Annotated in this window: 94 protein-coding genes and 1 tRNA gene (1 of these 95 only partly in view); 61 read left to right on the forward strand and 34 right to left on the reverse strand. The window is 62.9% G+C overall.

Annotated features, from left to right (window positions below; genetic code table 11):
• On the forward strand, window positions 1-929 hold the end of the coding sequence (locus AB5Y64_RS19920; RefSeq protein WP_368204367.1) for a bifunctional aspartate kinase/homoserine dehydrogenase II. The gene continues 1,525 nt to the left of window position 1, outside the view; the window shows 929 of its 2,454 coding nt (coding positions 1,526-2,454); the start codon falls outside the window, past its left edge; it ends in the stop codon at window positions 927-929.
• Window positions 930-996: 67 nt separating this feature from the next.
• Here the strand turns inward: AB5Y64_RS19920 and AB5Y64_RS19925 are convergent, their stop codons facing one another.
• Both AB5Y64_RS19925 and AB5Y64_RS19930 read right to left on the reverse strand, forming a co-directional pair.
• Window positions 997-1,686: an LrgB family protein gene (locus AB5Y64_RS19925; RefSeq protein WP_010675703.1), complete on the reverse strand. Its 690-nt coding sequence runs from the start codon at window positions 1,684-1,686 to the stop codon at window positions 997-999.
• The gene (locus AB5Y64_RS19930) at window positions 1,679-2,080 is read right to left on the reverse strand and encodes a CidA/LrgA family protein (RefSeq protein WP_039040574.1); all 402 of its coding nucleotides are present in this window, start codon (window positions 2,078-2,080) and stop codon (window positions 1,679-1,681) included. Before AB5Y64_RS19930 ends, AB5Y64_RS19925 begins: the two co-directional genes overlap by 8 nt.
• 128 nt (window positions 2,081-2,208) lie before the next feature.
• On the opposite strand from AB5Y64_RS19930, the gene AB5Y64_RS19935 reads away from it, so the two are divergent.
• Complete coding sequence (locus AB5Y64_RS19935; protein WP_039040573.1) at window positions 2,209-3,084, forward strand: LysR family transcriptional regulator; 876 nt, start codon at window positions 2,209-2,211, stop codon at window positions 3,082-3,084.
• Between the two features lie 15 nt (window positions 3,085-3,099).
• Here AB5Y64_RS19935 and AB5Y64_RS19940 read toward each other — a convergent pair whose 3' ends face one another.
• The 3 genes from AB5Y64_RS19940 to AB5Y64_RS19950 form a co-directional block, all read right to left on the reverse strand.
• Complete coding sequence (locus AB5Y64_RS19940; RefSeq protein WP_010675700.1) at window positions 3,100-3,876, reverse strand: ABC transporter substrate-binding protein; 777 nt, start codon at window positions 3,874-3,876, stop codon at window positions 3,100-3,102.
• A 37-nt stretch (window positions 3,877-3,913) separates the two neighbouring features.
• Window positions 3,914-4,798, reverse strand: a complete 885-nt coding sequence (locus AB5Y64_RS19945) for a hypothetical protein (RefSeq protein WP_039040613.1) — start codon at window positions 4,796-4,798, stop codon at window positions 3,914-3,916.
• Window positions 4,799-4,900: 102 nt separating this feature from the next.
• Window positions 4,901-6,328, reverse strand: a complete 1,428-nt coding sequence (locus AB5Y64_RS19950) for a PLP-dependent aminotransferase family protein (RefSeq protein ID WP_039040572.1) — start codon at window positions 6,326-6,328, stop codon at window positions 4,901-4,903.
• Between the two features lie 252 nt (window positions 6,329-6,580).
• On the opposite strand from AB5Y64_RS19950, the gene AB5Y64_RS19955 reads away from it, so the two are divergent.
• From AB5Y64_RS19955 to AB5Y64_RS19965, 3 genes are read left to right on the forward strand one after another with little or no spacing between them, the layout of a single operon-like run.
• Window positions 6,581-7,048, forward strand: a complete 468-nt coding sequence (locus tag AB5Y64_RS19955) for an OsmC family protein (RefSeq protein ID WP_039040571.1) — start codon at window positions 6,581-6,583, stop codon at window positions 7,046-7,048.
• 18 nt (window positions 7,049-7,066) lie between these two features.
• The gene (locus tag AB5Y64_RS19960; RefSeq protein WP_039040570.1) at window positions 7,067-7,504 is read left to right on the forward strand and encodes a rhodanese-like domain-containing protein; all 438 of its coding nucleotides are present in this window, start codon (window positions 7,067-7,069) and stop codon (window positions 7,502-7,504) included.
• Entirely contained in the window at window positions 7,494-8,261 is a 768-nt protein-coding gene (locus AB5Y64_RS19965; protein ID WP_234704033.1) for a GNAT family N-acetyltransferase, read from the forward strand. Before AB5Y64_RS19960 ends, AB5Y64_RS19965 begins: the two co-directional genes overlap by 11 nt.
• A gap of 125 nt (window positions 8,262-8,386) precedes the next feature.
• On the opposite strand, the gene ybaK is transcribed toward AB5Y64_RS19965, so the two are convergent.
• Complete coding sequence (gene ybaK / locus AB5Y64_RS19970; RefSeq protein ID WP_010675694.1) at window positions 8,387-8,857, reverse strand: Cys-tRNA(Pro) deacylase; 471 nt, start codon at window positions 8,855-8,857, stop codon at window positions 8,387-8,389.
• A gap of 181 nt (window positions 8,858-9,038) precedes the next feature.
• On the opposite strand from ybaK, the gene AB5Y64_RS19975 reads away from it, so the two are divergent.
• The gene (locus AB5Y64_RS19975) at window positions 9,039-10,520 is read left to right on the forward strand and encodes a sensor domain-containing diguanylate cyclase (protein ID WP_042014802.1); all 1,482 of its coding nucleotides are present in this window, start codon (window positions 9,039-9,041) and stop codon (window positions 10,518-10,520) included.
• A 166-nt stretch (window positions 10,521-10,686) separates the two neighbouring features.
• Here AB5Y64_RS19975 and ppc read toward each other — a convergent pair whose 3' ends face one another.
• Both ppc and argE read right to left on the reverse strand, forming a co-directional pair.
• A complete protein-coding gene (gene ppc, locus AB5Y64_RS19980; RefSeq protein ID WP_010675692.1) occupies window positions 10,687-13,320 on the reverse strand; it encodes a phosphoenolpyruvate carboxylase in 2,634 nt (877 codons plus the stop codon).
• Between the two features lie 213 nt (window positions 13,321-13,533).
• Window positions 13,534-14,679 (reverse strand): acetylornithine deacetylase, encoded by a 1,146-nt coding sequence (argE, locus tag AB5Y64_RS19985; RefSeq protein WP_039040568.1) that lies wholly within the window; start codon window positions 14,677-14,679, stop codon window positions 13,534-13,536.
• 261 nt (window positions 14,680-14,940) lie between these two features.
• Here argE and argC point away from each other — a divergent pair, with 261 nt between their 5' ends.
• The 5 genes from argC (at window position 14,941) to argH (ending at window position 20,574) form a co-directional block, all read left to right on the forward strand.
• Window positions 14,941-15,948, forward strand: a complete 1,008-nt coding sequence (gene argC, locus AB5Y64_RS19990; protein WP_010675690.1) for an N-acetyl-gamma-glutamyl-phosphate reductase — start codon at window positions 14,941-14,943, stop codon at window positions 15,946-15,948.
• Window positions 15,949-15,971: 23 nt separating this feature from the next.
• The gene (gene argB / locus AB5Y64_RS19995) at window positions 15,972-16,751 is read left to right on the forward strand and encodes an acetylglutamate kinase (RefSeq protein ID WP_010675689.1); all 780 of its coding nucleotides are present in this window, start codon (window positions 15,972-15,974) and stop codon (window positions 16,749-16,751) included.
• A gap of 25 nt (window positions 16,752-16,776) precedes the next feature.
• Entirely contained in the window at window positions 16,777-17,694 is a 918-nt protein-coding gene (locus tag AB5Y64_RS20000; RefSeq protein WP_010675688.1) for an ornithine carbamoyltransferase, read from the forward strand.
• Between the two features lie 56 nt (window positions 17,695-17,750).
• Window positions 17,751-18,986, forward strand: a complete 1,236-nt coding sequence (locus AB5Y64_RS20005; RefSeq protein ID WP_010675687.1) for an argininosuccinate synthase — start codon at window positions 17,751-17,753, stop codon at window positions 18,984-18,986.
• A 202-nt stretch (window positions 18,987-19,188) separates the two neighbouring features.
• Window positions 19,189-20,574, forward strand: a complete 1,386-nt coding sequence (gene argH, locus AB5Y64_RS20010; RefSeq protein WP_368204370.1) for an argininosuccinate lyase — start codon at window positions 19,189-19,191, stop codon at window positions 20,572-20,574.
• Between the two features lie 106 nt (window positions 20,575-20,680).
• On the opposite strand, the gene AB5Y64_RS20015 is transcribed toward argH, so the two are convergent.
• The gene (locus AB5Y64_RS20015; RefSeq protein WP_368204372.1) at window positions 20,681-21,574 is read right to left on the reverse strand and encodes a LysR substrate-binding domain-containing protein; all 894 of its coding nucleotides are present in this window, start codon (window positions 21,572-21,574) and stop codon (window positions 20,681-20,683) included.
• Window positions 21,575-21,670: 96 nt separating this feature from the next.
• On the opposite strand from AB5Y64_RS20015, the gene AB5Y64_RS20020 reads away from it, so the two are divergent.
• From AB5Y64_RS20020 to AB5Y64_RS20035, 4 genes are all read left to right on the forward strand, one after another.
• Window positions 21,671-21,997 (forward strand): carboxymuconolactone decarboxylase family protein, encoded by a 327-nt coding sequence (locus tag AB5Y64_RS20020; protein WP_010675684.1) that lies wholly within the window; start codon window positions 21,671-21,673, stop codon window positions 21,995-21,997.
• Window positions 21,988-22,380: a tautomerase family protein gene (locus tag AB5Y64_RS20025; protein ID WP_010675683.1), complete on the forward strand. Its 393-nt coding sequence runs from the start codon at window positions 21,988-21,990 to the stop codon at window positions 22,378-22,380. The genes AB5Y64_RS20020 and AB5Y64_RS20025 overlap by 10 nt, the downstream gene beginning before the upstream one ends.
• Window positions 22,377-22,901 carry a DUF4865 family protein gene (locus AB5Y64_RS20030; RefSeq protein ID WP_323932303.1) on the forward strand — a complete coding sequence of 175 codons (525 nt, stop codon included), beginning with the start codon at window positions 22,377-22,379 and terminating at the stop codon, window positions 22,899-22,901. Before AB5Y64_RS20025 ends, AB5Y64_RS20030 begins: the two co-directional genes overlap by 4 nt.
• Before the next feature lie 234 nt (window positions 22,902-23,135).
• Window positions 23,136-23,771, forward strand: coding sequence for an FMN-binding negative transcriptional regulator (locus AB5Y64_RS20035; RefSeq protein ID WP_368204374.1), 636 nt, complete (start codon window positions 23,136-23,138; stop codon window positions 23,769-23,771).
• Between the two features lie 73 nt (window positions 23,772-23,844).
• Here AB5Y64_RS20035 and AB5Y64_RS20040 read toward each other — a convergent pair whose 3' ends face one another.
• The 10 genes from AB5Y64_RS20040 to AB5Y64_RS20085 all read right to left on the reverse strand — a co-directional run bounded on the left by AB5Y64_RS20040 (window position 23,845) and on the right by AB5Y64_RS20085 (window position 31,516).
• Window positions 23,845-24,306, reverse strand: a complete 462-nt coding sequence (locus AB5Y64_RS20040) for a hypothetical protein (protein ID WP_323932301.1) — start codon at window positions 24,304-24,306, stop codon at window positions 23,845-23,847.
• A gap of 200 nt (window positions 24,307-24,506) precedes the next feature.
• Window positions 24,507-24,719: a hypothetical protein gene (locus tag AB5Y64_RS20045; RefSeq protein WP_041211694.1), complete on the reverse strand. Its 213-nt coding sequence runs from the start codon at window positions 24,717-24,719 to the stop codon at window positions 24,507-24,509.
• Window positions 24,720-24,813: 94 nt separating this feature from the next.
• Window positions 24,814-25,161, reverse strand: a complete 348-nt coding sequence (locus AB5Y64_RS20050; protein ID WP_368204376.1) for a DUF1294 domain-containing protein — start codon at window positions 25,159-25,161, stop codon at window positions 24,814-24,816.
• The gene (locus AB5Y64_RS20055) at window positions 25,158-25,748 is read right to left on the reverse strand and encodes a sugar O-acetyltransferase (protein ID WP_368204377.1); all 591 of its coding nucleotides are present in this window, start codon (window positions 25,746-25,748) and stop codon (window positions 25,158-25,160) included. The genes AB5Y64_RS20050 and AB5Y64_RS20055 overlap by 4 nt, the downstream gene beginning before the upstream one ends.
• Before the next feature lie 89 nt (window positions 25,749-25,837).
• On the reverse strand, window positions 25,838-27,097 hold the full coding sequence (locus AB5Y64_RS20060) for an MgtC/SapB family protein (RefSeq protein ID WP_128344909.1): 1,260 nt from the start codon (window positions 27,095-27,097) through the stop codon (window positions 25,838-25,840).
• A 217-nt stretch (window positions 27,098-27,314) separates the two neighbouring features.
• Window positions 27,315-28,151, reverse strand: a complete 837-nt coding sequence (locus AB5Y64_RS20065; RefSeq protein ID WP_039040560.1) for a transporter substrate-binding domain-containing protein — start codon at window positions 28,149-28,151, stop codon at window positions 27,315-27,317.
• On the reverse strand, window positions 28,148-28,909 hold the full coding sequence (locus AB5Y64_RS20070; protein ID WP_039040559.1) for an amino acid ABC transporter ATP-binding protein: 762 nt from the start codon (window positions 28,907-28,909) through the stop codon (window positions 28,148-28,150). Before AB5Y64_RS20070 ends, AB5Y64_RS20065 begins: the two co-directional genes overlap by 4 nt.
• A complete protein-coding gene (locus tag AB5Y64_RS20075; RefSeq protein ID WP_368204380.1) occupies window positions 28,906-29,568 on the reverse strand; it encodes an amino acid ABC transporter permease in 663 nt (220 codons plus the stop codon). The genes AB5Y64_RS20070 and AB5Y64_RS20075 overlap by 4 nt, the downstream gene beginning before the upstream one ends.
• 74 nt (window positions 29,569-29,642) lie before the next feature.
• Window positions 29,643-30,308, reverse strand: a complete 666-nt coding sequence (locus tag AB5Y64_RS20080; protein WP_368204381.1) for an amino acid ABC transporter permease — start codon at window positions 30,306-30,308, stop codon at window positions 29,643-29,645.
• Window positions 30,305-31,516, reverse strand: coding sequence for a threonine synthase (locus AB5Y64_RS20085; protein ID WP_069651908.1), 1,212 nt, complete (start codon window positions 31,514-31,516; stop codon window positions 30,305-30,307). Before AB5Y64_RS20085 ends, AB5Y64_RS20080 begins: the two co-directional genes overlap by 4 nt.
• A 215-nt stretch (window positions 31,517-31,731) precedes the next feature.
• Between AB5Y64_RS20085 and AB5Y64_RS20090 the strand changes: the two genes are divergently transcribed.
• The 3 genes from AB5Y64_RS20090 (at window position 31,732) to AB5Y64_RS20100 (ending at window position 37,102) form a co-directional block, all read left to right on the forward strand.
• A complete protein-coding gene (locus AB5Y64_RS20090; protein WP_039040555.1) occupies window positions 31,732-33,879 on the forward strand; it encodes a prolyl oligopeptidase family protein in 2,148 nt (715 codons plus the stop codon).
• 189 nt (window positions 33,880-34,068) lie between these two features.
• Window positions 34,069-36,228: an AsmA family protein gene (locus AB5Y64_RS20095; protein ID WP_039040554.1), complete on the forward strand. Its 2,160-nt coding sequence runs from the start codon at window positions 34,069-34,071 to the stop codon at window positions 36,226-36,228.
• A gap of 139 nt (window positions 36,229-36,367) precedes the next feature.
• Window positions 36,368-37,102 (forward strand): SDR family oxidoreductase, encoded by a 735-nt coding sequence (locus tag AB5Y64_RS20100; protein WP_039040553.1) that lies wholly within the window; start codon window positions 36,368-36,370, stop codon window positions 37,100-37,102.
• Window positions 37,103-37,158: 56 nt separating this feature from the next.
• Here AB5Y64_RS20100 and glnE read toward each other — a convergent pair whose 3' ends face one another.
• From glnE to AB5Y64_RS20115, 3 genes are all read right to left on the reverse strand, one after another.
• A complete protein-coding gene (glnE, locus tag AB5Y64_RS20105; RefSeq protein ID WP_039040552.1) occupies window positions 37,159-40,032 on the reverse strand; it encodes a bifunctional [glutamate--ammonia ligase]-adenylyl-L-tyrosine phosphorylase/[glutamate--ammonia-ligase] adenylyltransferase in 2,874 nt (957 codons plus the stop codon).
• Window positions 40,033-40,167: 135 nt separating this feature from the next.
• Window positions 40,168-40,608: a GNAT family N-acetyltransferase gene (locus tag AB5Y64_RS20110; RefSeq protein ID WP_039040551.1), complete on the reverse strand. Its 441-nt coding sequence runs from the start codon at window positions 40,606-40,608 to the stop codon at window positions 40,168-40,170.
• Between the two features lie 107 nt (window positions 40,609-40,715).
• Window positions 40,716-41,966, reverse strand: a complete 1,251-nt coding sequence (locus tag AB5Y64_RS20115; RefSeq protein WP_010675666.1) for a methyl-accepting chemotaxis protein — start codon at window positions 41,964-41,966, stop codon at window positions 40,716-40,718.
• A 100-nt stretch (window positions 41,967-42,066) separates the two neighbouring features.
• Between AB5Y64_RS20115 and AB5Y64_RS20120 the strand changes: the two genes are divergently transcribed.
• The 9 genes from AB5Y64_RS20120 (at window position 42,067) to AB5Y64_RS20160 (ending at window position 51,751) form a co-directional block, all read left to right on the forward strand.
• The gene (locus AB5Y64_RS20120; RefSeq protein ID WP_029314808.1) at window positions 42,067-42,819 is read left to right on the forward strand and encodes a potassium channel family protein; all 753 of its coding nucleotides are present in this window, start codon (window positions 42,067-42,069) and stop codon (window positions 42,817-42,819) included.
• Between the two features lie 152 nt (window positions 42,820-42,971).
• On the forward strand, window positions 42,972-43,577 hold the full coding sequence (locus tag AB5Y64_RS20125; RefSeq protein ID WP_010675664.1) for a TIGR04211 family SH3 domain-containing protein: 606 nt from the start codon (window positions 42,972-42,974) through the stop codon (window positions 43,575-43,577).
• Between the two features lie 165 nt (window positions 43,578-43,742).
• Window positions 43,743-44,522 (forward strand): NAD(+) diphosphatase, encoded by a 780-nt coding sequence (nudC, locus tag AB5Y64_RS20130; protein WP_039040550.1) that lies wholly within the window; start codon window positions 43,743-43,745, stop codon window positions 44,520-44,522.
• Between the two features lie 139 nt (window positions 44,523-44,661).
• Window positions 44,662-45,729, forward strand: coding sequence for a uroporphyrinogen decarboxylase (gene hemE, locus AB5Y64_RS20135; protein ID WP_039040549.1), 1,068 nt, complete (start codon window positions 44,662-44,664; stop codon window positions 45,727-45,729).
• Between the two features lie 151 nt (window positions 45,730-45,880).
• Window positions 45,881-46,810, forward strand: coding sequence for an ROK family protein (locus AB5Y64_RS20140; protein WP_039040548.1), 930 nt, complete (start codon window positions 45,881-45,883; stop codon window positions 46,808-46,810).
• A gap of 50 nt (window positions 46,811-46,860) precedes the next feature.
• Window positions 46,861-47,871, forward strand: coding sequence for an erythrose-4-phosphate dehydrogenase (gene epd / locus AB5Y64_RS20145; RefSeq protein WP_039040547.1), 1,011 nt, complete (start codon window positions 46,861-46,863; stop codon window positions 47,869-47,871).
• A 66-nt stretch (window positions 47,872-47,937) separates the two neighbouring features.
• Entirely contained in the window at window positions 47,938-49,101 is a 1,164-nt protein-coding gene (locus tag AB5Y64_RS20150; RefSeq protein WP_039040546.1) for a phosphoglycerate kinase, read from the forward strand.
• Window positions 49,102-49,216: 115 nt separating this feature from the next.
• The gene (gene fbaA, locus AB5Y64_RS20155) at window positions 49,217-50,296 is read left to right on the forward strand and encodes a class II fructose-bisphosphate aldolase (RefSeq protein ID WP_010675658.1); all 1,080 of its coding nucleotides are present in this window, start codon (window positions 49,217-49,219) and stop codon (window positions 50,294-50,296) included.
• Between the two features lie 153 nt (window positions 50,297-50,449).
• The gene (locus AB5Y64_RS20160) at window positions 50,450-51,751 is read left to right on the forward strand and encodes an FAD-binding oxidoreductase (protein ID WP_039040545.1); all 1,302 of its coding nucleotides are present in this window, start codon (window positions 50,450-50,452) and stop codon (window positions 51,749-51,751) included.
• 19 nt (window positions 51,752-51,770) lie between these two features.
• On the opposite strand, the gene AB5Y64_RS20165 is transcribed toward AB5Y64_RS20160, so the two are convergent.
• The 4 genes from AB5Y64_RS20165 to cutA form a co-directional block, all read right to left on the reverse strand.
• Window positions 51,771-52,196, reverse strand: coding sequence for a hypothetical protein (locus AB5Y64_RS20165; RefSeq protein ID WP_039040544.1), 426 nt, complete (start codon window positions 52,194-52,196; stop codon window positions 51,771-51,773).
• Between the two features lie 86 nt (window positions 52,197-52,282).
• On the reverse strand, window positions 52,283-52,735 hold the full coding sequence (locus AB5Y64_RS20170; protein WP_050498250.1) for a GNAT family N-acetyltransferase: 453 nt from the start codon (window positions 52,733-52,735) through the stop codon (window positions 52,283-52,285).
• Between the two features lie 63 nt (window positions 52,736-52,798).
• On the reverse strand, window positions 52,799-54,577 hold the full coding sequence (locus tag AB5Y64_RS20175) for a protein-disulfide reductase DsbD (protein ID WP_039040543.1): 1,779 nt from the start codon (window positions 54,575-54,577) through the stop codon (window positions 52,799-52,801).
• Window positions 54,574-54,891, reverse strand: a complete 318-nt coding sequence (gene cutA, locus AB5Y64_RS20180; RefSeq protein WP_010675653.1) for a divalent-cation tolerance protein CutA — start codon at window positions 54,889-54,891, stop codon at window positions 54,574-54,576. Before cutA ends, AB5Y64_RS20175 begins: the two co-directional genes overlap by 4 nt.
• Window positions 54,892-55,074: 183 nt before the next feature.
• Between cutA and AB5Y64_RS20185 the strand changes: the two genes are divergently transcribed.
• Window positions 55,075-55,416, forward strand: coding sequence for a hypothetical protein (locus AB5Y64_RS20185; protein WP_039040542.1), 342 nt, complete (start codon window positions 55,075-55,077; stop codon window positions 55,414-55,416).
• A 70-nt stretch (window positions 55,417-55,486) separates the two neighbouring features.
• On the opposite strand, the gene AB5Y64_RS20190 is transcribed toward AB5Y64_RS20185, so the two are convergent.
• Entirely contained in the window at window positions 55,487-55,924 is a 438-nt protein-coding gene (locus tag AB5Y64_RS20190; RefSeq protein ID WP_128296064.1) for a PACE efflux transporter, read from the reverse strand.
• A gap of 124 nt (window positions 55,925-56,048) precedes the next feature.
• Here AB5Y64_RS20190 and AB5Y64_RS20195 point away from each other — a divergent pair, with 124 nt between their 5' ends.
• Entirely contained in the window at window positions 56,049-56,930 is an 882-nt protein-coding gene (locus tag AB5Y64_RS20195; RefSeq protein WP_010675650.1) for a LysR family transcriptional regulator, read from the forward strand.
• A 7-nt stretch (window positions 56,931-56,937) separates the two neighbouring features.
• Here the strand turns inward: AB5Y64_RS20195 and ygfZ are convergent, their stop codons facing one another.
• Complete coding sequence (gene ygfZ / locus AB5Y64_RS20200) at window positions 56,938-57,849, reverse strand: tRNA-modifying protein YgfZ (protein ID WP_039040540.1); 912 nt, start codon at window positions 57,847-57,849, stop codon at window positions 56,938-56,940.
• A 113-nt stretch (window positions 57,850-57,962) separates the two neighbouring features.
• Here ygfZ and AB5Y64_RS20205 point away from each other — a divergent pair, with 113 nt between their 5' ends.
• Window positions 57,963-58,232 carry a succinate dehydrogenase assembly factor 2 gene (locus AB5Y64_RS20205; RefSeq protein ID WP_010675648.1) on the forward strand — a complete coding sequence of 90 codons (270 nt, stop codon included), beginning with the start codon at window positions 57,963-57,965 and terminating at the stop codon, window positions 58,230-58,232.
• 58 nt (window positions 58,233-58,290) lie between these two features.
• Complete coding sequence (locus tag AB5Y64_RS20210; protein ID WP_039040608.1) at window positions 58,291-58,662, forward strand: protein YgfX; 372 nt, start codon at window positions 58,291-58,293, stop codon at window positions 58,660-58,662.
• Window positions 58,663-58,782: 120 nt separating this feature from the next.
• On the opposite strand, the gene nadB is transcribed toward AB5Y64_RS20210, so the two are convergent.
• Complete coding sequence (nadB, locus tag AB5Y64_RS20215; RefSeq protein WP_010675646.1) at window positions 58,783-60,390, reverse strand: L-aspartate oxidase; 1,608 nt, start codon at window positions 60,388-60,390, stop codon at window positions 58,783-58,785.
• Window positions 60,391-60,571: 181 nt separating this feature from the next.
• Here nadB and rpoE point away from each other — a divergent pair, with 181 nt between their 5' ends.
• From rpoE to pdxJ, 10 genes are all read left to right on the forward strand, one after another.
• Entirely contained in the window at window positions 60,572-61,153 is a 582-nt protein-coding gene (gene rpoE / locus AB5Y64_RS20220; protein ID WP_010675645.1) for an RNA polymerase sigma factor RpoE, read from the forward strand.
• A 22-nt stretch (window positions 61,154-61,175) separates the two neighbouring features.
• Window positions 61,176-61,763 carry a sigma-E factor negative regulatory protein gene (locus AB5Y64_RS20225; RefSeq protein ID WP_039040539.1) on the forward strand — a complete coding sequence of 196 codons (588 nt, stop codon included), beginning with the start codon at window positions 61,176-61,178 and terminating at the stop codon, window positions 61,761-61,763.
• A 21-nt stretch (window positions 61,764-61,784) separates the two neighbouring features.
• Window positions 61,785-62,765, forward strand: a complete 981-nt coding sequence (locus tag AB5Y64_RS20230; protein ID WP_010675643.1) for a MucB/RseB C-terminal domain-containing protein — start codon at window positions 61,785-61,787, stop codon at window positions 62,763-62,765.
• A 90-nt stretch (window positions 62,766-62,855) separates the two neighbouring features.
• Window positions 62,856-63,317 carry a SoxR reducing system RseC family protein gene (locus tag AB5Y64_RS20235; protein WP_039040538.1) on the forward strand — a complete coding sequence of 154 codons (462 nt, stop codon included), beginning with the start codon at window positions 62,856-62,858 and terminating at the stop codon, window positions 63,315-63,317.
• 159 nt (window positions 63,318-63,476) lie between these two features.
• Window positions 63,477-65,270, forward strand: a complete 1,794-nt coding sequence (gene lepA / locus AB5Y64_RS20240; protein WP_010675641.1) for a translation elongation factor 4 — start codon at window positions 63,477-63,479, stop codon at window positions 65,268-65,270.
• 3 nt (window positions 65,271-65,273) lie between these two features.
• Window positions 65,274-66,197, forward strand: a complete 924-nt coding sequence (gene lepB, locus AB5Y64_RS20245) for a signal peptidase I (RefSeq protein ID WP_010675640.1) — start codon at window positions 65,274-65,276, stop codon at window positions 66,195-66,197.
• The gene (gene rnc / locus AB5Y64_RS20250) at window positions 66,198-66,869 is read left to right on the forward strand and encodes a ribonuclease III (protein WP_010675639.1); all 672 of its coding nucleotides are present in this window, start codon (window positions 66,198-66,200) and stop codon (window positions 66,867-66,869) included.
• 61 nt (window positions 66,870-66,930) lie between these two features.
• Window positions 66,931-67,830 (forward strand): GTPase Era, encoded by a 900-nt coding sequence (gene era / locus AB5Y64_RS20255; protein WP_010675638.1) that lies wholly within the window; start codon window positions 66,931-66,933, stop codon window positions 67,828-67,830.
• On the forward strand, window positions 67,831-68,541 hold the full coding sequence (gene recO, locus AB5Y64_RS20260; RefSeq protein WP_039040537.1) for a DNA repair protein RecO: 711 nt from the start codon (window positions 67,831-67,833) through the stop codon (window positions 68,539-68,541).
• 157 nt (window positions 68,542-68,698) lie between these two features.
• Window positions 68,699-69,436: a pyridoxine 5'-phosphate synthase gene (gene pdxJ, locus AB5Y64_RS20265; protein ID WP_039040536.1), complete on the forward strand. Its 738-nt coding sequence runs from the start codon at window positions 68,699-68,701 to the stop codon at window positions 69,434-69,436.
• Between the two features lie 141 nt (window positions 69,437-69,577).
• On the opposite strand, the gene AB5Y64_RS20270 is transcribed toward pdxJ, so the two are convergent.
• The 3 genes from AB5Y64_RS20270 to barA all read right to left on the reverse strand — a co-directional run bounded on the left by AB5Y64_RS20270 (window position 69,578) and on the right by barA (window position 73,771).
• The gene (locus tag AB5Y64_RS20270; RefSeq protein ID WP_039041038.1) at window positions 69,578-70,468 is read right to left on the reverse strand and encodes an N-acetylmuramoyl-L-alanine amidase; all 891 of its coding nucleotides are present in this window, start codon (window positions 70,466-70,468) and stop codon (window positions 69,578-69,580) included.
• A gap of 32 nt (window positions 70,469-70,500) precedes the next feature.
• Window positions 70,501-70,986 (reverse strand): DUF1456 family protein, encoded by a 486-nt coding sequence (locus tag AB5Y64_RS20275; RefSeq protein WP_010675634.1) that lies wholly within the window; start codon window positions 70,984-70,986, stop codon window positions 70,501-70,503.
• A 64-nt stretch (window positions 70,987-71,050) separates the two neighbouring features.
• Window positions 71,051-73,771: a two-component sensor histidine kinase BarA gene (gene barA, locus AB5Y64_RS20280; RefSeq protein ID WP_039041039.1), complete on the reverse strand. Its 2,721-nt coding sequence runs from the start codon at window positions 73,769-73,771 to the stop codon at window positions 71,051-71,053.
• 269 nt (window positions 73,772-74,040) lie between these two features.
• On the opposite strand from barA, the gene rlmD reads away from it, so the two are divergent.
• From rlmD to rpoS, 14 genes are all read left to right on the forward strand, one after another.
• Window positions 74,041-75,363 carry a 23S rRNA (uracil(1939)-C(5))-methyltransferase RlmD gene (gene rlmD / locus AB5Y64_RS20285; protein ID WP_039041040.1) on the forward strand — a complete coding sequence of 441 codons (1,323 nt, stop codon included), beginning with the start codon at window positions 74,041-74,043 and terminating at the stop codon, window positions 75,361-75,363.
• 349 nt (window positions 75,364-75,712) lie between these two features.
• On the forward strand, window positions 75,713-77,923 hold the full coding sequence (gene relA / locus AB5Y64_RS20290) for a GTP diphosphokinase (protein WP_010675631.1): 2,211 nt from the start codon (window positions 75,713-75,715) through the stop codon (window positions 77,921-77,923).
• 170 nt (window positions 77,924-78,093) lie between these two features.
• Window positions 78,094-78,891, forward strand: coding sequence for a nucleoside triphosphate pyrophosphohydrolase (gene mazG, locus AB5Y64_RS20295; protein ID WP_039041041.1), 798 nt, complete (start codon window positions 78,094-78,096; stop codon window positions 78,889-78,891).
• Window positions 78,892-79,032: 141 nt separating this feature from the next.
• Window positions 79,033-80,670: a glutamine hydrolyzing CTP synthase gene (gene pyrG / locus AB5Y64_RS20300; RefSeq protein ID WP_039041042.1), complete on the forward strand. Its 1,638-nt coding sequence runs from the start codon at window positions 79,033-79,035 to the stop codon at window positions 80,668-80,670.
• 89 nt (window positions 80,671-80,759) lie between these two features.
• A complete protein-coding gene (gene eno, locus AB5Y64_RS20305; protein WP_039041043.1) occupies window positions 80,760-82,061 on the forward strand; it encodes a phosphopyruvate hydratase in 1,302 nt (433 codons plus the stop codon).
• Window positions 82,062-82,238: 177 nt separating this feature from the next.
• Window positions 82,239-82,556, forward strand: coding sequence for a cell division protein FtsB (gene ftsB / locus AB5Y64_RS20310; RefSeq protein WP_010675628.1), 318 nt, complete (start codon window positions 82,239-82,241; stop codon window positions 82,554-82,556).
• A complete protein-coding gene (ispD, locus tag AB5Y64_RS20315; protein ID WP_039041044.1) occupies window positions 82,549-83,280 on the forward strand; it encodes a 2-C-methyl-D-erythritol 4-phosphate cytidylyltransferase in 732 nt (243 codons plus the stop codon). The genes ftsB and ispD overlap by 8 nt, the downstream gene beginning before the upstream one ends.
• Before the next feature lie 58 nt (window positions 83,281-83,338).
• Window positions 83,339-83,815, forward strand: a complete 477-nt coding sequence (gene ispF, locus AB5Y64_RS20320; protein WP_010675626.1) for a 2-C-methyl-D-erythritol 2,4-cyclodiphosphate synthase — start codon at window positions 83,339-83,341, stop codon at window positions 83,813-83,815.
• Complete coding sequence (gene truD / locus AB5Y64_RS20325; RefSeq protein ID WP_039041049.1) at window positions 83,815-84,873, forward strand: tRNA pseudouridine(13) synthase TruD; 1,059 nt, start codon at window positions 83,815-83,817, stop codon at window positions 84,871-84,873. The genes ispF and truD overlap by 1 nt, the downstream gene beginning before the upstream one ends.
• Window positions 84,854-85,615 carry a 5'/3'-nucleotidase SurE gene (gene surE / locus AB5Y64_RS20330; RefSeq protein ID WP_039041045.1) on the forward strand — a complete coding sequence of 254 codons (762 nt, stop codon included), beginning with the start codon at window positions 84,854-84,856 and terminating at the stop codon, window positions 85,613-85,615. The genes truD and surE overlap by 20 nt, the downstream gene beginning before the upstream one ends.
• Window positions 85,616-85,619: 4 nt before the next feature.
• Window positions 85,620-86,237 carry a protein-L-isoaspartate(D-aspartate) O-methyltransferase gene (locus AB5Y64_RS20335; protein ID WP_010675623.1) on the forward strand — a complete coding sequence of 206 codons (618 nt, stop codon included), beginning with the start codon at window positions 85,620-85,622 and terminating at the stop codon, window positions 86,235-86,237.
• On the forward strand, window positions 86,234-86,815 hold the full coding sequence (locus AB5Y64_RS20340) for a YqaA family protein (RefSeq protein WP_039041046.1): 582 nt from the start codon (window positions 86,234-86,236) through the stop codon (window positions 86,813-86,815). Before AB5Y64_RS20335 ends, AB5Y64_RS20340 begins: the two co-directional genes overlap by 4 nt.
• Before the next feature lie 9 nt (window positions 86,816-86,824).
• The gene (locus AB5Y64_RS20345) at window positions 86,825-87,895 is read left to right on the forward strand and encodes a LysM peptidoglycan-binding domain-containing protein (RefSeq protein WP_039041047.1); all 1,071 of its coding nucleotides are present in this window, start codon (window positions 86,825-86,827) and stop codon (window positions 87,893-87,895) included.
• A gap of 46 nt (window positions 87,896-87,941) precedes the next feature.
• On the forward strand, window positions 87,942-88,925 hold the full coding sequence (gene rpoS, locus AB5Y64_RS20350; RefSeq protein ID WP_010675620.1) for an RNA polymerase sigma factor RpoS: 984 nt from the start codon (window positions 87,942-87,944) through the stop codon (window positions 88,923-88,925).
• 73 nt (window positions 88,926-88,998) lie between these two features.
• Here rpoS and tsaD read toward each other — a convergent pair whose 3' ends face one another.
• Window positions 88,999-90,012 carry a tRNA (adenosine(37)-N6)-threonylcarbamoyltransferase complex transferase subunit TsaD gene (tsaD, locus tag AB5Y64_RS20355; RefSeq protein ID WP_010675619.1) on the reverse strand — a complete coding sequence of 338 codons (1,014 nt, stop codon included), beginning with the start codon at window positions 90,010-90,012 and terminating at the stop codon, window positions 88,999-89,001.
• A gap of 179 nt (window positions 90,013-90,191) precedes the next feature.
• Between tsaD and rpsU the strand changes: the two genes are divergently transcribed.
• From rpsU to AB5Y64_RS20380, 5 genes are all read left to right on the forward strand, one after another.
• A complete protein-coding gene (gene rpsU, locus AB5Y64_RS20360) occupies window positions 90,192-90,407 on the forward strand; it encodes a 30S ribosomal protein S21 (RefSeq protein WP_005309452.1) in 216 nt (71 codons plus the stop codon).
• A gap of 15 nt (window positions 90,408-90,422) precedes the next feature.
• The gene (locus tag AB5Y64_RS20365) at window positions 90,423-90,866 is read left to right on the forward strand and encodes a GatB/YqeY domain-containing protein (protein ID WP_010675618.1); all 444 of its coding nucleotides are present in this window, start codon (window positions 90,423-90,425) and stop codon (window positions 90,864-90,866) included.
• Window positions 90,867-90,955: 89 nt separating this feature from the next.
• Window positions 90,956-92,743, forward strand: a complete 1,788-nt coding sequence (dnaG, locus tag AB5Y64_RS20370; protein ID WP_010675617.1) for a DNA primase — start codon at window positions 90,956-90,958, stop codon at window positions 92,741-92,743.
• A gap of 183 nt (window positions 92,744-92,926) precedes the next feature.
• Entirely contained in the window at window positions 92,927-94,822 is a 1,896-nt protein-coding gene (gene rpoD / locus AB5Y64_RS20375) for an RNA polymerase sigma factor RpoD (protein WP_263639565.1), read from the forward strand.
• A 194-nt stretch (window positions 94,823-95,016) separates the two neighbouring features.
• Window positions 95,017-95,093 (forward strand) — tRNA-Ile (locus AB5Y64_RS20380).
• 47 nt (window positions 95,094-95,140) lie between these two features.
• Here AB5Y64_RS20380 and AB5Y64_RS20385 read toward each other — a convergent pair.
• Window positions 95,141-95,611: a tetratricopeptide repeat protein gene (locus tag AB5Y64_RS20385; protein ID WP_039041048.1), complete on the reverse strand. Its 471-nt coding sequence runs from the start codon at window positions 95,609-95,611 to the stop codon at window positions 95,141-95,143.
• A 146-nt stretch (window positions 95,612-95,757) separates the two neighbouring features.
• Here AB5Y64_RS20385 and AB5Y64_RS20390 point away from each other — a divergent pair.
• A partial coding sequence (locus AB5Y64_RS20390; protein WP_368203618.1) for an IS1595 family transposase occupies window positions 95,758-96,539 on the forward strand: 782 nt, incomplete at its 3' end.

Consider the following 96,539-nt stretch of genomic DNA (forward strand, 5'->3'; position numbering starts at 1 on the left):
CCAAGGGCGGGCTGCTGGACGAAGAGGGGCTGGATCCCCTCAAGGTACAGGACAACTTCCATCCCAAGCCGCTCATCTGGCCGGAGCTGCTCTCCCAGCTGGAGCAGCACAGTTTTGACTCCCTGATCGCGCTCGACATGACCGCCAGCGAGACGGTGAGCCGCTACTACCCGGACTTTGCCCAGCTCGGCATTCACATCATCGCCGCCAACAAGTTTGCCGGTGCCGCCGACAGCGAGTTTTACCAGCGCATCAAGCAGACCTGTCGCGACCACCAGGTGCAGTGGCGCTACAACGCCACCGTGGGGGCCGGGCTGCCCATCCAGTCCAGCATCCAGATGCTGCGCCAGAGCGGTGACCGCATCCAGGGGGTCTCCGGCATCTTCTCCGGCACCCTCTCCTGGCTGTTCCAGCAGTATGACGGCACTCGCCCCTTCTCCGAACTGGTGGACGAGGCGTGGCAGCACGGCCTGACCGAGCCGGATCCCCGGGAGGATCTCTCCGGTCAGGATGTGCGCCGCAAGCTGCTCATCCTGGCGCGGGAGGCGGGCTTCGAGCTCGACTCCGCCGATATCGAGCTGGAGAATCTGGTGCCGGTGGCCCTGCGCAAGGTGACCGCCGATCAGTTCATGGACAGGCTCAAGGAGCTGGATGACCCTATCCAGACCGCCTTCGAGGGGGCGCGCCGGGTCGGCAAGGTGCTGCGTTATGTCGCCCGCTTCGAGCACGACGGCAAGGCCCGCGTCGGGCTGGAGGCGCTGGAGCCCCATCACCCGTTTGCCAACCTCTTGCCCTGCGACAATGTGTTCGCCATCGAGAGCGACAGCTATCGCACCAACCCCCTGGTGATCCAGGGGCCGGGAGCGGGCCGGGAAGTGACGGCCGCCGCCATCCAGTACGATCTGTGGCAGATCTGCGCCAGCCTCTGAGGCTGCGTGACACGATGCAATGAGAAGAGGCGCCCCAGGGCGCCTCTTCTGTTATCGGGTGGCGGTGTTACCAGAACAGCCGGCCCAGGAGGGGGGCGAGCAGCACGGTGGCCATGCCGGCGATCATCATCACCATGCTGGAGACCACCCCCTCCTCGTTGCCCATCTGATAGGCCCTGGCTGTCCCGGCCCCGTGGGCCGAGGCACCAAAGCCCGCGCCTTTGCCGAGGCGGCTGCGGATGGCGAGCACGGTGAGCACGCTTTCTCCCACCGCCATGCCGATGACGCCTGTCAGCACCACGAACAGGGCGGTGAGATCGGCGTTGCCACCCACGGAACGGGTCGCCTCCACCGCGAAGGGGGTGGTGATGGATCTCATGGCCATGCTGCGCTGCAACAGCTCGGAGAGGTTGAGCCAGCGGGCCAGCAGCACTGTGCTGCCCACCGCCATCACCACGGACGCCACGACCCCGACCGAGAGGGAAAGCCAGTGGCGGCGCATCAGCTGGCGATTCTCGTAGACGGGCACCGCGAAGGCGACGGTGGCAGGGCCCAGCAGCCAGAGCAGCCAGTGGGATTCGGCCATGTAGTCCCGGTAGGGAATGTGGAACAACATCACCACGGCCACCAGCAGGGTGGGGGCCAGCAGCAGCGGCATCAGGGGCAGGATGCGCTTTTTGCCATAGAGCCACTTGCTGGCGTAGTAGAAGAGCAGGGTCAGGGCGAAGCAGAGCAGGCCGAGCAGGGTGTCAGACATGGCGGCGACTCCGGCGGGCCAGCTTCAGCTCGAGGCGATAGACCCTGTCCACCACCAGGGCCGTGGTGCCGAGCACCAGCACGGTGCTGACGATGAGGACCACCATGATGCGCCACCCCTCCTGCAGCAGCAGCTCCTGATAGTTGACCACGGCCACCACGGCCGGGACGAAGAAGAGCAGCATCTCCGCCAGCAGCCAGCGGGCCCCGGCACTGAACCACTGGGCCTTGACCACCCCGAGCAGGATGCAGACCAGCAGCAGCAACATGCCGGTGAGATTGGCGGGCAGGGGCAGGTGCAAGGTGCGCACTGCGATGTCGGCCAGCAACCAGATGGCCGCCAGCAGGGCGATTTGGAAGGGGGTTTGCAACCAGCGAAGGCAGAGGGTTTTCATGGCAAGCGTCTTTCTGTGAACCTGCTCACAGTATAGAGAGGGACAAAACCTGCAAAAAATGAATTTAAATTATCAAAATCATGCCAAAGAGGCATGATTTAGCCAGCCATCCCCGTCAAGAGAGCACCATGGATATTCGAGCCCTGCGTTACTTCGTCGAGCTGGTGCGGGAGCAGAGCTTCACCCGCGCCTCCGAGAAGCTGTTCGTCACCCAGCCCACCATCAGCAAAATGATCCGCAACATGGAAGAGGAGCTGGGCCAGCCCCTGCTGAGCCGGGTCGGTCGCCGCTTCACCCTGACCGACAGCGGCCAGGTGCTGTTCAATCGGGCCCAGACCATCCTGGCGGAGATGCAGCAGCTGGAGGCGGAGCTGGCGGATCTGCAGAGCCTGCAATCCGGGCGTCTTGCCCTCGGCATCCCGCCCATGGTGGGCCATGTCTATGCGGATCTCATTCGTACCTATCGCAGCCGCTACCCCGGCGTGGAGCTCTCCATCGTCGAATATGGCGGGCGGCGCATCGAGCAGGCGGTGCTGGCGGGGGAGCTGGATCTCGCCATCACCATGCTGCCGACCAGGGAAGAGGGGGCTCTCTGCGCCCTGGATCTGGACAGTTACCCCATCCGGGTGGTGCTACCGGACCTGCCCCGCTGGCGCGAGGGGGGCGAGATCCGGCTGGAGGCTCTGCGGGACGAACCCTTCCTGCTCTATACCCAGGCCTTCACCCTGAGCGAGCGGCTGGAGCAGGCCTGCGAGCAAGCCGGGTTCGTGCCTCAGGTGGCGGCCCGCAGCAGCCAGTGGGACTTTCTCACCGCCATGGTACGAAGCGGTATGGGGGTCGCCTTCCTGCCGGAGCCCATCTGCCGGCGGCTGACGCCGGATGGGCTGGTGTTGCGCCCTCTGGCCCCGGCGCTGAGCTGGCGACTCGGGGTGATCTGGCCAGGGGATCGCTACCTCTCCCGCACCGCCGAGGCCTGGCTTGCCCTGTGCCGCGAGCAGGGCTGAGGGGCGGGCCTGGGGTTAGGGGGTCCCCGGTGACGCCATGCCTGTGACGAAGCGGGCATAGGCTGCGGAGTGTCGCACCTCCTCAATCTCGTCCCACACCTGTTGGCTGAGATCGGGGTGGGCCTGATGGAAGGGGTGGGAGAAGATGAGGTAGTAGGGTTTTTCGACCAGGGGAGGGGTGATCCGCTCGAGTGTGGCCTGCAGCTGCGGGTGGGCGGCCAGGGTCCGTTCTGCGACCCCGGTTTGCAGGGCGGCGGCAACGGCGCGCTGCATCGCGACCTTCTTGAGCAGGATCAGTGGCTCCCTGCTGGAGTCATCCACCCTGACACCGCTCTCCTGCAGCTGGGCGACGATGGAGAAACCGGACTGCGCCGCAATGACGCCATGGGCGACGAGCTGCCGGCCATCCCAGCGAACCTGTCCGCCTTTTGGCTGGTAGAGGCTGTAGCTCTCGGTGAGCAGGCGCTTGGCGGGATCAGGTGCCCCCTGTCGCATGGGATAGACCCCTATGGTGCGAGCACGCTCTTCGCTGTAGCTCAGCTTGACTGCGGCATCGAGCTGGCCCTGGCTGACGAGGGAGAGGCAGCGTTTCCAGGGAAGGGGGGTGAGAATGATGGGATGCCCGATCCGGTTTGCCACCTCCTTGAGGTGGAACTGCACTATCCCCTCGCCGGACATCAGCAACCAGGGAGGCGAATCGCTGTTCTCCATGCAGGCACGAATGCTGCCGGGGGCGGCCATGACGCAGGTCGGCAGCAACCAGAGCAGCAGCGCCAGGCAGAGAGTGTGCAAGGGGAGCCTGCCTGACAGGGGAGAACCGGCGAGCCAGTCAGGGAGCGATGCCAAAGTCATCCCTCATCGGGTCATAGAGATAGGAGCGGTAGTCGGTGCTCTCGTCGGGCAACTGCGGGTTGGTCAGCCGGAAGATCTGGCGTGAATCGAGCCGGGCAAAGACCAGGGAAGGCTGGAAATGATGGCGCCAGAGGCGCTGCAGGGAGCCATCTTTCCAGGCCAGTTGCAGGCCGCGCAAAAGGCGCTCGCGCTCCTTGCTGTAGGTGGCGTGGCTATAGAGGGAGTGGATGAGCGGATAGAAGAGGGCGACATGGCTATCCACGGTCAGCCCCGGCAGGCCGGGTCTGTGGATTTTCCACTCGCTCAATATCTCGTTGGCACCACGGCAGAAGAGATCGATCCGGCCACGGGCCACCAGGCGAAACAGTGACTCATAGTTATCCACCTCCTGCACCCTGAAGCCGTTGTAGCGAAGGATGTCGGCATCCCGCCAGCCGGTGCCCACCCCTTGTGTGAACTGCTGCAACTGGGACAGGGTGTGAACCCCGGCCAGGGCCTGGGCACGGGCGCTGCCGACAAAACAGACCCGGTAGCCGAGCACGCCCAGATCGATGGGGAAGGGGACCAGGGTGACGCCGGGTTGAGGGATCTCCTGGGGCCAGCTGTCGACGATGAAGAGGGCATTCTTGCCCGGCGTTTGCACTTCGAGCCGCATCCTCGCCTTGTTCATCCTGATGGCGTCGAGCAGTTCATAGTCGCCGTACTCAGGACGTGTTTTCTCCAGCGCCAGCCGCATCGCCGCCCGGTAATAATTCATGCGGACATCCTGTTGGGTTTCCCCGGTGATCAGGGTGAAGCGGGTGGCCGCCATCGTGAGGGACGGGAGGGAGAGGGCGAGCAAAAGGAGCAGGATTCGATGCATCTTGACCGGGTTCGGCAACGGGATTGTGCCCAGTATAGACGGGCCATTCCCGTCGACACAGCGCTATCAGGCTCTGGCAGATCTGACCTCTTGAGAAGGGGGTCATGCGGATTTCATCAAGAGACCCAGGCGACGACAGAGTTGGCGCAGCGTCTGGTTGTCGAGGCAGCCGAAGCCGAGCAGCCACCCCTCCAGTGTCGGCGGGCCCAGGTAGAACTGGCCCAGATGGCGCAGCCCCAACCCGCAGGTATTGGCGGCATTGGTCCAGCGCGCCTCGCCACCGGGGGGCAGCAGCACGGCGCACTGCAGGCCGGCGCCGCTGTGGATGGGGGTGAGCCCCGGGCAGTGCTCGGCCAGTTCCGCCAGCAGCAGATCCCGTCTGCTCTGGTAGAGGAGGCGGCTCTGGCGCAGGTGGGTGGCGAAGTGCCCGCCCCGGATGAAGTCTGCCGTGACCGCTTGCTGCAACTGGTTGCTGTGGCCGTCGACGGCGGCCCGGGCGCGGCAGAAGGAGTCCATCAGCGGCCTGGGCAGCACCAGGTAGGCGAGGCGCAGCGAGCCGAACAGCACCTTGCTGAAGGTGCCCACATAGATCACCCGCCCCTGGCCGTCGAGCCCCTGCAGGGCGGGCAGGGGACGCTGATCATACTGGTACTCCCCATCGTAATCGTCTTCCAGGATCCAGGCGCCGTGACGCTCTGCCTCGGCCAGCAGCGCCATGCGGCGGGGCAGGCTCATGGGGACGCCAAGGGGATACTGGTGTGCCGGGGTGCAGTAGATGAGGCGCGGTGCAGGATGATCCCCATGAGGGTTGAGCCCCTCTTCATCCACCGGCACCGGATGCACCCGGGCACCGGCGCTCTCCATGGCGGTGCGAGCCCCGGGATAACCGGGGTCTTCCACCCAGACGGTGTCACCGGCATCGATGAGCAACTGGGTCGCCAGCAGGATCCCCTGCTGGGAGCTGGTGAGGATCAGGATCTGATCCGGCTCGCACACCACGCCGCGGGACTGCACCAGATAGCTGCTGATGGCGGCGCGAAGTTCCCCAAGCCCCTGGGGATCCCCGTAGTTCATCCAGTCGCTGGCGCGCTGGCGCCACTGTTGCTGCATCAGCCGACCCCAGAGTGCCTGGGGGAAGAGACGGGGATCCGGCTGGCTGGAAGCAAAGGTGGTGCCCACCTCGGGCACGTCGTGACAGGCGCCACCCAGGGCCATCTCCTGGCCGCGGCGGGAGAGGCCAGCCGCTGACTGGGGCGGGCGCGGCGCGGGGCGCACCGCCGCCAGGGCGACAAAGCTGCCGGCGCCCACCTTGCGCACCAGATACCCCTCCGCCTCGAGCCGGCCATAGGCCAGTTCCACCGTGCTGCGGGAGATCCCGAGATCCCGGGCCAGGAGACGGCTGGCGGGCAGGCGGCTGTGCAGGGGCAGGTGGCCCGCCAGGATGGCCTCGCGCAGGGTACGCACCAGTTGTTCGTGCAGGGGCAGATCCCCTTGCTGCTGGCTGGCGAAGAGCGTTGGCAGAACGGTCATGATGCGCTCCCGTTGGCGCGGGGGTTGCGCCCCTTTCGAGGCAGGGATCCTGCCCGCAGGGCATGGCGCGGCTGTGGGGCTGGCGACCGACGGGCAGAGCGGGTGGGGTGGATGGTCATGGTGGCGGCTCGATGAAATTGGTCTGCCCATATTGGCAAAATTGGTCGGCGTGGCAAGGCCATTTTGTCGCTACATTGGTGGTCACAGGGTGGCGCCAGCAGGCGGCACGGATTGGCAACACAAGGAGTCTGCATGTCGGAATACAGTGCCACCATCAGTTGGCAGCGGGGGGAGCATGAGCCCTTCGTCGATCAGCGTTACAGCCGGGCCCATGAGTGGGCGTTTGATGGCGGGGTCAGGGTGCCGGCCTCCTCCTCTCCCCATGTGGTGCCGCTGCCTTACTCGGTGGCGGAACATGTGGACCCGGAAGAGGCGTTTGTGGCGGCCCTCTCCAGTTGCCACATGCTCACCTTCCTCTGGCTGGCGGCGAAGGCGGGCTATCGGGTAGAGAGCTACCGGGACGAAGCGGTCGGCATCATGGCGAAAAACGGACAAGGTCGCCTCGCCATGACCCGGGTCACCCTGCGTCCCAGGGTGATCTTCGGGGGAGAGCGGGAGCCCGCCTTGGCGGATCTGGAGCAGTTGCACCACCAGGCCCATGAGGAGTGCTTCATCGCCAACTCGGTCAACACCGTCGTCACCACAGAGATCGTCATCTAGTCATCAGGAGCGTTCAGGATGAGTCATGTATTGAGCACAGGGGTGGCAGGGGCCGCCGAAGCCAGCGCCTTTTTCGAGGCCCAGCTGAAGTTTCGTACCGATCCGGCGGATCTGGCCGCCGATCTGCTGGCCGGGGCGGCGGGGATCGTGGTCATCGATACCCGCTCCCCCGCACACTATGCCGAGGGGCACATTCCCGGCGCCATCTCCTTCCCCCACAGGACCATGACGGCGACGACCACGGCGGCACTGGACCGGAACCTGGTGTATGTCTGCTATTGCGACGGCATCGGCTGCAACGGTTCGACCCAGGGGGCCTACAAGCTGGCGTCCCTCGGGTTTGAGGTCAAGGAGTTGATAGGGGGTCTGCACTGGTGGCGTCAGGACGGTTTCGCCGTCGCCACGGGCAGCGAGCCCGGAGTGCTGCTGGAAGGGGGAATTGCCTGTGCCTGTTGAACGTTGCAATGAGGGGGGCGACGCCTCCCTGCCCGGTGCCGCCCTTTTCAACGACTTTGGGCAGCCTCTGGGGCGTGCGCTGCCAGAATGGCGCGGCGCCGAGTTCCCTCCCCACCGCGCACTGCATGGCTGGGGCTGTCGTCTCGAGCCCCTTGATCCCGAGCGCCACCTGGGGGATCTGTGGCAGGCATTCAGTGCCGACAGCGGGGCCATGTGGACTTACCTGACCAGCGGCCCTTTCGCGGACGAGGCCGCCATGGGGGTCTGGCTGCGGGAGGTCGCCACCAAGCGGGATCCCCAGTTCTACGGCATCATCGACGAGGGGAGCGGACGGGCGCTGGGGCTGGCGAGCTACCTGCGCATCGATCCCCTGGCGGGCAGCATCGAGGTGGGCTGGCTGCACTTCTCCCCCGCCATGCAGCAGTCACGGCTGGCGACGGCGGCCATGGTGTTGATGATGGCCAATGCCTTTGCCCTGGGATACCGGCGCTATGAATGGAAGTGCAATGCCCTGAACCTGCCTTCGCGCCAGGCGGCCCTGCGCCTGGGCTTTCACTATGAGGGGACCTTCCGTCAGGCGCGGGTGGACAAGGGACACAACCGGGATACGGCCTGGTTCTCCGTCATCGACAGCGAGTGGCCCGCCCTGAAAGGGTGCTTCGAGCGCTGGCTGGAGGACGGCAACTTCGACCATGCCGGGCGTCAGCGTCGCCGACTCTCCGAACTGACCGCCGCCTACCGCTCTGCGGCGTGTTGAGGGCGGCAGATCACCCGCCGGGACGGGGCGGTTTCCGGTCGGGTTCCTTGGGCGCTTCGCCCGCAAGGCGCCAGATCCGACATCCAGACGCAAGAGGCGCCAGTCATGGTGCCTCTTCTGTTTGTTTAGTCGTGGTGATCGCCGATGGGGGCCGCAATCCAGTTCATCAGCCGAACCATGTCCCCGGGGGCCACGCCGACCGAGAGCCCCCGCTTGCCACCGCTCACCAGGATCTCGTCGAAGGCCATGGCGGAGTCGTCCAGCACGGTGGGCAGCAGCTTCTTCTGGGCCAGGGGGCTGATGCCACCCACCTTGTAGCCGGTCAGCTTTTCGGCTTCCGCCGGCTTCATCATCTCCACCTTCTTGAGCCCGGTGGCCTTGGCGAGCTGCTTGAGGCTGCACATGCCCGAGGAGGGCACGATGGCCACCACCGCCTGCTTGTCGTGATGGGCGAGCAGGGTCTTGAACACCTGCGCCTCGGGCAGACCCAGTTGGGTGGCGGCATGCTTGCCGAAGTCGTCGTGGGCTTCACACTCGTAGGGGTAGAGCCTGTGGGGGATCTTGAGCTTTTTCAGCAAGTTGATGGCGGGTGTCATGGGGTCTCCTCGAACCGTGGCAAGGCCAGACAGTCTGCGCCCGGGAGCCGGATGTGGCAAGAACCAGTCTTCACACCCAATCGGGGCCTGTGTTAGCGTAACCGGGTGCCGGATCCTATGATTTGGGCACTTGTCCCCGCATTCCAATGCAATGCGCCGGCGATCGAAAGGAATCGTAGCCATGAATACCACAGCACTTTGCGCTCGCGATATCGACGCGATGGATCGATATGAGACCCTTGCCAGGCTGACCGCCCTTGATCGGGCCTATGGCATGGTCGAGTTCGATCTCGATGGTCGCATGGTGTCGGTCAACCCCCTGTTTTGCGACATGCTGGGCTATCCCCCCGAAGCGCTGGTGGGCCAGTCCCATCTCATGCTGTTGCCGCCGGATCTGCAGGCAGAGCATGATCTCTTCTGGCAGAAGGTATTGGGTGGCGAGATCCAGTCGGGGGAGTTTCGCCGGGTCAGGCAAGGTGGCAGCCCCCTCTGGCTCCATGCCACCTACATGCCCGTGAGCGACGAGGCCGGCACCCTGCTGGGGGTGGTCAAGCTGGCGCACGACATTACCTCGGCTGTGATGGCCAAGCAGCGGGTCGAGCAGCAGAGCCAGCTGTTTGACATCGTGGTGGCCGCGCACCAGAGTTTTCTGCTCGATCGCAATCTCGGCTCCGCCTGCGACACCGTCTTCGAGCGGCTGCTGAGCGTGAGCGAAAGCTCCTATGGTTTCATCGGCATCATCCAGTACGAGGATGGTCGTCCCAGTCTCTATGTTCCCTCCATCTCCAATGTCTCCTGGGACGAGGCGACCCATGCCTGGTATGAGCAGCAGCGCCAGAGCCGGGGCGGGCTCATCTTCAGCAAGCTCGACAACCTGTTTGGGCACGTGGTGACCCACAATACCCTGGTGTGCTGCAACGATCTGCCGAGCCATCCAGCCAGTCGCGGTGTCTCCCCCCGTGGTCATCCGCACCTGGAGAGCTTCCTCGGCATTCCCATCCGCCACAAGGGAGAGGCGATCGGCATGATCGCTCTGGCCAACCGCCCGGGTGGCTTTGACGAGACCCATGTCAGCCTGCTCGAGCCCCTCACCACGGCCCTTGGCACCCTTATCCACGCCCGCAACCTGGAGGACGAGCGCAGTCGCATGGAGCGGGTGCTGCGCTTCAACGCCGAGCATGACTTCTTGACCAAGCTGCCCAACCGCAGCAGCTTTTTCCAGCAGGCCAACGTGTTGCTGGATCACGTCCAGCACCATCCTGCCGAAGGGGAGGCCTGCTGCCTGGCCTTGATAGATATCGACTTCTTCAAACAAATCAATGATGTATATGGACACCTTGCCGGAGATGCCGTGCTGGCGTCGCTGGCGGGGCTGCTGATGCAGGCGGTGCGCAGCAAGGATCTGGTGGCGCGATTTGGCGGGGAGGAGTTCATCCTGCTGCTGCGGGGCACGACCCTGGAGGAGGCCCACACCATCATGGAGCGCATCCGGCGCCAGGTGGAGCAGCACACCTTCCTGTACCAGCATCAGGCGATCACCGTCACCATCAGCGTGGGGCTCACACCCTATCAGATGAGTTACAGGCGCATGGATGACTGGCTTCAGTGTGTGGACCAGCGACTTTACGAGGCAAAACGTCGTGGTCGCAACCAGGTCTCCTGATGAAAGGCTATATCGCGAAATAAAACAGGGCGCCATCATGGCGCCCTGTTTGTTGTGGATGTTTTTTTCCCTTAGAGGGGGCTGTGCTGGCGGCAATATCGGGATCCCCGTGCCCGGCAGAGACGAAAAAGGGCGCCGGGGCGCCCTTGTTTGCAACGGTCCGGGATCAGCCGGTGTTGCGCATGCCGGCGGCGATGCCGGCGATGGTGACCATCAGCGCCTGATCCAGCTCGGGGTGCAGGGTCTCCGGGTGGTTGCGGGAGCGATTGAGCAGCTCGGCCTGCAGCACATTGAGCGGGTCTGTGTAGGGGTTGCGCAGCTTGATGGACTCCTTGATCCAGGGCTGATCGTCCAGCAGGTCGCCCTGCGGGCGCAGTTTCAGCACCACTTCGATGGAGTCGGCAAGCTCCTGACGCAGCTGCTTGCCGAGTGCCCACAGGTTCTCCGGTACCAGGCGGGTGTCATAGTATTCCGCCAGCCAGAGGTCGGCCTTGAGGAACACCATCTCCAGCATTTCGAGACGGGTGCGGAAGAAGGGCCACTGGCGGCTCATCTCGTCCAGCACGCTCTTCTGGCCGTCGTCGATGGCCTGTTGCAATCCCTTGTGGGCGCCGAGCCAGGCCGGCAACATCAGCCGGTTCTGGGTCCAGGCGAAGATCCAGGGGATGGCGCGCAGGCTCTCGACACCGCCGTTGGGCTTGCGCTTGGCGGGGCGGGAACCGAGCGGCAGCTTGCCGAGCTCCATCTCCGGGGTGGCAGCACGGAAGTAAGGCACGAAGTCCGGGTGACCGCGCACGATACTGCGGTAGTGATCGCAGGAGACAGACGCCAGCTGCTCCATCACGGCGCGCCAGCTCTCTTTCGGCTTGGGCGGCGGCAGCAGGTTCCCCTCCAGCACGGCGCTGGTGTAGAGGTTCAGGCTCTGGATGGCCACTTTCGGCAGGCCGAACTTGAAGCGGATCATCTCCCCCTGTTCGGTGACCCGCAGGCCGCCGCGCAGGGATCCCGGGGGTTGGGAGAGGATCGCCTGATGGGCGGGGGCGCCGCCACGGCCGACGGTACCGCCGCGGCCATGGAACAGGGTGAGGCGGATGTTGTTGGCTTCAGCCAGCGCCACCAGGGATTCCATGGCGGCGTACTGGGCCCAGCCTGCGGCCATCATGCCCGCATCCTTGGCGGAGTCGGAGTAGCCGATCATCACGTACTGACGGCCCTGGATGTAACCGCGATACCAGTCCACCGACAGCAGGCGTTCCATCACGGCGGTGCCCGCCATCAGGTCTTCCTGAGTCTCGAACAGCGGGGCTACCGGCATGCGGAACTTGCAGCCGGCTTCCTTCAGCAACAGCTGGACCGCCAAGACATCGGACGGGGCACCGGCCATGGAGATGATATAGATGCCGAACGCATCGGGGTCGTGCTGGGCGATGACGCGACAGGTGTCGATGGTCTCGCGGGTCTCGGCACTGGGATCCCAGTCGCTCGGGATGAGGGGGCGGCGGGAGTTCAGCTCGCGCAGCAGGAAGGCCTGCTTGTCCTCTTCGCTCCACTCGGCGTAGTCGCCCACACCCAGGTAGCGGGTCAGCTCGGAGAAGACCTGGCCGTGACGCTCGCCATCCTGACGGATGTCCAGCTTGACCAGGTGGATGCCGAAGCAGGCCAGCTTGCGCAGCACGTCCAGCAGCATGCCGTCGGCGATGTTGCCCATGCCGCAGGCGTGCAGGGAGTGGTAGCAGAGCTCCAGGGGCTCGCGCAGCTGGGCGGTGCTCTTGACCAGATCCCGGCTCTCGCTCGCCTGGCCCTGTACCTTGGCGGTCAGGTACTCCTGGGTCTCGCGCAGTTGCTCGCGCAGCTCCCGCACCAGGGCGCGATAGGGTTCCGGGTTATCACCGACCCGGGCACGCACGGCGTCAGTGCAATCGGCCATGGAGAGCTCGGAGGTGAGCTCCTTGATGTCCTTGTAGAACAGGCTCACCGCCATCCAGCGGCCCAGCTCCAGCACTTCGGCGGTCACCTTGGCGGTGACGAAGGGGTTGCCGTCGCGGTCACCGCCCATCCAGGAGGTGAACTTGACCGGCGCGGCATCCAGCGGCAGCCGCACACCCAGATGGTGTTGCAGGCGCTCGTCCAGATTGCGCATGAATTCGGGGATGGCCGGCCACAGGCTGTTTTCCACCACGGCGAAGCCCCACTTGGCTTCGTCCACCGGGGTCGGGCGCTGTTCGCGGATCTCGTTGGTGTGCCAGGCCTGGTTGACCAGTTGCTCGATGCGACTCTGGATCTTGTCCCGCTCGCGGGGCAGCAGATCGGAGAGTTCCAGGGCCTCGAGGCAGTCGTTGAGCTGCACGTGCTTGTGGATCAGGGTGCGACGGGTCACCTCGGTGGGGTGAGCGGTCAGCACCAGATCGATGTCCAGCTCGCGCACGGCCTGGATGATGGCCTCCTGGGACAGGTTGGAGGCTTTCAGCTTGTCGAACATCTGCTCCAGCGGGTCCGGGGTGCAGACCTGCTCTTCGCAGCGACGGGAGATGGTGTGGAACTGCTCCGCCACGTTCGCCAGGTTGAGGAACTGGCTGAAGGCACGGGCCACGGGCAGCAGTTCGTCATCGGAGAGGGTACGCAGGGTGTCGAGCAGGCGCTCTCTGTCTGCCTCGTTCCCCTTGCGGGAAGACTTGGCAAGTTGGCGAATGGTCTCAATCTTGTCGAGGAAGGCCTGCCCCTGATGATCCTTGATGGATTTACCCAGCAGTTGGCCCAACATGCCTACGTTGGCCCGTAGTGCGGCGTACTTTTCGTTCATTCCACATCCTTATTTTGTTGGTGCCTCCTGACCTTCCAGGCGGGAGGCGACCTCACTTATTGTTGTGCGATTACAACATATGCTCCGTCATCTTAGGGGGACAATCTACCCAGATTGTCTGCGCAAGGTCAAATAACAAGCCGATTCAGAACATGTATTTCCCTCACCTGTCCCAAGGCGCCTGTCATGTAACTTACTTACATCCCTATTTGGCTAGACGCAGAAGCGCCTGATCAGGTGCTGCAGCACCGCCGTGGTCGGCTTGACGAACGACAGATCCAGGTATTCATCGGGCTGGTGGGCCTGGGTGATATGGCCTGGGCCCATCACTATGGTCTCGCAACCCAGTTGCTGGATAAAGGGGGCTTCGGTGCAATAGTTCACGGACTCGGCGGCCCGGCCGCTCGCCTTTTCCGCCTCCCGCACCAGCTCGGAGTCATCCTGGCAGGCATAGGCCGGAATGGGTTCGTGCAGGTGCTGCAGGTGCAGGCAGCCGGGCTGGTGGATCTCGATGGGGGAGAGCGCCTCTTTCAACATGCCCATCAGCTCGTCGGGACCCACCTGCGGGGTGGGACGCATGTCGATGTGCAGCTCGCAGCAGCCGCAGATGCGGTTCGGGCTGTCGCCCCCCTGGATGTAGCCGAGGTTCAGGGTGGGCTGGGGCACGGCGAAGCGGTGATCCGCGTACTTCTCCTTCAGATCCTGCTGGAGCCTGAGCACCTGACCCATGGCCTTGTGCATGATCTCCATGGCGTTGACGCCGTTGGCGGGATCCGAACTGTGGCCGCTTCGGCCTGTGATGCGAATGGCTTCCGACATGTGGCCCTTGTGGGCCACCACGGGCACCAGCCCGGTGGGTTCGCCGATCACCGCGTAGTCGGGTTTGAGTTCGGCTGCGGCGGCGATGGCGCGGGCCCCGGCCATGGTGGTCTCTTCATCGGCGGTGGCCAGGATGCGCAGCGGCTTGCTCAGGGTCTTGAGGTCGACCTCCTTGAGCGCTTCCACGATAAAGGCGAAGAAGCCCTTCATGTCGATGGTGCCGAGCCCGTACAGGCGGTTGCCCTCTTCGGTCACCTTGAAGGGGTCTTTGGTCCAGGCTCCTTCATCGAAGGGAACGGTATCCGTGTGACCCGCGAGCAGCAGCCCCCCTTCTCCCTGACCATAGGTCGCCACCAGGTTGAACTTGCCCGGCAGATCCGGCAGGGCCGTGACCTCGCACTGGAACCCAAGCTGGCCGAACCAGTCGGCCAGCAGCCGGATCACCGCCTCGTTGCTCTGATCCCAGCGAGTATCCGTGCTGCTGATAGAGGGAATCGCAATAATATTCTTATAAAGTGAAAAAAAATCCAGTTTGGCCATCAGCTCCTCCTTGCGTCCCCGGAGTGTTTCTGTTAGAAAATACAAATGCAAAGTGAGTGCATGAATATTCTGTTCGAGTGCTCATCGACAAGGCCTCTAGTTGTAAGGGAAAGTTAATGTTCTGTCACCTGATCTGTAACCGACGACGCATATCCGCCTGAATTGCCCCTCCGCACTCGTTGCATCAAAGGGGCGATAGCCGACCCCTTGCACCGCAGCACCATGCTGTGAATTTCGAACCCAGACTTGGAATACTCAAACATGCTTAAGACCGTTATCGTCGGTGCCAGTGGCTACGCGGGGGCCGAACTGGCCGCTCTGGTCCAGAACCATCCACAACTCGAGCTGTTCGGCCTCTATGTTTCCGCCGGCAGCCAGGACGCCCACAAACGTTTCTCTTCCCTGCATCCCCAGTGGGTGGGCAAGCTGGATCAGCCGCTGCTGCCTCTGGACGAAGACGGCATGACCCGGATCCTGACCCAGGCCGATCTGGTGGTGCTGGCTACTGCTCACGAGGTGAGTGCGGAACTCGCGCCCAAGTTCCTGGCCAAGGGGTTGCCGGTGTTCGATCTCTCCGGTGCCTTCCGGGTCAACGATCAGCAGTTCTACTCCTCCTTCTACGGCTTCACCCACGAGAATGAGCAGTGGCTGGAGCAGGCCGCCTACGGTCTGGCCGAGTGGAATGCCGATGCCGTCAAGGCCGCCCAGCTGATTGCCGTGCCGGGATGCTACCCGACCGCCTCCCTGTGCGCCCTCAAGCCGCTGCAACAGGCCGGGCTGATTGCCCAGGGGTGGCAGCCCATCATCAATGCGGTTTCCGGCGTCTCCGGGGCCGGTCGCAAGGCCGCCATCAACACCAGTTTCTGCGAAGTGAGCCTCAATCCCTACGGCACCTTCAATCACAGGCACCAGCCGGAGATCAGCCACCACCTCGGCAAGGAGGTGCTGTTCCAGCCCCACCTCGGCAACTATGTGCGGGGCATCCTGGCCACCATCTATGTGCAACTGGCGGAAGGGGTGACGCCGACCCAGGTGGATCAGGCCTACCTCAAGGCCTACGAAGGCAAGCCGCTGGTACGCCTCACCGGCCAGATGCCCTCCATCCGTGGCGTGGCGAGCACGCCCTACTGCGACATCGCCTGGCAGCAGCAGGGCAACATGCTGGTGGTGGTTTCTGCCATCGACAACCTGCTCAAGGGGGCCGCCTCGCAAGCCATGCAGTGCATAAATATCAAGTTTGGTTTTGAACCGGCCACCGGCCTGATTTAACGCTTTAAGAAAGGATCGAGAAGATGGACAAGCAGACGCTGGTAATCAAGTTGGGTGGTGCCCTGATCGAGAACGACGAGGCCCTGACTGCCCTGTTCGCCACCCTGAAGACCTTCCTGGATGATCAGCACCGTCCTCTGGTGCTGGTGCACGGTGGTGGCTGCCTGGTGGACGACCTGCTCAAGGGGCTGGGCATGACCTCCACCAAGAAGAACGGCCTGCGGGTGACCCCGTTCGAGCAGATCCCCGTGATTGCCGGTGCCCTGGCCGGGACCGCCAACAAAATGATGATGGCCAAGGCCATCTCCACCGGCATTCCTGCTGTGGGTCTGTGCCTCGCCGACGGCGGTCTGTGCCAGGTGACCCAGCTCGATCCGGATCTCGGTGCGGTCGGTGACTGCAAGCCGGGCAACCCGGCGCTGGTGGCCGGCATCCTGGGGCAGGGCTTCCTGCCGGTGGTGAGCTCCATCGGCATCACCGCCGACGGACAGATGATGAACGTCAATGCGGATCAGGCGGCCACCGCCATCGCCGAAGCGCTGGGTGCCGATCTGGTGATGCTGTCGGATGTGAGCGGCATTCTGGATGGCAAGGGCAAGCTGGTGCCGCAATTGGACAAGCAGAGCGCGCTGGACCTGATGGAGAAGGGAGTTATCACGGACGGCATGGCCGTCAAGGTGAAAGCCGCCCTGCACGCCGCCGAAACTCTGGGCAAGCCGGTCTGTGTCGCCAGTTGGCGCTACCCGGATCAGCTGCTCAAGCTGCTGGCTGGCGGCGCGGTCGGCACCCAGGTCACCCTCTGATCTCCACCGGGAAAAGGACAATCCGATGCAACATCTTCTGAAAGACAGTGATTTAAGCAAGGCCCAGATCGAGGCGCTGCTGGCGCTTGGCAAGGCGGTCAAGGCCGATCCGAAGAAATACAGCCAGGCCCTGGCGGGCAAGAGCGTGGTCACCCTGTTCGAGAAGCCCTCCCTGCGTACCCGGGTCACCTTCGACATCGGCATCGCCAAACTGGGCGGTCACAGCGTCTATCTGGATCAACAGAACGGGGCGCTCGGCAAGCGGGAGTCGGTGAAGGATTTCGCCAGCAACCTGTCCCGCTGGTGTGACGCCATCGTCGCCCGGGTGTTCGATCACCAGACCCTGGTCGAGCTGGCCGAGTTCGGCTCGGTGCCTGTGGTCAACAGCCTGTGCAACCTCTACCACCCCTGCCAGGGGCTGGCGGATTTCATGACCATCAGCGAGCACTACAGCGATCTGTCCAAGGTGAAGCTGGCCTATCTCGGCGATGGCAACAACGTGAGCCACTCCCTGCTGCTGCTGGGGGCGACCCTCGGTACCGATGTGACCCTGGTCTGCCCGAAAGGCCATGGCCCGGATACCCAGATCTTCCTGCAGGCCCAGGCGCTGGCAGCTCAATCTGGCGCGACCATACATATCAGCGATGATGTCGCGGATATCGAAGGCTTTGACGTGGTTTATACCGATACCTGGGTTTCCATGGGTGACAACACACCAATGGAGCAGGTAAAAGATATCTTCATGCCTTATCAGATCAACCAGGCCCTGCTCGATCGGACCGGCATCCAGCATGTGCTGCACTGCCAGCCGGCCCACCGGGAGCTGGAGATCACCTCGGAGGTCATGGACGGCCCAGCCTCCCTCATCATGGATGAGGCAGAAAACCGGATGCATATCCAGAACGCCGTGCTGCTGACCCTGTTCGGACAGGGCCAGAAGTAATCCGGCAACCGACCCGGAATCACCCCTTTTTATCGAATCATCACGGAGAGAAGTAAATGAGCGGAATCAACAAGATCGTACTGGCTTACTCGGGCGGACTGGATACCTCGGCCATCATTCCCTGGCTGAAGGAGCACTATGACGCTGAAATCATCGCCTTCGTCGCCGACGTGGGCCAGGAGCGTGACGATCTGGAAGGTATCGAGCAGAAGGCCATCGCCTCCGGCGCGGTCAAGTGCATCGTCAAGGATCTGCGGGAAGAGTTCGTCAAAGAGTATGTCTACCCGACCCTGAAGACCGGCGCCGTCTATGAAGGCACCTACCTGCTGGGTACCTCCATGGCCCGTCCGGTGATCGCCAAGGCGATGGTCGAGGCTGCCCTGGCGGAAGGGGCTGATGCCATCTCCCACGGTTGCACCGGCAAGGGCAACGACCAGGTGCGGTTCGAAGGGGCGGTGGCTGCTCTGGCGCCCCAGCTGAAAGTGATCGCCCCGTGGCGGTTGTGGGACATGCGTTCCCGGGAAGATCTGCTGGCCTATCTGGAAGCCCGCAACATCCCCTGCAAGGCGACCCTGAAGAAGATCTACAGCCGCGACGCCAACGCCTGGCACATCTCCACCGAGGGTGGCGAGCTGGAGAGCACCTGGAACGAGCCGTCCGAAGCGGTCTGGCAGTGGACCGTCTCTGCAGAGGATGCCCCGAACGAGCCGGAATACGTCAAGCTGACCGTGGCCAAGGGCGAAGTGGTCGCCGTAGACGACCAGCCGCTCAGCCCGCACCAGATCCTGACCACCCTGAACGAGCGTGCCGGCAAGCACGGCGTGGGCCGGATCGACATCACCGAGAACCGGATGGTGGGCATGAAGTCCCGTGGCTGCTACGAGACCCCGGGTGGTACCGTGATGGTTGCCGCACTGCGCGCCGTGGAAGAGCTGGTACTGGACAGACCGACCCGCGCCTGGCGGGAAAAGCTGGGTGCCGAGTTCTCCCACCTGGTGTATGACGGTCGCTGGTTCACCCCGCTGTGCAAGGCCATTGTCGCCTCCGCCAACGCCATCGCCGAGGAGCTCGACGGTGAAGTGGTGCTGAAGATGTACAAGGGTCAGGTCACCGCGGTGCAGAAGAAATCGCCGAACAGCCTCTACTCCGAAGACTTCGCCACCTTCGGTGCCGACGAAGTGTACGACCAGAGCCATGCCGAAGGCTTCATCCGTCTCTACACCCTGGCGAGCCGGATCCGCGCCATGAAAGAGCAGCATCAAGCCATCGGTGGCGACCATACCCACGGCTAAGCAAGCGCTATCACCCGTTGATTCGAGGGGGCATGGCCCCCTCTTTTACAGGCAGAGAGGCCCTTTGCCATCCTCATCGGGTGTGACAAGAGCGGCTGCGCCCTGGCCGCTTCTGTGAGATAACAGGCTCGCAGAAAAACAGGGCAAGATTTCAAGTTCGACGGCGCAAGGCGCCGCCGACAACGCATTCAAGGAGAGCAGTATGGCACTTTGGGGTGGACGCTTCAGTCAGGGAGCCGATAGCCGGTTCAAGCAGTTCAACGATTCGCTGCGGTTCGACTACCGTCTGGCGGAGCAGGATATTCAAGGCTCCATGGCCTGGGCCAAAGCGCTGGTCAAGGTGGGGGTGTTGACCGCCGATGAGCAGGCTCAGTTGCAGCAGGCGATGGAGGTGCTGCTCGCCTCGGTGCAACAGGATCCCCAGCAGATCCTGAACTCGGACGCCGAAGATATCCACTCCTGGGTCGAGAGCCAGCTGATTGCCGCCGTCGGCGCCCTTGGCAAGAAGCTGCACACCGGTCGCTCGCGCAACGATCAGGTCGCCACCGACCTCAAGCTCTGGTGCAAGGCACAGGGCGAGCTGCTGCTCGGTTCCATCACCGCCCTGCAACAAGGGCTGGTCGCCTCTGCCCGTGCCAATCAGGCCGCGGTGCTGCCCGGCTACACCCACCTGCAGCGGGCCCAGCCGGTCACCTACGCCCACTGGGCACTGGCCTATGTGGAGATGCTGGAGCGGGACCATTCCCGTCTGCAGGATGCCCTCAAGCGCCTCGACACCAGCCCCCTCGGCTGCGGCGCCCTGGCGGGCACCGCCTATGCTATCGACCGGGAGGCGCTGGCGCTCGACATGGGCTTTAGCGGCGCCACCCGCAACAGCCTGGATTCGGTGTCCGATCGGGATCACGTGGTGGAGCTGATGCACGTGGCGTCCCTCTCCATGACCCACCTGTCGCGCTTTGCCGAAGACCTCATCTTCTACAACACCGGCGAGGCGGGCTTTGTCGAGCTGTCTGACGCCGTCACCTCCGGCTCGTCTCTGATGCCCCAGAAGAAGAACCCGGACGCGCTGGAGCTCATTCGTGGCAAGACCGGCCGGGTGGTCGGGGCCCAGATGGGCATGCTGATGAGCCTCAAGGCGCTGCCGCTGGCCTATAACAAGGACATGCAGGAAGACAAGGAAGGATTGTTCGACGCCCTCGACACCTGGCACGACTGCCTCGACATGGCGGCGCTGGTGCTGATCGATCTGAAGGTCAATGGCGAGCGTACCAAGGCGGCGGCCCAGGGCGGTTACGCCAATGCCACCGAACTGGCGGACTATCTGGTGGCCAAGGGCATTCCGTTCCGCGAGGCGCACCATATCGTCGGCGAGACTGTGGTCTATGCGATCCAAGTGAAAAAGCCCCTGGAAGAGCTCTCCCTCCCCGAGTTCCAGCGCTTCAGCCCCGTGGTGGGGGAGGATGTTTACCCGAACCTGGAGCTGGAAGCGACTCTGGCCAAGCGGGTTGCCAAGGGAGGCGTCGCTCGCGAGCAGATAGAGGCAGCCCTCACCGCCGCCGAGGCCTGGCTGGCCAAACGGGCGGGTTAAGCCAAGCGGCTCGCCATGGGAACAAGAAGGCAGAACGGCAACCCCAGGGTTGCCGTTTTTTTATGGGCACGCCTCGGCGCCGTGGGGCGCGTTGACCAGAAGCTGTTCAGCCCCTGTGTCCGGCGCTGGCCTGATGCACGGCGTCCGTGAGCAGCCGTTGCAACTGGCATCTGGCCTCGTCGGCTTCATGGCTGGCGGCGAGCAGCACCACCCCCAGGGTACCCGGTGAGGGCAGCACGCCGCCGAGGAGGGCGAGACTGGCCGGCATGCCGATGGGGGAACGCACCGTGATCCCGAGCCCGGCCTGTACGGCGGCCCAGATCCCGCCCAGGCTCTGGCTGGTGAAGGCGATCCGCCAGGGGATCCCTGCATCGTCGAGGGCGCGGATGGCCCGTGCCCGCATCAGGCAGGGGGCATCGAAGAGCACCAGGGGCAGGGGCTCCCCGCGCGCGAGCAAAGGGGCGAGGTCCCACTCGGGGTGGGCAATCCAGGCCAGTTGCACCACCTCGATGAGGGGAAGATCCTCCCGCTCTCCCTGTGGCTGCCAGGCGAGAGCCATGTCGAGGGTGCCCTCCCTGATCCCCTGCACCAGGGCCCCGTTGCGATCGATGCGGGTCGTCATGCGCAGGGCCGGGTGCTGGCGACAGAGGGGCCCCAGCACGGCGGGGAGCAAAGATTCGCCGAAGTCCTCCTGCACCCCGAGCCGGATCTCCCCTTGCAGCAATTCCCCTTTGAGGGCGAGCACGGCTTCGTCATTGAGCGCCAGCAGCCGCTTGGCGTAGCCCAGCAGGCGCTCACCGCTGGCCGTCGGCACCAGGTGACGTCCCTGCTTCATGACCAGATCGGTGCCGCACTGCTGTTCGAGTTTTTTCAACTGGGCGCTGACCGCCGAGGTGGAGCGGCACAGCCGCTGCGCCGCCAGCGCAAAGCTGCCGCACTCCAGCCCCAGCACGTAGCTGCGCAGGGCATCGAGATCCAGGCTGGGGGGAAGGGGTGACATAACAATCCTTATAGTCGGGATGATTGGTCTTGAATATTTCGATTTTTTAAATTGTAGCAGTGAGGGAGAGTGGCTTCATCCACCAAGGAGATTGCCATGACACCCGATGTTCCCGATCGCGCCACCCTGGCGCAGCTTGCTCCCCGACTCGCCCGACTGGCGGAAGAGACGCTGTTTGGCGATATCTGGCAGCGCCCCACCCTCTCGGCCCGCGAGCGCAGCCTGATCACCCTGGCCATCCTGGCGTCCCTGGGCCGGGTGCAACAACTGCCCTGGCATATTGCATTCGCCCGGCAAAACGGCCTGTCCCGGGATGAGCTGGAAGAGCTGTTCACCCATCTTGCCTTCTACGCCGGTTTGCCCGCCGCAGTGACGGCCGTGGGCTATCTGCCCCCCCGCGAGGAGGTGACCCCATGCCGCTGACCCGTATCACCCTGTGCGAGGGGATGAGCGACGCACACCTGCAACAACTCAGCGCCCTCTACCACCAGACCCTGGTGGAGGTGTTCGAGGTGCCGCCGAAGGATAAATTCCAGATCCTCGAGATCTTGCCTGCCAGTGCGCTCATCTATGACCCCCACTACCAGACCGGCCGCCGGGACCAGGGTTTCATCCTCTTCCAGATCCTGGCGGGCAAGGTGCGCAGCACCGCGACCAGGGAGCGGCTTTATGCACGTCTCGCCGAGCGCCTTGAGGCCGAGCTTGGGATCCACCCCGACAACCTCATGGTGGTGATCCAGCAGACCGATGCCGAGGCGTGGAGTTTCGGCCAGGGCCGGATGTTCAGACAGGAGGTGGCCTCATGATCGCCATGCACTACCGATTCACCCTGCCCGCAGACTACGACATGGCGCTGATCGAGCAGCGGATCGCCAGCAATGGCGCCAGACTGGACGGCTTTCCCGGTCTGTTGTTCAAGGCCTATCTCTACAGCCGTCAGGACGATGGGGCCCTGCCGGGGCAGGAGAACCGCTATGCCCCCTTCTATGTGTGGCACAGCGCCGAGGCGATGCACCGATTCCTGGCAAGCGAGGGATTCGCGGCGCTCACCCGGCATTTCGGCTGGCCCCGCATCGAGACCTGGCATCTGCTGCGGGTGCCGGATCCGGCCTCCCTCGACGGGGCTTGCATGGCCAGGCTGCGGCGCACCAAGGTCGCTTCCCACGGCGAGCTGGCCGACCTGCACGGCGAGGCCATGGTGAGCGGCTGGGATCTCACCCGATGGGAATGGCTGGAGGCGGATTTTCTCCCGTCTCTCTCATCGCCCTTGCCTGGCGGGGGCGAGATCTACCGTGTCGGCTATCTGGCGAAGGGGGGTGGGGTGTAAAGCGGAATTATCTTTGTTATTTATGTTGTTTTTCCATTCATCTGGGCTGTGAAAGTGATATTCGCATCGTGAACATAGGGTGTTATATCGCGCTTGTGGATGATGGTGTGGCATTGCGGCCACCTGCGGCAATGAACTGGCTCAGTGGGCACATTCGGGGTGACGGCCCGCGCCGGGCAGGGCATGATCCCGCTGCAATGCGTATGGACGCGTCAACCGGATCAAGGAGTTCCCATGTACCTGCCACCCCATTTCGCCGTTACCGACCCCGAGGCGCTGCACCAGCTGATGCAGGCGAACCCCCTGGGGGCCCTGATCACCTGTGGTGAAGGGGGGCTGGATGCCAACCACCTGCCGTTCGAGTTCGACGGGGCGCAGGGGGCCCACGGTGTGCTGCGGGCCCATGTGGCTCGCAACAACCCGCTTTGGCAGGAGGTGAAAGAGGGCGACGAGGTGCTGGTGATCTTCCGCGCCGCCGAGGGTTATATCTCCCCCAGCTGGTATCCGGGCAAGCAGGTGCATCACAAGCAGGTGCCCACCTGGAACTATGCCGTGGTGCACGCCCATGGCCGTATCCGGGTGAGGGACGATGCCCGCTTCGTGCGTCGCCTGCTCGCGACCCTGACCCGTACCCACGAGGCGGGAGAATCCACCCCCTGGAAGATGGCGGACGCGCCGCGCGATTATCTCGAGGCCATGGTGGCGGCTGTGGTCGGCATCGAAATCGAGATCGACCGCCTGGTCGGCAAGTTCAAGCTGAGTCAGAACAAGGAGGCGGCGGATCGCCTGGGAGCGGCCAATGCCCTGCAGGAGCGCGGGCAGACCGCACTGGCCGGCGCCATGCTGAGCCCGCCTCCTTCACAGCCCTAGCGTGACACCTTGAGATTCGGCCCGACAAAAACGGCAACCGTCTGGTTGCCGTTTTTCATGGTTCCACTCCCGCTCACGCGCTGGCATTGAGCAGCTTGCCGACGCCTTCCCCCGGGCCCTGGGGCAGGGTTTGCTTGAAGGCAGAAAGCAGCTGATCGAGGTTGAGGTCGCTGTTGCCCACGGAGTCCTTGAGGGTGTCGAGCTCGCTTTGCAGCGCATCGAGGCGGGTGCTCTGGGTGCCGTCTGCCAACTGGGTGCGGGCGGCATCGATGGCCTGGGGCAGGGGCTGGCCCGAGGATTCCTGACCCAGGGTCTGCATCAGCGCCCCCATGAAGTGGTTGATGGCGGGGCGGCTTTGCTCGCTGTCAGCCTCCTGGATGCCGAGGCGCTGGAACAGGCTCTGCACCGTGGGGGCAAGGTGCGCTTCCTGCGCGGCAGGCTCGGTCTGGGCGGGCGGCGTGCTGTCGCCCAGCAGCTTGCTGCCCAGCTTGATGGCAAGGGAGGCGAGGGGAAGCAGGGTGCCGATGGCGATCATGATGTCACTCTCCGTACGACTGATGTCATGACGGAGCAGGGATCGGGCCAGCTTGGCGAACATTCAACCGAAAAATGGCAGGGGATTGATCCTGCTGTGAATTTCGTTTTTGCCAGGCGGAGGACGGGCGGGTGCGAGCGGGGGCGGCGGCAAACCCTTGCAGCCCGGGGGATGGCCGGTTTGCCGCCCGGCTTGCCGGATCAGAGCTCCTTGAACGGGCGGCGCTTCTCCTCCTCGATGACGATGGCCTCCAGATTGGCGATGCGCTCCTGCAACTCCTTGATGATCATGTCCTGCTTGCCGAGACGGTCGGTAATGCGGGCATCCCCCATCTGGTAGCGGGCGCGTTTGGTGAGATAGCTGAACGACACGCTGATAAAGACGATCAGGACGATACCTGTCCACATGGTCATGAATGACTCCTTTCAATATTTGAACGAGAGGATCTGTCTCCCGCGCTGTCGTTGTCTCATACCCGACCTTGGGCGGCAATGCCCGCCTGGTTGTTCAGAGCGGCCAGAGCGGCCAGATCGGCCAGCCGAGCCAGATCCCGAGCAGCAGCAACTGCCCCCAGACGATGGCCCAGAACCGCAGGCGGTAGCTCCCTTTCTGGGTCTTGTGGCGCAGCCACTGGCGGGCGACCAGGGCGCCGGGCCAGCCGCCGCACAGCTCAAGCAGGTGCAGGCGGGCCTCGGGCACGCGCCAGCCGCCACGAATGGCCTGGCGCTTGTCCCAGGCGTAGGCAGCCAGGGTCAGCAGGCTCATCAGCAGGATCAGGGCCAGCGGCCACCAGTTGGCATCGTGCGCGCCGAGCCAGCCTGCCCAACCCAAAGGCAGCAGGGCAAGGGCCATCATGACAGGCACGCCTGATCCCGAGTCTCGCCCGGTTGTAGCGTGCGGATCACCCGGGCCGGATTGCCCACCGCCAGGGAGTCCGCCGGGATGTCCCGGGTGACCACGGCGCCAGCCCCTATGATGGAGCGGGGCCCTATGGTGACGCCTGGGCAGATGATGGCCCCGCCGCCAATCCAGCAGTCATCGCCGATCCGCACCGGCTTGTTGTAGGCGGTCCAGTTGCGTCGCTCCAGATAGTCCATGGTGTGGGTGGCGGTGTAGATCTGCACGTTGGGGGCCAGCAACACATGGTTGCCGATGTGCACCTCGCCCACGTCGAGTATGGTGACGTTGAAGTTGAAGAAGGTCTTCTCGCCGATGTGGATGTTGCGGCCGAATTCGCAGGTGAAGGGGGTGCTGATCCAGCAGGAGTCGGGACAGTGGGCGAAGAGGTCGCGGCAGATCTGCTGGCGCAGGACGTGATCCCCCACCGGTGAGGCGTTGAGCCGGCTCAGCAGCGCCTGGCCGCGAATGCGGTCGTTCGCTATCTCCTCGCTCTGGCTGTCCAGGGCGCCCCCCGCCAGTACCTTGTCCCAGTCGCTTGCCATGGTCATCTCCTCCTGCTGCAAGAGGGGGCAGTATACGCGACAAGGGGAAAGGGTGTCAGAGTGCCGGGCCCGTCAGGTGATCCCCGTCATCATGTCATCAGGACAAGGGGCAGGATGAGCAGGATGGAGACGAGGTAGGGGAGCAAGACCCGCCGCCCCAGGCTGCGTCCGCCAATCACCAGTGCCAGCACCCCTTTCACCAGGGAGTTGACCAGCCCGGCGAGCAGTATGCCCCTGGCCGCCACCTCCAGGGCCAGCTCCTTCTGGGCGAGCTGGGAGAGGGAGAGGGTGATGGCGTCCACGTCCGTGATGCCGGAGACCAGCGACAGCAGATAGACCCCGGAGTTGCCCACCTTGCTTTGCAGCAGGGTGGCCATGAAGCCGATGAGGGCGAGCAGCAGACCGAACTTGATGGCGGTGGCGAGATCCAGCGGGTTGCGGGTTTCGGGCTGTACCGGGCCGTCCGGCATCTCTTCCCGCTGGCGCCAGAACCAGAAGGCAAAGCCGTAGACGATGGCTGCCAGCAGCAGCAGGGGGGCGGCCAGACGCAGCGCCAGCTCTCCGTGGATGATCAGCACCAGTGCCAGCAGCCTGAGCCACATGGTGGCCCCCGCCAGCAGGATGCCGGTGGCCAGCAGCCGCTCCAGCCCTCCTTGCTCCTTGTTGAGGCGGGCAAATTGCAGGGTGAGGGCGGTGGAGGAGGCGAGCCCCGCCAGCATGCTGGTGAGCACCAGCCCGGAGCGGGTGCCGAGCAGGCGCACCGCGAAGTGACCACAGAACGAGATGCCGGCGATCACCACCACCATGAGCCAGATCTTGAAGGGATTGAAGGCATTGAGGGGACCCATCTCGGTATCGGGGAGCACCGGCAGCAGCACCAGGGAAATGAGCAGAAAGCGCAGGGTGGCGTGAAATTCCAGTTCGCTCAAGAACAGCATCCCCTGCTGGATCTTGCCCTTGAGCCCCATCAGGAGGGCCGCCAGCACGGCGCAGGCCACCGCCTCGCTCGGGCTCTGCAGCACCGACATCAGCCCCAGCAGGTAGGTGAGCACCATGGCTACCGAGCTGGTGAGGCCGAACTCCCCCTGCCAGCGCTGGGCCAGCCAGACCGAGAGGCCGCACCCCGTCACCACGGTCAGCAGACCGAGCAGGGCCAGCCAGGCGCCCAGGGTGGGCAGCAGCAGGGCGCAGACCCCGCCGAGCAGACCGATGAGGCCATAGGTGCGCATCCCGGCGATGCGCTGGTTGTCTCCGAGCTGGCGCACCTGCCAGCCCCGCTCCAGCCCGATGATGAGCCCGATGGCCAGGGACACCAGGGCGCCGTAGACGGGCTCGGCCTCTATCCACATGGGTTTCTCCTCCCGCTGCCGTTTCAGTGAGGATGGCACAGGGCATCCCGGGGCAGGGGGAGCTGGCTCACAGAGCGGGTGTCCCGCCTGCCGGGGTCTTGCAAACAAAAAAAAGGCGCCACCCGGAGGGGACGCCTGAAAACCAAACCTTGCGGTTTGCAGACCAACGGAACCAAAGATCACACACTTCACACTCAGCACTGCTGTGGGGCAGGGCTCAACCCTGCCACTTGCCTCCTTCCACTATCACGTCGTTGGGATCGGTATCGGCGCTCAGTTTGTCGCGCACATACTGGTCGTAGAGTTTGAGCAGGTACTTCTCTTCCCCCAGCTTGGCGAGACGGTCGTTGACCCAGTCCCGCAGCTCGATATTGCCCTTCTTCACCGCCGGCGCGATGGGGTCTTCCGAGCCCAGCTTCTCGGGCAGCACCCGATAGCCCGGGTTCTCCTTGGCCCAGCTGAACAAGACCAGGTTGTCCTGGGCATAGGCATCGCCGCGGCCCTGGGCCAGGGCCTGCAGGGATTCGGTGTTCTTCTCGAACTTGAGCACCTTCCAGTCCGGGTGGTTGCGGGTCAGCCAGATGTCGGCCGTGGTGCCGGTAGTGACGATAAGCCGCTTGCCGGCCAGATCGTCGAGCTTCTTGGCGTCGCTGCCTTCCGGCACCAGCACCTGTACCGCGACCTTGAGGTTCGGGTTGGTGAAGTCCACCACCTGCCGCCGCTCCGGGGTCACCGTCATGTTGGCGAGGATGAGATCCACCTTGTCGCTCTGCAGGAAGGGGATGCGGCTGGCGGGCTCCACCGCCACGAACTCGACCTTGTTCTCGTCTCCCAGCAGGTCCTTGGCGAAACGGCGACCGAGGTCGGTGTCAAAGCCGACGTAGTTTCCTTTCTCGTCCACATAGCCAAACGGCGGCTTGTCGGTGAAGACGCCGACGATGAGCTTGTCCCGCGCCTTGATCTTGGCGAGGGAACCGTCTTCTGCCTGGGCGGCGCCGCTGGCGAGGCCCAGGCCGATGAGGGCGCTAAACAGGACCGAGGTAATTATCTTCATGCTGACTCCTTTCGTTTGCTGACAGTTGTATAAGAAAACTTGGCGAGGAACTGGCGGGCACGCTGGCTCCTGGGATTGTCGAAAAATTGATGGGGGGCGGCCTGCTCCAGGATGTGGCCGCCGTCCATGAAGACGATGCGATCCGCCACCGCCTGGGCGAAGGCCAGCTCGTGGGTGACGATGAGCAGGGTCATGCCGCTGCCGGCGAGATCCCGGATCACCTCCAGCACCTCCTGTACCATCTCGGGATCCAGCGCAGCGGTCACCTCGTCAAACAGCATCACCTGGGGGTTCATGCACAGCGCCCGCACGATGGCGATGCGCTGCTGCTGGCCACCGGAGAGCTGGCGCGGATAGTCGTGGCGCCGCTCCCACAGGCCGATGCGAGTCAGCAGCTGCTCCGCCTGCAGCAGGGCCTCGGCCCGCTCCCGCTTCTGCACCTGCACAGGGCCGAGCAGCACGTTCTCCAGCACCGTCAGGTTGGGGAAGAGGTGATAGCTCTGGAACACCATGCCGATGCGCTGGCGTACCCGCTGCCAGTCGGTGTTGGCATCCAGCCTCTCTCCGTCGAAGCGAATGTCGCCCCCCTGAATGGGTTCGAGCCCGTTGAGGGTGCGCAGCAAGGTGCTCTTGCCGCAGCCGCTCGGCCCCAGGATGACGATCACTTCCCCGGCGTTCACCGTGAGGCTGACCTCGTCCAGTACCCGGTGTTGGCCGAATTGTTTGCTGACAGCATTGAGCTCAAGCAGAGGTGTCATACCGCATTACCCCATTGTTGCTCCAGCCGGCGCGAGGCGAGCGAGAGCGGATAGCAGACCAGAAAGAAAAACAGGAACAGCAGACTGTAGATGAGCAGCGAGCCATAGGTGCGCTCGATGATCTGCTGGCCCACCTTGATCACCTCCACCACCCCGATCAGCACCGCCAGCGAGCTGGTCTTGATGATGCGGGTGTAGATGTTGATGGTCGGCGGCGTCAGCCGTTGCAGCGCCTGGGGCAGCAGCACGTGGCGATAGAGCTGCCAGCGGGAGAGCCCGAGCGCCAGGCCGGCCTCCTGCTGGCCGCGGGCGAGGGATTTGAGACCACCGCGCACCACTTCCCCCACCTCGCTGGCGCCCCACAGGGCCAGCACCAGCACGGCGCACCAGAAGGCCGGGATATCCAGGCCAAAGAAGATCGGCAACCCGAAGAAGAAGAGGTAGAGCCACACCAGCACGGGCACCACCCGAAACAGCTCCAGATAGACCCGCAGCACTCCCCGAGTCAGCCTTCCCCCTTGCTGGGCCAGCACGCCGTAACCGACCCCGCCCAAGGTGGCGAACAGGATGGCGAGCAGCGAGATGGCGAGGGTCTGGCCCGCGCCCACCGCCAGCAGCGGCAGCGCCTGCGTCAGCTGCTCAGTGACCGGACTGGCCATAGTGATCCCTCCTTCTTTGTGCATGGGTGGCGAATGACGGCAGCAGCTGGACAATAGGTGTCTGCATCAGTTGTTCAATGACCGAACTGACCATGTTGCAGCCTCCTTTCAACGACGCGCAGGGCAAGGGAGAGCGGCAGAAAGATCAGCACGCACATCAAGGTCAGCACCGCCAGCATCTCGTAGGTCTTGTAGTAGAGGGCGATGTAGTTCTTGGTGGTGTAGAGCAGCTCCGGCACCGCCACCGCCGAGGCCACCGTGGTCTCTTTGAGCAGAAAGATGAAGTTGGCAAACAGCGCCGGCAGGCTGGCGAGCCAGGCCTGAGGCAGCTGGACGTGGCGCAGCAGCTGCCAGCGGGAGAGGCCGATGGCCCGGCCCGCTTCCAGCTGGCTGGGGGGGATTGCCTGAATGCCCGCCCGCAGCGCCTCGGTGAGGTAACCGCCACCGAGGAAGGTCATGGCGATCACCGCCGTGGCAAAGCCGGAGAGCGAGATGCCGAGCGCCGGCAGCCCGAAGTAGAGAAAGAACAGCTGGATCAAGAGCGGCGTGTTGCGGGCCAGCTCGACATAGGCGCGGATCAGCCCGTTCAGCCAGGGCTTGTGCAGGCTTTGCAGCGTCACATTGAGCAGCGCCACGGCGAGCGAGGTGAGGATCACGATGGCGCCGAGCTGCAAGGTGACCCAGACCGATTGGCCGAACGCCGGCAGGGTGGTGAGAACAAAGGACCAGTCGACGCTCATGCCGGGATCCTCCCGTCGCGGCGCAGCCGCTGGGGCACGACAGTGATGGCGTCCGGGTACTTGATGCCGGCGCCGGTGTTGAGCACCACCACCCGCTCGCCCCCCCGTATCCAGCCCGCTTCCCGCAGCTGGCGGGCGGCGGCGAAGGCGGCCGCCCCTTCCGGGCAGACGAAGCTGCCTTCGCGCGCGGCGAGCTGTCGGATCTCGCGCTGGATGGCGCTATCATCCACCGCGACGGCGCACCCCTCGGTGCGATAGAGGGCGTCCAGCACCAGAAAGTCCCCCAGCGCCTTGGGCACGTTGATGCCGAACGCCAGGGTCTGGGAATCGGGCCAGAAGCGCGATTCGCGCTCCCCCTGCTGCCACGCCTGGACGATGGGGGCGCAGCCGCTCGCCTGCACCGCCACCAGTCGCGGCAGCGGGCCTTTGACCCAGCCCAGCTCCTGCAACTCCCGCAGCGCCTTGTAGATGCCGATGAGACCGACTCCGCCACCGGTGGGGTAGAGGATGACGTCCGGCAGGGTCCAGCCGAGCTGCTCGGCGATCTCCAGCCCCATGGTCTTCTTGCCCTCGATGCGATAGGGCTCCTTGAGGGTGGAGGCATCGAACAGCCCCTGCTCGGCCACCGCCTCGGCCACCTGGCGACCGGCGTCGCTGATGAGGCCGTCCACCAGATAGAGGCGGGCACCGGCCAGCGAGGTCTCCAGTCTTGTGATGGCGGGGGCCGCCTGGGGCATGACTATGGTGCTGCGCAGCCCGGCGCGGGCGCCATAGAGCGCCCAGGCCGCCCCGGCGTTGCCGTTGGTGGGCATGGCGAAGTGGGTGATGCCGAGTTCCCGGGCGCGGGAGACGCCGACCGCGGCGCCGCGGGCCTTGAAAGAACCGGTGGGGATGATGCTCTCATCCTTCATCCAGAGATCCGGAATGCCAATCTGCTTGCCGAAAGCGGGCAGGGGCAGCAGGGGAGTGAAGCCTTCCCCCAGGGTGATCACCTGGGCGGGGTCGCGCACCGGCAGCAGCTCGTGGTAGCGCCACAGGCTGGCGGGGCGGCCCAGCAGCGCGGCCGGGTGCCAGGCCTGTTTCAGGGCCTCGAGGTCGTAGCTGGCCAACAAGGGGGCACCGACCGGGCTCAACTGCTGGGGCTGATCGGCATCCACTATCTCGCCGGTCTTGCTGCAACGCAGATGTGATAGGTAGCTGTACGGCATGCTTTATCCTGAATGGCTCACGTTGGCTGGTGTCTTATTCCATCCTGTGACCCAAGGGCCGGATAACAAACAAAATAAAGCGGCAAACTTAAGCGAAAAAATTCATATGGCTCCCCCGTGCCGACGGGCCACCCTCTGCCACCGGTCGGGGGGTTGGGCCATCCGGCGCGCTTTGTTAACCTGCCCGCTCACTCAAACCGCAGGGAGCCGCCTCGATGCGAGCCATTGTCAGCCTGCTGGCCCTGTCACTGCTCTGTGCGTGCAGCGGCCAGCCAACCAGAGAGGATGCCATGTCAGGGAATACGCGCCTTCACTACCCCGTCACCCGCCAGGGTGAGCAGGTGGATCACTACTTCGGCCAGGCCGTGGCCGACCCCTATCGCTGGCTGGAGGATGATCGCAGCCCCGAGACGGAGGCCTGGGTCAAGGCCCAGAACCGGGTGACTCAGGGTTACCTGGCGCAGATCCCGTATCGCGCCGCCATCAAGGAGAAGCTGGCCGCCTCCTGGAACTACGCCAAGGAGGGAGCGCCGTTTCGCGAAGGGCGCTACCACTACTTCTTCAAGAACGACGGTCTGCAGAACCAGAACGTCCTGTGGCGCCAGCAGGAGGGCAAGCCGGCGGAGGTGTTCCTCGATCCCAATACCCTCAGCCCCGACGGCACCACGGCGCTGGATCAGCTGAGTTTCTCCCGCGATGGCCGCATCCTGGCCTACTCCTTGTCGCTGGCGGGCAGCGACTGGCGCGAGATCCACCTGATGGACGTAGAGAGCAAGCAGCCGCTGGAGGCGCCCCTCAAGGACGTGAAGTTCAGCGGCATCAGCTGGCTCGGCAACGAGGGCTTCTTCTACTCGAGCTACGACAAGCCCGACGGCAGCGAGCTGTCGGCCAGGACCGATCAGCACAAGGTCTATTTCCACCGGCTCGGCACGGCGCAGGAGGATGACCGGCTGGTGTTCGGCGCCATCCCGGCCCAGCACCACCGTTACGTGGGGGCGACCGTCACCGAAGATGACCGCTTCCTGCTTATCTCGGCGGCGAACTCCACCTCGGGCAACCGCCTCTATGTGAAGGATCTGAGCCAGGAGAACGCGCCGCTGCTGACGGTGCAGGGGGATCTGGATGCGGACGTGAGCCTGGTGGACAACAAGGGCGGCACCCTTTACCTGCTGACCAACCGGGACGCCCCCAACGGCCGGCTGGTGACGGTGGATGCCGCCAACCCGGGCCCGGCCCACTGGCGGGACCTCATCCCCGAGCGCCAGCAGGTGCTGACGGTACACAGCGGCAGCGGCTATCTGTTCGCCGAGTACATGGTGGATGCCACCGCCCGGGTCGAGCAGTTCGACTACGAAGGCAAGCGGGTGCGCGAGGTGGCGCTGCCCGGCCTTGGCAGCGTCAGCGGCTTCAACGGCAAGCACGACGATCCCGCCCTCTACTTCAGCTTCGAGCACTATGCCCAGCCGCCGACTCTCTACCGGTTCGAGCCAAAGAGCGGCGCCATCAGCCTCTATCGCGCCTCGGCGGCGCCGTTCAAGCCAGCGGATTACGTTTCCGAGCAGCGCTTCTACCGGAGCAAGGACGGCACCCGGGTGCCGCTCATCATCAGCTACCGCAAGGGGCTGAAACTCGATGGCAGCAACCCGACCATCCTCTACGGCTACGGCGGCTTTGACGTGAGCCTGACCCCGAGCTTCAGCGTGTCGGTGGCCAACTGGCTTGATCTGGGGGGCGTCTATGCGGTGGCGAACCTGCGCGGGGGCGGCGAGTACGGCCAGGCCTGGCATCTGGCGGGCACCCAGCAGAACAAGCAGAACGTGTTCGACGACTTCATCGCGGCGGCCGAGTACCTCAAGGCCGAGGGCTACACCCGTACCGATCGGCTGGCGATCCGCGGTGGCTCCAACGGCGGCCTGCTGGTGGGGGCGGTCATGACCCAGCGGCCGGATCTGATGCGGGTCGCCCTGCCGGCGGTGGGGGTGCTCGACATGCTGCGCTATCACACCTTCACCGCCGGGGCGGGCTGGGCCTATGACTATGGCACCAGCGCCGACAGCGAGGCGATGTTTGACTACCTGAAGGGCTACTCGCCCCTGCACAACGTCCGGGCCGGGGTCAGCTACCCCTCGACCCTGGTGACCACGGCGGATCACGACGATCGGGTGGTGCCGGCCCACTCCTTCAAGTTTGCCGCCACCCTGCAGGCCGACAATGCCGGCCCCCATCCCCAGCTCATCCGCATCGAGACCAATGCCGGGCACGGGGCGGGCACGCCGGTGGCCAAGCTTATCGAGCAGAGTGCGGACATCTATGCCTTCACCCTGTACGAGATGGGCTACAGGGAGCTGCCGCGTCAGCCTTGATCCGGGCGAGACGGGCGCCAGCTATCCACTATCATCAGGGCCCTGCGGGGCCCTTTTCATTGCCGCGTGTTTGAACGTGGGCCTGCGACCATCCCTGTCTCGCTGCTGGCCCGTTTTGGCAGACGGGCCCCATCTGTCATCCCCCCGGTGGTATAGTCAGCCACAAGATCCGCATTCAAGGAGTCCATCGTGAAGAAGATCATCTGCATCCTGCTGGGGTTGGCGCTGGCGGCCGTGGTGGCCATCGCCGCCCTGGTGTCCCTCATCGATCCCAACCAGTTCAAGCCCCAGCTGGTGGAACAGGTGCGCAAGAGCACCGGCCGCGAGCTGGTGATACAAGGTGATATCGGCTGGCGTTTCTGGCCAAGCCTGGGCCTCTCCCTCGAGCAGGTGGCGCTGCGCAACCCCGCCGGTTTCGCCGAGCCCGACCTGGTGCGATTCGAGCAGGGTGAGGCCTCGGTAGGCTTGCTGCCCCTGCTCTCCCACCGGCTTGAGATCGGCAAGGTGACCCTGAGTGGCGCCCATCTGTTTATCCAGACCAGGGCTGATGGCAGCTCCAACCTGAGTGACCTGCTCAAGGCCTCCGCCGACCCCAAGGGGGAGGCGACGACCTCCGAGCCCGCCGCAACGACGCCCCCAGCCGCCAGTGACAAGCAGCCCTGGCAGATCAGCCTGCAAGGCATCGCGCTGGTGGATGCCAGCGCCCTGGTGCGGGACGATCGCAACGGCACCGTCTCCCGGCTCGACAGGCTGGATCTCGATCTGGGGCAGTTGACCCCGGGGGAGTGGGTACCGGTGACCCTGGCCGCCAAGGGGGCACAGGGGGATCTGGCCTTTGATCTCAAGGGTCAGGCCCAGCTCAAACCGGCCCGGGAGGCCATGAAGAGCGAGCTCAAGGATCTCAATCTCAGCGGCAGCCTGAACCAGCCGGCGCAGCGGCTCGATGCCTTCACCCTCAAGGCCGATCGGCTGGCATTGGGGGAGTGGAGCAGTCTGAGCCTTAGCCTCAGCGGGGCACAGGGGGCGGCGGACAAGCCGAGCCTGGCCGGTACGCTGGAGGGGACCCTCAAGGCGCGCCTCGATGAAAACCGGCAACTGCTGGAGATATCGGATGCCGTGCTGGCCGCCAAGCTCAGCGGTGATGCCCTGCCGCACCCGCAGATGCAGGTGAAGCTCGCCGGCTTTGCCCGCGCGGAGCTCGACAAGCAGAGCGTCGCCCTCAGCAACCTGGTGCTGGGAGCAGACGATGCCCTGCTGAGCGGCAGCGGCGCCGTTCGTCTGGGGGCCGTACCCAAAGTGGACTTTGACCTCAAGGGGGAGAAGCTGGATCTCGACGGCTGGCTCGGTCAACCGGCCAAGGCTGCACCTGTGGCCGCCACCTCGGGAGCGGCTGCACCGGCCGGAGCAAAGGAGCAGGCTGCGGCGCCCGCCAACAGGGCGCTCTCCACGGTAGAGCCTGATCTGACCGCCCTCAAGGCGGTGGACCTGGCTGGCCGCCTGCAACTGGGCAGCCTGCGCCTCAAGGGGCTGGATCTCAGCGCCGTCGATCTGCAACTGGCGCTGGCGGGTGGTCAGCTCACCCTCAAGCAGTTCAGTGCCGGGGTGGCCGGCGGCCAGGTGACGGTGAGCGGTCTGCTCGATGCCCGTCAGCAACCCGCCCGCTATCAGGTGCACAAGCGGGTGCAGGGGGTCGATGTGCGGCCCCTGCTGCAGACCCTGGCCCAGACCGACCTGCTGGAAGGCAAGGGGGATCTGGAGGTCGAGGTGCAGGGTAGCGGTCTTTCCGAGCAGGCGCTGCGCAGCCGGATGCAGGGCCAGGTGAAGCTCAAGTTGAGCGATGGCGCCCTGCACGGCATCAACCTGGCGGAGATGATCCGTGAGGCGCGGGCCACCCTGACCGGCAAGGGGGCGGATCAGGTGAAGGAGGTGCGCAAGACCGATTTCAGCGCCCTCACCGCCAGCTTCCAGATTGCCAACGGGATTGCCAGGAGCGACGACATCCAGCTCTTTGCCCCCGCCCTGCGAGTGAAGGGGCAGGGCCAGACTGCTCTGGTGCCGGAGACCCTCGACTTCCTGTTCCTCACCTCCGTGGTGGAGAGCAGCAAGGGGCAGGGGGGCAAGACGGTGGACGAGCTCAAGGACATCACCATACCGGTGCGCATCGGCGGCCACTGGCAGGCGCCGAGCTACAAGCTTGACGTGAAGGAGCTGCTCAGCAACAACAAGGTGCTGGAGGAGAAGGCCCGCAAGGAGGCCGAGCGCGGTCTCAAGAAGCTGCTGGGTGACAAGGCCGACAACGAAGGGGTGAAGGGGATGGCCGACCAGCTGCTCAAGGGCCTGTTCAAATAGCCAACTTCCCGTTGTTGCCATCAAGAGCCCGCCCCGTGCGGGCTCTTTGTTGTGGTGCCGGGCGTCACGGAACGAGGTGTGGTCGGCAACATGAGGTACTATGCGAAACAGTCTTCGAAACCGGGAGCCAGGAGGGTTCATGAACAAACGGGTGCTGATCACCGGCGGCGGCAGAGGTATCGGGGCCGCGACAGCCCGCTATCTGGCGGCGCAGGGTTACCATCTCTGTCTCAACTATCGTCAGGACAGGGTGTCCGCCGAGGCGGTGGTGGCCGAGATCCTGGCCACCCATCCGGTCGAGTGCATCGCGGTGCAGGCCGATGTCAGCGTGGAGGCCGAGGTGGTGCGCCTGTTCGAGGAGATGGACGCGAGGCTCGGCCCCGTCACTCATCTGGTGAACAACGCCGGCAGGTTGCAGCCCCAGATGCGGGTGCTGGAGATGAGCGCAGAGCGCATCAACCAGACCCTGACCACCAATGTCACCAGCTGCTTTCTCTGCTGCCGCGAGGCGGTGCGCCGCATGACGGCGGGGGGCGCCATCGTCAACGTCTCTTCTGCCGCTGCGCGCCTGGGCTCCCCCGGGGAGTACGTGGATTATGCCGCCGCCAAGGGGGCCGTCGACGTGCTGACCAGAGGCTTGTCGCTGGAGCTGGCGGCTCAGGGGATCCGGGTCAACGGGGTGCGTCCTGGTTTCATCTACACCGACATGCATGCCGACGGCGGCGAGCCCGGCCGGGTGGACAGGATCAAGGGGGCCATTCCGCTGCAACGGGGCGGCGAACCCCGTGAGGTGGCGGCCGCCATCGCCTGGCTGCTGTCGGACGAGGCCTCCTATGCCACCGGTACCTTTATCGATGTGGCGGGCGGGCGCTAGGTCATCTTCAACAAGCCTTTCGTCAACGAGAAGGGGCGCCATGGCGCCCCTTCTGCTTATTCTCCCAGCAGCTGTTGCCAGACCGCCAGCACATGGCCCCGCTCTCGCGGCAACTGATCGTCCCCCACCTTGCGGGAGATCTCCGAGAGATTGAGGCGATGGCCAAGGTTGCGGATCTCCAGATAGGCCTGCTTGAGCCCCTCCGCCTGCTCCAGTGTGAGCACCCCCGCCATGACGCACTCATCGAAGATGCGCACATTGTCTGACCAGCGGGTGAGGGCGTCCGGCTCACCGCAGGCATGGGCCAGCACCAGGTACTGGGCGATGAACTCGATGTCCACCATGCCACCGGGGGACTGCTTGAGATCGAACTCTCCCTCTCCCGCCTTGAGCAGGTGATCCCGCATCTTCTGGCGCATCTCCCGCACTTCGCGGGCCAGGGTGGGCAGATCCCGCTCCTTGGCCAGCACGTCGCGGCGGATACGGGCAAATTCGGCGACCACGGCATCATCGCCATAGATGGGACGGGCTCGCACCAGGGCCTGATGCTCCCAGGTCCAGGCTTCCTGCTGCTGGTACTGCTCATAGGCCGACAGCGATGAGACCAGCAGGCCGGCGTCGCCGGAGGGGCGCAGCCGCATGTCGATCTCGTAGAGGATGCCGGACGGAGTGCGGGTGCTGAACAGATGCAGGATCCGCTGGGCCAGGCGCAGGTAGAACTGGCGGCTGTCGATGGGCTTGCGGCCATCGGTGTAACTGTTGGGGTCGCCGCCGTGCAGGAACACCAGATCGAGATCCGAGCCGTAGCCGAGTTCGATGCCCCCCAGCTTGCCGTAGGCCACCACCGCAAAGCCGCGCTGGCCGCTCACCGCCACCTCGGGCGGTACCCCGTAGCGTTCGCTCATCTGGGCCCACGCCTGATTGACCACCTCCTCGGTGATCGCCTCCGCCAGCCAGGTGAGGTGGTCGCTCACCTTCATCAGCGGCAGGGCACCGGCGATGTCGGCGGCGACGATGCGCAGGAGCTGCACCTGCTTGAATTGGCGCAGCGCCTCCATCTGCTGCTCCACGTCCTCCTCGGGGATGCGCAGCAGGAACTGGCGCAGCTGGGGCTTGTACTGATCCAGCGGGGTGGGGTGGTAGAGGTGTTGCGGGTCGAGCAGCTCGTCCAGCAGGATGGGGTAGCGGGCCAGCTGCTCGCTCACCAGGTTGCTCTCGTCACACAGGCGCACCAGCTGGCGCAGGGCGGCGGGGTTTTCCGCCAGCAGTTGCAGATAGGCGCTGCGGGTGAAGATGCGGGTCAGCAGGGTGCAGACCCGCTCGAACAGGCGGGCGGGCTCGCGGCTCGCCACCACCAGGCGCAGCAGCTCCGGCATCAGCCAGTCCAGGGCGATGCGTCCCTGGGGCCCCACCTGACGGCGCTTGTACTCCTCCTTGAAACGCAGCAGGGCGGCGCAGAGGGGGGCGGGCTCCACCACTCCCTGCGTGGTCAGCAGTTTTTCCAGCTCGGCGGCATCAAGCTCGGTGCGCCAGAGATCGAGCCAGAGCTGTTCCAGGTGGGCGGGGGCCTCCTTCTCTTCCCCCACCACGGCGACGAACTCCTGATGGACGGCGGCCATCTCCTCATCGAGGTGGGCCATGAAGGCGTCCCAGTCGGTAAAGCCGAGGGTGGCGATGAGCCGCTGGCGATCCCGATCCTCGGTGGGCAGAGTCTGGGTCTGCTGATCGCCGATCTCCTGCAAGATGTTTTCCACCCGGCGCAGGAAGCGATAGGCGGTGAGCAGGCGTTCGCACTGGCTCCCCTCCAGGGCGCCCCCCTGGGCGATGGCGGCCAGCGCCTCGGGCAGGTGGCGTACCCGCAGGGCGGGCTCGCGCCCGCCACGGATGAGTTGCAGCGCCTGGGCGATGAACTCCACCTCGCGAATGCCCCCGGCCCCCAGCTTGATGTTGCCCTCCAGTCCCTTGCGGCGCACCTCGGCGGCGATCATCGCCTTCATCTGGCGCAGGCCGTCGATGACGCCGAAGTCGATATAGCGGCGGAACACGAAGGGGCGCAGCAGTTCGGTCAGGGCCATGGCGTGTTCGCATTGGGGGCCCAGCACCCGCGCCTTGACCATGGCGTAGCGTTCCCAGTTGCGGCCGTGATGCTGGTAGTAGTCCTCCATGGCGGCGAAGGAGATGGCGAGCGGCCCCGCATCGCCAAAGGGGCGCAGCCGCATGTCGACCCGGAACACCTGACCATCCTGGGTGGGCTGGTGGAGGGCGTTGATGAGACGCTGCCCCAGCTTGATGAAGAACTGCTGGTTGGCGAGCTCCCGCCGCCCGCCAACGGTGTAGCCGTTCTCGGGGAAGGTGAAGATAAGGTCGATGTCCGAGGAGAAGTTGAGCTCGCCGCCGCCGAGCTTGCCCATCCCGAGGATGAGCAGCGGCTGGGGGTTACCATCGCCGTCCATGGGGGTGCCCAGCTCGCTGCACTGTTTGGCGTAGAGCCAGTCGCGGGCTCCACAGATGAGGGCATCCGCCAGCTTGGTGAGATGGATGAAGCTCTCTTCGACCTCGGACTCCCCGAGCAGCTCGCGCCAGGCGATCACCAGCATGCGGCTGCGGCGGAACTGGCGCAGGATGCGCTTGAGCGCCTCCTCGTCCGCGACCTCGGCGAGCAGGGCTGCGAGCTCAGGTTCATAGGCGGGCCAGCGCTCGGCCCGGGTCAGTGCGTCCGATGCCAGGGTCTCGGCCAGCAGCCCCGGCTGCTTGATAAGGGAGTCGGCGACAAAGTCGGAGAGGCCGAGCAGGGTCAGCAGGGTCTGGCGGGTGGGCTCGGGCAGTGCGTCATACTGGGGCGCCAGGGCGAGCAGCCGCTGCCAGTGGCGCAGGGCCTGCTCCTGCAACAAGGGAGAGAAGGCGGAGAAAGAGGGAGAGTGCTGGGCCACGGTTGCCATCCTTGTGGTTGACGAGTCTGCAGGGAGAGTGAAATGCCGGCTGCCAATCTAGCACTCCCGGGCGCTGGCGTCACAGCGCCGCTGCCCGGAAGGTGATCCGGCGACGGATCTGGCGATCGGCCGGGCTCAGGGACGCCGGTAGATCTCGGGGTCGTAGATTTCCATCAGGCTGCCGGGGCTTCTCGGCGGCACAAAACCGAAACCGGCGTAGAGGCCGTGGGCATCGGAGGTGGCGAGGGAGAGACGGCGCAGCCCTTGCAGCTCCGGGTGGGCGAGGATCGCTGCCACCAGGGCCTTGCTGTGACCGCGCCCGCGATGTTCGGGCAGCACGAAGACGTCGGCGAGATAACCGAAGGTGGCCTTGTCGGTGATGACCCGGGCGAAGGCGACCTGCTGGCCATCGAGATAGGCTCCGAAGCACAGGGAGTGGTTGATGGCCCGCTGCAGGGTGGCGAGGGGAATGCCGAGGCACCAGTAGGCCTCTTCACTGAGGAAACGGTGAATGAGCGGGACGTCGAGGCGTCCCTTGTCGTCGCTTATCTCAAGCGCAGGTTCTGTGGTCTGCATCCTGGCTCCTTGCCGTGATGAAAAAAGAAAGGCCCCTAAGGGGGCCTTCCAGTGTACTCAAATCACGACCTCAGGCCAGCCTGTAGGTTTGACGATGGGCGCCAGCATCAGGCCAGCTTGAAGGCCTGGATATGGCTGTCCAGCGTCTGGCTGTGGTGTTCCACCAGTTCGGAGGCATCTTTCAGCTCCCGCAGCACCACGACGGAGCCTTCCACCACCTGTTTGACCTGCTCCAGGTTGGCATTCATCTCCTCGGCGACCGAGCTCTGCTGCTCGGAGGCGGCGGCGATCTGGCGGTTCATGTCGGCCACTCCCTGCACCCGTTGCACTATGGTGTCGAGCTGGGTACCTGCCTGGGTCACCTGCTCCACCCCCTTGTCCGCCTGCTGCACGCTCTCGGCCATCAGGCCGACGGCCTGGCGGGCGTTGCCCTGAAGCTGCTCGATCATCTTCTGGATCTCGACGGTGGCTGCCTGGGCACGGTTCGCGAGTTCGCGCACCTCGGAGGCGACCACGGCAAAACCGCGACCCGCCTCACCGGCGCGGGCGGCCTCGATGGCGGCGTTCAGGGCCAGCAGGTTGGTCTGCTCGGAGATGCTGCGGATGGTGTCCACCACGGAGCCGATGCGATCGACCCCGTGCTCCACTTCGTTGACCACGGTGGAGGAGCGCTGGATGTTGCCGGAGAGAGTGTCGATGGTGTTGACGGTAGCCGCCACGCAGCGGCTGCCCTCCTCGGCCAGCTGGCTGGTTTCGGCGGTGGCGTGGGACGCCTGCTCCGCGTGGTTGGCCACTTCTCGAATGGCACCCACCATCTGGCTCATGGCGCTGGCAAGCTGCTCAATCTGGGTGAACTCCTCGTTGATGGCCTCGTTCGCCTCATCCATGCAGAGAGTCACCTGGGAGGCGATCTCGTTGAGCTCCTTGCAGGCGGCACGCTGGGTCCCGAACACCTCCTTGAGGTTCTCCTGGGAGTGGGCCACCGCCTTGGCGATGTCGCCGAACTCGTCCCGGGACTTGAGCAGCACGCTGTGGCTGAGATCCTTGTTGGCGAAACGCTCCAGCAGCCCCACCAGGTAGTGGACCTGCTTGACCATGAGGCGGGAGCCGGTGAGCAGCAGCACCACGAAGACGACCCCCATGAGCGCCGTCTCCACCAGCCCGGTCCAGAGCAGGCGATCGGCGATGGTGTTGGCCATGGCGGCATCAATGCCCTCGCTGAGCAGGGTCGCTTCCAGGTTGCTGGCATCGAACCAGAGTTTGGCCAGCAGCAGCAGGGTGCTGAACACCATGAGCAGCACCACCTTGGGCACCAGTCGGATGTTGCTCATGCGCCTCTCCAGCGGGTTCAACTGCATAATTTTTCTCCTTTCAACGTCCATTATTCCTTTGCCGTCATAGCTATCGGCATTATCTTCCTTTTTATTAATTTGCACCGTGCTTAAAGTTGGAAAATGTATGCGACATCACTTAACTCATTTGCGTACCATGGATCTGCTGATGGGGTTTCTCTCCGTGATTTCGGTCTGCCTGGTGGCAGCTCGCTGGCTGGGGCACGGTGAACTGAGCCCCCAGACTTTGCAGCTCTTTTATGATGTCGACAGCCTGATCTGCTACTTCTTCCTCGCTCACTTCGCCTATGGCTGGGCGCGCGCCTCCGACAGGATGGCCTTCTTCAAGAGCAACTGGTTCTATCTGCCCGGCAGCCTGCCCATGGTGGAACAACTGCGCTGGGCGCGGCTCATCCAGCTGTGGCGGGTCTACCAGTTGCTCCGGGACAGACCGGATCTGCTGGCCATGTTCCGTCGTGAACGCAACGAAACCACCCTCTCCGGCATTCTCTTCCTCTTCTTCCTGTTGCTGGGGGTCGGCTCCGGCGTCATGTACTGGCTGGAAACGGGGCAACCCGGCAGCCAGATCCAGACTCCTTACGATGCCTTCTGGTGGACGCTGGTGACCCTCTCTACCGTGGGGTACGGGGATCTGGTGCCCAAGACGGAGGAGGGGCGCTTCGTCGCCAGCCTGCTGATCCTCTTTGGCGTGGGGTTGTTTGGCGCCCTCAGCGGCTTCATGGCCAGCCTGTTCGTCCATCCCGGCAAGACCAACGACGACACCGCGGTGTGGCGACGCCAACAGAGCGAACAGCAGGCGCAACTGCTCAAAGAGCTCAAAGCCCTGCGCGCCGAGGTGCAGGCGCTGAAACAGAAGTAGGTGCGACGTCTGGAATGGTCGCGTCGTAAACCGGCGGCGCTGCGAGACAGCTCTCACTCGGGGAGATGGCGCTTTTCTTTGCTTGTCCTTTGACCCGCAGGCGGCTTAACATTCGGCCTGCAACCTAATCCAACGAAGAGAATCGATCGACCATGCGCGCCCTTCTCGGGATCCTGATCTGCTTGTGTGCCCAACAGGCACTAGCCGATACCCGCTATGTTTCAGACAACATCTTTACCTATATCCACAACGGTCCGGGTACCCAGTACCGGATCCTCGGCAGCGTCAAGGCCGGTGAGCCGCTGGAGGTCAAGGCGGTGAACCAGGAGGCCGGATTCACCCAGGTGGTGGACGGTCGTGGCCGCGAGGGCTGGATCAAGAACAGCGAGCTGCAGGGGGAGATCAGCCTGCGTGAACGCCTTCCCCAGGTTCAGAAAGAGCTGGACGAAGCCAAGGCCCGTCTGCTGAACCTCAATGGCGATAACGAGAAACGCTTCGCCGAGAAGGATGGCAAGATCGCCGAGCAGAGCAAGGAGATCGCCAGCCTCAAAGCCCGTCTGGACAGCCAGAGCGCCGAGATGAGCAGCCTCAAGGAACAGAACGACGCCCTGACCCAGAGCTATGACAACCGTGAGCACGACATGCAGATGGACTGGTTCATCCGCGGTGGTGCCATGGTGGGGGGCGGCATCCTGCTCGGGATCCTCCTGCCCATGCTCCCGCGCCGTCGCAAGAGCAGCGAGCGCTGGATGAACTGATCGCCCCTGCGGTCAACAGGATGAAAGGTCGCCAGAGGCGGCCTTTTTTCATGGTGTGTCTGGCGAGAAGAGGGCCATGTCGGGGGTCGCCATCGGCCCTTCCCGCTCGTAATATGAGGCGAACGATCCTGTGCCGCGAGCATTCTCAACAAGAGCCTTCATCATATGTCATCAACTGAACAGGCCTTCTGGTTCGTGCTGGGGGGCGATCACCTCGTCCTGCTGGATGAACAGGGGCGCATTCCACAAGGGGCCCGCGCCGTTTTGCCCACCCATCTGCACACCGCCCCCTTCGAGCGCTTCGACGAGTGGGACGGCCTGCCTTGCCATCTGCTGGATCTGGGGGCGGAGGCGGAGACCGGGGCCATGGCCCCGCTGCGCCAGCTCATGGTGGCGGGGGACGAAGAGGGCTTTCGCCTTGCAGGACGGGCCTGGCAGCTCGCCACTTTTCGCCGAACCCATCGTTTCTGCGGTGAGTGCGGCGCCCCCATGACCCCGAGGGAAGGAGAGTGGGCCCAGGGGTGTCATCATGGCCATGTCGTCTATCCGCGCATCTCCCCCTGCATCATCGTCGCGGTGCGCAAGGGGCCGGCTATCTTGCTGGCAGCCCACCGCCGTCACTATCAGGCGGATGATCCCATGTATACCGTGCTGGCCGGCTTCGTGGAGGCAGGGGAGAATCTGGAGCAGTGCGTGGCGCGGGAGGTGTTCGAGGAGAGCGGCATCCGGGTGACCAATGTGCGTTACGTGGCGAGCCAGCCCTGGCCCTTCCCCCACAGCCTGATGATGGGCTTCACCGCCGACTACGAGAGCGGCGAGATCCGGGTGCAGGATGACGAACTGGTGGCGGCAGGTTTCTTTGAGGCTGACCGGCTGCCGCGCTTGCCCCCTCATGGCACCATAGCGCGCCGGCTCATCGAACAGTGCCTCGCCGAGGCGCGTTGAGGGAAAACGGGGGCGCTTGTATGCGCCCCCTCACATCTTTGCACTCCTGCGGCGATGTGCGGCGTCAGGGGCGCCCTCAGCCTTGCACAAAGTGGTATCATGTCCGCCATTTTATGCGTGACATGACTCAGGAACTGGGATGAAAGAGCTGAAAAACGATCGATACCTGCGTGCCCTGCTGCGCCAGGAAGTGGACATGACCCCGGTATGGATGATGCGTCAGGCTGGCCGTTATCTGCCGGAATACAAGGCGACCCGCGCCGTTGCGGGGGATTTCATGTCCCTGTGTCGCAACGCCGAGCTGGCCTGTGAAGTCACCTTGCAGCCCCTGCGCCGCTATCCACTCGATGCCGCCATTCTCTTCTCCGACATCCTGACCGTGCCCGATGCCATGGGGCTGGGCCTCTACTTCGAGCACGGGGAAGGCCCGCGCTTCGAGCGCCCGATCACCTCCATGGCCGACGTGCAGGCCCTGCCCATCCCGGATCCGGAAGACGAGCTTGGCTACGTGATGAATGCGGTGCGCACCATCCGCCGCGAGCTCAAGGGCGACGTGCCGCTCATCGGCTTCTCCGGCAGCCCCTGGACCCTGGCCACCTACATGGTGGAGGGGGGCAGCTCCAAGGCGTTCACCAAGATCAAGCAGATGATGTATGCAGAGCCGCAGACCCTGCACCTGCTGCTCGACAAACTGGCAGACAGCGTGATTGCCTACCTCAACGCCCAGATCAAGGCGGGTGCCCAGGCGGTCATGGTATTCGACACCTGGGGCGGCGTGCTCACCCCGCGGGATTACCGTGACTTCTCCCTGCAGTACATGCACAAGATCGTCGATGGCCTGGTCCGTGAACATGAGGGCCGCCGTGTGCCGGTCACCCTGTTCACCAAGAACGGCGGCCAGTGGCTGGAGCAGATCGCCGCCACCGGCTGCGATGCGTTGGGGCTGGACTGGACCACCGACATCGCGGACGCCAAACGCCGGGTGGGCGACAAGGTGGCGCTGCAAGGCAACATGGACCCCTCCATGCTCTACGCCACCCCGGAGCGGATCCGCGAAGAGGTCGCCACCATTCTGGCCGGTTTCGGTCATGGCAACGGTCATGTCTTCAACCTGGGCCACGGCATCCATCAGGATGTGGACCCGGAACATGCCGGCGTGTTCGTCAACGCGGTGCATGAGCTCTCCGCCCGGTACCATGGTCGCTGAGGGCGGCAAACAGCGTGATGAACGGGGCCTGCGGGCCCCGTTTTGCTGTCCGTGACACAGGGGGCTGCATCCTGGTCGCGGCTCGGGTTACACTGCACCCCCATGTTGGCCGTCGTGGCCGGGATGGGGTCGTTGAGGGGCAGGAGGCTGGATGGAGAAGCGGGCGTGGGATTGGGGCATCGACCTTGGCGGGACCAAGTGCGAGTGCGTGGTGCTCGATGGCGACGAGGTGTTGCTGCGCCACCGCATTCCCACTGAACGGCACGGCGGCTACCAGCACATGCTGGGCCAGATCGCCAAACTGGTGGACGAGTGTGCCGCCAAACTCGGTCAGCGTCCTGCACTCATCGGCATGGGGACGCCGGGGGCCCGGGACCCCCAGACCGGGCTGCTGAAAAACAGCAACACCACCGAGTTCAACGGCAAGCCGCTCAAGGAAGATCTTGAGCGCAGGCTGGGCGTCCCCGTGCTCATCGCCAACGACGCCAACTGTTTCGCCCTGGCGGAAACCCATCTGGGGGCGGTGCGCCAGCATCACCCCTCTGCACGCGTGGTGTTCGGCATCATCATGGGCACCGGAGTCGGGGCCGGCATCGTCATCAACGGCCAGATCCTCAACGGTCACCACGGCATCGCCGGGGAGTGGGGGCACAACGTCCTGTTGCCGGAGGGGCCAGAGTGCTACTGCGGCAAGCGCGGCTGCGTCGAAACCCTCATCAGCGGCCCGGCCCTGGAGGCCTGGTACGAGGCCAGGACCAAACGCCGTCTCTCGCTCGCCCAGATTGCTGCGGCCAGTGCCCATGATCATGTCGCCAGGCTCACCATGGACAGGTTGCACCTGTTGTTCGGCCAGGCCCTCGCCAACGTGATCAATATTCTCGATCCGGACGTCATCGTCATCGGTGGCGGCGTGGGCAATGTGCAGAGCCTCTATCGCGCCGGGCGCGAAACGGTATTGCCCTTCCTGTTCAACCCCCGCTTCGCCACCCCCATGATAGCGCCGGCCCTGGGGGACAGCGCCGGGGTATTCGGTGCCGCACTGCTGGCCCGCGGCGTCTTTCGCGAGGCACTGCTCTCGTGAGTCGCCCCTTCCTCCCATCCCTTTGTCGCAGCTAAGGACACAACGTTTCCATGATCAAGATTGCCATCAACGGCTATGGCCGCATCGGCCGCAACGTGCTGCGGGCCCTCTACGAGAGCGGCCGCGACAAGACCATCAAGATAGTGGCCATCAACGAGCTGGCGGCCCCCGAGGCCATGGTGCACCTGACCCGCTTCGACACCAGTCACGGCCGCTTCCGCTATCCGGTACAACTGGCGGGCAACAGCATGCAGGTGGGGGAGGATCTCATCGCCCTGTTTGCCGAGAAGGATCCGTCCAGGCTGCCTTGGCGGGCGCTGGGAGTGGACGTGGTGCTGGACTGCACCGGGGTGTTCGGCTCCCGGGCCGATGCCGAGCTGCATCTGGGGGCGGGAGCGGGCAAGGTGCTCTTCTCCCATCCGGCGGACGCGGACGTGGATGCAACCATCGTCTACGGGGTCAACCACCTGGTGCTGACCGGGCGGGAGCGGATTGTCTCCAACGCCTCCTGCACCACCAACTGCGTGGTCCCCGTCATCGAAACATTGCATCGAGAATTCGAGATAAATTGTGGTACTATTACGACAATTCATTCGGCCATGCACGATCAGCAAGTCATCGATGCCTATCACGGCGACTTGCGCAGAACCCGGGCAGCCAGCCAGTCCATCATCCCGGTGGACACCAAGCTGGCAAAGGGGTTGGAACGTATCCTTCCCCACTTCGCCGGCAAGTTCGAGGCGATCGCGGTGCGGGTACCCACCATCAATGTAACCGCCATGGATCTGAGCATTACTGTTCGTAAAAAAGTGACAGTTAGTGACGTAAATCAAGCCCTGCAACGGGCATCCAGAGGTACATTACACGGTATTCTGGACTACACGGAAGAGCCACTGGTCTCCGTAGACTTTAATCATGATGCACACTCCTGCATCATTGATGGTACCCAGACCCGGGTCAGCGATGCCAACCTCGTCAAGATGTTGATGTGGTGCGATAACGAATGGGGCTTCGCCAACCGCATGCTGGATACCACCCGGGCCATGATGGCCGCAGGCTGAAAGTCTGCACCGGGCGCAAGGTTACTGTTTTTTTAACATTACCTGAAAATATATAGAGGACTGAATATGTCTGTTATCAAGATGACCGACCTGGATCTGGCGGGCAAACGCGTTCTGATCCGTGCTGACCTGAACGTGCCGGTAAAAGACGGCAAGGTCACTTCCGATGCACGTATCGTTGCGACTCTGCCGACCATCAAGCTGGCTCTGGAAAAGGGCGCCAAGCTGATGATCACCTCCCACCTGGGTCGTCCGACCGAGGGTGAATACAACGAAGAATTCTCCCTGGCTCCGGTTGTCAACTATCTGAAAGACGCACTGTCCTGCCCGGTTCGTCTGGCCAAAGACTACCTGGATGGCGTAGACGTCGCCGCCGGTGAGCTGGTTGTGCTGGAAAACTGCCGTTTCAACAAAGGCGAGAAGAAGAACACCGAAGAGCTGGCCAAAAAATACGCCGCCCTGTGTGACGTCTTTGTAATGGATGCGTTCGGTACTGCTCACCGTGCCGAAGGCTCCACCTACGGTGTGGCCCAGTTCGCGCCGGTTGCCTGTGCAGGCCCCCTGCTGGCCGGTGAACTGGAAGCCCTGGGCAAAGCCATGCTCAAGCCCGAGCGCCCCATGGTTGCCATCGTGGGCGGCTCCAAGGTCTCCACCAAGCTGACCGTACTGGAATCCCTCTCCAAGATCGCTGACCAGCTGGTGGTCGGTGGTGGCATCGCCAACACCTTCATCGCTGCTGCCGGTCACAACGTCGGCAAGTCCCTGTGCGAGCACGACCTGATCGACACCGCCAAGAAACTGGCTGCCGAGACCAACATTCCGGTGACCACCGACGTGGTTGTGGGTAGCGAATTCTCCGAATCCACCCCGGCCACCATCAAGTCCGTGTCCGACGTGACTGACGGCGACATGATCTTCGACATCGGTCCGGATTCCGCCAAGGCCCTGGCCGACATCATCATGAACGCCAAGACCATCCTGTGGAACGGCCCGGTCGGTGTGTTCGAGTTCGACCAGTTCGCTGAAGGCACCAAGGTGATCGCCGAAGCCATCGCCGCTTCCCCGGCCTTCTCCATTGCTGGCGGTGGTGACACCCTGGCTGCCATCGACAAGTTCGGCATCGCCGACAAGGTCTCCTACATCTCCACCGGCGGCGGCGCCTTCCTGGAGTTCGTAGAAGGCAAGGTACTGCCGGCTGTCGCGATTCTCGAAGAGCGCGCCAAAGCCTAATTGACCCGGGACGGGGGGCAAAAGCCTCCCGTTTCGTTTATCATGTGGCCGCTGTGCCGGTTCATGATGAACCCCCCACTTTTTATTAACGGCATACGAGACAGGACGATTAAACATGTCTAAGAAAATTTTCGACTTCGTAAAACCCGGCGTGATCACTGGTGATGACGTTCAGAAAGTGTTCGCCATCGCCAAGGAAAACGGCTTCGCTCTGCCGGCCGTCAACTGCGTCGGTACCGACTCCGTGAACGCCGTGCTGGAAGCTGCTGCCAAGGTCAAAGCCCCGGTTATCGTACAGTTCTCCAACGGTGGTGCCGTGTTCACCGCCGGCAAGGGTCTGAAGCTGGAAGGCCAGCAAGCTGCCATCCTGGGTGCCATCTCCGGTGCCAAGCACGTGCACGCCGTTGCCGAAGCCTACGGTGTACCGGTGATCCTGCACACCGACCACGCCGCCAAGAAGCTGCTGCCGTGGATCGACGGTCTGCTGGACGCGGGCGAGAAGCACTTTGCCGAAACCGGCAAGCCGCTGTTCTCCTCCCACATGCTGGATCTGTCCGAAGAGTCTCTGGAAGAGAACATCGACATCTGCTGCGAGTACCTGACCCGCATGGCCAAGATGAACATGACTCTGGAGCTGGAACTGGGCTGCACCGGCGGTGAAGAAGACGGCGTGGACAACAGCCACCTGGACCAATCCTCCCTGTACACCCAGCCGGAAGACGTGGCCTACGCCTACGAGCGTCTGTCCAAGATCAGCCCGCGCTTCACCATCGCTGCCTCCTTCGGCAACGTGCACGGTGTGTACAAGCCGGGTAACGTCAAGCTGACTCCGAAGATCCTGGACAACTCCCAGAAGTACGTCTCCGAGAAGTTCGGTCTGCCTGCCAAGTCCCTGGACTTCGTGTTCCACGGTGGCTCCGGCTCTACCCTGGAAGAGATCCGCGAATCCATCTCCTACGGCGTGGTGAAGATGAACATCGACACCGACACCCAGTGGGCGACCTGGGAAGGCGTGCTGAACTTCTACAAGTCCAACGAAGCCTACCTGCAAGGCCAGCTGGGCAACCCGGAAGGTGCCGACAAGCCGAACAAGAAGTTCTACGATCCGCGCGTATGGCTGCGTGCCGGTCAGACTTCCATGATCGCGCGTCTGGAGAAGGCCTTCTCCGACCTGAACGCCATCGACGTACTGTAATTCGCAGCACCTTGATTGCATGAAAAGGCGCCCTTCGGGGCGCCTTTTGCATTTCTGTGATCCTGACGGGCTGGATTGGGGATGGGGGGCTGAGTATTATCGATGACACCCGTTTAATTTAGTAAACGAATGCAACCAGGCAGGATGCTGAGCATGCAGACAGGAAGACAGGGACATCAGGAACACACGGCCTCCTATTACGCGGCCACTCGCAACGACCATCGGCAGTGGCCCGAGCTCAGTGGTGAGCTGGATGCGGACGTCTGCGTCATCGGTGGCGGTTTCACCGGCCTCAACACCGCCATCAACCTGGCCGATGCCGGCTACAAGGTGGTGCTGCTGGAGGCGAACCGCATTGGCTGGGGAGCGTCGGGGCGCAACGGCGGCCAGCTGATCCGCGGCATCGGCCACGATACCAGCCAGTTTGCCCGCTGGATTGGCGAAGCGGGCGTGCGGGAGCTGGATCTCATGGGGATCGAAGCGGTGCAGCTGGTGCGCGAGCGGGTCGAGCGTTTCAATATCGAGTGCGATCTCACCTGGGGCTATTGCGATCTCGCCACCAAGGCGCGCCACCTGAGGGGGTTCGAGGAGGATGCCGAGCACCTGGCTAGCCTGGGTTACCGGCACGCACTGAAAATGGTGGCACGGGAGGAGATGCACACCGTGGTCGGGTCGGATCGCTATATCGGCGGGATGATCGACATGGGCTCCGGTCACCTGCATCCTCTCAACCTGGCCCTCGGCGAAGCGCGTGCGGCAGCCAGTCTCGGGGTCTCCCTGTTCGAACACTCAAGGGTGACCCACATCGATTACGGCGAGCGGGTCGAGGTGACCACGGCCCACGGCCGGGTCAGCGCGGACTACCTGGTGATCGGCTGCAACGCTTATCTGGGCGACCTCCAGCCCGATCTCGGGGGCAAGGTGCTGCCGGCGGGTTCCTACATTCTCGCCACCCAGGTACTGGAGAAGCGCCTGCGCCAGCGCTTGCTGCCACAGAACATGGCGGTGTGCGATCAGAATGTGGCGCTCGACTACTATCGGCTGTCGGCGGACGGTCGCCTGCTGTTCGGCGGGGCCTGCAACTACTCGGGCCGTGACCCCCGCGATATCAAGGCCTTCATGCAGCCCAAGCTGCTGCGGGTTTTCCCCGAGCTCGCGGGTACCGCCATCGAGTTCCAGTGGGGGGGCATGATAGGCATAGGCGCCAACCGGCTGCCCCAGATAGGCCGCCTCGAGCAGCATCCCAACGTCTTCTATGCCCAGGCCTATTCGGGCCATGGCCTCAATGCCACCCACATGGCGGGCAAGCTGGTGGCGGAGGCGATCAAGGGGGAGAGCCGGGGCTTCGATCTCTTCAGCCGCGTCCCTCACATGACCTTCCCGGGTGGCCCGGCGCTGCGCTCTCCGTTGCTGGCGCTAGGGATGCTCTGGTATCGGCTGAAGGATCTGCTCTAGGGGGAGGGGGGGCCCGGGATTATCCCTGCTGCGTCGCGTCTGGCTCGGCCAGGCGCCAGCCCTGCTCCGTCTTCATCATCCAGACCTGGGTCTCCTGCGCCAGGGCCTGGCCTGCCTCAAAGTCGCCATATTTGCGCTCGAGCTCCATCAGCCCCATCTCCTGCTGGAAGGGGCCGACCCTGTCATAGACGAGATCCTCGTCGTGCAGCACCTGCAACTGATCCAGTCCCTGCTTGAAGTGGAGCTGGTAGCTCACCTTGACCAGATAGACCCCCTCCATCCGCTCCTCCTTGCCGAGCACGGCGAAGTCGCGGATGTCGAACAGGTCAGCATCTGTGCCCGCCTGCAACCTGGCGGTGACCTGGCTCTGGATGGTCTCTTCACCGGGACCTGCGTTGCAGCCATAAAGCCAGAGGGCCAGCAGGGGGATGAACCACTTTTTCATCAAAACTCCGGACGAACGAGACGGGAAAGGGCAAATTCTGCCACGGCGTCGGTCATATACAAGGGATTGCCAGAAAAATCAGCAGTCTATGGCAGGTCCGAGGGAAGGGGACGGCGAACGATGCAGGTCATGACCAGGGTATCGCCGCTGAACCCGGCGATCTGTTTGCGATCTACTTGCTGGAAGCCGTGCTTGGTCCAAAAATGCAGGGCTGGCAGGTTGGTTTCTATGACCCCGAGCCGCATGTTGGTGCAACCCCAGTTTGCCGCCATCTCCATGAGCCGTAGGACGACTTGGCTGCCGATGCCACGGCCTTGCCTGCACTCCTTCAACAGCAGCAGACCGAGATAGGCGGTATCCGGTGTGGGATAGCCACGGATGAGATCGACGCAGCCAAGCAATTCTTCCCCCTCCAGCACGGCCAGCACAAACTTGTCCTCTTGCCCCATCCCCGGTGGACAGACCTTGAGTATCTCTTCGGCATCCGCAGGGGCAGGCCCCTTGCTTTCGGTCAGCCAGCTGTAGGCTGGGGCTGCCATGACAACTTCCTCCAGCCAGCCCCTGTGCTCTGGGTGAAACGCTGACAGTCGCCGAAGCTCCATCTAGCGCAGCTTGTCCAGCTGGCCGAGAAATTCGACAGGCCCCATGAAGCCGGTCACCCGCTGGCCGTTCACCTCGTTGCCATCGCGATCGAAGAAGATGAGGGTCGGCAATCCCAGCACGTTGAGGCCGTTGAGCAGATCCACGTCGGCGTCGTCGTTGGCGGTGACGTCCGCCTGCAGCAGCACCATCTCGCCGAAGCGCGCCTGCACATCGGGGTCGCTGAAGGTCTTGTGCTCGAACTCCTTGCAGGCCACGCACCAGTCGGCGTAGAGATCCAGCAGTACCGGCTTGCCGCGGGCGGCGGCGAGCTGCACCTTGAGATCGTCCAGGGTCTTGATGCGGATGAATCGGGGGGCCTGGGTCTGGGCGGCGGCATTGGCCCCCTCGGGTGGCAGCAGCAGATCCTTGCCCACCACCACAAGGCCCATCATCCCCAGCAGCAGGACGAAGCCGCCGAGGCTCTTGCCCACCGAATGGGCGCGATGCTGGTTGTGGTGATAGAGATAACCGCACAGCACCAGTCCCCAGCCGAGCCAGAGCAGGGTGGACATCTGGTCGCTCAGGAGCCTTGAGAGCAGCAGGATGGGTACCGCCAGCAGCGCAAAGCCGAAGAGTTGCTTGATCACATCCATCCAGGCGCCGGCCCTGGGCAGCAGCTTGCCGCCAGAGGTGCCGAGCAAGAGCAGCGGCAGCCCCATGCCCAGGGAGAGGGCATAGAGGGCCGCACCGCCGAGCCAGAGGTCGCCACTCTGGGCCACGTAGATGAGGGCCCCGGAGAGCGGCGCCGTGGTGCAGGGGGAGCAGACCAGTCCCGAGATCATGCCCATGATGGCGACGCCGGCCACGGATCCGCCCTGCTGGCGGTTGGAGAAGCCCGAGAGACGGGTTTGCAGGCTGCTCGGCAGTTGCAGGGTGTAGAGCCCGAACATGGAGAGGGCGAGCAGCACGAACATCACCGAGAGGCCGATGAGCACATAGGGGTGTTGAAGGGCCGCCTGGAATTGCAGGCCCGCCGAGGCGACGACGAGCCCGAGCAGGGTATAGGTGACCGCCATCCCCTGCACATAGACAAAGGAGAGCAGGAAGGCGCGACGGGTGGAGAGGCGATGCCCGGCCCCGGCGATGATCCCGGTCAGGATGGGATACATGGGGAAGACGCAGGGGGTGAAGGCGAGGCCGAGACCCAGGGCGAAGAAGGCGGCGACGCTGATCCAGAACCCCTGGCTGCCGAGGGCGGCCGCCAGCCTGTCCTGCTGGCTGCCCGGCACGTCGGTGCCCTGAAGGGGGGCCGCCGCTTCCGCCCGGGCGGGGGCGGCGAGGGGCTCGACGGCGATCCGCTTGTCGGTGGGTGGGTAGCAGAGTCCCTCGGTGCAGCCCTGGTAACTCAGGGTGAGGCTGGCCGCGTCCCCGACCCGGGTCAGCGCCACGGGGATCTGCACCTCCTGGTAATAGACCTGGCTCTTGCCGAAGAAGTCATCCTCGTGCTCGGTGCCGGGGGGCAGGACGGGCTCGTCGAAGGCGAGGTTCTCTCCCTTCACACGGATGCTGTGGCGATAGAGGTAGTAGCCGTCGGCGATGCGTATCCGGAGCAGCAGCCGATCACCCTGTTGTTCGCTCTCGAGGGCGAAGGCCTGATCCACCTTGAGGAATCTGGGCTGGGTCTCGATGCCGAGGCTGCCGAGCAGATCCTGGCTGCTGGCCCGGGCGGGGGCCGTCGTCAGGACGCAGAGCAGGCCCAGCAGCATCAGCAGGAAGGAGAGGGGGTGAGAGGCGGTCATGAGGTCTCCTGTGTCAACCAGTCGAGATAGGCAGGGTGGCCCTGGCTTGCGGGGAGCGCCAGGATCTCCGGTACCTCGTAGGGATGGTGGGCGAGAATGCACTGGCGCAGGGGTTCGAACAGAGCGGCCCGACTCTTGATGACGAGCTGGATCTCCCGGGTTCGTTCCGTCTTGCCCTGCCAGCGATAGACGGAGGTAACCCCGGGCAGCTGGTTGATGCAGGCGGCGAGGCGCTGGTCGAGCAGCTGCTCGCAGAGGCGGTCTGCACTGGTCTCGTCGGGGCAGGTGCAGAGCACCAGAATGGCGTCGGTCATAGGGATGGACGGTCTCGGCAACGGGGCGCACGGGCCCCCTGGATCAGCCGTTACTATACCGGGCCGGGGGGCAAATAGCACCCGGCCCCCCGCACCCGGAATAAGTCATGCGCCCGAGATGGACGCTGTGAAAAGGACAGGGCAGAATGAGCGGGCTTGTTCCAATTCTACGTAAGGAAATGTATGACCCAACAGAATGAGCAGCAGAGAAACCGCATGTTGAGCCTGTTGCGTGAAGGGGAGCGCCGCATGCTGGTGCAACTGGCCGGTCTGCTGCGTACCAGTGTCGACGAGATCAATGCGGAGCTGGAAAAAGAGGAGCTGTTGTCGGCGTTGGAGCAACCCATCACGGTGGAGTACCTCAACGGCGTGGTGCAGCATCATCTGTTCGAGCGCCTGCACAAGGGGGACATGGTGGCGGCCCAGCGCATGCTGAACCAGTACCAGAGCGACCTCGAAGCCATGATGCGCCAGGAAACCAGGCAGGACGATGCCCCGCCGGAAGAGGTCAAGGCCCAGGCCTGACCCCGCGAGGCCCTCTTCAGCACCATCATGCCATCGCATGATGGTGCCTCGCCCTTACCCCTCGAATCGCTTATCCCAGCGCCTTCTGCACCTGTCCCATGGGAATGGGGAACACCTTGTCGTAGCTCCAGTTGTAGACGAAGGCATAGACCAGGTAGAAGAGCACGAAGCCCATATCCAGCACCAGCGCCTCCAGCAGGCCGATGTCGAGCCACCAGGCCATCACCGGCAGGGCGACGATCAGCAAGCCCCCCTCGAAACCCAAGGTATGCAGCACCCGCTGCCACAGCGCCTTGTGGGTGTGGCCCTGATAGCGCAGCAGCAGCTTGTCCACCCCGATGTTGTAGACATAGTTCCAGACGGTGGCGACCACCGAGAAGAACAGGGCCAGGGGGCCCATGTGGTTGAGCCCGACGCCGGTCACCCAGCTGGCCAGCGGGGCGGCGATCAGCAGGCCAATCAATTCGAAGCCGATGGCGTGGCGCAGGCGGTCACGGGTCGTACGCATGGTCTGTCTCTCTCTTTGGTCAGGGAATGGCGGCAATGTATCGCCAAAAGCGGATAGATTCACGTTGGTATCTATCGCTAAAATAGATAGATGTGACGACACAACAGCACGGCGGAGCAGGCTCATGACCCCTTCACTGGAACACTTCAAGGCATTGCTGGCGACGGCCGAGACCGGGTCGTTCTCGGCGGCGGCGCGCAGGCTGGGCAAGGCCCAGTCGGTGGTGAGTGCCGCCATCGCCAACCTGGAGATCGATCTCGGCCTTGCGCTGTTCGATCGCAGCGGCCGCTATCCCGTGCTGACCGAGGCGGGTGCCCGCATCTGTCAGGAGGCGGGGGTGCTGCTGGCCCAGAGCGAGCGACTGCAGGCCATCGCCGGCGAGCTGGCCAACGGCGTCGAGTCGCGCCTCACCCTGGCCATCGACGATGACTCCCACCTGCCCTGGCTTGGCTCCCTGCTGGAGGAGTTCGCCAGCCGCTACCCGGCGGTGGAGCTGGAGCTGTTGTTCCCGCTGATGGAAGACGTGACCGAGCTGCTCAAGAGCGGCCGTGCCCAGCTCGGCATCAGCTACCAGAAGGCGCACCCCGAGCGGGAGCTGGTCTCCCGCTCCCTGGGGACGGTCACCATGCCCCTGGTGGTCTCTCCGGATCACCCCCTGGCCCACAAGACGCCGTTGAAGGAGAGTGACCTGCAAGGGGCTCGCCAGTTGATGGTGACCGGACGGCGGGAGGGGACGGAGCGCCATCGCTTCCGCCTCTCGGCGCAAGTGTGGTGGGTGGAGGGGGATCTCGGGATCCTGGAGCTGGTGAAACTGGGGCTGGGATGGGCGGCGGTGCCCGAGTTTCTGCTGCACCGGCCCCTGGCGCGGGGGGAGCTGGTGGTGCTCAAGCCGGACTTCATCGCCGAGGCGGAACTGGCGCTGGAGTTGCAGTGGTATCGCGCCCGCCCGCTCGGGCAGGCGGGGCGCTGGTTGCAGGAGGCACTGCTGGCGCGGGTGCCTCGCTAGGGGGGATTCAGTCGATCAACGCGTAGGGCAGGGGTTGCAGACCGAGGCTGGAGCCCTCTTCCAGCTTGAGGCGGAAGCGGGCGTCGGCCTCGGTGTCCTTGGGCAGCACGGCGGTGAGCCACACCTGACCCTGCTGCTGCCAGGCGTTGAGCACCAGACCGCTGCGGCGCCAGTTGTCACCGAGCTGGATCTCCAGGGTGTCACCGCTGGCCACCTGCGTTGCGGCAGTGCCGCTCAGCACGAAGAGGGCGCGGTTGTTGGCGCCGCGATACTTGGCGCGCGCCACCGTCTCCTGCCCCATGTAGCAGCCCTTGTTGAAGCTGATGCCATCAAGAGCTTGCAGGTTCAGCATCTGGGGGATGTATTCCCCCTGATGGACAGCTTCCAGATGGGGGAGACCGGCTTTGATTTCCAGCCCCCACCAGAGTCCTTCGTCGCCCACCGGCAGGTTCAGGGCCAGCGGGGATGTGCTCGCCAGCAGCCAGCGGTCCGCCTCCACCCTGACTGCCATGCCGCCCTCCACCAGACCGGTGCCGGTCAGCGCGAAGTGCTGTGCCATCCAGTCGTCCGTCCCCTGACCGGCCAGTCCGGTCAGGCTGCCCTGAAACTCGCCGATCTCGACCTTGGCAAAGATCGCAAACTTCTTGAGCTCCGGCAGCTGGCGGGCCAGCACCGAGGGCTTGGTCAGCATCAGCAGGCTGTCTTCCAGGCAGAGCAGGCGAAAATCGCTCCACAGCTTGCCCTTGGGATCGCAGTGGCCGCCGAGGGTGCTCTGGCCCGGTTGAAGGGCGTTGACGTCGCAGGTGACCTGACCTTGCAGATACTTGGCGCGATCCGGGCCGCCGAGGCGGGTGATGGCCAGATTGGTCAGGGAAAACAGGGTCGGCTCGGCAGGAAGAAGAGGGGTCGGCAGGCTCACGATGGGATTCCAGAGACAGAAAGTATGTGACCTGCATGGTAAAGACGTAAGGAATGTTTGTCAGCCGGAAAATCCTGCTGCTACCATTCCCCGGTCTTTGTAAGGAGAGTTCCATGTTGAACCCAAGTGAGAAGTCCCGCCTGAAGTGGGCCTGCCGTCGCGGCATGCTCGAGCTGGATGTGATCTTTATGCCCTTCTTTGAGCACGAGTTCGATGGCCTCGGCGAGGCCGAACAGCGCACCTTCATCCGCCTGCTGGAGTGCGAGGATCCCGAGCTGTTCCGCTGGTGCATGGGTCACGGCGTGCCCGAGGATCCCGCTTTTGCCGCCATGATCCCCCTGATCCTCGAGCGCAACCAGGCCCGCCACGACAGCCTGCGCTGAGCCCGACTCGCGACCGCCACCCCTCATGGCCAGCCTCGCGTCTCCCCAGCGGGCAGTGATGCCCGTGATCGCCTCCCGCCAGCAGCGTCTGCTGCTGTGCATCCTGTTTCTGTTGCTGCTCTTGCCCGTCGCCAGCCTGATCCAGGGCTGGCAATGGGGGCTGTTCCTCCCTGTCTGGGGGCTGAGTCTGTGGCGCGCGTTGCGCCGCCATCCGGCGGCGAGCGGCGTGCTCGTCTGGGATGGGGAGTGGCTCGAGTGGCAAGGGGGGCGCCATCGGCTGGATCCCCGCAGCCGCATCCTGCCCGGGGTGCTCTGGTTGCGGCTGAAGACGGTGGAGGGCTCCGAGGGGCAGCTCTGGCTCTTCTCCGATGCCCTGGCCCCTGCACACTACCGCACCCTGGCCCGCGCCATCCACCTCGCTGTCCGCTAGGGGCGTCTCTCTCTACCTGCCACATCTGCCGCTCATAGCAGATGACCCCGCCTGGGCGGGGTCATCTGGGGGAGGGCATACGCCCGAATCGAACGCAACGGCCTTATTCCTGATCCGGCGTCATTCCCGATCCGGGGTCAGCACGGTCGGCTTGGAGTCTGGCTGCATGTCCGGATAATCCAGGTTGTAGTGCAGACCGCGAGACTCCTTGCGCTCCAGGGCGCAGTTGACGATGAGCTCGGCCACCTGCAACAGGTTGCGCAGCTCCAGCAGGTTGTTGGAGACCCGGAAGTTGGCGTAGTACTCCTGCACCTCCTGCTTGAGCAGATCGATGCGACGCTTGGCCCGGGCCAGGCGCTTGTTGGTGCGCACTATGCCCACGTAGTCCCACATCATCAGCCGCAGTTCGTGCCAGTTGTGCTGGATCACCACCTGCTCGTCCGAGTCATCCACCTGGCTCTCGTCCCAGGCCGGCAGGCTGGGGGGCGCCACGCTGGTGGGCAGCTTGGCCAGGATGTCGGCTCCCGCCTGATGGGCATAGACCACGCATTCGAGCAGGGAGTTGGAGGCCATGCGATTGGCGCCGTGCAACCCGGTATAGGTCACCTCGCCGATGGCATAGAGGCCGGGGATGTCGGTCTGGCCGTTGTTGTCGATCATCACGCCGCCACAGGTGTAGTGGGCCGCCGGGACGATGGGCATCGCCTCCCTGGTGATGTCGATACCGACCGCGAGGCAGCGCTCATAAATGGTCGGGAAGTGCTTGATGATGAAATCCGCCGGCTTGTGGCTGATGTCCAGATACATGCAATCCGCCCCGAGGCGCTTCATCTCGTGGTCGATGGCGCGGGCGACGATGTCCCGCGGGGCCAGCTCGGCCCGCTCGTCAAACTCCGGCATGAAGCGGCTGCCGTCGGGACGGCGCAGGTAGGCCCCTTCGCCGCGCAGGGCCTCGGTCAGCAGGAAGTTGGGGTCGTCCGGGTGGAACAGGCTGGTGGGGTGGAACTGGTTGAACTCCAGGTTCGCCACCCGGCAGCCGGCGCGCCATGCCATGGCGATGCCGTCGCCAGAGCTTACATCGGGGTTGGAGGTGTACTGGTATACCTTGGAGGCCCCGCCGGTGGCCAGCGCCACGAAGCGGGCGCGGATCACCTCGACCTGCTCGGCGTTGCGATTCCAGACATAGGCTCCCAGTACCTTGTTGCCCGGCAGACCCAGCTTGCGGGTGGTGATGAGATCGACCGCGTTGAAGCGCTCCATCAGCTGGATGTTGGGGTGGGCGCGCACCTGGTCGATCAGGGTGAGCTGCACCGCCTTGCCGGTGGCGTCGGCCGCGTGGAAGATGCGGCGATGGCTGTGGCCCCCTTCCCGGGTCAGGTGATAGTGGGATTCCCCCTCGGCATCCTCTTCCTGATCGAAGGGGACTCCCTGCTGAATGAGCCACTGGATGGAGTCGCGGGCGTTGCGGGCGGTGAACTCCACCACTGCCGGGTCGCACAACCCGGCGCCGGCGTTGAGCGTGTCGCTCACGTGGGATTCGATGCTGTCGGTCTCGTCGAACACGGCAGCGATGCCTCCTTGCGCATAGAGAGTGGCCCCCTCACTGATGGGCCCCTTGCTCAGAACCAGGACTTTGGCCTGGTCTGCCAATCGCAACGCGAGGGACAGACCGGCGGCACCGCTGCCAATGATGAGTACGTCGCAAAGGTATTCAACACTTGCTTTCATAAGTATCATTGGCCTGGATTAAGAACTGGCCCCATGGTAGCCCAAGGGGGGTTGTGATGCAGCCCGCATCACATTTTTTTCAATGCAAGCGAACTTTCCCTGATTCCTCCTGTCTGAACTTGTGCGCTTAGAAGGGGCCGGAAAAGAAAAACGATAACCTGATGGGGGTTTTACGGCTCTGATGAGCGACCAGAATCTACTGGACGAACAGCTGGTTGAACGGGTCCAGCGTGGCGATAAAAATGCATTCAACCTGTTGGTACGCAAGTACCAGCACAAGGTGGTCAACCTGGTGGCCAGGTATGTCAACAATCCGGGCGATGTACCGGATGTGGCGCAGGAGGCATTCATCAAGGCCTACCGTGCGTTGCCGACATTCCGTGGTGAGAGCGCGTTTTACACCTGGTTGTACCGGATCGCCGTCAACACGGCCAAAAACTACCTGACGTCACAGGGGCGCAGACCGCCCAGCAGTGATGTCGAAGCGGACGAGGCTGAATATTATGGTGGTGGTGAAGCCCTGCAAGAGGTGGCCACCCCGGAAAACCTGGCGCTGACCGACGAGATCAAGCGTACTGTGTTTACCGCCATAGAAGCCTTGCCAGAAGATTTGAGAACGGCGATCACCCTTCGTGAAATGGAAGGGCTGAGCTACGAGGAGATTGCGGAGATCATGGATTGTCCGGTGGGTACGGTGAGATCCCGCATCTTCCGGGCGAGGGAAGCAATCGATAAAAAGCTGCAACCTCTGATCGAGCATTAACTGGGGAAAGACAGGCAAACTTATGGCAAATAAAGAGCAACTTTCAGCCCTGATGGATGGCGACCTCAGCGAAATCGAGGTACTGAACGAGCTGGGAACGGATCCCGCTCTGCAGGATACCTGGTCGCGTTACCATCTGATCGGTGATGCCATGCGGGGTGACCTGCCGGTCAATCTGCAACTGGATCTCAGCGACAGCATCATGCTGGCGCTGGAGGATGAACCCGCCATACTGGCGCCCAAGCCGGCACAGCCTGCTGCGCCCCAGGTGCAGCCCGCCGGCAAGGTGATCCCCTTCGTTCGCCGCTTTGGCCAGCAAGTGGGGCAGTATGCCATTGCCGCCTCCGTGGCTGCCGCCGTCATCTTCGGCGTGCAGCAGTACCAGGGCAAGGATGGTGTGCCGAGCAGCCCGGTGCTCAATACCATACCCGTGGGTGGCAGTGCTGCGCCGGTGAGCGTGCACTATCCCCAGGATGGCAGCCGGACCGGTGTGCGTCAGCAAGGTCTGAGCGAGCAGCAGATGCAGGAGCAGCGCGAGCGCATCAATGCCTTCCTGCGCGACCATCAACTGCAACAGCGTCTGCTGCAAGACAAGCAGATTCAGGAATAACGCATTTTTAGGGATCAGATCGTGCGCCAGTCCAGCCGTATCCTGCTGGCCTCTCTCCTGTTGATTTGTGCCAAGGCCTCGGCCGACGATCTGTCGGCCGAGGCCTTGTTGCAGCAGATGCAGAGTGCCGTTTCGCAACAAAACTTCGAATTGTCCATGGTCAAGGCCCGCCAGGGGCGCCTCGAGCCTATCCGTTTCAGCCACGGGATCATCGATGGCAAGGAGGTGGCTCACCTGAGCTATCTCGACGGCAAGGCGGTGGAGTTCCTGCAACGCCAGAACGAATACACCTTCTTCGAAAACACCCATGAACCCTACACCCTCAAGGGGGCGCGTTTCCCCGGGGTCTGGTCGAGCCTGGTGAGGATGCCGCTGCCCCGGGTGATGGAGAGCTATGACCCCGTGCTGGCGGGCCGCAGCCGGGTGGCCGGCCTGGTGGCACAAGTGGTGCGGCTGGTGCCCAAGGAGGCGGACAAGTACGGCTTCGTGCTCTGGATTGACGAACAGAGCCATCTGCTGCTGCGGGTGGACATGGTGGATCGAGAGGGCAATCTGGTGGAACAGGTGCTGGGGGTGGATCTGGACAGGCAATCTGCGCCGGCCCCCTGGCTGGTCACCCTGGCACGCAGCAAGCTGCCGGATGCGCTGGCGCTGGAAGATGCCTATCCCGCTCCCCAGCAGACCCTCAACTGGCACCTGACCTGGTTGCCCGATGGCTTCAAGGTGCTCTCTCAGGATCGGCATCAGCTGGTCAGCACCAGTCTGCCGGTGGATTACATGATGCTCTCCGACGGGCTGGTGGATCTCTCCGTCTACGTTTCCCGGGTCGATCCCAAGCAGGCGGTGCGCCAGCAGTTGATTCGCCAGGGGGCCACCTCGCTGGTGAGCTTCGTCAACGAGGTCGGGGTAGAGATCACCGTGGTGGGCGAGGTGCCCGCCGAAACCGCCAAGCGCATCGCTGAGGCCGTGCAGCCACTGGCCCGCAACGAGGCGGTGCAGTGAGTCTTTGCCGTGAGACTTGCCCTGAGGGTGCCTCCGTGCTGAGATCCGGTGCATCCACCGCCCCCTGTGAGGAGTCATCAGGTGAGTAACATGAGTGAAGAGCTGGCCACAGTAGTGGCCATCGACGGCAATCACGCCTGGGTGGAGTGCGAGCGGCGATCCGCCTGCAGCGGTTGCCACCAACAATCCAGCTGCGGGACCGGCACCGTCGCCAAGGCCTTTCCCATGAAGGCGCAGCGGCTGCGGGTCGCCCTCACCGGCGATGTGGCGGTGGGCCAGCAGATCCGCCTGGGCATCCCTCAGGCCAGCATCCTGCGCGGTGCGGCCCTGGTGTACGTGCTGCCGCTCTTCTGTCTGCTGCTGGGCGCCCTGCTCGGCCAGCTCTGGCTGGTGCCGCTCTTGTCGGCGGGAGAGGGGGTGACCATCCTCTGCTGTCTGCTGGGCGGCGCCATCGGATTTTTACTGGTTCGTTACTTTTCTGACCGGCTCGAGCAGGGGGAATACGGTCCCCGCATGCTCGGGGTGGTGCTCAATACCCGTCATCTCTCTTGAGGGGCCGGGTCTGGCGGAGGGCATCCAGGTGCCCAACGCCCGCCAGACAAGGCGCTATTTGTGGGGCCCGCCGACTAAAGATTGGCCGTCGACCGGGTTATCCAGTAAAATCCTGCCCTCATATCCGACCCTAACTTAATTTTGAGTGATTCTTGCTCGATGAAACACATTCGTAACTTTTCGATTATTGCGCACATCGACCACGGTAAGTCGACCCTGTCGGACCGTCTGATCCAGACTTGCGGCGGCCTGTCCGATCGCGAGATGCAGGCCCAGGTGCTGGACTCCATGGATCTGGAGCGCGAGCGCGGCATTACCATCAAGGCACAGAGTGTGACCCTGAACTACCAGGCACAAGACGGTAACACCTATCAGCTGAACTTTATCGACACCCCGGGCCACGTGGATTTCTCCTACGAGGTTTCTCGCTCCCTGGCTGCCTGTGAAGGGGCACTGCTGGTGGTGGATGCCGGTCAGGGGGTTGAGGCACAGACTCTGGCCAACTGCTACACCGCCATGGAAATGGATCTGGAAGTGGTGCCGGTGCTGAACAAGATTGACCTGCCGGCCGCAGAGCCCGAGCGGGTTGCCGAGGAGATCGAGGACATCGTCGGCATCGACGCGGTGGACGCGGTGCGCTGCTCCGCCAAGACCGGCCTCGGTGTCGATCTGGTGCTGGAAGAGATCGTCGCCAAGATCCCGTCCCCGGAAGGGGATCCGGAGGCGCCGCTGCAGGCGCTGATCATCGACTCCTGGTTCGACTCCTACCTCGGGGTCGTGTCGCTCGTGCGGATCAAGAACGGTTCCCTGAAGAAGAACGACAAGATCAAGGTGATGAGCACCGGTCAGGTATGGGGCGTGGATCGCATCGGTATCTTCACGCCGAAGCAGGTGGACACCGACGGCCTGGGTTGTGGCGAGGTAGGTTGGGTCGTCTGCGGCATCAAGGATATCCACGGTGCGCCGGTGGGGGATACCCTGACCCTGGCCAAGCACGGTGCCGAGAAGGCGCTGGCCGGCTTCAAGAAGGTGAAGCCCCAGGTCTATGCGGGCCTGTTCCCCATCTCCAGCGATGACTACGAGTCCTTCCGCGATGCGCTGGAGAAGCTCTCCCTCAACGACGCCTCCCTGTTCTACGAACCGGAGAGTTCCACGGCACTGGGCTTCGGCTTCCGTTGCGGCTTCCTTGGGATGCTGCACATGGAGATCATCCAGGAGCGTCTGGAGCGTGAATACGATCTGGATCTCATCACCACTGCGCCGACCGTGGTCTACGAGATCGAGCTGAACGATGGCTCCACCATCCACATCGACAGCCCGGCCCAGATGCCCGCCATCAACAACATCAAGGAGATGCGCGAGCCCATCGCCGAGTGTCACATCCTGCTGCCGCAGGAGTACATGGGCAACGTCATCACCCTCTGCATCGAGAAGCGCGGCGTACAGACCAACATGGTCTACCACGGCAAGCAGGTGGCGCTGACCTACGAGATCCCGATGGCGGAAGTGGTGCTCGACTTCTTCGACCGTCTGAAGTCCACCAGTCGCGGCTACGCCTCCCTGGACTACGGCTTCAAGCGCTTCGAAACCTCCGACATGGTCCGTCTGGACATCATGATCAACGGCGAGCGGGTCGACGCCCTGGCCATCATCACCCACAAGGAGAACGCCCAGTATCGCGGTCGCCAGGTGGTGGAGAAGATGCGTGAGCTGATCCCGCGCCAGATGTTCGACATCGCCATTCAGGCCGCCATCGGCAACCAGATCATCGCCCGCAGCACCGTCAAGGCATTGCGTAAAGACGTCACCGCCAAGTGCTACGGTGGTGACGTGAGCCGGAAGAAGAAGCTGTTGAACAAGCAGAAAGAAGGCAAGAAGCGGATGAAGTCCCTGGGCCGTGTGGACGTGCCACAAGAGGCCTTCCTCGCCATTCTCCACGTCGGAAAGGATTAATCGATGGCAAGCACCTTTTCCCTGATCCTCGTCGTCGTCACCCTGCTGACCGGCATCATCTGGACGCTCGACAAGCTGGTCTGGGCCAAGCAGCGGGCGGCCAAGATTGCCGCCGCCCGTGCCAATGCCGGTCCGGATGTGGACGAGAAGACACTGGCCAAGGTGGCCCCCATGCCGGTCTGGATCGAACAGACCGGCGGGGTTTTCCCGGTGATCGCGCTGGTGCTGATCCTGCGCTCCTTCATCTTCGAGCCGTTCCAGATCCCGTCCGGCTCCATGATGCCGACCCTGCTGGTGGGCGACTTCATCCTGGTGGAGAAGTTTGCCTACGGCCTCAAGGACCCGGTGACCAACACCAAGTTCCTCGAGACCGGCGAGCCGAAGCGCGGTGATGTGGTGGTCTTCAAGTATCCGCTGGATACCCGGGTGGACTACATCAAGCGGGTGGTCGGCATGCCCGGCGATCGGGTCATCTATCGCAACAAGGAGCTGATGATCCGGCCCAAGTGCGATGAGCAGGAAGGGAAAACGTGCCCCGGCTTCCAGAAGCTGGACGTCAAGTTCGAGCAGCGCGGCGAGTTCAGCCAGATGGGGATCCCGCTGGATCGCTACACCGAACAGCTGGGTGATGTCTCCCACGAGACCTTGCGCAACCCGCTGATGCCGGACCTGGTGGACCGCTACTATCGCCAGCCCGGCACCTACCCCGACGAGTGGGTGGTGCCGGAAGGCCACTATTTCGTGATGGGTGACAACCGCGACAACAGCACCGACAGCCGTTTCTGGGGTTTCGTGCCCGAGCAGAACCTGGTGGGCAAGGCGGTCGCCATCTGGATCAGTTTCGAATTCGAGCGCGAGGAAGGGTCCAGCTTGCCGAGCTGGGTGCCGACCGGTGTGCGCTTCAACCGCATTGGCGGAATCAAGTAAATGAATATCAAGATGAACAGACTGCAGTCCCGTCTCGGGCATGTCTTTCAGGATCCTGAGCTGCTGACCCGGGCTCTGACTCATCGCAGCGCAGGGTCCCGTCACAACGAGCGCCTGGAATTTCTGGGGGACTCCATCCTGAGTCTGGTGATTGCCGATGACCTCTTCCACCGCTTCCCGCAGGCGGCGGAAGGGGATCTCAGCCGTATGCGCGCCACCCTGGTGCGCGAGAAGACGCTGGCCGAGCTGGGCCGGGAATTCGACCTCGGGGATCACCTGATCCTGGGGCCGGGGGAGCTGAAAAGCGGCGGTTTTCGCCGCGAGTCCATCCTGGCCGACACCGTCGAGGCGGTGATCGGCGCCATCTATCTGGACACGGATCTGGAGCGGGTGCGCAGCCTCCTGCTCGGCTGGTATGCCAGCCGCCTTGGCGAGATCAAGCCCGGGATCGAACAGAAGGATCCCAAGACCCGTCTGCAAGAGATCCTTCAGGGCAGCCGCAAATCCCTGCCGACCTACACGGTGACCAACGTCAAGGGCGAGGCCCACAACCAGGAGTTCACCGTCCAGTGCGAAGTGGATGGGCTGGATGGCCCCCTGGTCGGGATCGGCTCCAGCCGCCGCAAGGCCGAACAGGCCGCGGCGCAGCAAGCACTGGAACGGCTGTCATGAGCACCATGACGGATCCGGCACTGTGCGCTCATTTCACTCCATCAGCATTGGGAACGCGGTCATGACAGATACCACCTATTGCGGCTTTGTCGCCATCGTGGGCCGCCCCAACGTGGGCAAGTCCACCCTGCTCAACAAGTTGCTCGGCCAGAAGGTCAGCATCACCTCGAAGAAGCCCCAGACTACCCGTCACCGGATCCTGGGGATCGACACCGAGGAGAACCATCAGACCATCTATGTGGATACCCCGGGTCTGCACATCGAGGAGAAGCGGGCCATCAACCGCCTGATGAACCGCGCCGCCACCAGTTCCCTGGGGGACGTGGCCATGGTGGTGTTCGTGGTGGACGGCACCCACTGGACCAAGGATGACGAGATGGTGCTGGGCAAGCTGCGCCACCTCAAGTGCCCCGTGGTGCTGGCGGTCAACAAGATCGACAACGTCAAGGAGAAAGAGGATCTGCTGCCGCACCTCGAGTGGCTGGGACAGCAGATGAACTTTGCCCACATCCTGCCCATCAGTGCCGAGAAGGGCACCAACGTGGAGAAGATCCGCGAGTGGGCCAAGGATCTGCTGCCGGAGAACGTCCACTTCTTCCCGGAAGATTACGTGACCGACCGCTCTTCCCGCTTCATGGCCTCCGAGATCATCCGCGAGAAGCTGATGCGCTTCACCGGCGAGGAGCTGCCCTATTCGGTGACGGTGGAGATCGAGCGCTTCAAGGTCGAGGAAAACGGTCTTTACCACATCCACGGGCTCATCCTGGTGGAGCGCGAAGGCCAGAAGAAGATGGTCATCGGCAACAAGGGCGAGAAGATCAAGACCATCGGCACAGAGGCGCGCATCGACATGGAACGGCTGTTCCAGAACAAGGTGCATCTCGAACTGTGGGTCAAGGTCAAGTCCGGCTGGGCCGACGACGAGCGGGCCCTGCGCAGCCTCGGGTATGGCGACGACTGATTGCTGACCCCGGCTTTCGTCATCCACAGTCGGCCCTATCGGGAGACCAGCCAGCTGGTCGAGGTCTTCACCCAGGATAGCGGTCGATTCACCCTGGTGGCTCGCGGTTCCCGCGGGCCACGCTCCTCTCTGAAGGGGCTGCTTCAGCCCTTCACCCTGCTCACCATTGCCTGGCGCGGCAAGGGGGATCTCAAGAACCTCACCCAGGTGGAGTGCCCGGATCACTCGTTGCGCCTCGGCGGGGATCGCCTCTTCTACGGCCTCTATCTCAACGAGCTGGTCTACTACCTGCTGGAAGCGCACACCCCCTTCCCCGAGGTGTTCGACGCCTATGCCCGTGCCATCATGGCCCTGGCGGACGGCGAGACCCCGGAGCTGCCCCTGCGCCGCTTCGAGTTCCTGCTGCTGCAGGCCCTGGGCTACGCGGTGGACTTCGAATATGCCGCGGACGACGACTCCCCCATCGACCCTACCCTGCTCTACGGCTTCGAGCGGGAGCTCGGCTTTGTCGCTTGCGAGCGGGCGCCGGATCCCCGTACCCTGTTCCTCGGTGCCCACCTGCTGGCCTTCGCCGAGGGGCGTTTCGACACGCCTCCCTTGCTGCAGGCGGCCAAGCGTTTCAGCCGGCTGGCGCTGCAGCCCTATCTCGGCAAGCGTCAACTGAAGAGCAGGGAGCTCTTTTTGAAGCGAAAAGGCAGTGTTTCAAGCTGATTTTTATTATCTGGTGATGTTTTGTGTTTATGACATCGCCTTTCATGAACAATAATGCTGTCGCCGTGGCCATAACCGGCCTGCGGCGGCACATGGACAGAGGGGCGGGCTCCACCCGCTCCGGCATTCACAGATGACCTGTATCAAGGAGTAAGCAATGAGCGAGATCTACCTGGGTGTGAACATCGACCATATCGCCACCCTGCGCAACGCCCGCGGCACCCAGTATCCGGATCCGGTACAGGCCGCCTTCGTGGCCGAGCAGGCCGGTGCCGATGGCATCACGGTCCACCTGCGGGAAGATCGCCGCCACATCACCGACCGGGACGTGGAGATCCTGCGCCAGACCATACAGACCAGGATGAACCTGGAGATGGCGGTGACCGAGGAGATGATCGGCATCGCCTGCCGCATCAAGCCCCACTTCGTCTGCCTGGTGCCGGAGAAGCGCACCGAGGTGACCACCGAGGGTGGTCTGGACGTGGCGAGCCAGCTGGACAAGGTGACCGATGCGGTGACCCGCCTGGCCGCCGTGGGCGCCCAAGTGTCGCTCTTTATCGATGCGGATCCGCTGCAGATCGATGCGGCCGCCGCGAGCGGTGCTCCCTTCATCGAGATCCACACCGGCCGCTACGCCGATGCCACCACGGATGCCGAGCGCAACGCCGAGTTCAAGCGCATCGCCGCCGGTGCTTCCTACGCCGCTGGCAAGGGCTTGAAGGTCAATGCGGGCCACGGTCTGCATTACCACAACGTCAAGGCCATCGCCGCCATCCCCGAGCTCTATGAGCTCAACATCGGTCACGCCATCATCGGCCGCGCCGCCTTCGACGGTCTGGCCAAGGCGGTCAGCGACATGCGTGCGCTGATGCAGGAAGCCCGTCAGGGGATCTGATGCCGCTTCGCAGGTATGAAAACCACAAGGGACGCTTCGGCGTCCCTTGTGGTTTTCAGGAGTGGAAGGCGGGGTGAACCCCGAGCTCATCTGGCATGGGGCCGGGCATCCGTGTGCAGAGGGCGAAAGGGAAGGGGCGCCTCAGCCTGGTTCCGGGAAGTAGCGCTCCAGCAGGGCGGTGAGGATGGCCTGGCACTCGGCATCCGGCTCGCCGGTGACCAGGGCAGGGCGAAAGTGAAGCTGGAAGGCGCGCAGGGCGGCGCGGCTCTGCTCATCCCAGGCGCCGTGCTGGGGTAGGCCGTAGCCGTAACGGGCAAGCTGCTGCTGCCATTGCAGCGCATCCCAAGGATTGAGCTGCGTCTGGCGCAGCTCGGCCACCCGGGCCTCGTCGGGCCAGGCGCCGACACCGTAGCGCAGGGCGAGTTCGCGCCAGGGGAACCGGGGGCCGGGATCCTGCTTGCGCTCGGGGGCGACGTCGCTGTGGGCCAGCACCTGGGTGGGGGGGATCTGGTAGCGTTCGATCAGATCCCGGGCGAGGGCGCCGAGGGCGGCGATCTGGGCAGGGGGATAGGGTTGCCAGTGTCTCAGATGGGCGGGCAGGGCCGCGTCTTTCTCGTCATACCCGAGATTCACTATCTCGATACCGAGCGAACTGGCGTTGAGCCCGGCGTAGTGATGCCAGCGACTGCGTCCGGCGTGCCAGGCCCGCTGGCTGTCGGGCACCAGCTGGTAGACCGGGAACGGTTGCTCGTCGGTGTCGCGGGGGATCAGGTAGTGGGCGCTCACCTTGTGCTCCGGCTCGGTCAGCAGGCGCAGGGAGCGGGCATCCTCTTCATCCGTGTAGTGCAGGATGAGAAAGGCGATGCGCTCGTTCTGGCTGGCGCTCTGATGATCCTGATTGAGCCGATAGGGCGCAGGCTGGCAGGCGCCGAGCAGCAGGATGAGGGGCAGTGACCAGAACCAGCGCGCCGCGAACCGGCACGCACCGCCGCTCGCCGACGGGCGTGGAGTCAGCCGGCGGCGCCAGCCCATGGTTTAGCCTCGCACCTGGCCGGAGGCGGTCATCAGGGCCCGGGCCTGTATTTGGCGGTGAGGCCAATCAGGAAGTTGCGCAGGATCTGATCCCCGCAATCCTGATAGTGCTTGTGATCCCTGGCGCGGAACAGGGCGCTCAGCTCGGACTTGGAGAGGTTGAAGTTCGCGAGCTTGAGGGTGCCCAGCATCTCCTCTTCCTTGTAGTTGAGGCCGATGCGCAGCTTGCGCAGGATCAGGTTGTTGTTGATCCGGTTCGGGATGACCTGGGGCGGGGCATCTTCCCGCACACCGCGGCGCAGGGCGATGAAGCCGTCGAGGAACTGACTCAGTGCCGAGTCCGGGCAGGCGGCGAAGCCCGCTTCCTGTGCCTCGCCCTCTTCGGCCTCTTTCATCAGCCAGCCGTGCAACTGGGCATGGGTGATGGCCAGATTGCCCTTGGCAAAGATCTCGACCATCTGGTCGTTGCTGATGCTGAGGGCATAGCGCAGGCGGCGTAGAATATCGTTGTTGGTCATGTTGACTCCTGTGGAAACGGCGCAGATGTTACCACCTGCCGCCTGTCCAGTCAGAAAAAGCGCCTCAGTCGGTCAGGGCCAGGTAGCGGGGAGCCTCTTGCCTCACCTGCTCCAGGGCATCCTGCAGCTCCAGCAATTCGGGCTCCAGATCGCTCACGGCGACCCCGTCGCGCAGCTGCTGCTCGAGCTGGGAGAGCAGGCGTTGCAGACCCGGCACCCCGGAGTAGGCGCAGCCACCGTTGAGGCGGTGGAGCTGGGCCAGCACGTCTGCATCGTCGGCACTCCCTTCCAGCGCCGCCGCCAGGATGGGCTCCACCTCGTCGAAGCTGGCCAGCAGCATGGTCAGCATCTCCCGGGCGAGGGCCGGCTTGCCGGCGGCCTGACGCACGGCGAGGGGCCAGTCTATCTGCTGATCCCCGTGATTCTGGTGCCGCCGGTGGGCGAAGTCGGTGATGAGCTGCGCCAGCATCCCCTCGTCGATGGGTTTGGCCAGGTAGTCGTCCATGCCCTGGCGAATGAGGCGCTCCCGCTCACCGGGAATGGCATGGGCGGTGACCGCGACGATGGGGGTCTCGGTGTTGAGGGAGTGGTGGCGGATCGCCTGGGTGGCGCTGATGCCGTCCATGACGGGCATCTGGATATCCATGAAGATGATGTCGAACGGCTGGCTCTGGGCCAGGTTGACCGCCTCCTTGCCGTTCTTGCACACCACCACCTCGGTCACCATCTCCTTGAGCATGGCTGCGATGAGCTTGAGGTTGGCGGCGTTGTCATCCACCGCCAGCACCTTGACCGCCTGCACGCTGCGCGGCGTCGGCGCGGGCAGGGGGGCACGGCGTACCGCCTCGGGGGAGAGCAGAGCGTGCAGCAACTTGCGATGGTTGATGGGCTTGGAGAGGCAGTGGACGGCGCCGTGGGCCAGCATGGCGTCGTAGAGGGCCGGCTCGTGGCTGCTGAGCAGCACTATGGTGTTCTGCTGGCCGTCCAGTCCGTCGAGACGGGCAATCACCTGCTGCGGGCTGTGCACGGTGCTGCTACCGATGAGCACCATGTCCTGGCTGCTCATCGGGGGCCACTCCTCGTCCACCGTCAGGGAGTGCACATCCAGGTGCCACTCTCCCAGCAGGGCGAGCAGGGAGGCGTGAGTGAAGGGATCCGGCTCCAGCAGCCAGACCCGCTTGCCCTGGATGCGATCCAGCGGAAGCCGCTCGCTCTGGGGCAGGGGCGAGACATCCAGATCCAGGTGGAACGAGAAAACTGACCCCTTGCCGAGTTCGGATTCGAAGCGGATCTGGCCCCCCATCTGCTGCACCAGTTTCTGGGTGATGACGAGCCCGAGCCCGGTGCCCCCATAGCGGCGGGAGATGGAGGAGTCTGCCTGGTTGAAGGCCTGGAACAACTGGCGCTGCTGCTCTTCCGAGATGCCGATGCCGGTATCGCGAATCAGCACCCGCAGGCGCACCTTGTTGCCGCTGGATTCCCCGGTCTGCTCGACACGCACGTCCACGTTGCCGCGCTCGGTGAACTTGATGGCGTTGCCGGTGAGGTTGGTGAGCACCTGCTGCAGACGCATGGGGTCGCCGGTGAGGTAGTCCGGCACGGCGGCATCCACCTGGAGGGAGAGTTCGAGCTGCTTGTCGTGGGCGCTCGGCCCCAGCAGGTGCATGGTCTCGTTGAGGGTGTCCCGCAGGCTGAAGGGGATGTGCTCGAGCTGCAGCTTGCCCGCTTCCAGCTTGGAGAAGTCGAGGATGTCGTTGATGATCCCAAGGAGGTTGCGCGCCGACTTCTCGATGGTCTGCATGTAGTCGGTCTGGCTCGGGGTCAGACTGGTCTTGAGCAGCTGGCGGGTGAAGCCGATGACCCCGTTGAGCGGGGTGCGCAGCTCGTGGGACATGTTGGCGAGGAACTCGGACTTGACCCTGGCCGCCTCCTGGGCGCGCTTCTTCGCCATGTCGAGCTCGACGTTCTGGATCTCGATCTGCTCGAGGGTCTCCCGCAGATCCGACGTCGCCTGATCGATGTTCTGCTGCATCTCCTCGTGATATTCGGAGAGCGCCTTGGCCATGGCGTTGATGCCGTTTTTCAGCATGTCGAGCTCGCCGGTGAGCTGGCCGCTGACCCGGGTATCGAGTCGCCCCTCCCTGATCCGGTGCACCGCCTGCACCATGTCGGTGATGGGCTGGGTCACGCTCTTGACCAGACGGAAGCCGAACAGGGCGCTGATGGCCAGCCCGATGAGCACGATGATGACCGCGAAGAAGGCGTCGCGGTACTGCAGGACGATGGCCCTGTCCGTGGCGAGCTGCATGGAGATGTAGCCGATGACCGGCGGCTCCAGATCGCTTGGCAGCGGGAAGCCGTCCAGGCTGGTCTCTGCCTGGATGGGGGTGCGCAGTATGATGTCATCGCCGTTGACGGAGACGCTGGTCAGGGCCGGGATGACGCTGCCGTCCGGCAGACGAAGCTGGCTGAAGTCCCTGTGGTAGTTGGACGTCACGAACAGCTGGTTCTCCTGGGTGAAGACGGCGATGGACTTGATGAAGGGCGAGTTCTTGCGATGGGTGAGCCCGATCAGCCGCTTGAGGGATTCGCGGCTGTGCTGTGTCATGCCGTATTCGCTGGCGATGGCCAGCGGCTCTATGATGTTGATGCCCTGATCGATGAGGTTGTTTTCCAGCTGCTGATAGCGGTGGAAGGTGAAATAGCCGGCGATGAGGCCGCCGATGATGAGGGTCGGCAAGATGGTGAAGGCCAGCACCCGGGCCCTGAGACCGTACTTGGTCATGCCGCCGACCCGCCTTTCGCAAGAGAAGCCATGATCCGGGGCGCATGCAGGCACCGGGGTCGGGCAGGCAATACAGTCATTGTCGCTGTACGGGGTCTCAGGCCGTATCCGGTCATATCAATGGGCCACTTTTGGTCAGAATGGACGATGGGGCGGATGCCGCTGTTGGGGCCCTCAGGCCGTATTTGGTCATACGATTATTCTTGTGGGACAATGGTCTGCCGCAGATTCCACAATCATGACATAGCCACCTATAGGCACCAAGTTTTATGGCCCAGTTTTTCAAGCCCCAAAAGAAGTCCACCCAGCCCCAACGTATTGAATTTACGGTAGACCGTCTGGATCACCACTGTGTCGGCGTCGGCCGTCATCAGGGCAAGGCCATCTTCGTCGAAGGGGCGCTGCCCGGCGAGGCCATCAAGGCCCGCATCATCGACGACAAGAAGCACTATGCCCACGCCGCCCTGCAACAGGTGGTGACCCCGGCGGCCAACCGGGTCACCCCCTTCTGCGACCACTATCGCGAGTGTGGCGGTTGCAGTGCCCAGCACCTGGGAGAGGGAGATCAACTGGCGGCCAAGGAGGCGGGACTGGTCAGCCTGTTCGAGCGCCTTGGCAACATCCAGGCGCCGGCGCTGGCACCTGCGCTGACGGGGGAGTCCCGCGCCTACCGCAGGGTCTGCCGTCTGGCCATCAAGTTTGACAAGAACGGTCGCTGCACCCGGGTTGGCTTTCGTCGTCGCCAGTCGAACGATCTGGTAGAGATTGCCGGCTGCCCTGTGCTGGCCGAGCCCCTCTCCGCCCTTATCGCCCCTCTGCGCGAATGCCTCAACCGGTTGAAGAGCCAGCGCGAACTGGGCCATGCGGAACTCATTCAGGGGGAGCAGGGCATTTTGATGCTGCTGCGCCACACCGGTCGCCCCACCGAGGCAGATCGGGCGCACTTGACCGAGTTTGCCACCGCCCAGGGGATAGACCTCTATCTGCAGGCGGCGAACGAGCAGATCGAACCTCTGCGTCAACAGTCTCAGCCAAGTTACACGCTGGATGGCCTGTCTCTTGCATTCGCTCCCGGCGACTTCATCCAGGTCAACGGGCCCGTCAACCAGCGCATGGTGGAGCAGGCATTGAGCTGGCTCGACGCAGGCAAGGATGACAAGGTGTTGGACCTCTTCTGCGGCATCGGCAACTTCACCCTGCCGCTGGCCCGTCAGGCCCGCGAAGTGGTGGGGGTGGAAGGGGAGCTCGCCATGGTGACGCGTGCACAGGAGAATGCCCGCCGCAACGGCATCGACAACGCCCGCTTCTACAAGGCGGACTTGAGCGGTGACATCGTGGGCATGTCCTGGGCCCGGGAAGGGTTCGATCTGGTACTGCTGGATCCGGCCAGACCCGGGGCGCTGGAGGTGATGAGCCACGTGGTGGCACTTTCCCCCAAACGGGTGGTCTATGTTTCCTGTAACCCGGTCACCCTGGCCCGTGACAGCCAGGTGCTGGTGCAGGGGGGCTACAAGCTGACCCGTCTGGGGATGCTGGACATGTTCCCCCACACCGGTCATCTGGAGTCCATGGCGCTGTTCGAACGGGGTTGAGTCGAGGCGACCGCATTATTCTGGATGAATCAAGATGCGGTCGTGATGATTTTTCGATGTGCATGATGCTGCCAGAGTGAGGTAAAACAGGTGTTTCTCGCTGCCTTCAACGGGCAGGGCAGCATGCGGTTATCTTGGTTTTCCAGCGGCGGCAGCGCTGTTTGAGCGGGAGTGATTAGGGTAATCTAGGTCGTCGATAGTGGATCGGATGCGGGGAAGAGCCCTGTCACCTTGCGCGGTGACATGCCTTGAAAACTCTTTCATGCATCCCCATTTGAGGCAGTCATCAGTTGATGAGGGGATGAGGAGAGCATCGGCTTTCGACCCCACACTTTTAAGGATTGATACCATGGTTGCGGTGCGCGATATTCATTTGAAAGACAATTTCACTCTGGATGAGTGGGTCAGTTCCCTTACCCTGAGTGAAAGTGACAAGAATCAGCTGCGAACCGTCTACCAGTATTGCCTGACCCTGGGTGACGAAGCGCTCACCAACCGCCTGCTGGTGCGCGGGGTCGAGATGGTGGGCATCCTGCTGATGCTCAGCATGGATCTCGCCACCCTCAAGGCCGCCATTCTCTATCCCTTCGTCGAAGCCGGTCTCATCAGCCAGGAAAAGGTGAACGAGGACTTCGGCCCCAAGATCGCCAAGCTGGTGGAAGGGGTGCTGGAGATGGAGGCCATCCGCTCCCTGCAAACCCTTCACCGCAGCGAAACCTCGCCGGAGCAGGTGGACAACGTGCGCCGCATGCTGCTCGCCATGGTCGAGGACGTGCGCGCCGTGGTCATCAAGCTGGCGGAGCGCATCGCCTGCCTGCGTGAAGCGAAGAAGGCGGATGAGGAGACCCGGGTGCTGATGGCCCAGGAGATCACCAACATCTATGCCCCCCTTGCGAACCGCCTCGGTATCGGTCAGCTCAAGTGGGAGCTCGAGGATCTCGCCTTCCGCTACCTGCACCCGGACACCTACAAGCAGATCGCCAAGCAACTGGACGAGAAACGGCTCGACCGCGAGCGCTACATCCGTGAATTCGTGCAGTCTCTGCGCGATGCCCTGGCCGAGGCCGGCGTCGAGGCCGAGGTCTATGGCCGACCGAAACACATCTACAGCATCTGGCGCAAGATGCAGAAGAAGCACCTCGAATTCAACGAGCTGTTCGATGTGCGCGCGGTGCGGGTGATCACCAAGCGGCTGCAGGATTGCTACGCGGCGCTCGGTATCGTTCACACCCATTTCCACCATATTCCCCGCGAATTTGACGACTATGTCGCCAACCCCAAGCCCAATGGCTACCAGTCCATCCACACCGTGGTGGTGGGGGAGGAGGGCAAGACGGTGGAGATCCAGATCCGTACCGAGCAGATGCATCAGGATGCGGAGCTCGGTGTGGCTGCGCACTGGCGCTACAAGGAAGGGGCCCAGGCCGCTGCGAAGACCAGCACCTTCGAAGACAAGATCGAATGGCTGCGCAAACTCCTCGCCTGGCAGGAGGATCTCTCGGAGAGCGGCTCCTTGCTGGACGATCTGCGCAGTCAGGTGTTCGAGGACAGGGTTTATGTCTTCACTCCCAAGGGCGATGTCATCGACCTGCCGGCAGGGGCGACGCCGCTCGACTTCGCCTATCACGTGCACAGCATGATCGGTCACCGCTGCATCGGCACCAAGATCGACGGTCGTATCGTGCCCTTCACCTATACGCTGCAAACCGGTGATCAGGTGGAGGTGATCACCCAGAAGGAGCCGAACCCGAGCCGCGACTGGATGAACCCGAACGCCGGCTTCCTGCGCTCCAGCCGGGCGCGGGCCAAGGTGGCCACCTGGTTCAGAAAGCTGGACCGGGACAAGAACATCGCCGCCGGCAAGGAGTTGCTGGAGAAGGAGCTGGACCGCCACAACCTCACCCTCTCCAAGGTGGACAAGGTGGTGCTGGAGCGTTTCCATGCGGAGGAGCTGGAGGATTTGCTGGCCGGTATCGGCAGCGGCGACATCCGCATCAACCAGCTGCTCAACTACCTCGACACCCGCTACAACAAGCCGACGGCGGAAGAAGAAGATCGCCGTCTGCTGGAGAAGCTGGAGCAGAAGGCCAATGTGCCCTTCCGCCCCAAACCCAAGGATCACATCGTGGTGGAAGGGGTGGGCAACCTGATGACTCACATCGCCCGCTGCTGCCAGCCCATCCCGGGGGACGCCATCCAGGGCTTCATCACCATGGGACGGGGGGTTTCCATCCACCGGGAGGATTGCGAGCAGCTCAAGGAGCTGTCGCGTCGCAACCCGGAGCGCCTGATCGATGCGGTCTGGGGGGAGAACTACTCCGGCGGTTACGGTCTCACCATCCGCATTCTCTCCAACGACAGATCCGGCCTGCTGCGCGACATCACCACCGTGCTCGCCAACGAGAAGATCAACGTGATGGGAGTGCGTTCGCGCTCCAACGTGCGCGAGCAGACCGCCGAAATCGACATGGAGCTGGAGATTTACAACATCAACGCCTTCAACCGGGCGTTGGCCAAGCTCAGTCAGCTCAACGACGTGATCAGCGCCAAGCGGCTGTAATGCTCAACCGACCGGCCCCAGTGGCCGGTCTGCATTTTCTCCCTCCTTGCAGAGCATTGAAGACGGATATCACGCGCCCCATCTCCGGCCGCCATGGCTCCACATCATGTGGAGCAGTGGCGTGAGCGGATATTCATGAACCCATTTACTGAATCGAAAGTGAGTTGCCCATGTCCCAACGCTACGACCTTCCCCAACTGCTCGACATCATGGCCAGATTGCGTGACCCGAACGGGGGCTGCCCCTGGGATCTCAAGCAGAGCTTCCAGACCATAGTGCCGCACACCCTGGAGGAGGCCTACGAGGTGGCGGATGCCATCGAGAGCGAAGATTGGCAAGGGCTGAAGGGGGAGCTCGGTGATCTGCTGTTCCAGGTCGTGTTCTATGCCCAGCTCGGCAAGGAGCAGGGATTGTTCGACTTTGCCGACATCGTCGATACCGTGAGCGAGAAGCTCATTCGCCGCCACCCCCATGTCTTCTCCGATGCCGACCTGGGTGACGAGCAGGCGGTCAAAGCGAACTGGGAGGCGGAAAAGGCCAAAGAGCGTGCGGCGCTCGACAAGGAGAGCGTGCTGGACGATATCCCCCTCTCCCTGCCTGCCCTGACCCGGGCAGCCAAGATCCAGAAGCGCTGCGCCACCGTCGGTTTCGACTGGAAAACGCTGGGGCCCGTGGTGGACAAGATCCACGAGGAGATCGAGGAGGTGATGGAAGAGGCGCTGATGGTCGACGTGGACGAGGAGCGGGTGAGCGACGAGCTCGGCGATCTCTTGTTTGCCACCGTCAACCTGGTGCGCCATCTGGGCAAGGATCCCGAGCAGGTGCTGCGGGCTGCCAACACCAAGTTTGAGCGTCGTTTTCGTCAAGTTGAACACTTTATTGCCGCAGAAGGTCTGAAAATGACGGATTGCTCCCTGGAGAAGCTGGACGAGGCCTGGAACAGGGCCAAGGAAACCGAACAAAGTTGATTTGGCGCAAGACGGGGCGGCGGGGAGCCTGATAGATTTTTGTTCATTGTTTGGGAGTGGGGGTTTTGGTATACTGTTTCCCCGTCCTGCTTCATCCCCGAAGCACCCCTTAAAATTCCCTAAACTTCTTTCAGGTTCAGCATGACGACCAAATATATTTTTGTGACTGGTGGCGTTGTTTCATCCCTCGGCAAAGGCATTGCCGCAGCTTCTCTGGCAGCCATTCTGGAAGCCCGTGGTCTGGATGTGACCATCATGAAACTGGACCCGTACATCAACGTGGATCCGGGCACCATGAGCCCGACCCAGCATGGTGAAGTGTTCGTAACCGAGGACGGGGCCGAAACCGATCTGGATTTGGGCCACTACGAGCGTTTCATCCGCACCAAGATGACCCGCCGCAACAACTTCACCACCGGCCGCATCTATGCGGACGTGCTGCGCAAGGAGCGTCGTGGTGACTATCTGGGCGCCACCATCCAGGTGATCCCGCACATCACCAACGCCATCAAGGAGCGGGTGATTGCCGGTGCCGAAGGCCATCAGGTTGCCATCGTCGAAGTGGGCGGTACCGTGGGCGACATCGAGTCCCTGCCGTTCCTTGAAGCCATTCGTCAGCTGGCGGCCATCGTGGGTCGCAACAATGCCATGTTCATGCACCTGACCCTGGTTCCTTACCTGGCCGCCGCCGGCGAGGTGAAGACCAAGCCGACCCAGCACTCCGTCAAAGAGCTGCTCTCCATCGGTATCCAGCCGGATGTGCTGATCTGCCGCTCCGACCGCGCCATTCCGGCCAACGAGCGTGCCAAGATCGCCCTGTTCTGCAACGTGCCCGAGCGCGCCGTCATCTCCATGAAGGATGTCGACTCCATCTACAAGATCCCGGCGCTGCTGAAATCCCAGGGGCTGGACGGCTACATCACCGAGCGCTTCGGCATCGAGTGCAAAGAAGCCGACCTGGCCGAGTGGGAACAGGTCATCTATGAAGAGGCCAACCCGACTGCCGAAGTCACCATCGGCATGGTGGGCAAGTATGTCTCCCTGCCGGACGCCTACAAGTCCGTCAACGAAGCGCTCAAGCACGGTGGCCTGAAGACCCGTCTCTCCGTCAACATCAAGTACATCGACTCCCAGGACATCGAGACCCGTGGCGCCGAGCTGCTGGAAGGTCTGGATGCGATCCTGGTACCGGGCGGCTTCGGCGAGCGCGGTGTGGAAGGCAAGATCCTGGCCGCCAAATATGCCCGCGAGAACAAGATCCCGTACCTCGGTATCTGCCTGGGCATGCAGGTTGCCTTGATCGAATACGCCCGCAACGTGGCGGGCATGGAAGGGGCTCACTCCTCCGAGTTCAAGAAAGACAGCCCTTACCCCGTGGTCGGTCTCATCACCGAGTGGGTGGATGACGAAGGCAACGTCGAGACCCGGACCGAGAAGTCCGATCTGGGTGGTACCATGCGTCTGGGCTCCCAGCTCTGCCACCTGGTGGAAGACTCCAAGGTGCGTCAGATGTACGGCAGCCCGACCATTTACGAGCGCCACCGTCACCGTTATGAAGTGAACAACAAGCTGCTGCCGCAGATTGAAGCGGCAGGTCTGAAGGTGACCGGTCTCTCCGCCGACAAGAAGCTGGTGGAAATCATCGAGATCCCGGATCACCCCTGGTTCGTGGCCGCGCAGTTCCACCCGGAGTTCACCTCGACTCCCCGTGATGGTCACGCCCTGTTCGCCGGTTTTGTGAAGGCGGCGGGCGAGTATCAGAAGCGTAATTTGAAGTAATTGAAAATAAATGCGGTTGGGGCTCTGTGCCACAGCCGCTTTTTTTGGCATATTTTTGTTGTTTTTTTACGAAACCTGAGGAAATACACATGTCCAAGATCGTTAAAGTGATCGGTCGTGAAATCATCGACTCCCGTGGTAACCCGACCGTTGAGGCCGAAGTTCACCTGGAAGGTGGTTTTGTTGGTATGGCAGCCGCTCCGTCTGGCGCGTCCACCGGTTCCCGCGAAGCGCTGGAACTGCGTGACGGCGACAAGAGCCGTTTCCTGGGTAAAGGCGTGCTGAAAGCCATCGAAGCCGTCAACGGCCCGATCGCTCAGGCTCTGCTGGGTAAAGATGCCAAGGACCAGGCCACTGTCGACCAGATCATGATCGACCTCGACGGTACCGAGAACAAATCCAAGTTCGGCGCCAACGCCATCCTGGCTGTTTCCCTGGCCAACGCCAAAGCTGCCGCTGCTGCCAAAGGCATGCCGCTGTACGCCCACATCGCCGAGCTGAATGGCACCCCGGGTGTCTACTCCATGCCGCTGCCCATGATGAACATCATCAACGGTGGTGAGCACGCCGACAACAACGTCGACATCCAGGAGTTCATGATCCAGCCGGTTGGCGCCAAGACCCTGAAAGAAGCCGTTCGCATGGGCGCAGAAGTGTTCCACAACCTGGCCAAAGTGCTGAAGTCCAAGGGCTACAACACTGCCGTCGGTGACGAAGGTGGTTTCGCTCCGAACCTGAAATCCAACGCCGAAGCGCTGGAAGTGATCGCTGAAGCCGTTGCCGCTGCCGGTTACAAACTGGGCTCCGACATCACCCTGGCCATGGACTGCGCTGCGTCCGAGTTCTACGACGCAGAGAAGAAAGAGTACAACCTGAAGGGCGAAGGTCGTATCTTCACCTCCAACGGTTTCTCCGACTTCCTGGCTGACCTGACCACCAAGTTCCCGATCGTCTCCATCGAAGATGGCCTGGACGAATCCGACTGGGAAGGCTTCGCCTACCAGACCGCCGAACTGGGCAAGAAAATCCAGATCGTGGGTGACGACCTGTTCGTAACCAACACCAAGATCCTGAAGCGCGGTATCGACAATGGCATCGCCAACTCCATCCTGATCAAGTTCAACCAGATCGGTTCCCTGACCGAAACTCTGGCTGCCATCAAGATGGCCAAAGACGCTGGCTACACTGCCGTCATCTCCCACCGCTCCGGTGAGACCGAAGACGCGACCATCGCCGACCTGGCTGTGGGTACCGCTGCTGGCCAGATCAAGACCGGTTCCATGAGCCGTTCTGACCGTGTTGCCAAGTACAACCAGCTGATCCGTATCGAAGAAGCCCTGGGTGCCAAGGCTCCGTTCCGTGGTCTGAAAGAAGTGAAGAACCAGGCTTAATTTTCGCCTGCGTTCATGCTTCACAAAGCCCCGCCATCTGGCGGGGCTTTTTCGTTCTGCGCTTATGGGCGTGTGCGACCTGCATTTTTTATTCCGACCAACCCATCCGGCACACAGGCTTTCTTTTGTCTTGCCTGCGAATATGGGAAACTAGGCCGCTTGAAGGAGACTCAGTGCATGCGGCTACTCACTCTTATCCTGCTCCTCCTGTTGGGAGGGCTGCAATATGACCTCTGGCTGGGGAAAAACGGCCTCTCCGACTATCGGGAACTCTCCACCGCCATCGAGCGGCAGCAACAGGACAACCTGGTACTCAAGGACCGCAACAGCCTGATTTACCGGGAAATCGACGATCTTACTTCTGGCCTTGAGGCCATCGAGGAGTTGTCGCGCAACGATCTTGGCTACATCAAGCAGGGCGAGACCTTCTACCGAATCATTCCCAAAGAAAAGGATCAGGTGACGGAGCCTGATGGTGCCCCCTACGATGACTGATAGCCTGAGCGGCCTGACCGCCATCGTCCCGGCTGCCGGTATTGGCAGTCGCATGGGGGCAAGTTGCCCCAAGCAGTACCTGTCCCTGGCAGGGAAATGCATTCTGGAGCACACCCTGGAGCGTCTGCTCTCCCATCCCGCCATCGCCCGTGTGATCGTGGCGCTGGCGCCCCACGACAGCTGGTTTGAGACCTTGACCGTGGCAACCGATCCGCGGGTGCTGCGAGTGGAAGGGGGAAGCGAGCGCGCCTTCTCCGTGCTCAATGCGTTGCACGTGGCAGAAGGGGAGTGGGCACTGGTGCATGACGCCGCCCGGCCCTGTCTGACCCACGAGGATCTCGATGCGCTCATTGCTGCCGCCATGGCCTCTGGTGGTGCCATCCTCGGCAGCCGGGTGCGCGATACCATGAAGCGCACCGATGCGGCCGGCAATATCCTCGCCACCGTGGATCGCGAGCAGCTCTGGCATGCCCTGACGCCCCAGATGTTTTTGGTCCGCCCCCTCAAGCGGGCGCTGGAGGAGGGGCTGGCGCTCGGCGCCGCCATCACCGATGAAGCCTCCGCCATGGAACGCGCCGGTTTCCCCGTACGCATGGTGGAAGGGCGGGCCGACAACATCAAGGTGACCCGGCCGGAAGATCTCTCCCTGGCTGGGCTCTATTTACAGCAACAACGTGCGTGCCGGTCGGCACGGCCCGATTCATCCCCAGAGGAGCAGGCATGATCCGCACCGGACATGGTTTTGATGAGACAGATTTCCGTGTATTGAGGAGGGCGCAAGCATGATGCGGATCGGACATGGTTTTGATGTTCACAAGTTTGGCGGGGTTGGTCCCTGCATGCTGGGCGGGGTGGCGGTGCCCTATGAACAGGGCCTGCTGGCCCACTCCGATGGCGACGTGGTGTTGCATGCGGTGAGCGATGCCCTGCTGGGGGCCATCGGCGCCGGCGACATCGGCCGCCACTTCCCCGATACCGCCGCCGAATTCAAGGGCATCGACAGCCGCATCCTGCTGCGGGATGTCTTTGCCCGCGTGCAGCTCGCAGGTTATGCCATCGGCAACCTGGATGTGACCATCATCGCCCAGGCCCCCAAGATGGCCCCCCATATCGACGCCATGTGCGCCGTGCTGGCCGCAGATCTGCAATGTGATTTGAACCGGGTGAACGTCAAGGCGACCACCACCGAACAACTTGGATTCACGGGGCGCAAGGAAGGGATCGCTACCGAAGCCGTCGTCTTGCTGGTGAAACAATGATGCTTGAACAACTTGCCTATCTGCACGGGACGCCCACTGCTCGCGGTATCCTCAAGGCCGAGGCCGCCGACTTCGTGGTCAATGAAGATCTCGGGTTTGCACCTTGCGGCGAGGGGGAACACATCTTCGTCCGGGTACGCAAAACCGGCGAGAATACCGCCTGGGTGGCTGGCCTGCTGGCCGATGCGGCCGGGGTTGCCCGCAATGCGGTGACCTGGGCTGGTCTGAAAGATCGCCATGCGGTGACCGAACAGTGGTTCGGCATCCATCTGCCGGGCAAGGGCGAACCGGATCTCTCGGTCATCGAGAACGACAACATCCGGATCCTTGAGGTGAAGCGCCACAACAAGAAGCTGCGGGTCGGCTATCTCAAGGGCAACCACTTCACCCTGCGTCTCACCGGGCTGGAGCAGGCCGACGGGCTGGAATCCCGTCTGCAGGCGATTGCAACCCAGGGGGTACCCAACTACTACGGCGAGCAGCGTTTCGGCCGCGGTGGCAACAACCTGGAGGCCGCCAAGGCGATGTTCGCCGGCAAACGGATCAAGGATCGCAACAAGCGCTCCCTCTATCTGTCCGCCGCCCGCAGCATGCTGTTCAATGCCATCGTCAGCGCCCGCATCGAGCAGGGACTGGCCCATCAGCTGCTGGCCGGCGACTGCGTGATGCTCAAGGGCAGCCACTCCATCTTCAGCGAAGAGAGCGTGACCCCCGAGCTGGAAGCACGCCTTGCCTCCGGGGACGTGCAGCTGACCGCTCCCCAGTGGGGTCGTGGCCGTCTGGCGAGCCAGGGCGCTGCTGCCGAGTTCGAGCAAGGAGTGCTGGCCCCTTATGGCGACTGGTGCGAAGGACTGGAAAAAGCCGGGCTGGATCAGGACAGGCGCCCGCTGCTGCTCAAGCCGGAGCAGATGAGCTGGCAACGGGAGGACGCGGTGCTGACCCTGTCGTTCTTCCTGCCGGCCGGCGCCTTTGCCACCAGCGTGGTACGCGAATTAATGCAGGCCGAAGAGGCCGATCACGGTTTCAGGAACTCAACCGATGCGAATTCTGGTCAGTAATGACGATGGGGTGCACGCCGAGGGCATTCGCGCCCTCAGCGAGGCGTTGCGTGCCTGTGGCGAGGTCGTGGTGGTGGCGCCGGATCGCAACCGCAGCGGTGCCAGCCACTCCCTGACGCTGGAAGTGCCGCTGCGGGTCATCCGCCTCGATGCGTCCAGTTTTCACGGCATCAAGAGTTATGCGGTCAAGGGGACGCCGACCGACTGCGTTCATCTGGCGGTCAACGAACTGCTGCGCCCTGAGCCCGACATGGTGGTGGCCGGTATCAATCACGGGGCCAACCTGGGGGATGACGTCATCTACTCGGGGACGGTGGCGGCCGCGACGGAAGGGCGTCATCTTGGTTTCCCCTCCATCGCCGTTTCGCTGGTGGGCAAGACTCATTTCGCCAGTGCGGCCCACTACGCCGCCCAGCTGGTGCGGGGGCTGATGGTGCATCCGTTGCCTGCGGATCAGATCCTCAACGTGAATGTGCCGGACCTGCCGCTCGAGCAGATCAAGGGGATCAGGGTGACCCGCCTTGGCAATCGCCACCGGGCGGAGTCGGTGATCCGCACCGAGGATCCCCGTGGTCAGCCGGTCTACTGGATTGGTCCCCCCGGCAACCAGCAGGATGCGGGAGAGGGAACGGACTTTGCCGCCATCGAGCAGGGTTATGTCTCCATCACTCCCCTGACCATCGACATGACGGCCTACGGCAGTCTGTCGACCCTGGGCGCGTGGCTGGATCTGCAGGGATGACGTTGTGATAGTACAGCGCCTGTTGAATCAACTGATTGCCCAGGATGTCCGCGATTTCCGCGTATTGGCGGCGATCGCGAAGGTGCCGCGCCAGCTGTTTGTGGACGAGGCCATGGCCCACAAGGCCTGGGACAATACGGCCCTGCCCATCGGCCATGGGCAGACCATCTCCCAGCCTTACATCGTGGCGCGCATGACCGAGCTGCTGATCCAGAACGATCCGGCCCATGTGCTGGAGATCGGGACGGGATCGGGCTACCAGACGGCGGTACTGGCCCACCTGGTGGAGCATGTCTACACCATGGAGCGGATCAAGTCGCTGCAGTTTCAGGCCCGGCGCAGATTGCGCCAGCTCGATCTGCACAATGTGTCGGCCAAGCACGGCAATGGGTGGCTAGGTTGGCCCAACAAGGGCCCTTTCGACGCCATTCTGGTGACGGCGGCGGCCAGTGAGGTCCCCAAGGCCCTGACCGATCAGCTGGCTGATGGTGGTCGTCTGGTGTTGCCGGTGGGTGATGGCCAGCAGACCCTGCAGCTCATCGAGCGATCGGGCTCCCAGCTCACCAGCCGGATTCTGGAGCCGGTACGTTTCGTTCCCCTGATTGACGGAGATGTCGAGTGAAGTTGTTTTCCCGCCTTTATGTTCTGGTGATGCAGTGGGCACGCCACAAGTATGCCCCCTGGTATCTGGCCATCACCGCCTTTATTGAATCCATCTTCTGGCCCATCCCGGTGGATGTGATGCTGGCGCCCATGGCGCTCGGCAAACCTCATCGCGCCTGGCACTATGCCGCGCTGGCTACCCTCTTGTCGGTGCTGGGCGCCCTGTTTGGTTATCTGCTCGGCTATGCCCTGTGGGAGCCAGTGGTGCAGCCGCTGGTGACCTCGGTTGGCTATGAGGACAAGATTGCCCTGGCCGAGCAGTGGTTCGCGCAGTGGGGCATCTGGGTTATTTTTATTGCCAGCTTCACGCCGATCCCCTACAAGGTGTTTACCGTCACGGCTGGCTTGCTCCACATGGCACTGTTGCCTTTCATCCTGACCTCGCTGATCGGTCGTGGCATGCGCTTCTTCCTGGTTGCAGGTCTGATGCGCTGGGGCGGCGAGAAGATGGAGCGCAAGCTGATGCACTATGTGGATGTGCTGGGCTGGCTCTGTATTGGTTTGGCCGTTGCGGCCTATTTCTGGTTTAGTCGTTAAGGATCCACTATGTGTTCGCGTGTTTGGCAAGGTAGCGGTGTCGTCGTGTTGTCATGGCTGCTGCTTGCCTGTTCCTCCAGCAAGACTGCGGCTCCGGTGCACAGCCTGGGCAATGATCAGGTCGCTTCGACCATCCCCGTGCGTCAAGGTATGACCAAGCCCGGCATTGCAGGCAACGGGTACACCGTGGTCAAAGGAGACACTCTCTACTCCATTGCATTTCGTTCTGGCATGGATGTGGCTTCGCTTATCAGCATCAATGGCATCACTCCCCCCTATAACATTTATCCCGGCCAGCAGCTCAGGCTCGATGGCGCTTCCGCCCCCATGGCGGTGGCAACCGTCGGCAGCCCTGTCAGTCGTGGCAGCGTGACGGGGTCTGGTAGTTACGAGGTGCGCCGTGGCGATACATTGAGCAGCATCGGTCGCCAGTTCGGTCTTTCCAACCAGGCCTTGGCCCAGCGCAACAACCTCCAGGCTCCTTATGCATTGCACGTGGGCCAGGTGCTCAATGTGGGGGGCTCGGGTTCCTCGGGTGGTCAGATGGTGGCAGCAACCACACCGGTGGTGACCAGCACGGGGCCCAAACCCCTGGCCACGGCTCCGGCAGGTACGACCACACCATTTATTGCTCAGAAAACGATTGCTCCTGCCTCGTCAACAGCATACGCTCAGGCTAAAGAACAAAAAACCGTCAGTTCCTCGTCAACACTCTCCTGGCATTGGCCGACCAAAGGGCGGATCGTTGAAGGCTTCTCCGTTGCGGAACAAGGCAACAAGGGCATCGACATTTCCGGCCAGAAGGGCCAACCCATTTACGCTGCGAGCAGCGGCAAAGTGGTCTATGCGGGCAGTGCACTGCGAGGTTATGGCAAGCTGATAATTCTCAAGCACAACGATGACTACCTCTCCGCCTACGCTCACAACGATGAGTTGAGGGTCAAGGAGGGAGACACCGTGAAGGGCGGAGCGGTTATCGCCAATATGGGTAGCACGGATGCGCCGGATGTGCGCTTGCACTTTGAAATCCGGTACAAAGGCAAGTCGATCAACCCGATGGGCTATTTGCCAAAGCGTTAACTCAGAGAGCTGAGTCTTACTCTGGTGTAGGTCAGGGAGAGATATCATGAGCCAAGAACAACTGGTAATGCAGGATGCAGAGTTAGAGTTCGACGAGGAGCTGGAGGTTCAGGAGGAAGAAGAGGTTCAGGAAGTGGCGGCCGAAGCCGAAGAGACCATTTCCGATGAACTGATGGCGCCAGAGCTGAACAAGGTAATGGACGCCACCCAGCTCTATCTGGGGGAGATAGGCTTCTCCCCCTTGCTCACGGCCGAAGAGGAAGTCTACTACGCCCGCCGTGCCCTGCGTGGCGACAAAGCGGCGCGCAAGCGCATGATTGAATCCAACCTGCGCCTAGTGGTCAAGATTGCCCGGCGCTACAACAACCGCGGCCTGGTGCTGCTGGATCTCATCGAAGAGGGCAACCTCGGTCTTATTCGCGCGGTCGAGAAGTTTGACCCCGAGCGAGGCTTCCGTTTCTCTACCTATGCCACCTGGTGGATCCGCCAGACCATAGAGCGGGCCATCATGAACCAGACCCGGACCATTCGTCTGCCCATCCATGTGGTCAAGGAGCTGAACGTCTATCTGCGCACTGCGCGCGAGCTTTCCCATCGCCTCGACCATGAGCCGACCGCCGAGGATATCGCCTCTGCACTGGATCGCTCTGTGGACGATGTGAATCGCATGCTCAAGCTCAACGAGAAGATCACCTCGGTGGATACTCCCATTGGTGGCGATCGCGACAAGGCGTTGCTGGATGTGCTTTCCGACGAGCGCGGCATGGGGCCCGAGCTGGAGTCCCAGGAAGATGACATGCGCAGCAGCATAGTGCACTGGCTGGAGGAGCTGAATCCCAAGCAGCGCGAAGTGCTGGCCCGCCGTTTCGGTCTGCTCGGCTATGAACCGGCCACCCTGGAAGACGTGGGTGCCGAGATTGGTTTGACCCGCGAGCGGGTGCGTCAGATCCAGGTGGAAGGGTTGCGCCGCTTGCGGGAGATCCTGCTGGGGCAGGGACTCTCCATCGAAGCGCTGTTCCGCACCAACTAAACGGGTATGAATACCGTCATCAAGATGAAAAAGGGGCCACAGGCCCCTTTCTTTTTGTCGTGGATCTTCCGGATCATACCGGATCCAGAGTGTCCAGCGGCCAGCGCGGCACGGCCTTGACGACGAGGGGTTCGAAGACTCCCGCCTTCAGGCGTTGCATGCCGGCATAGGCGATCATGGCGCCGTTGTCGGTGCAGTATTCGGTGCGCGGGTAGAAGACTTCACCTTTGAGGCTCTCCATCAGCTCGGCCAGCTGGGCGCGCAGATGACGGTTGGCGCTGACGCCGCCTGCCACGACCAGACGATTGAGGCCGGTCTCTTTCAGGGCACGACGGCACTTGATGGCCAGGGTGTCGACCACCGCATCCTCAAACGCCCGGGCGATGTCGGCACGGGTCTGCTCGTCGTCGCCATTGGCTGCTATGGTATTGGCGGCAAAGGTCTTGAGGCCGGAGAAGCTCATGTCGAGCCCTGGGCGATCGGTCATGGGACGGGGGAAGGTGAAGCGCCCAGTGGTGCCCTTTTCTGCCAGCCGGGAGAGCAGTGGACCACCGGGATAGTCCAGACCCATCAGCTTGGCGGTCTTGTCGAACGCCTCACCGGCGGCATCGTCGATCGATTCGCCCAGCAGCTGGTAGCTGCCGATGCCGTCGACCCGGACCAGCATGGAGTGGCCGCCGGAAACCAAGAGCGCCACGAAGGGAAACTCGGGGGCTCGCTCTTCCAGCATGGGGGCCAGCAGGTGGCCTTCCATGTGGTGTACGGCGATGGCCGGCTTGTCCCAGGCCATGGCCAGCGAGCGGCCTATGGTCGCCCCGACCAGGATGGCGCCAACCAGACCTGGCCCCGCGGTATAGGCGATGCCATCGATGTCATCCTTGCCAAGTCCGGCCTCTTTCAAGGCGGCCTGGATCAAGGGGATCGTCTTGCGTACATGGTCCCGGCTGGCGAGCTCGGGAACGACGCCGCCGTAGTCCGCATGCAGCTTGACCTGGCTGTACAACTGGTGGGAAAGGATCCCTTTTTGATCATCGAAGATCGCGATCCCGGTTTCGTCACAGGATGTCTCTATGCCCAATACACGCATTGCTAAAAAATTTCACTGCTAAAATGAGACGGCTATGGTAACCTTCGCGGGTTTTTTAAACCAGAGCGATCTCTGCGGGTTTACTTTCATTCCCTGTCCAGAGTATAATTTCGCACCATTTTAAGACATGCTGATCGATTGAAGGTCAGCTAACAATTTATCACTGAGGTGAAAGGCACATGCCAGTAATCAAAGTCCGTGAAAATGAGCCGTTTGACGTTGCTCTGCGTCGCTTCAAGCGTTCTTGCGAAAAGGCCGGTATCCTGTCCGAAGTTCGTAGCCGTGAGTTCTACGAGAAGCCGACTACCATTCGCAAGCGTGCCAAAGCGTCCGCTGTCAAGCGTCACGCCAAGAAGCTGTCCCGCGAAAACGCACGTCGTATCCGCCTGTACTAATCAAGGGATCATGCCGTGTCTCTGAAGGATCAACTCAAGGATCAGCAAAAGCTCGCCATGCTTGCCAAAGACAAGCCTCGGTTGGGTGCTATCCGCTTGTTGATGGCAGAAATCAAGCAGCGTGAAGTCGATACCCGTGTCGAGCTCAATGATGAAGAGATCCTCGCTGTCGTGACCAAAATGGTCAAACAGCGTCGCGATTCCATCAGCCAGTTTGAAGCTGCCGGTCGCCAGGATCTTGCCGACAAAGAGTCCGCCGAGATCGTTGTGCTGCAGGAGTTCCTGCCACAACAGCTGACCGCAGACGAAATTGCCGCCCTGATCGAGCAAGCCATCACTGAAAGTGGTGCTGCCGTCATGGCTGACATGGGTAAAGTCATGGCTGTCTTGAAGCCAAAAATTCAGGGGCGTGCCGATGTCGGCGCCGTCAGTGCTCAGGTGAAAACCCGCTTGGCGTAACAGGCAACTCTCTTGTTTGGTCGAAGAAGCCGTGCTTCCCATTGGAATGCGCGGCTTTTTTATTTCCTATGCAATGAAACAGGACGGTTATGGCTGGCAGGATCCCGCAATCCTTTATCGATGATCTGCTCGTACGCACGGACATAGTCGAGTTGATCGACTCCCGTGTGCGGTTGAAGAAAGCCGGTAAGAACTACCAGGCTTGCTGCCCTTTTCATAACGAAAAAAGCCCCTCCTTTACCGTCAGCCAGGAGAAGCAGTTCTATCACTGTTTCGGTTGTGGTGCCCACGGCAATGCCATCGGCTTTGTCATGGAGTACGACGGCCTGGAATTCCCCGATGCCATCGAAGAGCTGGCAAGCCTGCACGGTATGCAGGTCCCCCGTGAGCAAACGGCGGGTGGATCAAGCCATAGCCAACCAGCCGTCAGCAAGGATCTGTTCGAGCTGATGAACCAGATTGCGCGCTTCTACGAGAGCAATCTCAAGAACGCGCCTCAGGCGGTGGAGTATCTGAAAGGCCGGGGCCTGACTGGCGAGGTGGTCAAGCGCTTCAACATCGGTTATGCCCCTGGGGACTGGGATCAGGTGCGTCGCCGCTTTGGCGCCAGTAGGGATCACGAACAACTGCTGATTTCGGGCGGTATGCTGATCCCCCGTGACAGCGGCCCGGGCAGCTACGATCGTTTCCGCGATCGCATCATGTTCCCGATCCGTGACAAGCGTGGCCGGGTCATCGGCTTCGGTGGCCGAGTGCTGGGGGATGGCACGCCCAAGTACCTGAACTCCCCCGAAACCCCCATCTTCCACAAGGGGCGGGAGTTGTTCGGCCTTTATGAGGTCAAGCAGGCACACAAGGATCCGCGCCGGATCCTTGTGGTGGAAGGCTACATGGATGTGGTGGCGCTCGGCCAGTACGACATCGACTATGCGGTGGCGGCACTGGGGACTGCGACCACCAGCGATCACATCCACACCCTGTTCCGTACCACGGCAGAGGTGGTCTGTTGCTACGACGGCGACAACGCCGGTCGGGAAGCGGCCTGGCGGGCGCTGGATAACGCGCTCTCCCACCTGCAGGACGGCCGTGAACTCAAGTTCGTCTTTTTGCCGGATGGCGAGGATCCCGACTCGCTGGTACGCCAGATCGGCAAGGAGGGGTTCGAAGCGCTGCTCGACAAGGCCCAGTCGTTTGCGGATTTCATGTTCGAACGCCTCGGGCGCGATGCGGCTCTTTCCGGTGAGGCAGGCAAGTTTGAAGTGGCCAACAAGGCCGCCGAGCTGATTCGTCGGGTACCGGAAGGTTTCACTCGCGAGGGGTTGATTACCCGACTTTCCAGCATGATGCGCTGGGGAGAAAACAAGCAGCGGATTGCCGAGCTGTTTGCCCGCAACAGCCAGCCCAAGGCGGAAGTTAACAAACCCAAGGCGACCAAACTGACGCCGATCCGCAGGGCTCTGGCCCTGATGGTGCAGTATCCGGCGATCACCGCCGAGCTGCCGGCCATGCCCGAGTTGGCCGGGCTGCGCCTGCAGGGGATCCCTTTCCTGCTGCAACTGCACCAGCAGATCCTGATCCAGCCGGGAGTGACAACGGGTATCCTGCTGGAGCATTGGCGCGGCACAAAAGAGGGAGAAATACTTGCCCAGCTGGCGATGCATGACCTGTTTGAAGAGGTAAAGCTCGACCAGGAGCCCGATATTCTGGGAGAATTGCAGGATACTTTTGTCGGTTTCATCAACCTTTTCCTGAAGCAACGGATCGAAGAATTGCAGGCCAAGGTGGCGCAGGAAGGGCTAAGCTCTGAGGAAACTCAGGAGCTGATGATGCTGATCAGAGAGGTGCAGATTGAGAAAAGAAATGAGAGTGGGGCTTGATATTTGAGTGAGCAGTCCCAATATGAATAGCGTTGCCCGAATCGACGGGATTGAAAGCAAACACTTTATAACCACCTGGCCCCGACAACACTGCGGGCAGGGGTTTCTCATGACCGACGCCGCAACCAGACATAGCATGTCTGGCGGTTTTCTATTAGAATTGGCTATTTGCGCAGCAGCGCACTGTACGCGCAACCTAGCAACACCAACCGGATGAGTTCTATGGAGCAAACCCCGCAGTCTCAGCTTAAACTCCTCGTTGCCAAAGGTAAAGAACAGGGCTACCTGACCTATGCCGAGGTGAACGATCACCTCCCGCAAGACATTGTCGATTCAGACCAGATCGAAGACATCATCCAGATGATCAACGATATGGGCATTCAAGTGGTTGAAAACGCTCCGGATGCCGATGACCTTATCATGGCTGAAGGTGGTACCGCCGATGAGGACGCTGCCGAAGCAGCGGCCCAGGCTCTGGCATCAGTTGAATCTGAGATTGGTCGCACGACCGATCCCGTCCGCATGTACATGCGGGAAATGGGTACCGTCGAACTGCTGACCCGCGAAGGCGAGATCGACATCGCCAAGCGGATTGAAGACGGTATCAACCAGGTACAAAGCTCCGTCGCCGAGTACCCTGAAGCCATCACCTATCTGCTCGAACAGTACGACAAGTACGAAGCCGAGCAGCTTCGCCTGTCCGACATCATCTCCGGCTTCATCGATCCGAACGAAGTGGATGACGTGGCACCGACCGCCACTCATATCGGCTCCGAACTCAGCGAGGACGACCTCGCCGACGAAGACGAAGACGAAGATGAGGACGAAGACGAAGACGGTGACAACTCCGACGATGACGGCGACGGTGGCCCGGATCCGGAAGTCGCTCGCGAGAAATTCGGCGAACTGCGTGCCCAGTACGAGGTGACTCGTCTCTCCATTCAGCAGAATGGCCGTGCCCACGACGACACCCAGAATGCCATCGCCCAGCTGGCCGATGTCTTCCGTCAATTCCGCCTGATGCCCAAGCAGTTCGATCGCCTGGTCAACAACATGCGGGAGATGATGGAGCGTGTCCGCGTGCAGGAACGCATCATCATGAAGCTCTGCGTTGAGCAGGCCAAGATGCCGAAGAAGACCTTCGTCGCGGCCTTCACCAACAACGAGTGCGAAACTGCCTGGTTCGAATACCAGAAGCAGGCCGGCAAGGCGTGGTCTCCCCGCCTGCTCGAGATGGACGAAGAAGTCCTGCGTTCCATCGGCAAGCTGCAGCAGATCGAAGAAGAGACCGGTCTGTCGATTGCCCAGATCAAGGATATCAACCGCCGCATGAGCATTGGTGAGGCCAAAGCCCGCCGTGCGAAGAAAGAGATGGTTGAGGCTAACTTGCGTCTGGTTATCTCCATCGCCAAGAAGTATACCAACCGCGGTCTGCAGTTCCTGGATCTGATCCAGGAGGGTAACATCGGTCTGATGAAGGCGGTCGACAAGTTCGAATATCGTCGCGGCTACAAGTTCTCGACCTATGCCACCTGGTGGATCCGTCAGGCCATTACCCGCTCCATCGCGGATCAGGCCCGTACCATCCGTATCCCGGTGCACATGATCGAGACCATCAACAAGCTCAACCGTATCTCCCGCCAGATGCTGCAGGAGATGGGTCGTGAACCGAACCCGGAAGAGCTGGCCATGCGTATGGGCATGCCGGAAGACAAGATCCGTAAGGTACTGAAAATCGCCAAGGAGCCCATCTCCATGGAGACGCCCATCGGTGATGATGAAGACTCCCACTTGGGTGACTTCATCGAAGATACCACCCTGGCTCTGCCAGCGGATGCGGCCACCAGCGAGAGCCTGCGCAACGCGACCCGCGAAGTGCTGGCCGGTCTGACCGCACGGGAGGCCAAGGTACTGCGCATGCGCTTCGGTATCGACATGAACACTGACCACACCCTCGAGGAAGTGGGCAAGCAGTTCGACGTCACCCGTGAGCGTATCCGTCAGATCGAAGCCAAGGCCCTGCGCAAACTGCGCCATCCGAGCCGCTCGGAAGTGCTGCGCAGTTTCCTGGACGAGTAGTCCCGAGTTCTGTCAGCCTGACATTGCAACAAAAAGCCCCGCCATGCGGGGCTTTGTTTTATCCGTGCTGGCATGGGCGTGAAGAGGGGTCATGGAACCGCTTGAATATGGATGAAATCTCGCCAAGTGTTTGATCTGACTATGGACGGGGTATCCGCCATCCCCTATAATCCACGCCGCTAACCAGCATCAATGGCCCCTTAGCTCAGTTGGTCAGAGCAGTCGACTCATAATCGATTGGTCGTGGGTTCAAGTCCCCCAGGGGCCACCATTTTCAGACAAAGCCGCTCTTTTGAGCGGCTTTGTCGTTTCTGGCGCTCACCAGCGCCTGTCCAGATCCTCGGCATAGAGTGCCATGGCGCGCCGGTAGGGGAACAGGGCGGGATCCGTGGTGGTGGTCGCGAGGATCCCCAGCAGCGTCTCCATTCCCTCCTTGCTGCGCCCCAGGTTGTAGCAGGTCATGGCACGAAACACCTTGAACTCCACGGCATCGGGGAAGCGGGACAGGGCCTCGTCAAAGGTGGCCAGCGCCTCGGCATGACGGCCTGTGGTGCGATAGGAGCTGCCTAGTCCAAGCAGGGCTCCGCGCAGCGACGACTCGCCAAGCCCCAGCGACACGGCCTTCTGATAGAGGGGAATGGCCTGTGCCTCTCGCCCCAGCATGTCGTGCAGTCCGGCCACTTCGTAATGCAGCTCGGCGTGGGCCGGGTGCGCGATGAGTTGCAGCAGACCGTGCTGACGGGCTTCCTCGATCCGTCCCTCGGCCTTGAGGGTGTTCAACTGTTTCATATGTGCTCCTGCATGGGGATGAAGGAGCAGTATGCCTGCCAACAGGCTGGCGGGGAACGGGTCATGGGGCCATGAAAAAGGCGCTGTCCCAATTATGTGTTGGAAGGCTAATCTGGAAGTAGGTCATCACCGCAAGGACCTTCATCATGGATACGCCAGCCTTCCAACACCTGTTGTCCCTCTTTCCATTACTTACTCTGCGTCAGCGCCGTGTCGCTCAGCATGAGCTCGCCGCTCCACACCCGATTACGTCCCTCCATGCCCAGTTACCCACATGCTGCGGCTGTCCCCACTGCCAGGCGGATGCCACCCAGCTGGCCCCCTGGGGCTGGAGCCGTGGGCTGCGTCGTTACCGTTGTAAGCAGTGTCGGCGAACCAGCTCCCTCCTCACCAAGACGCCTTTGGCCAGATTACGTAAGGCTGAGCATTGGGAGGACTACGCCCAGGCTCTCATCGACGGGCTCACTGTCCGCCAGGCCGCCGTCCGCTGCGGTGTTTGCAAGAACACCGCCTTCTTGTGGCGTCACCGCTTCCTGAAGGCGATGGCAAACCACCAGGCAACACGGGAAGAAGGCATTGTGGAAGTGGATGAAACCTTCTTCCTCGAATCGTTCAAGGGGCAGCGAGGGTTGCCTCGTCCGGCAAGACATCGTGGCGGGAAAGGGCGTACCCGGGGGACCGGGCGGGATTACATCCCGGTGATGGTGGTGCAGGACAGGGCGGGCCATCAAGCCGACTTTCAGCTGGAAAGGCTGGATGCGCAGACGGTGAAAGCGGTGTTGCAGCCACTCATCGCGCCCGATGCAGTGCTCTGCAGTGATGGTGCAGGGGTGTATGCCAGTTTCAGCCAAGCGCGGGGCATAACACATCAGGTGGTGTACAACCGTCGAGGTGAGCGAGTCATTGGGGCATACCACATCCAGCATGT

Origin of the sequence: Aeromonas sp. R5-1 (assembly GCF_040908265.1) — a bacterium.
Classification (GTDB): domain Bacteria; phylum Pseudomonadota; class Gammaproteobacteria; order Enterobacterales; family Aeromonadaceae; genus Aeromonas; species Aeromonas caviae.

What these genes read in the sequence shown, in the direction of transcription:
- AB5Y64_RS20210 (WP_039040608.1), top strand. Translation starts at nt 58,291, where the DNA reads ATGCCCGTGATCGCCTCCCGCCAGCAGCGTCTGCTGCTGTGCATCCTG.
- argH (WP_368204370.1), top strand. Translation starts at nt 19,189, where the DNA reads ATGGCACTTTGGGGTGGACGCTTCAGTCAGGGAGCCGATAGCCGGTTC.
- AB5Y64_RS19930 (WP_039040574.1), bottom strand. Translation starts at nt 2,080, where the DNA reads ATGAAAACCCTCTGCCTTCGCTGGTTGCAAACCCCCTTCCAAATCGCC.
- AB5Y64_RS20385 (WP_039041048.1), bottom strand. Translation starts at nt 95,611, where the DNA reads ATGAAACAGTTGAACACCCTCAAGGCCGAGGGACGGATCGAGGAAGCC.
- AB5Y64_RS19960 (WP_039040570.1), top strand. Translation starts at nt 7,067, where the DNA reads ATGAGTCATGTATTGAGCACAGGGGTGGCAGGGGCCGCCGAAGCCAGC.
- AB5Y64_RS19975 (WP_042014802.1), top strand. Translation starts at nt 9,039, where the DNA reads ATGAATACCACAGCACTTTGCGCTCGCGATATCGACGCGATGGATCGA.
- AB5Y64_RS20080 (WP_368204381.1), bottom strand. Translation starts at nt 30,308, where the DNA reads ATGAGCGTCGACTGGTCCTTTGTTCTCACCACCCTGCCGGCGTTCGGC.
- nudC (WP_039040550.1), top strand. Translation starts at nt 43,743, where the DNA reads ATGTCATCAACTGAACAGGCCTTCTGGTTCGTGCTGGGGGGCGATCAC.
- ispD (WP_039041044.1), top strand. Translation starts at nt 82,549, where the DNA reads ATGACTGATAGCCTGAGCGGCCTGACCGCCATCGTCCCGGCTGCCGGT.
- rnc (WP_010675639.1), top strand. Translation starts at nt 66,198, where the DNA reads ATGAATATCAAGATGAACAGACTGCAGTCCCGTCTCGGGCATGTCTTT.
- rpoE (WP_010675645.1), top strand. Translation starts at nt 60,572, where the DNA reads ATGAGCGACCAGAATCTACTGGACGAACAGCTGGTTGAACGGGTCCAG.
- AB5Y64_RS20175 (WP_039040543.1), bottom strand. Translation starts at nt 54,577, where the DNA reads ATGACCGCCTCTCACCCCCTCTCCTTCCTGCTGATGCTGCTGGGCCTG.
- AB5Y64_RS19955 (WP_039040571.1), top strand. Translation starts at nt 6,581, where the DNA reads ATGTCGGAATACAGTGCCACCATCAGTTGGCAGCGGGGGGAGCATGAG.
- AB5Y64_RS20075 (WP_368204380.1), bottom strand. Translation starts at nt 29,568, where the DNA reads ATGGCCAGTCCGGTCACTGAGCAGCTGACGCAGGCGCTGCCGCTGCTG.
- lepA (WP_010675641.1), top strand. Translation starts at nt 63,477, where the DNA reads ATGAAACACATTCGTAACTTTTCGATTATTGCGCACATCGACCACGGT.
- AB5Y64_RS20110 (WP_039040551.1), bottom strand. Translation starts at nt 40,608, where the DNA reads ATGCAGACCACAGAACCTGCGCTTGAGATAAGCGACGACAAGGGACGC.
- cutA (WP_010675653.1), bottom strand. Translation starts at nt 54,891, where the DNA reads ATGACCGACGCCATTCTGGTGCTCTGCACCTGCCCCGACGAGACCAGT.
- AB5Y64_RS20000 (WP_010675688.1), top strand. Translation starts at nt 16,777, where the DNA reads ATGCAACATCTTCTGAAAGACAGTGATTTAAGCAAGGCCCAGATCGAG.
- AB5Y64_RS20270 (WP_039041038.1), bottom strand. Translation starts at nt 70,468, where the DNA reads ATGGGCTGGCGCCGCCGGCTGACTCCACGCCCGTCGGCGAGCGGCGGT.
- AB5Y64_RS20030 (WP_323932303.1), top strand. Translation starts at nt 22,377, where the DNA reads ATGATCGCCATGCACTACCGATTCACCCTGCCCGCAGACTACGACATG.
- AB5Y64_RS20165 (WP_039040544.1), bottom strand. Translation starts at nt 52,196, where the DNA reads ATGAAAAAGTGGTTCATCCCCCTGCTGGCCCTCTGGCTTTATGGCTGC.
- relA (WP_010675631.1), top strand. Translation starts at nt 75,713, where the DNA reads ATGGTTGCGGTGCGCGATATTCATTTGAAAGACAATTTCACTCTGGAT.
- AB5Y64_RS20005 (WP_010675687.1), top strand. Translation starts at nt 17,751, where the DNA reads ATGAGCGGAATCAACAAGATCGTACTGGCTTACTCGGGCGGACTGGAT.
- AB5Y64_RS20055 (WP_368204377.1), bottom strand. Translation starts at nt 25,748, where the DNA reads ATGGCAAGCGACTGGGACAAGGTACTGGCGGGGGGCGCCCTGGACAGC.
- rlmD (WP_039041040.1), top strand. Translation starts at nt 74,041, where the DNA reads ATGGCCCAGTTTTTCAAGCCCCAAAAGAAGTCCACCCAGCCCCAACGT.
- eno (WP_039041043.1), top strand. Translation starts at nt 80,760, where the DNA reads ATGTCCAAGATCGTTAAAGTGATCGGTCGTGAAATCATCGACTCCCGT.
- AB5Y64_RS20070 (WP_039040559.1), bottom strand. Translation starts at nt 28,909, where the DNA reads ATGACACCTCTGCTTGAGCTCAATGCTGTCAGCAAACAATTCGGCCAA.
- rpsU (WP_005309452.1), top strand. Translation starts at nt 90,192, where the DNA reads ATGCCAGTAATCAAAGTCCGTGAAAATGAGCCGTTTGACGTTGCTCTG.
- AB5Y64_RS20035 (WP_368204374.1), top strand. Translation starts at nt 23,136, where the DNA reads ATGTACCTGCCACCCCATTTCGCCGTTACCGACCCCGAGGCGCTGCAC.
- nadB (WP_010675646.1), bottom strand. Translation starts at nt 60,390, where the DNA reads ATGAAAGCAAGTGTTGAATACCTTTGCGACGTACTCATCATTGGCAGC.
- rpoS (WP_010675620.1), top strand. Translation starts at nt 87,942, where the DNA reads ATGAGCCAAGAACAACTGGTAATGCAGGATGCAGAGTTAGAGTTCGAC.
- argC (WP_010675690.1), top strand. Translation starts at nt 14,941, where the DNA reads ATGCTTAAGACCGTTATCGTCGGTGCCAGTGGCTACGCGGGGGCCGAA.
- AB5Y64_RS20090 (WP_039040555.1), top strand. Translation starts at nt 31,732, where the DNA reads ATGCGAGCCATTGTCAGCCTGCTGGCCCTGTCACTGCTCTGTGCGTGC.
- ybaK (WP_010675694.1), bottom strand. Translation starts at nt 8,857, where the DNA reads ATGACACCCGCCATCAACTTGCTGAAAAAGCTCAAGATCCCCCACAGG.
- AB5Y64_RS20025 (WP_010675683.1), top strand. Translation starts at nt 21,988, where the DNA reads ATGCCGCTGACCCGTATCACCCTGTGCGAGGGGATGAGCGACGCACAC.
- AB5Y64_RS20085 (WP_069651908.1), bottom strand. Translation starts at nt 31,516, where the DNA reads ATGCCGTACAGCTACCTATCACATCTGCGTTGCAGCAAGACCGGCGAG.
- AB5Y64_RS20060 (WP_128344909.1), bottom strand. Translation starts at nt 27,097, where the DNA reads ATGTGGATAGAGGCCGAGCCCGTCTACGGCGCCCTGGTGTCCCTGGCC.
- AB5Y64_RS20050 (WP_368204376.1), bottom strand. Translation starts at nt 25,161, where the DNA reads ATGATGGCCCTTGCCCTGCTGCCTTTGGGTTGGGCAGGCTGGCTCGGC.
- ftsB (WP_010675628.1), top strand. Translation starts at nt 82,239, where the DNA reads ATGCGGCTACTCACTCTTATCCTGCTCCTCCTGTTGGGAGGGCTGCAA.
- AB5Y64_RS19935 (WP_039040573.1), top strand. Translation starts at nt 2,209, where the DNA reads ATGGATATTCGAGCCCTGCGTTACTTCGTCGAGCTGGTGCGGGAGCAG.
- hemE (WP_039040549.1), top strand. Translation starts at nt 44,662, where the DNA reads ATGAAAGAGCTGAAAAACGATCGATACCTGCGTGCCCTGCTGCGCCAG.
- mazG (WP_039041041.1), top strand. Translation starts at nt 78,094, where the DNA reads ATGTCCCAACGCTACGACCTTCCCCAACTGCTCGACATCATGGCCAGA.
- AB5Y64_RS20150 (WP_039040546.1), top strand. Translation starts at nt 47,938, where the DNA reads ATGTCTGTTATCAAGATGACCGACCTGGATCTGGCGGGCAAACGCGTT.
- AB5Y64_RS20020 (WP_010675684.1), top strand. Translation starts at nt 21,671, where the DNA reads ATGACACCCGATGTTCCCGATCGCGCCACCCTGGCGCAGCTTGCTCCC.
- AB5Y64_RS20195 (WP_010675650.1), top strand. Translation starts at nt 56,049, where the DNA reads ATGACCCCTTCACTGGAACACTTCAAGGCATTGCTGGCGACGGCCGAG.
- surE (WP_039041045.1), top strand. Translation starts at nt 84,854, where the DNA reads ATGCGAATTCTGGTCAGTAATGACGATGGGGTGCACGCCGAGGGCATT.
- era (WP_010675638.1), top strand. Translation starts at nt 66,931, where the DNA reads ATGACAGATACCACCTATTGCGGCTTTGTCGCCATCGTGGGCCGCCCC.
- ppc (WP_010675692.1), bottom strand. Translation starts at nt 13,320, where the DNA reads ATGAACGAAAAGTACGCCGCACTACGGGCCAACGTAGGCATGTTGGGC.
- dnaG (WP_010675617.1), top strand. Translation starts at nt 90,956, where the DNA reads ATGGCTGGCAGGATCCCGCAATCCTTTATCGATGATCTGCTCGTACGC.
- fbaA (WP_010675658.1), top strand. Translation starts at nt 49,217, where the DNA reads ATGTCTAAGAAAATTTTCGACTTCGTAAAACCCGGCGTGATCACTGGT.
- AB5Y64_RS20065 (WP_039040560.1), bottom strand. Translation starts at nt 28,151, where the DNA reads ATGAAGATAATTACCTCGGTCCTGTTTAGCGCCCTCATCGGCCTGGGC.
- AB5Y64_RS20345 (WP_039041047.1), top strand. Translation starts at nt 86,825, where the DNA reads ATGTGTTCGCGTGTTTGGCAAGGTAGCGGTGTCGTCGTGTTGTCATGG.
- epd (WP_039040547.1), top strand. Translation starts at nt 46,861, where the DNA reads ATGATCAAGATTGCCATCAACGGCTATGGCCGCATCGGCCGCAACGTG.
- AB5Y64_RS20120 (WP_029314808.1), top strand. Translation starts at nt 42,067, where the DNA reads ATGCGACATCACTTAACTCATTTGCGTACCATGGATCTGCTGATGGGG.
- barA (WP_039041039.1), bottom strand. Translation starts at nt 73,771, where the DNA reads ATGACCAAGTACGGTCTCAGGGCCCGGGTGCTGGCCTTCACCATCTTG.
- AB5Y64_RS20045 (WP_041211694.1), bottom strand. Translation starts at nt 24,719, where the DNA reads ATGACCATGTGGACAGGTATCGTCCTGATCGTCTTTATCAGCGTGTCG.
- AB5Y64_RS20275 (WP_010675634.1), bottom strand. Translation starts at nt 70,986, where the DNA reads ATGACCAACAACGATATTCTACGCCGCCTGCGCTATGCCCTCAGCATC.
- argB (WP_010675689.1), top strand. Translation starts at nt 15,972, where the DNA reads ATGGACAAGCAGACGCTGGTAATCAAGTTGGGTGGTGCCCTGATCGAG.
- AB5Y64_RS20040 (WP_323932301.1), bottom strand. Translation starts at nt 24,306, where the DNA reads ATGATCGCCATCGGCACCCTGCTTCCCCTCGCCTCCCTTGCCATCAAG.
- AB5Y64_RS20140 (WP_039040548.1), top strand. Translation starts at nt 45,881, where the DNA reads ATGGAGAAGCGGGCGTGGGATTGGGGCATCGACCTTGGCGGGACCAAG.
- AB5Y64_RS20100 (WP_039040553.1), top strand. Translation starts at nt 36,368, where the DNA reads ATGAACAAACGGGTGCTGATCACCGGCGGCGGCAGAGGTATCGGGGCC.
- AB5Y64_RS20115 (WP_010675666.1), bottom strand. Translation starts at nt 41,966, where the DNA reads ATGCAGTTGAACCCGCTGGAGAGGCGCATGAGCAACATCCGACTGGTG.
- AB5Y64_RS20160 (WP_039040545.1), top strand. Translation starts at nt 50,450, where the DNA reads ATGCAGACAGGAAGACAGGGACATCAGGAACACACGGCCTCCTATTAC.
- argE (WP_039040568.1), bottom strand. Translation starts at nt 14,679, where the DNA reads ATGGCCAAACTGGATTTTTTTTCACTTTATAAGAATATTATTGCGATT.
- AB5Y64_RS20185 (WP_039040542.1), top strand. Translation starts at nt 55,075, where the DNA reads ATGACCCAACAGAATGAGCAGCAGAGAAACCGCATGTTGAGCCTGTTG.
- AB5Y64_RS20015 (WP_368204372.1), bottom strand. Translation starts at nt 21,574, where the DNA reads ATGTCACCCCTTCCCCCCAGCCTGGATCTCGATGCCCTGCGCAGCTAC.
- AB5Y64_RS20225 (WP_039040539.1), top strand. Translation starts at nt 61,176, where the DNA reads ATGGCAAATAAAGAGCAACTTTCAGCCCTGATGGATGGCGACCTCAGC.
- lepB (WP_010675640.1), top strand. Translation starts at nt 65,274, where the DNA reads ATGGCAAGCACCTTTTCCCTGATCCTCGTCGTCGTCACCCTGCTGACC.
- ispF (WP_010675626.1), top strand. Translation starts at nt 83,339, where the DNA reads ATGATGCGGATCGGACATGGTTTTGATGTTCACAAGTTTGGCGGGGTT.
- AB5Y64_RS19950 (WP_039040572.1), bottom strand. Translation starts at nt 6,328, where the DNA reads ATGACCGTTCTGCCAACGCTCTTCGCCAGCCAGCAGCAAGGGGATCTG.
- pyrG (WP_039041042.1), top strand. Translation starts at nt 79,033, where the DNA reads ATGACGACCAAATATATTTTTGTGACTGGTGGCGTTGTTTCATCCCTC.
- truD (WP_039041049.1), top strand. Translation starts at nt 83,815, where the DNA reads ATGCTTGAACAACTTGCCTATCTGCACGGGACGCCCACTGCTCGCGGT.
- AB5Y64_RS20235 (WP_039040538.1), top strand. Translation starts at nt 62,856, where the DNA reads ATGAGTGAAGAGCTGGCCACAGTAGTGGCCATCGACGGCAATCACGCC.
- pdxJ (WP_039040536.1), top strand. Translation starts at nt 68,699, where the DNA reads ATGAGCGAGATCTACCTGGGTGTGAACATCGACCATATCGCCACCCTG.
- AB5Y64_RS20170 (WP_050498250.1), bottom strand. Translation starts at nt 52,735, where the DNA reads ATGGCAGCCCCAGCCTACAGCTGGCTGACCGAAAGCAAGGGGCCTGCC.
- AB5Y64_RS20205 (WP_010675648.1), top strand. Translation starts at nt 57,963, where the DNA reads ATGTTGAACCCAAGTGAGAAGTCCCGCCTGAAGTGGGCCTGCCGTCGC.
- AB5Y64_RS19925 (WP_010675703.1), bottom strand. Translation starts at nt 1,686, where the DNA reads ATGTCTGACACCCTGCTCGGCCTGCTCTGCTTCGCCCTGACCCTGCTC.
- tsaD (WP_010675619.1), bottom strand. Translation starts at nt 90,012, where the DNA reads ATGCGTGTATTGGGCATAGAGACATCCTGTGACGAAACCGGGATCGCG.
- AB5Y64_RS19945 (WP_039040613.1), bottom strand. Translation starts at nt 4,798, where the DNA reads ATGCATCGAATCCTGCTCCTTTTGCTCGCCCTCTCCCTCCCGTCCCTC.
- AB5Y64_RS20125 (WP_010675664.1), top strand. Translation starts at nt 42,972, where the DNA reads ATGCGCGCCCTTCTCGGGATCCTGATCTGCTTGTGTGCCCAACAGGCA.
- AB5Y64_RS20190 (WP_128296064.1), bottom strand. Translation starts at nt 55,924, where the DNA reads ATGCGTACGACCCGTGACCGCCTGCGCCACGCCATCGGCTTCGAATTG.